We start from the raw sequence: 115,343 nt of genomic DNA, 5'->3' as shown, positions 1-115,343 counted from the left end.
TAAAGCTTCCTTATTCCCCTGTTTAATTTCTTCAGCCAATGTTACCTTTTCGACCACCATGTCTGCTGCGATTACATCAACGACATCCTGAAAGGACGGTACGCCCAATTTGAGAGCCAAATCAATTTTGGTAACGCCTTCAGGAATGGGTAAGCCGGCATCGGCCACGACAATATAGTCCGTGTGACCGAGATCCGACAGTACCTTGGATATATGACTGTTCAGGATTCCATGTTTTTTCATATTATAATTGCTCCTCCACTTCACGCCGCGTTGGCATACCACCCTGTGCCCCAAATTTGGTAACGGACAGCGATGCAGCACGATTGGCGAATTTCACACTGTCTACCAGCGATTTTCCCTCAGCCAGCGCCACCGCAAAAGCAGCGTTAAATGTATCCCCTGCACCTGTCGTATCCACGGCTTCTACTTTATAAGTAGGGACAACGATCTCCTGTTCTCCGTCGAAAAACCGAACACCATTGCTGCCTTCTGTAACAAACAACCTGTTCGGATATTGACGTAGAGCCTCTTGAAGGCTTTGACCCTTGAACATAATAGCGGCTTCATGCTCATTTGGCGTAATGTATGTCGCGTTCTCAATCACACTTGCTTCCACCTCACGAGCCGGAGCGGGATTCAGCAACAGCGGCACCTGATACTTGGCGCAAATTTTGCTCACGTATACGACCGTTTCCTCCGGTATTTCCTGCTGAATGAGCACCATATCCGAATTTCGGATCACATCGATCGCTTCCTCCACATAGGCTGGAGTTATTTCATTATTCGCTGCTTTTACAACAACAATACTGTTATCACCTTCAGCCAGCACAATATGTGCTGTACCGCTTTCCATATGTGTAACCGGTTTCACATAGCCAGCTTGAACATGATTTTCTTCAAAATTCCGTAAAATCTGTTGACCAAAATGATCATCCCCTACGCGTCCAATCATCGTAACGTCCGCTCCAAGACGGGCTGCGGCTACTGCCTGATTGGCTCCTTTCCCTCCGGGCACGGTTGTAAAGCTTTCACCCAGTACCGTTTCTCCTGCACCGGGGCGCTTGGATGAGGTCACTACAAGATCCATAGAGCTGCTTCCGATAATCGTGATTTTAGCCATGATAATCCACCTTTCTGGTCGTTTCCCGTTCAATGAATTTGACGGGCAATTGTATGCTTGAATGAGTAAGTATGCTCGAATGAAAATTGGGTACGCTAGACTTCGTTGCTTGTGACTGTTCAATCAGTTGAATCAGCAAGCCTGCTGCTTCCCATCCCATTTCATAAGCAGGCTGCCGAATGGTTGACAATGGCGGGAATAACAAGCTGCTTAACGGTATATCATCAAACCCGATAATCTGAACATCATCCGGGATTTTTTTTCCTAATCTATGTGCCTCATGCATCACCGCCGTAGCCACAATATCGTTACTCGCAATGACTCCGTCCGTATCCGGATGCTTGCTGAACAGCTCTTTGGCCCACAGCTCGGCTTCCTTGAACGAAAAGGACGTCGTCTTGACGACATGATAAGCAATATTCGATTGCTGAAGTTCTTCAACCGCCCCGCGAAAACGATCCTGTGCCGGGCGAATATGCGCCGGCCCCTGCATGACCGTAATTTGTTTGCTGCCACGGGCCACGATTTCCTGCGCTGCAAGTCGACCGCCATGAGCACCATCCGCATATACGGAAGGACTGTCATTGGAAGTTCGATCAAGAAAAACGACAGGGATTTTCAACTTGGCGTAGCAATCAGCATTGGGATCATTTGTAGATGAAATGACGCCAACGACATTATTTTGAATAAAGGTATCCATGTAATCCAGTTCTTTTTGCCGATCCTCATCACTATTGCCAAAAATAATTCGAAAATCATTTTCTTGCATTCGATCCTCCACTCCACGAGCTAGCAAGGGAAAGTAAGGATTCGTAATATCCGGTAGAAGCAGGCCGATCAATCTGGATTTCTTTTTGTACAAAGAACGAGCAACTTCGTTGGGTTTGTAATTCAGTTGCTTAACAGCGGCCTCAACCTTTCGTCGTGTATCCTCATGCACATATCCCGTTTCATTAATAACTCTGGATACGGTCGCTACGGAAACGCCTGCATAGCTGGCGACCTGTTTAATTGTTGTCATTGTGTAGTTTCAACTCCAATGTGTAACCGGTTACACATATAAAATATCACAGCATTTATTTTTTGACAAGCATAAATATTTGCACACAGCAGGTTTTGGTCTTATAATTCTTATTGTAACTGATTAAGTTTCACCTTTGACATTCTAAACGTGAGCTTACTTACTCCCGGTTACTCGATAAAATACGTATACATGGAGGCTTTACCTTATGAATATCGAAGTTTGGTCTGATTATATGTGTCCGTTCTGTTATATCGGCAAACGCCGTTTGGAACAAGTATTGCAGCAATTCCCGCACCACGATGAGGTACAATTGACGTTTAAGAGCTTTGAGCTGAACCCGGATGCTGTAAAAGATAGTGGTAAAACGATCAATGAAGAGCTGTCGGCCAAATATGGCGTCAGTCTGCAAGAGGCTCAGGCCATGAATGACCGTATGAACGAAAACGCACGCTCGGCGAGCCTGGAGTACAATATTCATGCGATGGTGCCAACCAACTCTATGGATGCCCACCGCTTAACGCTTTGGGCTCAAACACAAGGCAAAATGCTGGAGCTGAGCGAGCGCTTATTCCAGGCTGTGTTCATAGAAGGAAAACATACGGGCGACCCTGAAGTGCTGGCGGCGCTGGCTGCCGAGGTTGGTCTGGATCAAGGCGAAGCCGCTGCTGTGCTGGCCAGTGATCGCTATACGAATGAAGTTAGAGCCGATGAAGCCGAGGGTGCTCAATTGGGTGTTCGTGGTGTACCGTTCTTTGTTTTTGATCGTAAATTTGCTGTTTCGGGTGCTCAGCCGGACGAGGTATTCCATGATGCCCTGCAAAAAGCATGGGACGAACGCTCTCCATTCACGATGGTAAGCGCAAGCTCCTCCGCAGACGATGCAGGTGGCGTATGCACCGACGACGGTTGTGAGCTGCCACATCGCGAGAACTGATGGGTCAGTGAGCAGCGATTCACAGCTTCTTGACTAGCCCTCCTAAAAAGCGTGCTAACATCTGATTAATTCTGATGCTGGCACGCTTTTTTTTAATATTTGTTACAACGACCTGATCATCCCTCCATCGACAAGAATGGTGCTGCCTGTCAAATAGGAAGAGGCTTTAGATGCCAGAAAAGCAACCACTCTCCCGAACTCTTCCGGCTCCCCATATCGTCCCAACGGAATACCCTCTTCTGCTTGTTTACGAACCTGATCCAATGTTTGTTGAGTCTGCTCGGCCCGATGCTCGTCCAGGCTTCGCACACGATCAGTTGCAATTCTCCCTGGTGCTACGGTATGTACTAGAATATTGTAGGGAGCTAATTCCAGAGACAGTGTCTTCGCCAAGCCAGCGACACCTGTACGTAGGGTATTCGAGATAATAAGACCCGGAATCGGCTGCTTAACCGAGGAGGATGCAATATTTAAAATTCGGCCGCTTTGTTGTTTTTTCATATAAGGTAAAGCTTCGCGAATTAAACGGATGTGGCTAAGCAAATTTTGCTCAAAGGCTTGCAGCCATACTTCATCCGTAAAATCATCAAAGGTTCCCGCAGGAGGTCCGCCCGCATTGTTAACTAAAATATCGACGGTGCCAAACAAATCTGCCGTACGACGGATAGCTTCGGAAATATGTTCAGGTTTCGTTACATCGCAAACCACATATTCGACGCGCCCGCTGGCCGTTTCCTTGAGTTCCGCCTGTGTACGTTGAAGCTCCGCTTCGTTCCGGCCCGAAATCACGACATTCGCACCTTCACGTGCCAGCTCCCGTGCGCTTGCCTTGCCAAGTCCTTTGCTGGAGCCTGCAACAAAGGCAGCTTTTCCCGTTAATCCTAAATCCATCTATGCCACTCCCTTTTCTCAGTGTTCTCTATTAATTGTACACATGACCAGCACGTAATGCGAGTAGCCTCTTTTCGGTTATATAAAATTTCATTATACGCCTAACCTATTTCCACAGTATAATGGACAATGCATATGCATTTTCAAGAAATCGCACAAAAGAAAGAAGATGAAACAGATATGTTCGGCACCATTCTTTTAGACGTGGTTTTACCTATTTTTGTACTCATCGGTTTTGGTTGTATCATGCAGTATTATTTTCGACTGGATTTGTATACCTTAGCTAAGATCAATTTTTACTATATTACCCCTGCGGTTGTGTTTACCGGTCTTTATAACTCGGAAATTTCGTTAATGCTCATGGGCGAGGTTTCTCTTTTTTACGCCTTGTACATAACCATTCTGTACGTCATCAGTACGACTGTTGCCAGATCTCTGAAGTATAGCCCCGGAATGCGGGGAGCTTTTACAAACAGTGTCATGCTTGATAATTCGGGAAATTACGGCCTGCCGATCAATCAGTTAGTATTCAAAGGTGATCCGTTGGCTACATCCGTTCAAGCACTGATTATGACCTTTCAAAGCTTTGTCACGTTTACATATGGTACTTTTGTTGTACAGAACGGCAAGGCCGACACTCGAAAAATTCTGATAAATTTTTTGAAAATGCCGGTTCCTTATGCCCTCGTGCTGGGCTTGCTGCTGAATTTGTTGCACAGTCCATTGCCCAATTTACTGGCAGAGCCGTTGAATTATATCAGCCAGTCGATGGTTGCCGTTGCTCTGCTTACCTTGGGAGCGCAAATTGTGCAATATCCCTTTCGTCTGCGGCGTACAGCCGTGTATATCAGTATGATGCTGCGTCTGATGGTCGGTCCTGTGGTCGGTTTTCTGCTCGTACTCCTGCTTGGACTTAAAGGGATTCCAGCTCAAGCCCTGCTGATTGCATCTGGTATGCCTACCGGTGTTAATACAAGTATTTTGGCGGAAGAATATAAAAATGAACCCGATTTCGCAGCTCAAACAGTACTTCTTTCTACCATTGTGAATGTCATTACAATGACGCTGTTGATTTCAGCATCCCGGTATCTTGTTTGATTTGATTGGATTATACAAGCCGAATAATGCTTCACATCGCCACCGCTTCGCTTGTACAGCATTATTCCGCTACTCCGTTTTTAACGTTCATTTTTTCGTGTTCGACTTATATATAACCGCTTTTGTCTGAGGACAAGAGCATTTCTTTCCTTAAAAAAAGAACGTACGTTCGGATTGGTTTACCTTTTTCCTGATTAAAGTGGTATGTGTGTTTTGTGGAGACCGTGTGCGAGAAAGAATTGTTTATCTATTATGAATTTTTCATATACTGAAATAATTATATTAATGAGTTATTGAATATTTTCGGGTTGCTGTTTTCCAATTTATCGTAGGTCATTTCCCGAAATCGACTGAGGATCAATAATGCCAACAAAAATAAAGCCAGCTCACTCATCAGGAGTGGCTGGCTTTAGGATTATTCTTATGCTAAATGCTGCAAAGCAGTTTAGCAGCCATTTTGGTAATGGTGCCCTTTTCGTTCCGATTGCCCTTACCTTATCAGGATTTAAGGCTCTATCCCCCATTGCTTGCTTCCAGCCAAGTAAGCGATTACCTTAGTGGAATCTTTTAAGCTGGTTGCTGTGGCATCAAAGGAATAATCATCGGTTTGGGTGTAATTGCTCCAGTCCGCTTTGGATATCCGGGTTTGCAGCTCCACACTTTGACCGGGTTCTAAAGAACCCGCACCAGACTTAAAGCCGATTTCCACATAAGAATCTGCTCCCGGTTTAACATTGGACAGTGTTTTGAAGCTGGCGATCACATTCTCAGGACTAACACTTGACCAATCTGCGAAGAAATTTTGGGACTTCTCCCCATTTATAGTGTAATAATAACGCAGCGTCACATACGCAAGGGAAACGGACGAGGTTCCCGTATTTGTAATTTTAAACTTGGAGCTGATCGTGTTACTTGTTTCAGATACATTACCGTTGAAGGTCTGTACCTTGAGAACACCCTGTTCTGTTCCCGGCTCGCTTGGTGTATTTTCCTTTACTGTCACCGTGAACAGCACATCGCTACCTGCATTAAAATGAAACGTTAACGCTGTGTCTCCTTTAGGGAGTTTAGACAAATACTTATTGGAGAAGGTAACCGTTTCGCCATCGAGCGTATAATCTTCACCTTTTTTCAGCACTACGCTGCCCTGCTGGATGACGTCTAACGTATTTCCGCTAAGTGTAAGCTTGACGGAAATATCGGTATTTGCGTTATCCTGTCCATAGGTTGCAGTCGTCGGCGTAATGCTTGACTGACCCGCAGATGGTTGGTCACCGTTCACTCGATCTGCCACCAGAATACCGCGGCCATTTGTTCCCAGATAAGCACGTCCATAAACTCGGGGGTCACCGATAATGGTGGTCACCCGAGCATATTGATGCTTGTCGTCATTAATGCGTACCCAGTTTGCGCCAGCATCGTCCGAACGGTAAAATCCGCGTGTACCGTCGATTTTACCAACGATGAATACAGTTGCATTGGTACGACTCGGTGCTGCTTTACCAAAGCCTACAAAGTCTGCCTCCTGCACATTAGCAAGCTTGGTGAACGTAACGCCGGAATCCTTGGAATGCCACAAGCCGTATGGCCCTCCATCCTCAGAGCCCCCAGCGAACCACACATCCCCTTCTGCTCCACGTACTGCATCAATATCGGCATTACCTACGGTTGGTAAGCCTGATACCGCCGAGGCTGTGAACGATACGCCTCCATTGGTGCTGGTATATATTTTTCCGGCGTCGAACGCATAGTATTTGTTAGGATTCACCCGGTCTGAGGCAATCTTCGCATTCGCTGGAATCCCTGTACTTGCGGTCCATGAGTTGCCGCCTGTTTTGGAGTAAAATATGCCTTTGTCCGAGGTGCTCCAGAGCAAGCCATTACCATCGGCCGCAACAGCTATGCTTCCCCCTCCTGCTGTGCCGGAAGGCTCACTGTTCGCTTTATACCAGTTTGCTCCACCATCATTGGAGAAGCCGATGGATTTGGCATTCGGATCTTTTTGGTAATCTGCTTTGCCTACCCGCGCCATAAAAGCTGGATTCAGCTCGGCATAATCGATACTTTCACTGCTTGTAAAAGTGGGATTATCCAGCATTTTAGCTGGAGCCTTGAACAGATCGTCATGTCTGAAACCGGAGACATCCCCTACTGCGCTCACCAAAGGTGCACCGGTTGGAGGGCTTACAAGATCCAAAATCGCAGTTTCCTCTACCCCCTTAGCTGCTACCGAAATGTCCAGCTTGCCGCCTTTGTCCCAATTCGTCACATTTTTGGAGCCGTAAATGGTGGCTCCTGTGCCGTACAACATATGATCTGAATTAAATGGATCAATCTCCAGATCCCCGATCATCCAGCCCAGCTTGGGCGATACTTCCGGCGGAGCAGGGTTGGCATTGAAAGTCAGCCAAGGCGCAGCTGTTATATCCAAATTGTATTTCAGCTTGCGAGTTGGATAACCATCGAATTCCCAAATGGGGCTCCATGTTGCCCCGCTGTCGGTGCTGCGATAAATCTTTGCATCTGGCCACCAGGAATTTAGCGTAGCTACCATAAGAGTACCCGGCTTCTGCGCGTCTACTGTCAGTCCACCATATCCAAAATAATTGTCCGTGCTGCTACTGGCAACGGGGCTAATGTTGATCCATTGTCCGCTTGCTGTATTCAATTTCCACACTTCACCTTTTGTCCCATCATATGGACCTGCTCCATCGCTATAAGAGATGTATAGATTACCATCCGACGATAACACCCCATGATGCGGCAAATAGCCCGTTGGTTGTCCTGCTACAGCGGACCAGGTTGTCCCGCCATCTGTACTGCGGTAGACACTTTGCTTTTTATCCGCAACACCTACATAGATCGTCTGTGTAGCCTTACTGGAAGAGCCCGTCTTTTTGTCAAACGTAATCCAGGCCAAACCGACGATATCACTGGTGTACTCATTGGAAGGGTCCTGTACATACGTGCCCGGATTTGGGAAACTGCTCACCTTGCTCCAGGTTGCCCCGTAATCCGAGCTTTTCCATAATCCATTACCACTCCGTGCCCCGAAGAACAAAACATTGTTCCTATTAGGATCAATCGTCAGACGTTCGCCCATCGAGCGTCCTGGCATATTACCTCCCACCTTAAAAGGAAGCTTCGTTGTCTGCCACGTATTGCCCCGGTCGGTTGACCGCATAATCTGTCCGTTTTGCTTGTCCCATGAATTGGTATACGTACCTGTAACTATATATACACGATTTGGATCAACAGGATCGGTCGCCAACGCATCCACGCCATTTTTGTTCCAGTCTTCCCAGCCCACAGAATCCGTCAACGGAATCCAGCTCTCGTCAGTGGGGTTCCAGCGGTAAGCACCCCCAATATCCGTACGGGCATAGATCAGATTTTTTTCCTTCTCATTAAAAATGATACCAGGCACAAAACCGCCACCGCCACCCGTGACCACACTCTTCCAGGTGTACTCATCACTTGGAGCGGCGGCATGTGACGGCGTTATCAACCCTGTCCAGGAAGCCCCCGCTACCACAAGCGCCAAACACGCGATCCTAAACCTGCTTTTTGCCTTCGTCATTGAATTTAACCTCCTTCTCCATTTTCATTTGAATATGCGAGTCATTTCCAGATGAAAGAAATCAGCCGATTCCGGATTCGTTCCTATCATTGTATCTCCAACCAACATAGTCTGATCAATGCTTCTCTCGGCCTCACCTCCAGTCGTTATCAATGAAAATGCAACAGGAATCACTTTTCATAAAGCGCTTACATTTTATCTTGCTCAATAGATTCGTCATCTTTTTCTCGGTTCCTTGTGTAAAAAATCAAGATTATGTTAATATCATCACTTGCTCCGCGGCTTACAATGTGGGGTTGATCCTTCTCCTGGGCGTTGATACCTTTTATATATTACTATTATGAATTTTTCATATATTGAAATAATTACTTTATTTCTCATTCTTTAACCCCCGTCAAAATACTTTGATATACGCCAAAAAACCGCGCTATGCGCGGTTCCGGCTTCTGTGAAAGCCAACGGTAAATATTAAATATATCCTTTATTATTGCAAATATTCAAGCGCCAGCGCCAAAAATATGTGGCCTGACACAAGCAATGCACGTTCATCAAAATCAAAATGAGGATGGTAGTGAGCATAATGTGTTCGTTTATCCTCATTACGCGCCCCGACATGAATGAAGGCTCCCGGTCGCTGCTCCAAATAATAAGCAAAATCCTCTGCTCCCATGACCGGCTTCAGATCCAGAAAAGCGTCAGCTCCATACAGCCTGCCGACAAGCTCGCGTACACGTTCGGTTTCGGCTACAGCATTTACTAAAGAAGGATAGCCATTCAGATAGTCAATTTCATATCCTGCATGATAAGCCTCAGTCAAACCCTTGACAATACTGCGGATTTCATTCTCGACCTCCTTGCGCACTTCTTTATTGAACGTACGCACGGTCCCTTCGATTTTAGCCTTATCCGCAATAACATTGAAGGCGGTTCCCGCCTGAAAAACACCAATGGTCAGCACCGCTGATTCAATAGGGTCCACCCTGCGACTGACCACCTGCTGCAATCCGTTCACAATTTGGCTACCGATGACAATAGAGTCTACCGTCTGATGCGGTCGCGCGCCATGCCCGCCTTTGCCGTTAATCTGGATCGTAAATGCGTCGACAGCCGCCATCGCAGGCCCACTCTTTAATCCAATTTTACCAAGTGGAATTTCAGATGCGAGGTGAATACCATATACCGCCTCTACCCCATCCAAACAGCCATCCTCAATCATAAACTTGGCTCCGCCGGGCGGTTTTTCTTCCGCATGTTGAAAAATAAACACGAGCTTGCCCTTCAGAGCCTCCCGGTTATGGCTTAATACACGTGCTACTCCTAGTAGCGCAGCCGTATGGCCATCATGTCCACAAGCATGCATAACACCGGGAACCGTCGATTTATAGGGCGCATCCTTTTCATCCTGAATAGGAAGCGCATCAAAATCGGCACGAAATGCGATCGTTCTGCCTGGATGGCCGCCCTCCAAAAACCCGAGCACGCCGTTCCCGCCCACATTCGTTCTCACCTCAATGCCAAAAGATCGCAATTGATCGGCGATAAATACAGACGTATTCGTTTCTTCAAAAGAAAGCTCGGGATGCTGATGCAGATGTCTTCTCCACGCAATCAGGTCTTGCTCACCGTCTTTCAATTCCTGAACCCATCTCTCTAGCATAATACCCTCTTTTCCTATTGAATTTATTTAATTATATGTTTATCTTACCATGAATTTACTGTAGAATCTTCTATCCTGCCGATAACAAGCCAAAGAAGATATGTCTTTGGTTTAGGACGGGTAGTGACAAGCGGCATAATGTCCTGTGCCAATCGCTGTCAGTTCCGGCGCTTCCTCACGGCAAAGCGAGGTCGCCAGCGGACAACGAGTATGAAAACGACAACCAGACGGTGGCTTCGCAGGCGAAGGAATCTCACCTTGTACCGTAATCAGCTCCCGTCGGTTTTTCGGATTCGGATTGGGTATGGAAGCAACAAGCCCTCGGGTATAGGGATGTGCCGGATGCCGGAAAATCTCCTCGCTTGGCGCAATTTCTACGAGCTTACCCAAGTACATGACCCCAATCCGGTCCGATATATGTCGGACAATGTGCAATCCGTGCGCGATAAACAAATAGGTCGTATCCAGCTTGCGCTGTAAATCCTGAAGCAGATTGACAATTTGCGCCTGAACAGAAACATCCAAAGCCGAAACTGCCTCATCCGCCAAAATAAACTGCGGTTGCAGCGCAATTGCACGAGCAATCCCGATCCGCTGGCGCTGGCCTCCCGAAAATTCATGCGGAAACCGCGTGATCAGCGAAGGCGACAATCCGACTGCACTCAGCAGTTCCTCGACTCGTTCCCGTTTGGCCTTGCCATTCAGCCCTTCATGAACCGCAAGCGGTTCACCGATAATATCCCCCACATTCCAACGCGGATCAAGCGACCCGTAAGGATCTTGAAAAATCATCTGCATATCACGGCGGGCAGATCGTAATTCGGAATTCCCTAACTTTGTCAGCTCCCGATCCTGAAACCATACCTGCCCTGAGGTTGGGCGTTCCAACTGCATCAGAAGGCGGCCCAAAGTAGACTTACCACTGCCGGATTCGCCGACTAGTCCAAAGGTTTCACCCTGTCGGATCGAAAATGATACATCATCCACCGCCCGGATGGAAGCACCTGCCCGACCGGAAAAGCTTCTTTTCACTGGATAATACTTGCAAAGTCCATCCACCCGGAACAAATCATGCTTGTCATGCCCTGTGTCCGCAACAGTTACACTGGATTTTGCAGTTTCCTTTACCTGTACGCCATCACCGCTCACTTTGACCCCATCAACAGCAGATACATACGTCACTTCTTCCTTTACTTCTGCCGCTTCTTCAACAGCATCTGCCGAGACTCGCCCTTCCACAGATACCTCTGAAATACGCCAATCACCGGACGCAGCCAACTGCTCCGAATGCCAGCAAGCTACCTCGCGTCCATCCTTGGCAGCCAACGGAGGCGTTTCGCTTTTGCATTGATCCGTCGCATGTGGGCAACGCGGGTGAAACAAGCAACCGGATGGCATAGCGCTCAGGCTGGGGATGGCCCCCGGGATCGAAAACAGCTTGCTGCTGCGATCTGTATCCAGCGTTGCCACCGAACGAAGCAATCCTCTTGTGTACGGATGCAGCGGCAGCTCGAACAACTCTTCCGTTGCGGCCTGCTCCACGACTCGCCCGGCATACATTACAACAATTCGATCCGCAATCTCCGCTGCAATACCCAAATCATGCGTAATTAGCAGAATCGACATGTTGAATTCCACCTTTAATTCCTGAAGCAACTGCAAAATTTGCGATTGAATCGTTACATCCAGCGCTGTCGTCGGTTCATCCGCAATCAGCAGTTCAGGGCCACATGACAGCGCCATCGCAATCATCGCCCGTTGCAGCATCCCGCCGGACAGCTCTCCGGGATACTGCTTCATACGGATTTCCGGCTCAGGAATCCCTACCCTGTTCAGCAAATGAACCGCATGAGCCCACGCCTGCTTCCGTGTCTTCCGATCGTGCTCCATAATGATTTCCATCAGTTGATATCCAATGGTGTACACCGGATCAAACGCCGCCATCGGCTCCTGAAATACCATCGCCATTTTTTTGCCGCGAAGTGTGCGTAATTCCTGCTGCGACAAAACAGTCAAATCTATGCCCTTCAACCGTATTTGCCCTTGGGCAATTCGTCCGTTCTCATAATCGATCAGCCGCATAATCGCCTTGGAGGTAATCGTTTTTCCGCTACCGGATTCACCAACGAGGCAGACCGTTTCCCCCGCTCCGATCGTCAGCGATACGTTGTTGAGTGCTTGCAGCAAACCTTTTTTAGTGTGAAAGTCGACCGACAAATGTTCTATCTCCAGCAATGATGACAAACGAACTCCCTCCTTCTATAGCACTAACGAATAGGCTTCCTGAATGCTAGTTTGCGTTCTTTTTCGGGTCCAGCTCATCTCTCAGCTTGTCGCCTAAAATATTGACCGACAGCACAAACAACGTAATGGCTAGACCAGGAAAGGTGCATATCCACCAAGCCACTGTCAAATACCCGCGTCCCTGAGACAATACCGTTCCCCAATCCGGAATTTCCTTTACCGTGCCAAGCCCCAGAAAGCTTAATCCCGATCCGGCCAAAATAGCGCTGCCGATTCCGAGCGTCGCCATCACGAGCAGAGGTGACAAGGAATTAGGAAGCACATGTCGCCAAAAGATGCCGAAAGGTGTAGCTCCGATGGAGCGTGAAGCCGTGACGTAAGATCGTCCTTTTATACTCATAATCTGTCCCCGCATGACTCTTGCATAACCCGGAACAGCAGAAATGGCTACCGCCAGTACGATATTAAACAAGCTCGGCCCAAGAGCCGCCGCAATCGCCAAAGCCAGCAAAATGCCAGGAATAGTCATCAAAATATCAATAAATCGCATCAGCACCGTATCCACGATACCGCCGATGTAGCCCGACAGCGCTCCGATGATCCCACCGGCCAGCCCACCGACGAGCACCGACATCAAGCCGATGAACAGGGAATCCCTACTTCCGTAAACGACCAGACTGAATACATCCCGTCCAAAATAGTCTGTTCCGAACCAGTGAGCAGCGCTTGGGCCCTGTAAAATCTGGTCGCTTAACATTTCTGTTGGCGCATAGGAAGCAATCCATTGCGGAAATGCTGCACAGGCGACCACGAACACAATAATTAGCCCTGCCGCATATACGAATCCATCCGACACTCCTCCGAACCGTAACCTTCCGGTTTTCCGAACAACCCGCTGCTTTCTTTCCTTCCAGACTGTTTTGGCCGCCATCGTTTCTCTCAACTGTCTTCCTCCTCCCTGATTCCTGCCGACTTACACCGAGCGTCTAACCCTTGGATCAATGAATGTATAGGATATATCCACCAATAGATTTACGATCACGTACATGATAGCAGAGAACAACACAACTCCCTGCACAACTGGTAAATCCTTAGCCATAATCGCATCCGCAATTAAACGCCCAATACCTTGTCGCGAAAATACCGTCTCACTCACAACTGCTCCGGCCAGCATTTCTCCCATCAGCATCCCGATCATCGTTATCGCAGGAATCAACGCATTACGTAGTGCATGGCGATACATAATGACCTTCTCCGATAACCTTTGGAACGGAGCGTAACGATAAACTGCTCATTAATGACCTCCAGCATACTGTTGCGTACCATTCTGACAATGAACCCCGCACCGACAATGCCCAAAGTGAGAGACGGAAGCACAAGTGTTTTCCAGCCGTCCGAGCCCATTGCAGGCAGCCACCCCAAATGAATGGAGAAAATGAGCAATAGCAGAATTCCTGACCAAAATGTGGGCATGGAAATGCCGAACAATCCGACAATTCGCGCGATGATATCTATTGGCTTATTCCGATGAATGGCCGACAGCACTCCAAGCAGAACACCGATGATGACCGAAATAGCAGAACCGGCAAGCGTCAACGCCAATGTAGGCGGGAGATTAACCCATATTTTAGGTAGCACCGGATCAGCATTGAGGAGTGATTTTCCAAAATCACCTTGTAGCAGATTTCCGAAATAGTTCAAAAACTGAACATGAAAAGGCTGATCCACTCCCAACTTATGACGCAAATTGGCGATCATTTCTGGCGTGGCCGTCGAAGGGTCCAGAATAGAATCCACCGGGTCCCCTGGAAGCAGATGCAAAATACTGAACACCAGAATACAAGAACCCACAATTACCAACAAAGAGGTAACCAGTCGTTCTGCAACAGCTCTGATCATGAAGCACACTCCTTTCCGTCTGGATGGTTCGCAAGAAATAATTTAGCCGTACTATTTTTGAATGCGCACATCGTTGAACAGCGGATAACCCACTAAATCGAATTTGAGACCTTGCACCGACTTGGCGGCTCCAACGGTATAAGGGAATACATAAATCGGAATGATAACGGCCTGATCACGGATCAATTGTTGTACCTTTTTGTAAATTCCCTCCCGCTTGGCATCATCCTTTTCAATAGCGCCCTGCTCCAACAGCTTATCGACCTCAGGATTGGAGAAGTTAGGCAGTGTAGGCCGCTGATTCGGAGCCGCTGTGTGGTAAAAAGCATATAACGCGTTCGGGTCCACATTGACCTGGCTATTCCCGTAGAAATCATAGTTTCCGTTCGTATATACAACCGTTGCAACATCCTTGGTAATTTCAATCTTCACATCAACACCGATTTTCTTCAGTTGCTGCTGAATAATGGCTGCAATGTCGTTGCGTTTTTCACGGTTCGGCGTGCCGTCTACATAATGCAGCGTCAGACGTTTTCCATCCTTCACTCGGAAACCATCCGCACCTCTGACCCAACCCAGTTCATCCAGCAACTGATTGGCTTTGTTAGCATCCGGCTGCAAGCCGTTTTCCAGTGATTTATCATATCCAAAAATACCCGGAGTGAGTGGCGACCAAGCCTGCTCATAGGTACCCAGGTAAAGCGTTTTGACAATCGTCCCTACATCAATACCGTATTGCAACGCCTGTCTGGCCTTCAATTCATTCCACGGCGCCTTCTTCTGGTTAATGAATAGCGTGTACGGTAAACCTAGGGTATTGACCTGCAGCAATTGAAAATTAGGGTCACTCCTCAGCGTTAAAATGTTTTGTGGAGGAACTGTTTCTGCGGCCAAAGCCTGCCCACTCTGCACACTACCGATCCGTGTCGCTTCCTCCGGCACGATTTTAAAGGTCACGCTATCTAAATACGGTGCTCCCTTGTTCTCAATGGTTTCCGGTGCCCATTTGTAATCCGGGTTACGTTCGATTTTGATTTCTGCATTTTCGTCCCACTTTACAAACTTAAACGGACCTGTGCCCACCGGATGCTTGCCAAATTGATCTCCATATTTTTTGACTCCTGCAGGAGAAACAATGGCTACTGCTGGAATACTTAAATTGCTCAAAAATGCCTGCGATGGTCGTTTCAGATTCAGCTTAATCGTGTATTCGTCTATCACTTGTGAGGATTCATACGGGGCCAGCAAGTTAGCAGCATTACCAACTACAGCTTGCGGATCAATAATCCGGTCATAGCTGAATTTGACTGCTTCCGCATTAAACGGAGTTCCGTCATGGAACTTAACGTCCTTGCGCAGCTTGAACGTATAGCTTTTGCCATCCTCGGAAACGCTCCATTCGGTCGCCAGCCAAGGCTTAATCGTATTGTCCGGCAGCTTTACAACCAAATTGTCGAATATCCCCCGATACACCCGGGATGCTACCGCCAATCCACTCTTATGCGGGTCCAGTGAATCCGGCGATGTCGCCAGCGCATAGGTCAGGTCCCCACCTTCTTGCCCGCCTCCCGCTGCATTTGCCCCGGTATTCGTAGAATTCGCTCCTTCATTGCCTGAGCATGCCGATAATACCAGCATCAGCGACAGGGTTAGAGCTAACATTTTCGCATATCGACTTGTTCGTTTCACTTGTAAAACACTCTCCGTTCTCGTGGGTAATTTTATGAATGCATTGCATATTTGAGGCCGATGTTACATTGTTGATAATTCCAATCAGATATATATGAATTGTACAAATAACTGTATACCCGTGTTTTTATAGTGTCAATGCAAGTTCTAATTGGAATGATCTATGGATAGATAGAAGACTTAAATTGACAACGCAAAAAAGAGCCGACAGGAATGCTCTCCCCGACTCTTTTTCGTTGCTAATTACAATTTTGAATTTTTCAGGTATTGAAAAACTGACTTATATTCCCTCGTACCGGATGAGTCTGCTCCCTGTACTCCCCATCCGTATAACTGCCAATCACCTTACGCCAAAAGGACTGCGCTGGCCTGTTCGTGCTCATCTGCGTCACCTTCCAACGCCCAGCAAAACGTCCAAACAGCTCATGAGCCGCCCACGTCCCGACCCCATTATGCCGATAAGGACGTAGCACAAAAAACTCAGCCATGTAGTAGTCAGCCTTCCGATTGCCGGACATTCGGTCAACCAGCGCAAAACCTACGGGAACGTCCTGCCTCCAGATCAGAAAAGGCAGCTTCTGTTCACCGCTTGTCCAGTATTGGTACAAGTCCGGGTAAGCCGGGAATGTGCCGTTTTCAGTAACATCAATTCGAAGATAGGCTGTAAAATCATATAAATAAAATTGCATGAGCTGCACAATAATGTCCCTCTGCGACTCCGGAACACTTTTGATGGACAGCTTCAATTCCGACTGAATGTCATACCCCATATTTTCACCTCTCTTGGCAGACCAGTTCGTTCTTCACTTCGATTTGCATCCCAATCTTACATTCCATCCGGTGCTGTTCAAAATATGCTAAAATACATATATATTATGACCGGACGAGGTGGAACCCAATGAATATACAAAAGATTATCGACCGGCGCAAACTGGACGAAAAAATGCCGGGATTACCATGGTACGTACAGCAATTTATGGATTACAAGCTGCCCGACCTGTCCCCCTCCACATTGCTGGAATATGTACGGGATTATGAAGCTTTTTTTAAATGGCTTCGCTCAGAAGGCTTGTCTGCCGGAGAGACGAACGCCCAAGTTACGCTGGAAGAATTGGAGACGCTCCATATGGATAGTATTACGGGCTACCGTTTGTTCCTATCGACTAAGCGTGAAGGCTCCAACTCCCGTATTACGATTTCACGTAAGCTATCGTCCCTGCGTTCCCTTTTTCATTATTTGAGCCAGATCGCTGAGGATGAAAACTTTTATCCTTTGCTCAAACGCAACATTATGGCCAAAGTCGAAATCAAGCGCATACATAAACCCAAGGACACGGCCGCCAAGCTCAAAGGAAAGATACTGGAGGAGGAAGAGCTGCTTGAATTTATTGGCTATATTTATGAAGGCTATGGACAGGATTTGGCCGATAACAAGCAGGCACTGTACTCCTATGAACTGAACAAGGAACGGGACGCCTGCATTGCCAGTCTCATTCTAAACTCGGGCCTGCGCGTATCTGAAATCGTCAATCTGAATATGGACGATCTGGATGTAAACAATAAATTACTATATGTGTATCGTAAAGGCAACAACGACGAAACCTTTAAAACGCCAGTATATTTCCGCGAGCAGTCCAAAGATGATCTGGCACTCTATTTATCCCTGCGGCATACCCGTTATCGCGCACCCAAAAAGGAAAAGGCGCTCTTTGTCGCACGTCCCAACGGCAGTACAGAAGGCAAACGGATGACAAAAAGAGCGATTCAGGCGATGATTATCAAGTACGCCAAACGGTTCGGCAAACCTTACCTGACTGTTCACATGCTCCGTCATTCCTTTGCCACCGACTACTATTTGCAAAACGATATCTACAAAACGAAGGAACAGCTCGGTCATGCTTCCACGGAAACGACGGAAGTCTATGCCCATCTGACCGACAAGACCATGTCCCAAGCGATTGAACGACGGGTGGAGACTCAAACTGACTCAGCCGATTGATGTCTCAGCCCTACTCATCCCGGACTCCTTCTCTCTGCTTCTGAATCTGTCCAAGTAACCAGCGGCCTGCCGGGCCGTTGGCATCGGCGGGAAATATCTGTATCGTTTTATCTGAAAAGTGGCTCTGTGCCCAACCCGTATGATCTACCCAAACCGCTACTCCCTGTACATTTGTCAGCTCAGTGGTAAGCTGGGCATCCGATTGTTCCCGCACCATCACCAGCTTTGGATAATACTCCTGTTTAAAGCCTTCCAGCAACACGCAGTCGTATGCCTGAAAATGCCGGATTAGTTCGGTGACAGGCCGACTATGCTCCTCTAAAATGGCTGTTCTTCCACCTGAAACAATGGCTACGCCTTCGGCTCCCGCTTGTCGGTGCTTGTACGTATCTGTTCCCTCATGATCCATCTCAAACTCATGTCCATCATGCTTGATCACAGCTACGCGTAGCCCGGACTCCCGCAAATAACGAATCAACCCTCCGAGGAAGGTCGTTTTCCCCGTATTTTTGAATCCGACGACCTGACATACATACGGATTTATCCTATTCACGTCACATGACCGCCTAGAAGCACCAGCACACGTACCTCTTCTCCTGCACGCAAGCCTTCTGTTGTCGGAGGAATCACGATCAGACAGTCGGTGTCCTTAATCGTCACCATGACGCTGGATTCATCTACTCGTGCAGGAATCGCGTATACTTGTCCATTGCGTATTTCCAGGGAGCTGCGTACAAAACGGGTAAAATTATTCACCTTCGTATAATCTGCTCCCAACCGAGCCGTCCAGGTTTGCAAATACGGCTGCTCTGAAGACAGCATCATTTGGATGGTGGGTCGCACAAACAACTCACAGCCTACAAAGCACGCACCGGGATTGCCAGAAAGCGCAAATAACAGCTTACCGTCAATGACCGCGGCTGTAGTCACACTGCCCGGACGCATTGTGACCTTGTTAAACAGCATATCCACATCTTCCTGTCGTACCAGATCGCCCATAATATCAAAATCTCCCACCGATACACCGCCACTCGTGACGACGATATCGTAGGCAGCTATCGCTTCACGTACAGAAGCACGGGCGAGAACCAAATCATCATGAATGGCTTGCAAGATGAACGGCTCCCCCCCTGCCTCCCTGATTTGTGAAGCCAGCATATATGTGTTGCTGTTCCGAATTTTCCCCGGCTGCAACGGCTCATCCACGGCAAGCAATTCCGAACCTGTGGAAAAAACGGCCACCCGTGGCTTCCTGTAGACGGGTACCCGATGTACGCCAAAGGTAGCCAGCACCGAGATATGCCCTGCCCCCAGACAGGTTCCTTTGCTGAGTAAAAGCTGATCTTCCCGAATCTCATGACCGATTGGTGTCACATTTTTGCCGATTTCCATGCGCTTCTTCAGGCCCACATATACCTGTCCATCTTCCTCACGTAGCTGTGTCGCTTCCAGCATAACAACCGTGTCTGCCCCTTCAGGCAATTGTGCTCCTGTCATGATGCGCGCCGCCAATCCCGTCTCCACCCGCTTGTCCGATACGGTTCCGCATGGAATTTCGTCAATCACGCGTAGCCAGATTTCCTGACCGGACGAACAGACTTCGGTGTCCGAACCAAGGATGGCGTATCCATCCATGCCTGAACGACGGAAGCTGGGATATGGGTGTGGTGCGGTCAAATCCATCGCCAAATAACGTCCATGCGCCTGCTCTAGCCCTACGTTCTCCCGCTCTCCCTGTTTAACATGAGCAGCTATTCTGCTTTGTGCTTCTTCCACTTGAACCGATTTGCGCTGAAATTTGTCCGAATTTAATTGTGCCTGATTCATATCTTCACTCCGTTCTTCTGAAAATGCTCTCTTTCTGTTATAACGCTAAAACCGTTATCTGGCAAATCCGGAGGATACTTATTTTGTAGCGGCAAGTCTCTATCCGCAAAAAAAACAGCCCGGAATCTCATTCCTGAGCTGTTTTGGCAGATTCTATTTTTAAATTTTGCTCGTCATTACATCTTAACTCCATCATCGTCGACTTCGTCGGCTGATTTTACCGGAACCGCTGCGTGTTTTAGGCTTGCTGTAAGATTTCCGCGGCGAATCAAAAATGCTGGAACCGCCACTGCTGCCCCGGTCACGTGAAATCGAGCCCCTGCTCGGTGAACTGCTGCTGGAGCCTCTGTCGAACAGACTGCCGCTGGAACCGACACTGGAATCAGACCCCTTACCCCTGCGGGTAACGGAACCCTTCCGCTCCACCGTAATCGGCGGGATCACTTTCTTCTCCTGCACCGTAGGTGCACGATACTGGCCCTGAGAAGGTCGGTATACATCTCTGCTTGAATACCCCCGGTAAGAGCCAGATCCGCGTAACGAATCAAACAGAGCATCCAGTACGGTAGCCGTTAAGTATCCTTTTAGAAAGCTGGAACTGTAATTTTGCTCGACATACTTCTTGCTGTCAATTTCAATTAATGTGTCTTCCTTCTTGGCTGGATCTTGCTGTAAATGGTACCATTCATCGCTGTACACCAGAAACATCCGCTCATTGCTCTGCGGCGACATTTGTTCCGGTTCACGCTGTTCTTTCAGTTCCTCCGCCACTTCCGGAACCGTTTTGCCTGCGGCGCGATACACGTACGAGGTCGAGTTGCCGCTGCCGCTGACCGATTCCAGCGGGTACGTATCTTTCACATTTGGCGCACCGCAGCCGCTTAACACGGATACGAACAAGCTCAGCGCCACAATGACCTTTAATGCATACTGCCAGGTGCGTTTGCCCATGTGTCACCCTCTCCTAGCTTGCCCGAATAACCTTGACGTCTCCGGTAATTACTTCTTCTCCTTCATATAGCATAAAGCGACCGTCCTGCCACTCTACACGCAGCAAATGGTAATCATCTGACTGATACTGCCAAACGTGCTGCTCTCCACCCTGTTGAAAAGGAGCACGGCCCATAACCGTAACTTGCCCAAAATACTGCTCTTCCAAATGATATGTTGTATCATCCAGCTCCAGAATCGTTGGCACTTCCTCCGGGTTGTCCAGTCTGCCGTCGATAGCCTGATACAGTCCAAATTGCAGCGTTTCCCGTTCCTCAATGTGAAGGTAGCTGACTTGATTACCATCCTGAAGCGTCAAAACAACGGCATTCCGAGCGCGGTTATGAACTCGGCCTACCACTTCATATGTGACAAGAGACACTTCACAGATATCGCCCGGATTTAAATGAAGCATGCTTTTTTCCGCTTTTGGTGGCTCCGGCTTGGCAAACAGATTTGAAATACGTTTCCATACACCCATGATGATTCCCCCTGCTTTTCTTTAGCCTAGAAACATGCCGCAATGATCAAAGCGCCGACCAGATGCAGCGTACCTGAAAACAGACCAAAGCCAATTTTGCCTTCCTGCGTGCCTTTATCCAGATCCAGCTGTGCCCAGTACCGAAGCAACAGACGAACGATAACTTCCAAAACAAACAGAATTACAAAAGCGATCACAGAATACACAAGCGCCTCCAGCAAATTGTTAGCTGTAGCAATCGAGCTTGACAAAATATACCCTTGTGCAAACAGCTTCATAATTAACCGGACCGTTACGGCCATATTACCGGCTTTCACTTCTGCAAAATCCTTATACTTCGTAAATAAAGAATCAATGTACATCAATACGAACAACAAAACGGCACCCGCGCCAGTCCATACAAGCATCGCTTTCATCGTTTCTAAAAAATGCATTTCATACCATCCTCCACATCTTCTTGACCTTCATATATGTTGATTTACGCCTCCGGGCAGGGAAAAGCGAAGGAGAAAACGGTTCCCCTTCGCTTCCTTAGCAACCACGCAGGCGGCCATGCTTATAACCTTATTTATTGTCGTATTGCTTCAACAAAGCGGCAAGCTCATCGTCCACGGCGCTTTTCTTATCAAGCTCCTTGAATTCCTCATCCAGCGATTTTTCCTTAGAGGACATTTCGTTGCTTGCTTCAGCACGCGCTTCTGCTTGCAGCATTTTTTCTTCCATACGCTTCAGCCCAGCAGTTGCCGTATCGGAGCTAAAACCATTCATCGCTTTGTTAATTTCTGTTTGCGCTTTGGCTGCATTATAACGGGCAACCAGCGTTTCACGCTTGTTCTTCATTTCCGTCAGTTGTCTGCGCATTTCATCCAGCTTACCACGCAGGTTATCGGCTGCCGCTTTATTCTGCTCGTAGCCCGTCTTGAACTCGGTCATTTTTTGCTCAGCAGATTTCTTTTCTTCCAACGCGCGGCGAGCCAGATCCACATTTTGCGCTTTTGCTGCCGTATGAGCCTGCTCTTCACGTTTTTTCACCAAAGCGGCCTGCTCTTCATATTGCTGTTTAAATCTCTTCTCAATGGCAATCTGAGCGGCTACCGCTTTCTCTGCATCTTCCAAGTCCTCTTGCATATCACGAATGTATTGATCCGTCATTTTAATTGGATCTTCGGCCTTGTCAATAATGGAGTTGATATTGGACATCGTAAGATCTCTTAAACGTTTGAAAATAGACATGTGAAGTTCCTCCTAGAGTTGAATGCTTAAATTTTAAGCTCTGTACACATGTTTACGCAAGCTTTGCAAATAGAGTTTCAAAAATATTATCCGATAAAATACATTTAAAGTACATTCTAAAAACCACGCAAGTATGGCTCCGGGATATCCGCCTGTACTTTCAGATCCCGCGATGCATGCAACGCCCAATACGGATCGCGCAGCATGGCGCGTCCTATCGCTACCAGATCAGCTTCTTTTTGCTGAATCACCCGCCGGGCATCCTCATAATCGTCCAGCAGACCGACAGCGATTACAGGTACATTCAGCTTTTCACGTATTTGATGTGCCAAATCCACCTGATATCCCGCTCGCGCAGATGGACCGCCGTTAGAACCAATCGGCCCCTCGCCACCAGAGGAAATGTGAAAAATATCCACACCTGCATCACGATATCGTTCCCCTATGCCCGCTATGTATTCCACATTATATCCGTTTTCAACATACTCTTTGGCGGATATCCGCATCAACACAGGCATATCAGACGGAAGTACCTCTTTAACAGCCTGAATCACTTCAACACCGAACAGCGATAGATCCTGTCCATACTCATCTTCTCTGGTGTTCGTTAAAGGTGAATGAAATTGATGGATCAGATAACCGTGAGCGCCATGAATTTCTACCGTATCAAACCCGGCTTCCACCGCGCGGCGCGCGCCTTCCTTATAAGCCTGAACCAGTTCCCTGGCTTCGGCTGTCGTTAAAGCATGCGGCTCCTTGAAACGTTCGCTAAAAGCTATCGAGGACGGTGCAACAGGCAAGTCGGCATCTTCAGCCTTTCGTCCGGCATGACCTAATTGAATTCCGATTTTGGCACCGTACTTGTGGACTTCCTCCACTATTTTGCGGTATGCAGGGATATGCTCGTCACTCCAAATGCCCAGATCATGATCTGTAATGCGTCCATCCGGGTGGACCGCTGTCATTTCCACAATAATCAGCCCGGTGCCACCTACTGCCCGGCTAACGTAATGGACATGATGCCAATCATTGGGATTTCCATCTTTGGCCTCCACGCTATATTGGCACATTGGGGGCATTACAATCCGGTTTTTTAAAGAGAGTCCCTTTAATTGATAAGGAGTAAACAAGTCGGTCACTTTGATCCATCCTTCCTTTAATTCCATGTCTCTACAATATGAATTGCAATCCCATTATACACCAGCTATCACTGGATACCGAATCCATTAAAAGGCTAAAAGCTGCGAAAATGCTGCTGTTTTCGGTCAGGTTTAATAGAATATATGCGTTTAGCTTCGTGATCTGCACTTACATCCGTTTCACAGGGCATTTCCACTCAACCTCTCAATAGTCTAACCCGTTCAGCGGCATAATTTCAACATGTCAGGTACATAATAAATGAAAGCAACCGAAGGAACCACTGCACGGAAAGGGGGATACATATGCCGTACAGGGTAATATTGCCAATCATGGCACTGTTACTAGCATTTTCGAGTTTTCCCGTTCACACGGATGCGCCTCCCGATGTCGGAACGACTCATCCCAAGGAAGCGGCCGTTGTTTCTTCAGCACACAAGAGCGGAGAACGAGCCACTCCCACATTAGCCATGCTTCGAAAAAAGCATGCGGATATTTTTAAAATGTGCGGCCCGCATACTCAGCAAATTGCCCTAACTTTTGATGACGTGCCCGATTCCCGGTATACGCCGCAGGTTCTGGACATTTTGCACGCGAATGGTATCAAAGCCACCTTCTTTATCGTCGGTCACCGTGCGGAAAAACACCCGGGCATGATTCGCCGTATCGTACGTGAAGGCCATGCCTTAGGCAACCATTCCTATACCCATCCGGATTTTAGGAAGGCATCACCGGAACGCTTTCGCAACCAGATTAAGAAAACAGAACATATTTTGGAGGCCACTGTCGGCTTTCGACCCAAGCTGATTCGCCCGCCCTATGGTGAAATTACGGAGCCTCAGCTCCAATGGGCGCGTCGTCACGGCTACATGATTGTAAATTGGAACGTAGACTCCCTCGATTGGAAGGGGCTCAGTAAAACACAAATTCAGCGTAATGTGATCCCGGCTACCGGACCAGGTTCCATCATTTTAATGCACGCAGGCGGTGGTCAAAGCTCCAACCTGAAAGGCACTGTTCAATCCCTGCCGGGTCTTATTCAAGCGCTGAAAGCCAAGGGGTACAAATTTGTCACGGTTCCACGGCTACTTCACACCTCGGAGCGGAAATAACAGTAAAGGGCTGTCTTACGAGCAGATGCATTCTGCTCGTAAGACAGCCCTTTTTTAATCGACAAAGCCCATATGAATCAGGACCGGCGATTAAGTTGTTTGATATTTGTTTACATAATATATATTATGTAAATATAATTCATTGGCTTATACAGTCTATTTATCAATGACGTACAGCTTCACATTTTGGAAACCAAAGTCATTCACAAAAGATGGACTTCCCGGAATGAAAATATCAATCCGTTTCCCCGTAATGGCGCTGCCCTTATCGCGAGCTACCGCTACAAAAGATTGATCCGGCAGCCCTGGATGGGAATAGCCTGTAACCAGCACTTTCGTACCCAACGGAATTACGTTGGGGTCTACCGCAATCGTACCGAGCTTAAGCGGATTTCCGAAATAGTCTACTGCTCCCCATTTTCCATTTTCACTGACTGCTGCGGAATACGCTGTGGCCTTCACATCAACTACTTTGCTGTAGTTAAATGTTTTGCCCCATGCTTCAACCTGTTGACCGTCACTGGCAGGCGCTTTCTCGGACAAAAGCCGAGGCTTCGAATCTGAAGCGACCTTTACCTTGTTCTCGTCCGGAACCTTAATTTGTACTCCTGCATATATATTGCTGGCAGTAACATCCGGGTTCTCCTTTTGCAGATCCTCTACAGATACCCCGTAACGCTGAGCAAGCAAAAAGAAGGTATCACCTTCCTTGGCGGTATGAAGCGAAGCGGCGTCCGCTACCCCTGCTGTCTGTGCCAATCCTGCGATAGCTGCGGCCAGCACTGCAAATTTCATTGTTTTTCCAATACGTTTCAGATGTTTCAAAAGATATGTACCTCCTCTAATATGCCTGCGAAGTTAGCTGTCGGATTCGGACTCAGGAGAAGCCCTATGCTTAATGCAATTCACCCCTAGGCACCTTCCATCCATTCGTATGAAGACGGATCAGAAGTGACTGCCGTTGTTACGTCCCCCGCACTTCCCATGATTTTGGGTCCCGCATTCAGCGCCTGTCGTTGCTGTCTGCTGCCCAGGTAAGTTTTGGCTCACTGCATAATATCACAATTTTGTAACCTTATCTGCATGAAAATGTTGGGAACCTTGAACATCATACTACATCTGTTACAATTTTGTCATCATGAAATCGAAATCAGTTACAAAAATCTGAACGAGGATGACAAAAAAAAGAAAAAGCCCTCCCGTCAAACTTCCACCGCGGAGGGCTTACTTCATAGCCTTTACAAGCTCATTTCTTACAAAACCTTGGCAAGAAAATCCCGGGTACGGTCATGGCTTGGTGTACCAAAAACCTGCTCCGGTGTACCTTGCTCCACAATTTGACCATTATCCATAAAAATAATGCGGTCTCCTACCTCGCGGGCAAAGCCCATCTCATGCGTTACGATGACCATCGTCATGCCACCCTCAGCCAGCTTCTTCATCACGTCCAGCACCTCTCCGACCATTTCAGGGTCCAAGGCGGAGGTCGGCTCATCGAAGAGCATCACATGCGGCTGCATCGCCAAGGCGCGTGCAATTGCAATCCGCTGTTTCTGTCCACCGGACAACTGGTTTGGAAAGGTGTCTTTTTTGTCTTCAAGTCCAACGGTACGCAGCAGCTCCAACGCAATTTTCTCTGCTTCCTTTGCTGACTGGCCTCTAACCTGAGTCGGCGCAAGTGTCAGATTTTGCAGTACTGTTTTGTGTGGGAACAGATTGAAGTGCTGAAACACCATGCCCATTTTCTCACGAGTTGCATTAATGTTGTGACCGCGTGCCGTAATCGGCTCACCCTCAAACAGAATCTCCCCGTCAGTCGGCTGCTCCAGCAGATTCATACAACGCAAAAATGTACTTTTTCCCGAGCCACTCGGTCCAATGACGACGACAACCTCGCCTTTGGCAATATCTACATTAATACCTTTTAAAATTTCATTTTTGCCGAACGATTTACGCAGTTGTTTAACGGTGATCACTGGCTCTCAACTTCCTTTCCCATAAACCCAACAGCTTCGACAAGCTGAATGTCATTACAAAATAAATAGCAGCCGCGATGACGAACGGACTTAATCCTTCGTAGGTGATGTTCTTAATGACTTGAGCCTGATACATAATATCCACCATACCGATGGTAGAAATGATGGAGGACTCTTTAATAATCGTAATAAATTCATTACCGATGGCAGGCAGTACGGACTTGAACGCTTGCGGTAAAATGACGTGACGCATAGCTTTGCCTCGTCCCATACCGAGTGAACGGGCTGCTTCCATCTGACCCCGGTCTACTCCCTGAATACCTGCACGGAAAATTTCAGCCAGATATGCCGAGCTATTCAGAGATAACGTAATAATACCGGACTGAAGTGGCGTAAAATTGACACCTAGCGTCAATGCAACCCCGTAATGGATGATCATAAGCTGTACCAGCATAGGTGTGCCACGCAGCACCTCCACGTACGCTGTACCCAACCACTCAATGATACGTATACCGCTCATCCGCAACAGAGAAATGATCAGACCAATGATAAATCCGAACAGTACCCCGAGGGCGGACAGCAACAATGTGTAGCCGATACCCGTAACGTAAAAACTGCGATATTTCCAAAATATATCCACAATGTTATGGGAAGAAGCCTGTCGATCCGCAGAGAGCGCGCTCGCTTCCGTGGAAAACTTTTCAATAGACCCATCTGCTTTCAGACGAGCCAGCGTTTTATTTACAGATGCCAGCAGTTCAGTATTTCCTTTACGAATACCTACAGCCGTTTCTGCTCCTGCTTCCTCAGGCACCGCCTTGGCAAGTGTTACAGTGCCATCCAATGTGTATCCTTTAGCGACAGTGTCTTCGATCACTACAGCATTCACACGTTGGGTCCGAAGCTGGAGCACCAGATCGGATATTTTGTCCAGTGAAGTTACTGAGGCATCGGGCACTTTCTGAGCAATTTCCTCTTGGATACTCCCCTTTTGTGCTCCGATCTTCTCGCCTTTCAAAGCAGCCATCGTCGAATATTTGTCCTTATCCTCCGGGCGTACCATAATCACTTGCTTGGAGTGGTAGTACACATCCGAAAAATCAATACTCTTTTTGCGTTCATCCGTCGGTGTCATACCTGACAGAACCAAGTCTACGCGGCCACTTTGCAGAGCAGGCAGTAACGAGTCAAAGCTCATGTCCTCAATGACCAGCTCTGCACCCAGATCCTTGGCAATTTCATTGGCGATATCAACATCAAAGCCAACAATGGTATCCTTACCGTTAACTACTTTATGAAACTCATACGGCGGAAAATCGGCACTCATGCCGAGTACAAGTTTTTGCTGTGTCTTCGCTTCCGTTCCGTATGCAGTGAGCATAGGAAGACCAGCCAGCAGCAAGATAACCGCCGTCAAAATCAGGGCGGTAAAACGATATGCCTTTTTCAATCTTTTTTTCTCTCCTTAAATTCTTTATAATAAATAAGATTGTGTCATTATAAATGAATATGCATGAATATGCAATGAATGTTATAGTACTATTTTATGATTTTCACAGTATGTAAATTACAGTTTCCACAAAGGAGTTTTTATCATGAATAGCAAAAATACGATTCAACGCACCATTGAGCAGCATGCAGCACGTTTCAAGGACATTTCTTTATATATTGGCGCCAACCCTGAACTGGGAAATGAGGAATTTTTGGCCTCTGCCCGTCTAAAAGAGGAATTGGTTTTTCACGGATTTGAAGTTCAGTCCCCTGTTGCGGATATAGAAACGGCTTTTATTGCGACTTATAAAGCAGCCAAACCCGGGCCGGTCATCGCTTTTCTGGCGGAATATGACGCTCTGAAAGGCTTGGGACACGCATGTGGACATCACTTGATCTGTATGATGAGTACAGGAGCTGGTGTCGGCCTCAAATCAGTCATTGACGAGATCGGCGGAGAAATACGAGTATACGGCACACCTGCCGAGGAAACGCGCGGTGCCAAGGTTCCCATGGCGGCTGCCGGTTTGTTTGATGATTGCGATATAGCGCTCATGACACATCCTTATGACCGCTATGAAAAATCCGGCAAATCGCTGGCAATTGATGCTGTACAGTTCGAATTCTTTGGAAAATCCGCTCACGCCGCTGCTAGTCCCCACGAAGGTATTAACGCGCTGGACGCAGTGATTCAAACGTTCAACGGCATTAATGCGTTCCGCCAGCAGGTGAAGAGTTCGGTACGTATTCACGGCATTATTAATCAAGGAGGCCAGGCAGCGAACATTATTCCCGATTATGCTTCTGCTCAATTTTATGTACGGGCTGCTACACGTCATGAACTGAATTCATTGACTCGCCGTGTCGTTCAAATTGCTGAAGGGGCTGCCTTACAAGCTGGGTGTCGTCTGGAAACCTCGAATTATGAAACATCTTACGATGAAATGGTGACCAACCGTGCGCTTTCCGATGCCTTTACCGCTAACCTGGTGCTGGCGGGCATTGCGCAGGAGAACATAACAGAGGGTGAAGATCACGGCTCTATGGATATTGGAAATGTGTCGCTGCACTGTCCTGCCATTCATCCTTACATTCAAGTTATTGACGAGAAGCACGCCTTGCATACACCTGAATTCCGCGATTTGGCGATGCAGGATCGGGCGCTGGAAGGAATGTTGTTAGCCGCCAGAACCCTGGCATGGACCGCCTGTGATGTAATTACGAAACCTGAATTGCTGGCTCAAATCAAGGAAGAATTCGCTCTGCTGAAAAGCGAACGTTAATTTTTTAAAATTACGCCTTCTTTCCAGAAAGGAGCATTCAAAATGAATAATATGAGCAGCTTTTGGGCGTTGTTTATTGTGGTCGACATCATTATTTTGTGGTTTTTTTTCCGAGCATTATACCGAAGGAACCGTGGAAACCGAAAGACACGTCGACGTAATGCATTTTTTCTTAGCTCCCCGTCCCCCTCTTCCCTTGAACAGGGGCGCCATAAAGAAATTGTAGAACTGATGCAGCTTTTGGAACGATCTATTCCAGCCTCCTACGCTCATAGCGTCAGGCAGCGTGTAATAAAAGCCCATCCTCACCTAACGGAGCAGGAATACGATTGGCGCTGGAATGAGCTAAAACGATATTTTATGCTATGCGCCATTATGAATCGGGTGCCGATGTTTAGTCCGGATGTAGATGAACTGTGGCACGAAATGCTGATGTTTACGCGGGAGTACCAGCAATTCTCGGAAGCCTTCTTTGGTCGCATGCTGCACCACGCCCCTCATTCCAGCTCACAGCCGATGCCGGATGAAAGGGCATGGTTTGACTGGCTGTATATGGAATGCTTTGGCTGGAACCGCTATAGTGCGAGCTTATGGGGGGCTTTTTTTAATCATCCATTACCGAATAACGAGCTTGCACACTATTACAAGCTGGCAACTTCCGGGCAGCCAGCAGGCGACCGTTGGAATACGCAAGAGGGTATGGGCATCTCTCAGCAGGCACAGCAAGCGGTTCAGAGGATTGTGGACCATCTACGTATCCTGGTAAATGAAGCTGTAGATGATCCAGATGGCAAGCGACTGCCGAAGGTCAACTATTTGCAAAGTGAATATCTACTGCTGGCCGTCGTATGGTATTCCTGGTATCAACCCCAACAGTTTGCCTTGCACATGCATCCGGATACTACAGGAAGTGCCGCATTAGCAAGCTCATCAGGCTGTAGTTCAGCAAGTGGCTGCTCCAACTGGGATACGCACCACTCGCACCATCACTCTTCCCACGGTAGCTCCCATGATGGAGGTTCATCTCACCACGATTCAGGTGATTCCGGCAGCAGCCATTCTTCGTGCAGCAGTAGCTTCTCATGCGGAAGCAGCTGTGGTGGAGGCGGAGGCGACTGATCACATCAAAAAAAGGGCATTCCCCAGCCACTCTTGGCTTCATGAGGAATGCCCTTTTTCCATTGTACATTGTCAATTCTGCATCATTTGAACACTTTTACCCAGTACACTCAGTTCATTCGTTTCCAATCAGTGAACGGTAAATATCCAGATACGCTCCCGCCGACACATCCCAGCTGTACTCTCCTGCAAAAGCAGTGTGTGTAAGCTTGGACCAATGCTCAGGCTGGCGATAAAAATCAACCGCACGACGAATTGTATGCAGCATATCATGTGCATTGTAGTTTTTAAAGCTAAAACCGTTCCCTTCGCCTGTAGACTCGTTGTAAGCATGTACGGTATCGTTCAGACCGCCCGTTTCCCGTACAATGGGAATGCTACCATAGCGAAGCGCCAGCAATTGGCTGATCCCGCAAGGCTCAAACCTCGACGGCATAAGGTACATATCGCTTGCAGCATAAATTTTACGGGACAAAGGTTCACTGAATGCCAGCTGCGCAGACATTTTCAAGGGATAACGTCCGGCCGCTTCCCGGAACCAGTGCTCAAAGGCCGGATCTCCCGTGCCTAGCACGACAAACTGAATATCATCATAGTACATGATCTCATCAAGTATCCTTGTTACCAGATCCAGTCCCTTCATATCCACAAGTCGGGTTACCATCGCAATTAAAGGCACATCTGGTCGTACCGGCAAACCCAGTTCCTTTTGCAGACCGATCTTGTTTTCCTTTTTCTTGACCAGACTGGTGCGGTACTTCGTATAAATACGATTGTCCGTAGCAGGATTGTAGCTTTTGGTATCAATTCCGTTCACTATACCCGATAAACGCCCCTGCTCTCCCAGCTTACGCAGCAGCCCTTCCAGCCCATATCCGTAAAATTCTGTCTGAATCTCCTCTGCATAGGTAGGACTTACTGTGGTGACATGATCCGAGTAGGTCAGCCCGCCCTTCATAAAATTCAGTCTGCCATGATACTCCACACCCTCAGGGGTAAAATAGCTATTGTCGAGATTCAGCAGTTCCGTTAAGACCTCATATGGAAAATCCCCCTGATACAGCAGGTTATGTATCGTAAACACGGTGCGAATATCACTGTAAAAGGGCAAATGACGGTAATTGGCGTTCAATAGCAACGGTACCATCGCGATATGCCAATCATGACAATGTAAAATATCCGGCTGGAAATTCAAATCAGGCAATACTTCCAAAATCGCCCGGTTAAAAAAGGAGAAGCGTTCGCCATCATCCATATAGCCGTAAATCCCTTCACGACCGAAGTAATATTCATTATCTATAAAATAAACCTTAATTCCGTCCAGCGTCAGTTCCTCTACTCCGCAATACTGATCACGCCAGCCTACAGCGACATGCTTGACCGTTACCGGACGCAGTGACTTCTTATAAGTATCGGAAACCCCCGCATATTTAGGCAAAATGATTCGGACGTCGCACCCTGCCTGAAGAAGGGCCTTCGGCAGTGCACCAATGACATCAGCCAACCCGCCTGTTTTAATAAATGGATGTGCTTCTGCTGCTGCAAATAGAATCTTCATATATGCTTCCTCCTTAATGACCTCAATCCTATTTTAAACCAGTTGTAACATGGATTAATCCGCCTTTTTAATCCGGGGTGCTTTCTTCAATATAACGACGCTCAGCGGCGGAATGGTCACCTCCAGGCTGTGCAGTTGTCCATGGCAAGGGATCTTGGTCGTGCGCAACACTTCGGTGTTCAACTGTCCACTACCACCGAAGTCCGAGTGATCACTATTCAGCAACTCAATATAGCTGCCTGATTTTTCCAAACCAATTCGGTAGTGATCTCTTAACACAGGCTGAAAATTGATGAGAACGACCAGTGTATCTCCCGGTTTTTTACCTTTACGCAGATACGTAATTACGCTCTGCCCACGGTCCTCGGCCTCAATCCACTGATAGCCATCCCACGAATGATCCAGCTCCCATAATGCTTTTTCCTGTATATACAAATGATTCAACGCTTTCGTAAAAGCGTGCAGCGTACGGTGGCTGCCATAATCCAGCAGAAACCAGTCAAGCTGCTCCTCATCTTTCCATTCGATAAATTGGCCGAATTCCCCTCCCATAAATAACAGCTTTTTACCCGGTGAGGTGATTTGGTAACCGAGAAGCGCTCGAAGCCCGGCAAATTTTTGTTCATAGCTACCCGGCATTTTATCAAGCAGCGACTTTTTACCATGAACGACCTCATCGTGCGACAACGGCAGTGTAAAATTCTCGCTGTATGCATAGGCTATGGGGAACGTCAGCAAATTATGGCGCTCGGGTCTCTGATCGAAATCCGTTTCGATATAATCAAGCGTATCGTTCATCCAGCCCATATTCCATTTGTAATTGAAGCCGAGTCCTTCATCACTTACCGGGGAAGTCACCATCGGCCATGCACTGGACTCCTCTGCCATCATCAGCGCATACGGATAATAGCGGAAGACTGTTTCATTCAATTGTTGAAGGAAGGCAATAGCCTCCTCATTTTCAATACCTCCCTTGGAGTTAAAACGATATTGACCCTCCGGCTTTTCAAAATCCAGCCGCAGCATACTCGTCACAGCATCTACGCGCAGGCCGTCAATGTGGTACACGTCCATCCAGAACAACGCATTGGATATCAGGAAAGAACGCACCTCCGGCTTGCTGTAATCGAACGTCAGCGTTCCCCAGCCGGGCTTTTCCGCAATCAGCGGGTCCGCGTATTCGAACAGCGGCGATCCATCAAACAGTCTCAAACCATGAGCATCCTTGGCGAAATGAGCCGGAACCCAATCCATAAGCACCCCAATGCCTGCCTGATGACAACGATCCACCAAATACATAAAATCATGCGGTTCCCCATAACGGCTTGTCAGCGCAAAATATCCGGTAAGCTGGTACCCCCAGGAAAGATCATACGGATGCTCACTGAGTGGCATAAGCTCAATATGCGTGTAACCCATTTCCGTTACATAGGGCACAAGAAGCTCAGCCATTTCCCTGTATGTATAAAACGTACCGTCTTCTTTTTGTCTCCAGGTGCCCAAATGCAGCTCGTATATATGAAGGGGTTTTCCATAAGGCTCTCTCCTTTTACGCCGCCAAGCCGCGTCGTTCCAAACATAGCCCTCCAGTGAAGCGACCACGGAAGCCGTTGCCGGCCTTAATTCTGCGCGTACCGCGTAAGGGTCTGCTTTTAGAAAACATTCACCATTTGCACCCGTAATATGATATTTGTAAAAAGTTCCTTGGGATATACCCGAAAAAAAGCGACTCCAAACGCCGGATTCGGGAACTCTATATAAGGAATCCTGTTCCCCATTCCAGTTGTTACGATCTGTAGCAAGCCCGACATGGAGAGCATGAGGAGCCCAGACCGTAAAACGGACGCCCTGTTCTCCGTTCTCCACAGTAAGGCGGGAACCCAAAGATCGGTAGCTGTGATAAAGCGTTCCTTCGTGAAACAAATAAATATCTTCCGGCGATACAGCCTGTTGCGGGAGAGTTTGGTCTGTCATCACGTCACCACCTTTATATGTTTGTTAGAACAAAATGTATGATTCGGAAATACATTTGCTTTCCAGTCAAAGCTGACTTGGGTTATTACCCCATTCTAGCCACAATGAACAGAAAAATGACTATGAAAAAAATAAACCTTAAATTTTGGGGGATCTTACACACCTGATGGTTTCAAGAGCACCCCATACCGTTTATGTATGTACTACAACAGACAACTAAACCGGGAGGGAAACGAAATGTTTAATAAAGAATGCATTGCCATGCTGCTGGCAGGCGGAGAGGGACGCCGTCTTGCTCCCCTTACTTCAACGATTGCAAAACCCGCCGTACCCTTTGGTGGTCATTACCGAATTATCGATTTTCCTCTCAGCAACTGTGTTAATTCAAACATCGATACTGTAGGTGTGCTGACGCAATATGAGGCAGAATCCTTGCACGAGCATATTGGAGATGGAACTCCTTGGGGTCTTACCAAAACGAACGACAAGGGAGTTACCTTACTTCCATCTTATAATACAGACAACGCTGAATATTTGGGAACGGCAGACGCCATTCATAAAAATATCGAATATATAGACAGTCAAAATCCGGAACACGTGCTTATTTTATCCGGTGATCATATTTACTATATGAATTATCGTGAAATGCTGAACTATCATAAGGAAAAAGTTGCTGCGGCTACGATTTCCGTTATGGAAGTACCTTGGGATGAAGCGCACCGCTTTGGCGTTATGAGTGCCGACGAGGAGCTGCGTGTCACAGAATTTGCCGAGAAGCCAGAAAAACCGGAAAGTAACCTGGCCTCCATGGGCATTTACCTGTTCAAGTGGGATTATCTGAGAAAATATCTACTTGAGGACGCAGAGGATGCCCAATCCAGCCATGATTTTGGTAAAGACATCATTCCAAAAATGCTGGCGGATCAAGAATCCCTATTCGTTTATGAATTCCAAGGCTACTGGAAGGATGTAGGTACTGTTAAAAGCCTGTGGGATTCCCATATGGATCTGTTGCAAGAGGATTGCGCCATTGACCTTCAACGGAAGGACTGGCCTATGTATACGCGTGAACGCCGTACAAGGTTGAGCGCACACAAGCAATCTAACCGCAAAACGGATTCATTGGATAGCCTTCTACATGATTCTTGCCAAGTAGAAGGTCAAATCGAACGTTCTGTCGTATTTAGCGGCGTCGAGGTAGGTAAAGGATCAGCTATTAAGGAAAGTATCGTTATGCCTAACACCCGTATCGGACGTAATGTGCATATTGAGCACGCGATTATCGGGGAAGGTGCTGTAATTCGTGACGGTGCAGTCATCAAGGGTAACCCGAGTGAAATTATGGTTATCGGACCAAATGAAACAGTGTTCGGCAAAATGGCGGTACGCCCACAAACGGCCCGCATGCTGAAAGAAGCTTATGAGCGCAACACACGTTTGCGCGCTGAAGGTTTTACTTCATAATGGAACGAAAAACGTCAAACAGCCAGCACCCCGCTATAGTGAGGTGCTGACTGTTTTTCTAATTTAAATCTGTTTAACTAACTTTTAGGTTACATAACTAGCCTTGAGTGAGTTGCGGTGGCTCTACGGGTTGCTCGGCTTGCAATGCAGGCAATGAAACTGTAATGGTGGTGCCTGCTCCCAATTCACTCTTGATGAGCATTTGCCCTTGATGGCGCTCCACAAACTGCTGTGAGATTGCCAATCCCAATCCCGTACCACCATTCTGATGGTCTACCTGGAAAAAGCGGTCCCTTACTCTGGCAAGATTCTCCGCGCTAATCCCGATTCCTGTGTCTTGCACAGATACCTCGATGTTGTCTGCGATCCGTTGCAGAGACAGAAAAATAATAGAGCTTTCATGCGAAAACTTGATGGCATTGTCCACAATGTTTAAAAACACCTGTTTCAGACGGTTGCCGTCGCCATGAACCAGATATGCTGTTTTCTCCGAGTCCAGTTGGAGTTTAATTTGCTTCATTTCCGCCTTGGCCCATACGTTCAGCATAACTTCCTGTAAAAGCTCCCGTAGATCCACTGTTCCCATGACAAGCTTCATTGCGTTTTGCTCCAGCTTGGAAAAATCGAGAATTTCCTCCACCAGACCGATTAACCTGTCAGTTTCTTTGGAAATAATTCGCATCCCAATCTTCGTCTCCTCTGGGTCAAAGCCGCCGGAATCTAACGTTTCACTCCAGCCTTTAATGGAAGTCAACGGCGTGCGCAGTTCATGAGATATGGATGAAATAAAATCATCTTTGATTTGATTCGTTCTGACAATTTCTTGCGCCATGTAGTTTAGTGTCGAAGCCAGCTCACCCAACTCATAACGATAATCGCCTTTAATACGTGCATCGAATCGTCCTTGCGCCATTTGAGCTGATACATCGCGGATATTGTTAATCGGCCTAACGATGGAATTAGCGAGACCTGTACTGACCACAAATACAATAATTAGTACAGCTGCCATGATACCAAGGGAAAACAGCGTAATCGTAAACAGCTTGTCGTTGACCTTTTCCAGAGAGGTGGTAAACCGTACAATGTAGACCTGATCTCCGACAATATTGTCCAGTTTTTTGGATACCGCCATCACCTGCTGCCCCGTACCCGGTTGCTTCCCGATCCAGCTACCCGTATCCCCCGCTAACGCTTGTGGCACATCGCTCGTTTGCACACTTATATCTGCCGCGAAGTTCGTCGAGTTATCAATTACATTTCCCTGTTCATCGAGTAATTGAAATTCCGTGTTGGGCAAAGAAAATGTATTCAACAAATACGATTGCAAAGACTGTTCTGGGTCTTTGAATTTAGGTGCAAACTCACCTACTGATTCAATACGGCTTTCGATGTGTTTATAAATTGTGTCGTAGTAGTACCCCCGGATTGCAAACATGAAAATGGTTTCTACCAACAGAAGCGCCAAGAACACCACAAAAAAATAGTGAAGCACAATCTGTCTGCGAATTCCTTTTTTAATCATTGAGCCTGACCTTTCCATTTATATCCATGTCCCCAAACCGTTTGCAAAAAGGCGGGCTCAGAAGGATTGTTTTCAATTTTTTGACGCAACCGCCGGATGTTCACATCCACGATTTTTGGATCCCCCATATACTCCTTGCCCCACACGTGGTCAAGCAAAACATCCCGGCTGAGCGGTGTATTTTCTTTTTCAAGAAAAAATTGAATCAGGGAAAACTCTGTTGGCGTCAGCTCAATCAGCTGCCCGTTTTTCTTAAATTGCTTGGCAATCAGATCCAGCGTGAACGGACCGGACTGAAAGGATACTTTGGCTGCCGTCTCGCGGTGTACATTTACCCTCCGCAGCAGCGATTGAATACGGGCAATGAGCTCCGTCGGGCTGAAGGGCTTGCTGACATGATCATCAGCCCCTACCGACAGGGCATATACTTTATCTTGCTCCTGAACCTTCGCCGTGAGAAAAATAATACCAATTCGCTCATTCGTTTCCCGAATTCTTCGACAGACCTCGAAACCGTCCATGCCCGGCACCATTACATCGAGCAATGCGATATCAATATCCCGTACCGTGTTCAAAATATTAAGAGCCTCATGCCCATCCGCCGCCTCCAACACCTCGAAACCGTTTCGTTTCAAATTTATAACGATAAAGCTGCGAATGGATTCCTCGTCTTCCATGATTAAAACTTTACTCACTCTATTCTACCTGCCTTTCCCCCAACTTGTTTTTAATGGTTTTACGTGGTTCCAGCTCACTGGATCGCTTGATTCCGATCACCTGTGCATTGGTTCGCCATAACTGGCTATATCCTTCATTGTTTCGCTCCCATTGCGACAACGAGAAATATTTAATTTCTGCAATCGTTTTGTCTGTATTGTCCAGAATGAACCGCAAATAGCTGTCCTTCTTTGATACTTTCGGATCAATGGTTACCTTGCCGTGCAGTTCCTTCGGCAGTCTGAAATAGATCTGATCATTGGAGTCGCGATACTGTTGCTGTTTGAAAATCGTTCCCTTTGCACCATCCCACTGATAGAACGAGACAAAATACGGGACTTCATCCAGCGGCCTGTTGAACCATCCTTTCGGCTTCTCTAGATTGCCAAATTCCAGAATGCCATCACCATCCACATCACCGCTAGTAATGGTAGCATCCTTAAAGGTCACATCCATGAGATCAAGTTTTTTGAGCTTGCTGTGGTCCATCACAATGACGTTGGACACCGTAGTTGTCTGGGCAATCTTGGTATCTATAATGATACCCTGCCTGCCCTCGGCTACCTTACCAGCGACGACATTGTAGATACTAAGCGTCTGACTGTCCAAATCCAGCGATCCGATTTCCTTAAACGTTCCCCCGCTGAATTGAAATGTTTTGACCGTGAAAAATTCATTACGGCGCAGCGTGATAATCGTCAAGTCATTTAAATTGTCCCCGTTCAAGTCCATCTTGTTATGATTAAAATCGTCTACGACGAAGTCCGTATAACCAGTAGCATATATTTTCTCCAAAGTTCCTCCGGTATAAGAATACACGATGAGTCCCTTCTGATCGTTACCATCACCGCTATCCCCGCTGGAAAAGCCTGCTACAATATCTAGCGTACCATCATTCGTTACATCAACCAGTTTGAACGATTCCAGTACAGTACCTTCTCCGTCAAACGTCAGCTTCTTTACCCACGTTCCGTTCTGATCCTCGAACAACGCTCCATGTATTTTTACACTTTCATCTGGCGTTTCATAAAAAAGTACCGCTTCGTCTGTACCATCATTGTTCAGATCCCCCGTACGAATCGGCGTCGGGTCATCGGGGTCATTCGGGCGCAGAGGCTGCACCATTCCAAGCTGCGTAACCACTGCACCATTCAACTGCTGTTTCTCGTCAGACATCATCGGTGACTGCATGAGCGAAATCGGGTCACTAATGACATTACAGCCGCTTAAAAATCCAACAAGGAGCAGTGATACACAGCAACCGGTTAATATTCTCAACAACATCATTTTCACTTCACTTGCCGTCCCCTTCACAATTTGTTCTTTTCCACCTGTGTCAGTCGTCTGCCCTGAATATCAAATACGAGTTCGCCGCCGTTCAATCCCCATATGCGTGAAGCAAAGCGTTCAGCCATTTCCAGCGGCAGTACGGTGATTATGGTCACCCGTTCGTCTGAGCATAGCTTGCGGAAGGTATCCATCACATGAGCTGCTGAAGTCGGGTCAAGTCCATTTACAGGCTCATCAGCCAAAATGACCTTGGCTCCGTGAACGAGCGCTCGTGCAGTCGCTACCCTTTGCCGCTCACCACCACTAAGCTTGTCGCATTTGTCATGGGCCTTATCCAGCAAGCCCAGTTCCTCCAACACGTCCATTGCTCCCATATAATCGTCAGAACGCACCATTCCGGTCACCATTCTCCATAATGGAGTCTGACCCGATCTGCCGATCAGCACATTTTTGAGAGCGGTCCGATTCATATTTAAATGCGGATTTTGCTCCAGGTATGCCCATTCCCGCTTTATTTTCATTTTGCCCGTCCATCCGGATTTCAGCACATCATGGCCGTCCACCATCAGACTGCCTTCCTCCCATGGCTCTTGCAAAGCAAGACAGCGCAGCAGTGTGGTTTTTCCACTTCCGCTCGGTCCCACTACGGCTATCAGTTCGCCCGGGTGAATTTCAGCATTAATCCCGCGAAGTAACGGGGTCCGTTCCGGCCCCACTTGCTTGGTCAGCTTCTGTATTCTGATCATCTTTGTGATTCCCCTTTGTCCGCCATCAATACTGTCTATAGTTTATAGTAAATGTGAAACAAATACCATGCAAACCGCAGTTTTATGCCGTCGATATTCTTTTTCGGAATAACAATCCCAACAACCCGAAAACGACGTAGCTGCCCCCGAGAACCAGAAACATGCTGCCTTGGGTTCCATAGTCCAGTAGCGCCCCGCTAATGTTAGGTCCAATCACACTTCCCAGATTAAAATGAAAGGATGCCAGCACATTGGCGGCGGCTAATAACGATTTGGGTAGCAAATCAGCAGCATAGGCCAGACCCAGGGAGAAAAAGGAGCCGACCAACCCCCCTGCCACCGTCAACAATACTAATGTCAGCATAAAATGTTTGCCGCTCCACGGTATCAACATAAAGATCAATCCACCCGCTATCCCTACGCTTATAAGCACCTTTTTACGGCCCCAACGATCACTCCATATACCTAGCGGCAGTTGAAGTACTAATCCACCTAAGCTGACAAAGGGCAGCAACGCGGCAATCTCATCGGTATGAAAGCCAATGCGAAGACCATATACCGGAAAGTTGCTGTTCAGACTGGCTTCCATATAACCGTACAAAAATGCAGGCAGCAGTGCGTACCATGCCCAGCTATAGCTGCGCCGGAATCTTTGTGCTGGACGCGCCTCGGTTTCCAGCTTTTCCGGTCTGGAATCCGGCAGCTTAATGAGCACCAGCAGCAGAACGAGCAAGCACAGCAAGGCCAGCGCTGCAAATGGAACCAGCATCCCGTAATCAAGTAACCACAATCCAAGCGGTCCCAATGCAAACCCCAGACCGTAGGACATGCCATAAAAAGAAATGTTGCGCCCGCGATTCTCTGCCGGAGTCACCAGCAGTATCCACAGTTGGGCAGAATAATGCAATGCACTGTCCCCGATTCCGACTAGCAATCGCAGTATGAACCACACCCGGATATCGGGGATTAGAGGGAATAGCAGCAGCGTAAAAAGCACAAGCACAAGCCCTCCAGCCATCAGCTTTTTGAAGCCCAACCATCCCAATGTCCGTTCAGCTACCAGCGTCATAGCAAATGAACCAATATACAACGCTGCGGCATTCATTCCGTTCAGCGAAGAAGAAACTCCCATCTGTTCCAAAGATATAGACAAAATCGGCAGCAGTAGCCCTTGACACAATCCGGCCACAACAATAACCGCAATTAAGATAAAGTAATGCACCCGCATGGACGACGACATTATGCTTCCTCCAGATATAACATATAAAATATCAATATCGTAAAATGAATGTTAAGGAATGATTTGCATTTGATTCCATAATCAATAGATATTCTTATTACTATGTATAGCGGTCACGCAAACACAACCAAACTACATGCAAATTCCGGTATTTTTAGGGCATAAAAGAAAGGATGAAAAAAATCGCCATCTAAGATGACGATTTTACGGAAAGCATGTCTGATAAGTAACCGACTCCGCATCGTTAGGGAGCCTTGTATGTTCAATCCGAACCGAATCACGTCACAGCGCACTATTATATATTATAGTGGACAATGCCCAGCAGAACAAGCCATAATAAATAAGTGAGCAATTTCAAAATGCTCATGTTGTGCTTATGGACGGGCTTAATTACGTTCACCGCTCTGGGCTCGAAGACAGAATAGGAGGCATTTGATTCCATGAGTTATCAAATTAAAATAGACACTTCTCCAATTTACGAATTACTCGGCAGCTTTATGGCCTATGTAACCAAAAAGTGGGTACACGACATGGACTTGGGCCATGAGTGGATCGACAAGGTGGATGCACGGCTGCAAAACGAAGTGCGCTCCGAGCTTGCTACGGCGCAGGATTGCCCTTTTAGCGATTATGACGCGCTTTATGTTTGGGCATTGCTTCGACCGGAATCGGATGAAATATCCGATTATATCGCTTATTTGGACAACGGCCCGGATGAAGACATGTTCGAGCTGATTGTACCGCATGTTCCTTTTTTAACCTTTGAAGAATCTTTGCGCATTCGCAAGGTGTACGCCCCTCTCCTCAAATTATGGGATCGGGACTATTTCCGGGCCATGGAAAGTGAACTGCGTGTGCTGGCAGAGGAAGACGCTGCAGAAAAACGCATGCTGCTAAGCAAAATGGAGCCGGAAGCACTGGTTGAATACGCTACAGCCGGACTGATCGTGCCTCATATGGAAGATTTGGATACCGTTGTTCTGTTTCCAGTCGTCCATAATCGTCCGATTAATTCGTACTGTTTTTATACCCGTATGCTGCTGATACAGTATCCGGTAGACGTTCCCGAAGAAAGTGAGGAAGAACCTCCTACACTCCTGCTTCGGCTGACTCGGGCGGTAAATGACTCACAACGTCTGCGGATTCTGCGTTATGTGGCTCAAGGCCCTAAATCCCTCGAAGATATGCGTCATGATTTGAGCCGATTGGAAGACACACTCATGTCTGATATGATGATTTTACGAGTAGCTGGTCTGCTCCGTATCCACATTGGACGTTATCACAAGGAAAAATTCAGCATTCGCCCCGACGGAGCGGCTGATTTACAGGTATTTTTGGAATCCTATATCGGACTGTAATTTAAACTGCACCCTCAGTTATAACGAACATCGTTAAAGCGTTGGCTTGGAAGGAGTATGCAACATGTCGTATCCGAAGCAGCATATTTTATTTGATCTTGATGACACTTTGGTCCACTGTAACAAGTATTTCGACCTTATTCTCAACCACTTTTTCGATTTGCTTCAGGAATGGTTTGCAGCCCATAACCTGACGAAAAATACAATTCGTGAAAAGCAAATCGAAATTGATGTAGCTGGAGTGCATCAGGTGGGCTTTGCCAGCGAGCATTTTCCACAGTCCTTGATTGATACGTACCACTTTTTTTCGGAACAGTTTGGACGCCGTACCGATCCGCGGGAAGAGCAGGAGCTTCGCTCGCTTGGGCGAAGTGTGTACGAGCAGGAAATCGAACCGTATCCCGGGATGGTCGAAACGTTAAATTCGCTCCAAAAAGCTGGACATTCCCTGCATCTGTACACCGGCGGTGAGCAGGTCATTCAGGAAAAGAAGATTGAACAGATGAAGCTGGCTAACTATTTTGATGATCGCATCTACATTCGTCAGCATAAAAATGTCGAGGCTCTGGAGGAAATTATCCAGATGAATAGCTTTGATCGAAGCATCACCTGGATGATTGGTAACTCTCTGCGCACCGATGTATCACCCGCCCTTGCGGCAGGCATTCATGCTGTATATCTCAAGCAGGCCAAGGAATGGGTTTACAATATGGTAGAGCTGCAAAAAAACGTTAACTCCGTGATGTATACGATACAGAAGCTAACAGAAGTACCCCGAGTGATACACGAAAGCATTCAATTGCATCAACAAAAAAGGACTCTCGGCTAGATAGCACCGCTAATATCCCCTTCAAGTAGACACTCAAAAAAGTCCACATGGTATCATGAGGCTAGAGAGAACTTGGAGGGGATATTTTTTTACTTTTATAACTACTAACGATTTCAGTCAAATTCAAACAGCGCGCGCCGATTAAGTATCGGCACGCGCTGGCTGCTTAGTCTTTTTTTATTTATCTACTTGACAGGGGGATAACCATTCAACAAATGTTCCAAGGATAAAATCCGGTCAAAAAGACCAAAGACTTCTTCCGAATCGTAAAGATTCTCCAATACGCTGACCTCCATCATTAAACGTCCCGAAAGCGTAGCCGTTGTGAGCAATAACGACTGGTTTTTGATGGAAAAATAGATGGTGTCCACCCATTCCTCCATAATCGGATACGATATGACTCCCAGATTGGACAAGGTGATGGTAAAATTCCACAGGGGGAATCTTTCAGGCATTGTTTTCATAACCAATTCAAGACACTGTTGTTTATATTTCCGATATGAATTGGAAAACGAAGCAAAAAAGAGCGACAACGCATAAGGAACCCCCCTTTTGAACCATTTGAACGCGGATTTCACCTGTTTTTCCAAATTTCCATCCCGGAAAAATTGCATTGGAAGGCTTGCGACGTAATTGCCGTGCATAGTTTCCGGCGAGTAGTTATGCAGAAACTTCAAATCCATAGGCATGGAGACAAACACGCGTTGCTTGCCGGGAGCATGCTGTAGTAGTCCATCAGTCATTCGATAACAGATGTATTCGGTTAATGTCATTTTTAGGCTCCGGCATCGCCGTAAAATCTCTCCAGTCTCCTCTTTGCTGAATCTATACGATTTTTTGACATAACCGCCGCCTTGCTCCGGCCTTCTGCCGTAACTCAAATCAACGGTTTCGCCAGCGCCTGTCCCTTTTCCCCTAACCCTGGTCATAAAACCTGCAACAAATACCGGCATCCACATAAAAGCGGAAAATCTTCTTTTCATACGCAACAGCCTGTCTTTGGAGACGTCACCCTTTGCCGCCTTATTTTCCGGCTCGGAATCTGGTTCGCCTGAGTAATATTCCAGCCATCTCTTGATCCAGAAAACCAAGCTCAGGCCATTAGCCACCGCATGGTTCATCGCAAATATCATTGTATATTCATTTATAGGGTAAATACGAAACGGAAGTCTGGCATTGGTCGGTCTGTATTGAGCCAGTACCTCCTCCTCCGTAAAATATTGGGAAAGCTTCACCTTTTCAGCCTCCAGAAAATGTTTCAGCTCTTTCTGAGAAAAACGACCCCAAACAAACGTGTCTTTTTCGAATTGTTCCACCCTTTTGGCTTGCAGCAAAGGATTGTCCATGATGAGTGAGCGGTAGCTGGAAAACAATTTTTCAGCGTCGATTCTTCTTTTAAAAGTAACCGTTGCGATCATGCTATTGGATAAAATATAATCTTCAGTTCCGAAAAAGTAGGTGCTCGCCAGTTTAATCGCATCCATTTCTCCCCCTCCTTCCCTTCTATTATTTTACATAAACCCTACTTTTTTGACATGATCCATCATCAGCTTCACTTTTTGACCGTCCAGCCTGGACCACTCAAACCCCAGCGCCTGCAAAATACCGTCAGTCTTCTTGTTCATCGTCATGAACAACGTTTTGCTTGCTCCCTCAAAGAAGACGTTGGAATGAACAAGAATCCGGGCAACCTCCTGCTCTGTCTCTGGTTCATCGTATTTTTCAAACATGTATTCGGTAAAATCCTCCACTGGCATTGGCTTTACATTTATATCCGTTTGCTTCAAAAGCTTGGCAAAAGATATCATGCTAACCTGATGGCTGTTAAACAGATGATAGGTTTCGTTGATTAGATTTTTCCGGTCAAACAGGAGTACAACTGCCTTGGCCACCTCATCCACAAAGGAGAAGTTCATGGTTTTATCTTGAATTGCGGGGACCAGGCCAAGTGTGATCATCGACTTTACCAATGAATAAAATGCATTATCCGAGATATTTTCCTGGAAGATCCCCGAATTGGAATCAAATACGAGGTTCCCGACTCTGAACACATTGGAATCAAGCCCTTGTTGCCTTGCTTTAACAATCTCTTTCTCGGCTTCGAGCTTTGTCATAACGTAATAGTTATCAGAGCTTTGTTCTACATTGCAATCATATTCAGTGAACATGATGCTGCTCTGGTCTTCTATCCAGCCACTACCTACGCTGGTGGTGGAAACGAAATTGTAGGTCTTTTTCTTCCCTGTACCAGCAAATTCGATCAGTCTTTCGTTCCCTTCCACATTGACCGCCTGAAATTCCGAGAAATGCCCAAAATGCTTCACATTTGCCGCCGAGTTAATGATCGCATCAATGCTTCCGGCCAAATCCTCATAGCGCTCCCGGCTCAGTCCAAAGTAGTCCTGGGTTAAGTCTCCGCAAAACACGCACACTCTGTCTTCCCAGGCATTCTCCCCAAGCTCAAGACCAAAATGGAACTTCAGCTTCGCCCACAGTCTTTCCAGCGCCTCATCGTCACTCGTTCCCCGAACAGGTACATACACCTTATATTCCGTATTTTGCAGCAGTTGAAACAAAATATGGATTCCCAGATACCCTGTTCCTCCTACCAGCAGAACATTACGGTAGTCAGCCCGTTCAGAAAGATCGATATTTTCATAACCCTGATTTTTCTTTTGGTATTCTTTGAGACTCTCGCGCATTTTCCAGACAACACCAGGTACGCCGTTTTCCCCGGAAGCTGCCGCTTCCCGTAAGGCGTACACGAATTGTTTTAATCTGTCTTTGGAATACTTAATGTTATCCGCCAAGGCCCGAATCGTCGGATATTGAAAGATGTCGTTAATGCCCACTTCAAAATCCAGCGCCAGCCTCGAAACCACCTGAATCGCCTTGATCGAATTGCCACCCAGTCTAAAGAAATGCTCATCAATTCCGATTGAATCCATGCCGAGAATCTCCTGCCATACCTTCTGGATTTTCAAATCAACGTCATTTCTTGGGCTGCTGACTGTGTGGTCGCTTCCCTGCCATTCAGGCTCGGGTAATGCCTTCCTGTCAATTTTTCCGCTCGGAGTCATCGGCATGTCATTTAGCTTCATAAAGCTGGACGGCACCATATAATCAGGTAGCTCCTGCATAAGCTGTTCCCGCAGCTCATCTGCTTCCGGTTCGCCCTCTGCTGTAAAATACGCCGCCAGATACTTCTCGCCTTGCTTGTCTTCCCTGGCGATCACCGCTACCTCCCGGACAAGCGGATGCTTTTGCAACTGTGCTTCGATTTCTCCCAGCTCAATGCGAAAGCCGCGAATTTTCACCTGATCGTCGATTCTTCCCAAAAATTCGATATTCCCGTCCGGCAGCCAGCGCACCAGATCGCCCGTACGGTACAGCTTCTCTCCAGCTTCGTAAGGATTCACCACAAACTTCTCCGCCGTCAGCTCCGGCCGATGTAGATACCCCCTCGCCAATCCGTCTCCCGCAATGCACATTTCCCCGGCTGCTCCCAGCGGCAGCAGCTTTTGATGTGTATCCATAATGTAAATTCGAGTATTGGCAATCGGTTTGCCAATCGGTACCGACGGGTACCCCATTTCCTCTTCCCGGTACGTCCACGCGGTTGCAATTACACTTGATTCGCTCGGACCATAGGCGTTCATATACTCCACGCTGTCCTTCCACCGCATTACCAGATCTTTGGTAATCGCTGATCCGCCTGTCACCAGTTTTTTCAGTGCTGGCAGCTTGTACGGTTCCATCCCCGCCAGATAGGTAGGCGGTAGCAGCGCAATCGTAATTTGGTTTTCGTTTACGAAGCGCGCAAACTCATTCAGGTTATTAATAATATCTCGCGAAACCAGATAAAGCGTTCCGCCTCCCAGCAAAATCGTGAACATTTCCCAGACTGAGGCGTCAAACGAGCTGCTGGCAAACTGCAGCATCCGATCCGATCCGTTCACGCCCCATTGTTCCTGGAAGAAATGCTGGAGGTTGATCACTCCCCGGTGTTCTACCATGACCCCTTTGGGTTTCCCCGTAGATCCCGAGGTATAAATGATATAAGCCAAATCCTCCGGATTGTTAACAGGCTCCGGACTGGCACGGTCTAGCTCTATATACCTCAGGCTTTCGTCATCCAAGTCCATGATTGCCCCGTGGTAGGTGAGCTTGTCCCGGAGATGCTTTTGCGTCAGTACAATGGACGCGCCGCTGTCCTCCAGCATGTAGTGAATCCGTTCCTCCGGATAATTCGGATCTATCGGCAGGTAGGCTCCGCCCGCTTTAAGTGTTCCCAGGATGCCTATGACCATTTCCATGGAACGCTCCGCCATGATGGCGATGATATCGTTCGGCTTCACTCCACGCTCTCTCAAGACAATGGCCAGCCGATTCGCCTGCTCGTTCAGCTCCCGGTAGGTCAGCGTTTGCTCTCCCCAGACCAAAGCCGGATGATCTGCTCTTTGCTCCGCTCGTTCCTCAAACAACCCGTGGATCGTGTGATCCTTCGGATATTCCGCCTCCGTGCGGTTAAAATCACAGAGCTGCACGCTGCTCTCTTCCTCCGGTACGATCTCGATATCTTCGATCCTGATCTTCGGACAACGGATGATTTCACGGATGATCATTTTAATCTGCCCGGCTACCCGCTCCATAAAGCATCTGTCATAGGCCAAGCTATTGTAGCGGAATTTGATCTGCAAATCGTTCTCAGGCACAACAATAAAATTAAAATCAAAATTCGTCTGTTCGGAGACCTTCGTGGACAGAATCCTCAAATCTGTTCCGTGGTCGCCCTGTCCTTTGTCAGCTTCCTCTATCGGATAGTTTTCAAAGGCCAGCAGATTTTGCACCAATCCGCCTCCATGGGCGGTCCGTGACTGAATTTCCGCCAGCGGATAATAGTGATGCCGCTCAGATAGCCATGCCTCCTGCTGCAGTTTGGCAATCAGGGCTGAAAAGCTTTCTTCCTTTTCTGCCCGTACTCTGACAGGAATCGTATTGATAAACAGCCCCACCATCTGTTCAACGCCTTGAATTTCTGACGGTCTTCCCGAGACAACCGTTCCGAACACCACATCCTGGGTATTGTTGTACCGTTGCAGCAGGATTCCCCATACGGCCTGTATCACCGTACTTAACGTGACGCCGTTTTCTCTTGCGATTCTCTCCAAACTCGCCTTCATTTCCTTATTTATCGTAAAATCGTATTCCTCCTGAATGTATCCCGAATTAGCCCTATTAATTTGGGTTTGAGGCAGCAGCGTCGGCGGCTGTTCGTACTCCGTCAGATAATTCTCCCAGTAAGCCCCCGTCTCCCGGTCATTCCTTTGTTCCAGCCACTGGATATATTGACGATAAGGATACACCGTGCCTAATTGCGGTATGCTTCCTTCATGAAGCGCACTGTAAATTTCCAGCAGCTCTTTAAATACAATGCCAAGACACCATCCATCCATAATGATATGATGAAAACTCAAAATGAAACGGTAGCTGTCGGCACTCACTCTAATCAAGGCAAATCTGATCAGCGGCTCCCGGGTGAGGTCAAAGCCCTTTTCTCTATCCTTGTCCAAATAGGCTTGGAGATAGTTTTCTTTCTCTTCCTCCGTCAAAAAGGAAATATACTCGAAAAACATTTCAGCCTGTCTGTCCTTTAAAACGACCTGAACCGGTTTTTCCACCTTCTCATAAACAAAGGCGGTCCGCAAAATATCGTGTCTTTGAATCACCTGCTGGAAAGCACGCTCAAACAAGCTTCTATCGATCTTACCCTGCAAACTGATTACGGCTTGCTCAAAATACGCATGAGAGTTTTGTTCTCTGAGGAAGTGGTAGAGCATTCCCGACTGCATAGGGGTCAGTGTATAAATATCCGTGATATTGGGCTTAGAATCCCCCAGCGCGCGATATACCTCTTCTACCTCCGCCGTCGTAATGTTGCTGGAACTTACATCACTGGCTGTCAGTTCCGTATATTCCTGTGACACGCAATGCTCGATAATTTGCTCCAGATTGCGCTTAAAGCCTTCTGCCACTGTGATCAGCGTGGCCTTTTCATATTCGTGCTTGTGATAGGCGAAACTCAGCCGCAGCTTTCCATCAGTCACCCTTCCGTTAATGTCCAAGCAGTAAGGTCTTTGCATGTCGGGTGAAACCGTCTCATCGGCAAGAACATCGGAGATGGTAAATATATCGGTATCGATATCCTGATCAAACTGCCCCAGGTAATTGAAGCTGATCTCAGGGTGCAAATTAAACCTTAAGATTTCCTCGTCCCGAGGGAACGTCTGGTATTTTAAAATGCCGTAGCCGATGCCTTTTTGCGGAATGCGCCGGAGGCTTTCTTTAACGGCTTTAAGCCGGGAAGACACGTTCTTGACGCCTGCCATATCCAAAATCACAGGGTATTGGGCGGTAAACCAGCCTACGGTTCTGCTGATATCCATATCCTGAATGATTTCTTCGCGTCCGTGTCCTTCCAGGTTAACAAGCACCTTATCTTCTCCTGTCCATTCCCGAATAGCCTCTCCCAATGCCGTCAAAAGAACATCGTTGATTTCAGTATTGTAAGCCTTATTCACTTCTCTAAGCAGCTTGGCGGTTTGGACTTCATCCAGCACGATTTCGATATGATCGCTATCCATATATGTTCTGCCATGAACGGAATGATCCTTGGGAATTGGCTTGATTTCATTCTGCTCCAGTTCGGACCAATACGTGATTTCTTGCAGAAGCTCCCCGCTGCCGGCATACGTATAAAGTTGTTCAGACCATGCCAGGAAAGAGTCCGTTTTCCCTCTGAATGTGACTTCTTCACCCTTCTCTGCCTGTCGGTATCCTGTAGAAATATCCTCAAAAAGAATCCGCCAAGAAATCCCGTCAACCACCAGGTGGTGAATACTTACGCACAGATAGTCACCGTCTTTTGTTTTGAACAAGCCCGCTTGCATCAGAGGTCCACATTCTAAATCCATGCGGGACTGAAGCTGGGCGGCTTCTTCCTTTACGGAGCTATCATATATATCATCATTTGTAAGATCCTTTACCTCCAGCGAATATAGTTCGCCTTCCGTGCCCCGGTTGAACAGAACCACCTGTCCCGCCTTCTCACGCACTACAATACGCAAAGCATCATGGTGTTCCACCAAGCCATCGAACACTTTTCTTAACACCTTTTCGTCAAAGCCCTGTTTCCTATGTAACAGAATAGACTGGTTGAAGTGGTGTTTTGCTGCAAAAGGCTGCTCGAAAAACCAGCTTTGAATGGGCGTGAGCATGATTTCCCCTGTTACCATTCCTTGAAAAGCAGTATGTTCGACAGATTGTACATAGGCACTCAATTGTTCAATCACAGGATGGTCAAAAAGTTCCTTCAGTTGCAGCTTTAGCTTATAATCGTGAAGCTTGGACACGACCTGGATGGCTTTAATAGAATCTCCCCCCAGATTCAGAAAGTGATCCTTAATGCCTACTCGTTCGACTTTCAGGACTTTTCCCCATATTTCAGCCAATATCTCCTCTATTTTGTCTCTCGGTGCCACATATTCCTCCGTTGCATTCACGCTCAGATCGGGCTCGGGCAATGCCCTTCGGTCAATTTTTCCGCTCGGAGTCATCGGCATGTCATCCAGTTGCATAAAGCTGGACGGCACCATATAATCAGGCAGCTCCTTCATAAGCTGTTCCCGCAACTCTTCCGCTCCCGGTTCGCCCTCTGCTGTAAAATACGCCGCCAGATACTTCTCGCCTTGCTTGTCTTCCCTAGCGATCACCGCCACTTCCCGGACAAGCGGATGCTTTTGCAACTGTGCTTCGATTTCTCCCAGCTCAATGCGAAAGCCCCGAATTTTCACCTGATCGTCGATTCTTCCCAAAAATTCGATATTCCCGTCCGGCAGCCAGCGCACCAGATCGCCCGTACGGTACAGCTTCTCTCCAGCCTCGTAAGGATTCGCCACAAACTTCTCCGCCGTCAGCTCCGGCCGGTGCAGATACCCCCTGGCCAATCCGTCTCCCGCAATGCACATTTCCCCGGCTGCTCCCAGCGGCAGCAGCTTTTGATGTGTATCCATAATGTAAATTCGAGTATTGGCAATCGGTTTGCCAATCGGTACCGATGGATACCCCATTTCCTCTTCCCGGTACATCCACGCGGTTGCAATTACACTCGATTCGCTCGGACCATAGGCGTTCATATACTCCACGCTGTCCTTCCACCGCATTACCAGCTCTTTGGTAATCGCTGATCCGCCTGTCACCAGTTTTTTCAGCGTCGGCAGCCTGTCCGGCTCAATCCCAGCCAGATAGGTAGGCGGCAACAGCGCAATCGTAATTTGGTTTTCGTTCATGAAGCGTGCAAATTCATTCAGATTATTAATAATATCTCGCGAAACCAGATACAGCGTTCCACCTCCCAGCAAAATCGTGAACATTTCCCAAACCGAGGCATCAAACGAACTGCTGGCAAATTGCAGCATCCGGTCCGATCCATCCACGCCCCATTGTTCCTGGAAGAAATGCTGGAGGTTGATGATTCCCCGGTGTTCTACCATGACCCCTTTGGGTTTCCCCGTAGATCCCGAGGTATAAATGATATAAGCCAAATCCTCCGGATTGTTAACAGGCTCCGGACTGGCACGGTCTAGCTCTATATACCTCAGGCTTTCGTCATCCAAGTCCATGATTGCCCCGTGGTAGGTGAGCTTGTCCCGGAGATGCTTTTGCGTCAGTACAATGGACGCGCCGCTGTCCTCCAGCATGTAGTGAATCCGTTCCTCCGGATAATTCGGATCTATCGGCAGGTAGGCGCCGCCCGCTTTGAGTGTTCCCAGGATGCCTATGACCATTTCCATGGAACGCTCCGCCATGATGGCGATGATATCGTTCGGCTTCACTCCACGCTCTCTCAAGACAATGGCCAGCCGATTCGCCTGCTCGTTCAGCTCCCGGTAGGTCAGCGTTTGCTCTCCCCAGACCAAAGCCAGGTGATCTGCTCTTTGCTCCGCTCGTTCCTCAAACAACCCGTGGATCGTTTGATCCTTCGGATATTCTACCTCTGTATGGTTAAAGCCGCGAACTAGCGTACTCCTTTCTTCCTCTGGCACGATTTCGATTTGCGAAATAAGAGTTTCACTTTGCTCCATGACTTGAGCAAACAAATATTCAAAGTGGGAGATAACGTTCCCAATGGGGATGAATCTTTCAAAAGCCTGTATCTGATAGTCAAAATTAACGGCTACATCCGCTTCACCTTCTTGTCCCCATATCAGGAGATTGAGTGCATTTCTTTCATGATGATGCGGCATACTTACAATCCGGCTTGCTGCGCCGATCAATGCTTCTCTCGTTTCCTGTTCTTCGAAAGAAAGCGATATATCAAACAGTTTGCCTTTCTCATTGCTATTCTCGTAAACCGCCCGGTAAATTTCACCGAAAGACATCTTCTGATGTCGATAGCATTGCATAAGCTCACGTCGGATGCTCTTAATCAGTTCTTTGAAGCTTATATCTTTCTCGGGGCTGATCCGCAGCGGCAGCACGTTGGCGAAATGTCCCATAGTCTGCTTATATTTCGCTTTGCTCCGATTAAAAACCGGGACGCCGATCACCATTTCGTTCCGATTGCAAATCTTGCTGAAATACAGGAACAGTATGCCTAAAAAATAATGGAACGACGAGCATCCTTCCTCCTTGCAAAATTCAATCATTTGATTATATAACGCCTTGTTTATCGTTAAGGTTCGTCGATCACTCCAAACGGAATCGCCGTCACCATCATCGATATCCATGCCTCTGCTCAGCAGAGGCTCGGGAATGGTCAGATATTTGTTCTGCCAGAACGCCCTGTCTTTTAAAAAGGCCGGAGAATTCAGATAATTCTGATTATCGGAAATAAAATCAGCATAGGAATAGACCGTTCTGTTCATTTCGCCAATTCCTTGCGCCAATTTATTGTAATTGTCAAACAGTTGACTGATTAAGAGAGCAAATCCCCAGCCATCGATCACCAAATGATGAACTTTAAGTAAAATGAAGTATGTGTTCGGAGCACCTTTCAACAAAACAAATTGAAAATAGAAGTCCTCTGGTTGAAAAGGTTTTAAAAATTCATTTTTCATCCAGTTGATGCAAAAAGAATTTGGATTTTCCTTCACCGAAAAATCATGAAACGGAACTTCATAGTCAGCTTCCGGCAAAAATGTTAAATAAGGCTCTCCCTTTTTATCAATAAAACGGGCACTCAGAGAATCATTTTGTCTGATTAACAACTGCATGGACTGCCTAATAATAGCTGTATTCAGGTTTCCTTTAACCTCAACATACCCACCGATATTGTAAATGGGCTTTTCAGGGTACATGCACTGTTCGAACCATATATCTTTCTGATAGGAACTTAACGGATACTCCTTGACACTTATTACGCTCGTTTGCATAAAATCCCCTCCTGTTGTTAATCATTTCATGCGTTCTACTCTGCAAGCCCAATCATTTCCCGCTGCAAATAAAAGAAGCCTGTTCCCATATAAAAAGCACAGGAACAGACAGCAGACTTCGCCCGGTTTCCTTCGGCAACCTGGCAATCATGGCTGTTTAATCCAGCTTTAGACCCATGGCTTTGTGTCCACCACTTTCGAGGTGATTACGATTAACGGGAAATAAATAAGTATATTTTTTTACATCTCTTGAACATGATCTTATGCTTCTTCCTCCTACATTCGGTAGGAGCTGACCTTGAATTTCCGAAACGTTTTACCTTTATGGATATTTACAATACGTTGTTAGATGCTGATTGATATATTAGAGCGAGCTACTAAATTCCTGTCGTCCGACAACTCCAGTTCAATTTACTTAATTCTCTCATCCCCCCCTCCCAAGATTCAAAGATACCAACCTGCACAACTTAGCCGCTTAGCTTTTTTTAAATGATGGATTTGTGATCCGCCTAGTATACACCTTAATATTGGTACATATATGAAATTAATAAAATTAATTGTATCATATGAAAAATATCTTATTTTGTCAATTAGTTCTAAGTTTTTAATATTTGTGTTTTCACATGCGATATTCTATGAGGTTACGACACAAATGACGTTCCAAAGCTTTTCTCGCATTCGATGTTTTGCCGAAAATAGCGACGTGAGTGTACACGAGAAGTGACTGACAGTTGGAGTGTAACTGCGGAGGATATATCCAAGGGCCAGTCATAGCACATAGTCACGCCGAAAAAAAGAATGTCCTTACAAGAAATGTCGCGCCTAACCTTTAGCAAGGAAGAAGCATGCCATTCTTCCGCCTGCGAACGAAGCATTAATGTCAACCAAGCGTCAAGGAGCGCACATGGACAATATCGTCCTAGTCATGGAGGTGTTAGACAGCGTACCGGCGAAGTTCATTTTCCAACGGAATATTCCACTATTTGAGCCATGATCACTTTGATTTCAGCACTTGGTTGGAAACGTGGCTGACCATCTCAATCTCACTGGCTGTCAAGGTAAACTGCATCGCCTTCACATTTTCCACAGCATGATGTACTTTTGAAGCCCCAGGTATCGCAAATACGTTCTCTCCGTGAGCGTTAATCAGCCAATTCAGGGCAATCTGCGTTGGCGTCACGTTATATTGTTGAGCCAGCTGTTCCAATGTTTCAATTAGTGGCTTCGATCTCCGCAGCCCCGAATCCCGGAATGCCGCCGTCCACTTGCGCGGACCCTTGATCGACTTGACCAGAGACGGATTATTATGGAATTTTCCACTTAAGATCCCCTGCATTAGCGGAGAGTATGCGATGATCGCCACGCCAAGCTCTTTTGCCGTGTCCAGAATTCCGTTCTGTTCGATTCTCCGGTCGAGTAGGCTGTATTTCACTTGATTCGAAACTAGGCGAAGGCCGTGTTCACGCAGCACACGATCGGCTTCACGTATTTGTTGCGCGGAAAAGTTGCTTACGCCCACATATTTAATCTTTCCTTGCCCAACCAGTTTAGCCATCGCATTCATTACGGCGCCAACCGAAGCAAAGGAGTAAGGCGAATGCACCTGGTAGAGGTGAATCGTCCGTTGATCCAAATGGCGAATACGTTCATCAATTGTTGCTGTGATACTGCCTGCGGTCCGAAAGGCCGGCCACCATTTCGTAGCGATATTCGCCTGTTCCGCGAGCGGTCCCCCGATCTCATTCAGCGTGCCGGCCAGTAGCTGCTCAGACTGTCCGCCACCGTATGCTTCGGCGGTATCAAACCAATTAACTCCACCTTCTAAACTGGTCTGAACGATTTGCCGTATATCCTCCCGCCGCAGCACTGGCCAGAATTTCCCGACTATCCCTTTTCCATTGCTAAACTGCCAACACCCAAGCCCCAGCGGTGACAGCTTTAAATCCGAGTTTCCCAGCTTACGTAATTGCAGTGAGCCTGCCACATTTACCGTTTTCTCTTCCACGATCCTTCCATCATCTCCCGTAAAAAAGTTTTCATGTGAAACGATTGCCTTCACGTTTTAAAGCACATAACACAACTTTTCTTCCTGGTTTGCACAGTCCGCTATGGAAAGTTTTTTGAACGCTATGCATAGAGTCTGCTTTATAAACTACCTAAAAAAATACTTTTGCATAACCCTTATTTGTTTTATCGGTTGAAAGCTTACAAATGTTTAATAAAATGTTATACAAGTATCTCTTATGGGGAATTTTGGTGTACGGAACATAAAAAAAGATGACTCCTGATGAATTCAGAAATCATCTGATGGCAGCTAGAAAAGGCCTTCTTTTTCAATCTGTCGAAAATCATACTCTGTACCTGTATCAGTTTTCCTCACGAACGCTAAGTTGCCCTGTACCTGGTTCATTCAGAACAATTCTTGCTTTGACGGTCGAACCATCTTTACGCTTAAAAGATAGCAGCTGTGTCTGTCCCTTCGTCAACAGAGACTTGAGCATCGTTTCCGTAATCTGCTTGCCAGCATATTCCTTCCAGACGACAAAGCCGCAGCCCTGCTTGTAGTGGCTGCATCCATATCCTTTGCGGCCTTCGATGATGCTCCCGCCGCAATTCGACCGCGGGCAGCTGCCTAAAGTCTGCCTTTGGCCTGGCGAAGTGCCCGACAGCTCGGCGGACGAAGCTCGTGCTGCCCTCGCGCTTGAGCTACTCCCAGCTGAACCCGATGCAGCCGCAGTACGCCCCCCTGCGCCCGATGGCACTTGCTCCAGTGACGATGCTCCGCCCGAGTTGTTGGTACGACGTGACGGAGCGCGTGCAGCCCCTTGGGTGGTGATGCTTCCGCTTGCGCCTCCACTACGGGTGGCTCCCTTACTACCCGAGCGTTTGCCTCTTGCTTCCTCGCCAAAAGCGTTCGCTGGAGCCGGTGGTTGCTGCCTCACCTTGTCAATGATGGATAAGGTAAACTTTTTAACGTTATCCATAAACTTTTCCTGGGCAGCTTCCCCCTTGGAAATTTGATGCAAACGGCGTTCCCATTGGCCTGTCATTTCCGGCGAGGCAAGCAGGTCAACCCCCGCATGACGAATCAGGTCAATAGCCATTTTCCCCTTATCCGTAATGAGGATCTTTTTACCCTTCATTTCAATGTAGCCAACCTTCTTCAACCGTTCAATCGTAGCAGCACGTGTCGCCGGCGTACCCAGTCCCGCATCCTTCATGACCTCGCGCAGCTCCTCGTTCTCCATCTGCTTGCCTGCGCTCTCCATGGCTTTAAGCAACGTGCCCTCTGTGTAGCTTTTAGGCGGCTGCGTGGCCTTCTCTTTCATCTCGGCACGAGTGCAATCCACCGGACGACCTGCATCAATCTCAAACTTCTTGTCCGTCCATTCGTCCGTTTCCTCTTCTTCCTCTTTCTTGGGTGCTTTGCTCTTTTTGCCTTTATCCTGATCTGCCTTGCTCAGAACTACCTTCCAGCCCAAGGACAGAAGTTCCTTAATGCTTGTTTTGAACAGATGCTTGTCCACCTGGGTCATCACGGTATGCATTTTATATTCGGCAGGCGGGAAGAAATGTGACAAAAACCTGCGGATTATCAGGTCATATACATTTTGTTCCTCTTTGCTGAGTGTTCCCGGTCTTTTCAGCGTCGGCAATATAGCATGGTGATCCTCAACACGGGATGGATTGCAGACAGCTTTATTCTGTTTATGGACCAAATTGGGGTTCGCTTGCTGTACCAGATCAGCATAAGGACCCGTGCCCAACATACGAAGCGCCTTGTGCATACCATCTATATTTTGCTCCGTTACATAGTTGGAATTAGTACGCGGATAGGAAATGACCTTGTGCCGCTCATAAAGCGCTTGGGCCACATCCAGTGTTTTTTTGGCTGAATAACTATACTTGGCATTCGCCTCGCGTTGAAGCAGCGTCAAATCGTACAGCTTGAACGGATATTCCTTGGTCTGCTTCACATCGTATTTGATGATTTCACCTGTTTTTCCGCGAACTGCGGCTGCTATCGCCTCAGCTTCTTCCGGTTTGGTGAGCCGATCTCCCTGCCACGCACCTTTGTACTTGATCTGATCTTGCTTAAACTCGGCCCACACGTCATAAAAGGTTTGAGACTGAAACGCCTCAATTTCCTTTTCACGATCATGAATCAATGCCAGCACAGGGGTCTGCACCCGTCCGACTGACAACAACGCATTATGCCGTGTTGTAAAGGCTCTGGAGGCATTCATACCAATCAACCAGTCTGCTTCACTTCGTGCCCGCGCAGCCTGAGTCAGAAATTCAAACTCCGAAGCATCTCGCAAGCGCTCGAAGCCTGACGCAATACTCTCTGCCGTTAAATCTGAGATCCACAGTCGCTTGACCGGCTGACGCAGCTTTAACTGCTGTTGAATCAACGCAAAAATATATTGCCCTTCTCGCCCTGCATCACAAGCATTCACGATTGCATTGCAGCGTTTGGCCAACTCACCAATTATTTTTAACTGATCTTTTGTTTTCGGATTCGGTACGATTTTAAACTGCTCAGGGATAATGGGAAGATCTTTAATATTCCAGCGTTTGTACTTGACATCGTATGCATCCGGCTCAGCAAGACCCAGCAAATGACCGATCGCCCAAGTTACAATATATTTCTCCCCCTCCAGATAGGTACGGTTATTTTTAGCCCTCGGCTCTATAACAGCCGCAATGGTGCGCCCCATATCCGGTTTTTCAGCAATAATTAACGTCTTCATTCATATTCCATTCCTTCCTGACGGCCCTCTGCTTCCCTTTCCTGACTCACACGTATAACAAACGAGAGGTAAATGAAATACAGGCAGGGCCTCATGCAAAAGGAGCCTTCTCCCGGCGAAAGCTCCTTTGTCCATTAGCGCTTCAACAATATACGTGTATTATACCATAGATGCAATCATACTCTCAGGTGATGATTAACGAAGCCATAAAATGATAGTAGCTACTTTCATTCCATAAGGCCATGTAAAAGAGCTTTATAAACTGAACTTAAAAGTTACCATAGTGCCATTGCACGGAGGGATGATACTTCCCATCGCCACCACTTCGCTTGTATAGCCCCTTCCACCTACTCGGTTTTCCCTATACCTTTTTCAGTTCGACTTATATGGATAATGCAGATGAAGTTTCATTTAAAATCACTCTTCACATATCACTTTGAGTTATATTTATGTTATTTTATATAACATTAAAATTGAGTTTTATCTTTATTCTCGTAAAAATAAATTCATTATTCAATAAAAAAGCTACACTTCACTCCTGTTTTTATGTTATAATCGCTGTAGAAAATAGAAACAAAGATTTTAAAATCATACAAGGTCATATTATTTAACATTAAATTCACAATACTTTACATACAATGATAACAAATGATGTTTCGAAAAAATTTCGTAACTCAATGGTTATCAATTCGCATTTTACAGCCCTGATCATGACAATCCTGTGAACGCAACAAAGCCCCATCCGAGGATGGAGCTTTGACTGGTAACTAATATAGAGCTATATTTACACCAAAACGGTAGCGCCCATCAGGTATTTATCGACCTCACGTGCGGCTTCCCGACCTTCATTAATGGCCCACACAACAAGGCTTTGCCCGCGACGCATATCACCAGCAGCAAAAACCTTATCTACATTCGTAACATATTTCCCGTAACGTGCTTTAACGTTGGAACGACGATCGGTTTCCAAACCAATTTGCTCCACAATTGTTTGCTCAGGACCGTCGAATCCAATCGCAATGAGAGCAATCTGTGCCGGGAATACGCGCTCCGTACCCGGAACAGGCTGATAGATTTTACGCCCCGTTTCATCGACAATACGCTGAATTTGAATCGTGTGCAGCTCTTTCAAATTACCGTTCTCATCACCTACAAACTTGGTGGTCATGATGGAGAACTCACGCGGATCTTCCCCGAATATCGCCTTCGCTTCCTGCTGTGCATAATCAAGAGTGTACACATTCGGAAATTGTGGCCAAGGATTGGCAATAGGGTCTCGTTCCACAGGAGCTTTGGCATGTGTACCAAATTGTGTAACACTTCGACAGCCATGACGCAACGAAGTAGCCACACAGTCCGAACCTGTATCACCACCACCGATTACAATAACATCCTTACCTTGGGAGGACAAATAATTGCCATCTTCCAGATTGGAATCCAGGTAGCTCTTGATGGTACCGTTCAAATAATCCATCGCATAATGAACGCCATTCAAATCGCTACCTTCAATGTTGAATTCTCTCGGCTTTGTGGAACCACCACACAGTACAACCGCATCATACTCAGCAATAAGCTGATCGGTAGGAATATCCTTTCCAATCTCGGTATTCGTAATGAACTGAATGCCTTCCGCCTCCAGCAAATCCACACGACGCTGAACGACCTTTTTGTCCAGCTTCATAGAAGGAATGCCGTACATCAGCAACCCGCCAACACGATCTGCGCGCTCGTACACAGTTACGCTGTGTCCTGCTTTGTTAAGCTGCGCAGCAGCAGCCAGTCCTGCCGGACCCGAGCCGACAATAGCCACTCGTCTGCCTGTACGCTTCTCCGGCGGATTAGGGACAACCCAGCCTTCCTCAAAGCCTTTTTCGATAATAGCTTCCTCAATCGTCTTGATCGTAACAGATTGCCCGATCAGGCCGACCGTACAGGAACCTTCACATGGCGCAGGACAGACACGCCCGGTAAATTCCGGGAAGTTATTCGTCTTGTGCAACCGATCCAGCGCTTCCTTCCACAAACCGCGATATACGAGATTGTTCCATTCCGGAATCAGATTATGAACTGGGCAGCCCAAAGTCGCCCCCATGATGTCCATCCCCGTATGACAATAAGGAGTTCCGCAGTCCATACAACGTGCCCCTTGGGTACGCAGCTCTTCTTCGGACATATGCTTATGGAATTCTTCCCAATCCTTAATACGCTCTGCCGGATCCCGGTCTGTAGGAAGCTGTCGTGTGTATTCCATAAATCCAGTTGGTGTAGACATGTTACGTTCCCCCATCTCTTCGCTTATGAACCCCGTTCATCCATCCGAACTCAAGTCAAATTCGAATTTGTCTGTTTGTATCATGAAAGGGTCTATTCTCGTTGAATTTGATTTATTGTATCACAATACAGCGCAAAAGTAATGAAAACTTATGCAACTTTCTGCATCAACAGCCAAAAGGATTTTTTATATGGTTCATTAATTTTTCAAATGAGCGAGGTCAAATGTAGCCCAATCTTACTTCGTCCTCTCGTAAACGACAAAACGGTAGTCGTACGGGTTTCTTTCATCCTTGACACCGGGAGTTTCACTGACTACATTCCAGCCATTCCAATCCAGCTCAGGAAAAGTCGTATCTCCCTCGAAATTCTCATCAATCCTGGTAACGATTAGCCGATCAGCATGTGTCCAGAACAGTGAATAAATCTCCGCGCCGCCGATGATCATCAGCTCTTCCTGCGCCGCCAATTGGAGTCCTTCTTCCAGAGAATGGATCACTTCTGCGCCTTCAGCCAGGTAGCTCTGATCACGGGTCAAAATAACGTTACGCCGCTTAGGCAGGCTTTTTCCGCCAAAGGATTCCCATGTCTTGCGCCCCATGAGTACGGTTTTACCGATGGTCTGCTCCTTGAAAAATGCCATATCTCTCGGCAGGCGCCAAGGAAGACCGTTATCCTGGCCAATGACGCCGTTTTGTGCCATAGCCCATATCATCGAAATGCTCATAACTCACAGCTCCCCCAAATCAGATAGCGACAGGCGCCTTGATACCCGGATGATATTCATAGTTCTCGAAAGCAAAGTCCTCGTACGTATAATCAAATATTGAATCCGGTTTACGAAGGATTTTGAGCTGAGGCAACGGATAAGGATCACGCTCCAGCTGCGTATGCACTTGTTGCATATGATTTGAATAAATATGCACATCGCCGCCTGACCAAATGAATTCGCCAGGCTCCAAACCACACTGCTGTGCAACCATATGCGTTAGCAATGCATAACTGGCGATATTGAAAGGAAGTCCAAGGAAGGTATCGACTGAACGCATGGTCAGCATGCAAGAAAGCTTCCCTCCGGCCACATAAAACTGAAATACGAAATGGCATGGCGGGAGCTTCATTGAATCGATTTCAGCCACATTCCAAGCGCTGACGATATGTCGCCGGGAATCCGGGTTGTTTTTAATCGATTCAATGACATTTGTAATCTGGTCAATATGTTGTCCGTCTGTTGTTTCCCACGCGCGCCATTGCGATCCATATACAGGGCCCAGATTCCCCTGTTCATCTGCCCATTCGTCCCAAATGGTAACCCCGTTCTCCTTGAGGTAAGAAATGTTGGTATCTCCCCGCAAGAACCACAGCAACTCATGGATAACGGATTTCAAGTGTACTCTTTTAGTTGTTACCAAGGGAAAGCCCTTGGCCAGATCAAAGCGGAGCTGTCTTCCGAAAACAGAGAGTGTTCCCGTTCCAGTACGGTCCTCTTTTTTCACTCCATTTTCCAATATATCCTCCAGCAAATCCAAGTAATTGCGCATTTTATTTCTCTCCTTTAAGCATGAATAAACATCGGCATTGATAAAATCTGAACGTATATGAACGTTAAAAGCGTATCACGTTCACGTACAGTATCCAGTATTCAATGCCCGCAGCGTCAAATTCTAATCTAGAAAAGACCTGCTATTCTGCACCCATATCTATATTTAGTTTATCATGGACTACTCTTTATTGACTATCTACTGTGTGAATTTTCATGGACGTCCTGAAAATCCAAAAATATGAAAAAAAGAGACAAAGAACGCAGATATAGCGCGCTCCTTGCCTCTCTTTCCATGTATGAAAACCAAAAACGAATAATGAAAAATGGGATTAGCGACGTGGTGCCAATGCGTGGATCGGATGACCCAGCACGACTTCCGCTGCTTCCATAACGATTTCGCCCAATGTAGGGTGAGCATGAATAGTCAAGGAGATATCTTCGAGTGTAGCACCCATTTCAATCGCCAGACCCAACTCAGCAATAAGGTTGGAAGCTTCCAGACCTACGATTTGCGTACCCAGTACCAGACCTGTGTCAGCGTCAGCTACGATTTTTACAAAACCTTCAGCAGCGTTCAGGGAAACCGCACGACCGTTTGCTCCATAAGAGAACTTACCAACTTTGACATTGTAGCCTTTTTCTTTGGCTTGTGTCTCTGTGTAGCCTACGCTGGAGCATTCTGGATCTGTGAAAACGACAGCCGGCATACACTTGTAATCTACTACAGACGGCTCGCCTGCAATTGCTTCAGCAGCCACTTTACCTTCGTAAGAAGCTTTGTGCGCCAGAGCAAGACCAGCTACGATATCGCCGATTGCAAAGATGTGAGGAATGCTAGTACGTCCTTGGTGATCAACTTTCACCAATCCACGCTCATCCAGTTCTACACCGATCAGATCCAGACCCAGTTCACCGTCTGTGTTTGGACGACGTCCAACGGTCACAAGCAGGTAATCAGCAGTTACTTCTTTGCTTTCGCCGTTAACGGAGAATTTCACCGTTACGTCTTTATCTGTTTGCTCTGCACTTTCCGCTTTAGCGCCAGTGAAGATTTCAATACCAGTTTTCTTCATGCTCTTCGCAACGATCGAAGTCATATCCTTGTCGAAGCCAGGAAGAACGGTATCCATACCTTCAATGATTGTTACTTTGGAACCGAATTTGGAGTACATTTGTCCAAGCTCTGCACCAATGTATCCACCGCCGATTACGATCAGGCTTTTCGGAATTTCAGGCAGGTTCAACGCTTCTGTAGAAGACAGAATACGTCCGCCAAACGGGAATGGTTTCAATTCAATTGGACGGGAACCTGTGGCGATAATCGCATTTTTGAAACGGTAGCGTGGTGATTCATGTTCGTTGAATACACGCGCTTCGTTTTCGTTGATGAACATGCACTCACCATTGAAAACTTCAACTTTGTTGCCTTTGAGCAGACCGCTTACGCCGCCAGTCATTTTCTTAACAACACTGTTTTTGAATTCTTGTGTTTTAGCAAAGTCAACTTTTACGTTCTCAGCCGTAATACCGAAAGACTCGCCGTGTTGGGCAGCTTCATATTGATGAGCTGCAGAGATCAAAGCTTTGGAAGGAATACATCCACGGTTCAGACAGACACCGCCCAGCTCCGATTGGTCAACGATCAATACGTTTTGTCCCAATTGTGCAGCACGGATAGCAGCTACATAGCCGCCAGGACCCGCACCGATAACCAATGTGTCAATATCCAGAGAAGCGTCTCCTACTACCATTGATTACACCTCCATAACAAGCAACTCAGGGTTAGCGAGCAGCTGTTTGATATAGTTCATGAAGTTTTGAGCAGTTGCACCGTCAATAATACGGTGGTCAAAGCTCAAGGAAAGAGCCATTACAGGAGCGGCAACAATTTCACCGTTTTTCACTACTGCTTTTTCACTGATACGGCCAGTTCCCAAGATCGCTACTTCAGGAAAGTTGATGATTGGAGTAAAGAACATACCGCCTGCGGAACCGATGTTAGAGATAGAAATTGTGCTTCCTCTCATCTCATTGGCAGCCAGTTTACCATCACGACCGCGTACAGCCAGATCACGAATGGAATCAGCGATCATCCAAATGCTCTTACGGTCAGCATCTTTAATTACAGGAACGATCAGACCGTTGTCTGTATCTGTAGCAATACCGATGTTGTAGTATTTTTTGTAGACGATTTCGTTTGCTTCTTCGTCGATCGAGGCATTCAGAGCCGGGAATTGACGGGAAGCTGCAACCAATGCTTTTACGATGAATGGCAGGTATGTTACTTTCGTGCCTTTCTTCTCAGCGATTGGTTTCATACGAGTACGGAAAGCAACCAACTCGGTTACGTCCACTTCGTCCATAATCGTAACGTGTGGAGCTGTGTAAGCCGATTTAACCATAGCGTTGGAAATCGCTTTGCGGATACCTTTAAATGGTACGCGATCTTCCTCAGCACGTGGATCTGCTGTTGGTGCGGATGGAGCTGCAGCTTTCGCTTCTTTTTTAGCTGGCTCTTGTGCTTTTGCAGTTTCTTTCGCTGCTGGTGCAGCCGCTTGGCCTCCACCATTTTTGAAAGCTTCTACATCTTCTTTAGTGATTTTACCATTTTTGCCGGAGCCACTCACTTGAGCGATGTTTACACCTTGCTCACGTGCAAATTTGCGTACGCTAGGAGTAGCCAGCACGTCTTTGTTTGTTGCAGCAGGAGTTGCAGCTGGTTTTGTGTTAGCTCCGCCTTGTGCAGCATCCTGTTCTTGTTTAGCGGCAGCCGGTGCTTCTTCTTGTTCAGGAAGCTCACCCTCTGCAGCAATTACTGCCACAACTTGACCTACGTTAAAGATGTCTCCGTCTTTGGCAAATACTTCTTGAACCGTACCATTGACCGGACATGGAACTTCAACTACAGCCTTGTCATTTTGTACTTCCATGATGATATCTTCATCTGTTACTTTATCGCCGGGCTTGATGTGCATCTTGATGATTTCGCCTTCGTGAAGACCTTCACCCAGCTCTGGGAATTTATATTCAAATCTAGCTGTACCTGCAGCTCCGCCTTGTGCAACAGCACTTGGCTCAGGGCTAGCAGCTGGAGCTTCCGGTGCTTCTTCTTGTTCAGGAAGTTCACCTTCCGCATCGATTACAGCTACGACTTGACCTATGTTAAAAATGTCTCCGTCTTTGGCAAATACTTCTTGAACCGTACCATTGACCGGACATGGAACTTCAACTACAGCCTTGTCATTTTGTACTTCCATGATGATATCTTCATCTGTTACTTTGTCGCCGGGCTTGATGTGCATCTTGATGATTTCGCCTTCGTGAAGACCTTCACCCAGCTCCGGGAATTTATATTCAAATTTAGCCACGTTTAAAACCTCCCAAATTTACGGTGTGCTTTAATTAAAATTCCAGTACTTTATTAACCGCATCAATGATACGTGTTGGCGTTGGCAACCAAGTATCTTCAATTTGAGCAAAAGGATAAACGGTATCCGGACCTGCCACACGCAGAACTGGTGCTTCCAGATGCAGAATTGCTTTTTCGTTAATTTGTGCAATCACTTCAGCAGCTACGCCTGAGCTCTTTTGCGCTTCTTGAACAACGATGGCACGATTTGTTTTTTGAATGGAAGCCACGATTGTATCAATGTCAATTGGGCTAACGGTACGCAGGTCAATAATTTCGACTTTAATACCTTTTGTTTTTTCCAGTTCATCAGCAGCTTTGACAGAAGTGTGTACCATCATACCGTAAGTGATGATTGTAACATCGGAACCTTCACGAACTACGTTCGCTTTACCCAGTTCAACTGTGTAATCATCCTCAGGAACTTCAGCGCGGAATGCATGGTACAAGTTCAAATGCTCCATGAAAAATACTGGATCGTTATCGCGAATAGCCGCGATCATCAGACCTTTTGCATCGTAAGGATTGGAAGGAACAACAACCTTGATACCAGGTGTTTGAGCCAAAAGTCCTTCCAGGGAATCTGTATGCAGCTCAGCCGCTTTAACCCCGCCGCCAAAAGGCGTACGGAATACGATTGGAGAATTGTAGCGTCCACCGGAACGATAACGCATACGGGATGCTTGAATTGCCATCTGGTCGAGTGCTTCAAAGATAAAGCCTACGAACTGGATTTCAGCTACAGGGCGGAATCCTTGGACACCCAGACCCACAGCAAGACCCCCGATTGCGGATTCCGCCAACGGAGTATCAAATACACGTTCTTCGCCAAACTCTTTTTGCAGACCTTCTGTTGCGCGGAATACACCGCCTACATGACCTACATCTTCACCGAAAAGCAGGACGTTAGGGTCGCGTTTCAACTCTACGCGCAGTGCGTCACGAATCGCTTCTTTCATGTTCATTTGTGCCATTTGCTTCATTTCCTCCTTAAACATTGACAGATCAGTTTCAGTTCAGGTTCAATTGAAAGACAGACCGGATCGGGATGCCGCCCGGTCTCTCTGATTTATTTCAAGCTCAATTATTTAAAATCAGCTTTTTGTTCTTCCAGATGCTTAGGCGTAGATTCGAACATGCTGTCGATCAGACCGGAAATGGTCATTTTTTCTGTTTTCTCGGCTTTTTTGATCTCTTCGTTCACTTTCGCTTTAGCTTCTTCTTTTACGCGAGCTGTATCTTCTTCAGTCCAAAGACCTTTTTTCTCAAGATATTTCGCAAAACGGGCAATCGGATCTTTCGCATTCCATTCGCCCTCTTCTTCTTTCGAACGATACTTACTTGCATCGTCAGACAGGGAATGTGGACGGAAACGGTAAGTTACAGCTTCGATCAATGTCGCGCCTTCACCGTTACGTCCGCGTTCAGCAGCTTCTTGAACAGCCTTGATAACTGCGAGTACGTCCATTCCGTCGATTTTCACGCCTTTGATACCGGCAGCAACCGCTTTGTGAGCGATCGAAAGAGCAGCCGTTTGCTTCGCAAATGGAGTTGTGATTGCGTAGCCATTGTTTTGCACAAAGAAAATAACTGGCAGCTTGTAAACACCGGCATAGTTCAGGCCTTCGTAGAAGTCACCTTCGGAAGAACCGCCGTCACCTGTATATGTAATGGCGACTTGTTTTTGTTTTTTCAGTTTGTATCCCATCGCAATACCCATAGCGTGCAAAATTTGCGCGCCGATGATGATTTGCGGCATCAATACATTAACACCGTCCGGCACTTGGCCGCCGTGTTGATGACCACGGGAATACAAGAATGCTTGATATAATGGCAGGCCATGCCATACGATTTGCGGAATATCGCGGTAGCCCGGGGCAATAAAGTCTTCTTTTTGGAGTGCATATTCACTACCAATCATGGTTGCTTCTTGTCCGGATACCGGAGCGTAGAAGCCGAGACGTCCTTGACGACCCAAGTTAACGGCACGATCATCCCAAGTACGTGTAAATACCATGCGATACATAATTTCTTTCAACTGATCATCTGTAAGTTTAGGCAATTTATCTTTATTGATAATTTCACCATCCGGAGAAAGCACGGACAGAGCCTCAACTTCCTCTGTGTACACTTCATAAGGAACCTTGCTCATTTTCTTCACCTCAACAAAAAAATTTGAATATCAAGTTCCGCTGTTATAGGATTATTATACACCTGTTATATTGCTTGCGTCAAAGATTTAGTTATTTTTTTTGAGTTTGCCACATTTTTGTTTGTGTAACAGGGAACATTTTTTACTATAACAGCTTAGTACATGATTGAAATTTTAAACATCTATTGCAATCAGGGTAATCTTAACTTATTGTGATCCCGAATGCAAAATTATACCCCAGAAAGGTGACAAATAATGACGGATTCCCGGTATTTGAAACGAACCATCCTAAAAGACGAAATAAACAGCCGCTTTCTTGGCGAAACCAGAACACTCCGTATTTATTTACCGCCCGGCTATAATGAAATTTTGAGCTATCCGGTCGTGTACTGTCAGGACGGAGAGGAATTTTTCAATTTTGGCCGTATAGCAACACAGGCAAACCGTCTCATTCTGGACGAAGGCGTTGAGCCTTTCATCATCGTCGGCGTTGAAGTCAACACGAAAATCAGAACCCAGGAGTATGCTCCCTTTGGCAATCGCTTTGAGGCGTACACCGCCTGTTTTGCAGAAGAGATTATTCCCTATGTGGAACAGAAGTATCCTATAAGAAGAGATGCATCGTCCCGGATTCTGGCTGGAGATTCACTGGGAGGCAGTGTGTCTCTGCATTTAGCCTTGCTATATCCCCAACTGTTCAATCGTATTATCAGCCTGTCCGGTGCTTACTATGAAGCTTCACAAGAAATTATCGCTCGTGAGCGTGATCTGTCCCATCTGCGAGTGTGGATGACGGTTGGTCTTCAGGAAGATGCATTTGAGAGCGACACCGGCATTTACAATTTTGTAGAGCTTAACCGCCAATGCGCTGATTTGCTGCGCGAGCGGAACGCCGAGGTTTCCTATCGAGAAAAGGATGGCAAGCATTTGTGGGGCTTTTGGCAAAATGAGCTGCCTGACGCGCTAATGTATTTTTTAGATCGCGCCTGAGTGAAGCTTTTCCAAAGCTACAGAGACTAATGGGGATTGGGCATTTGTCGACCAGAGTGGGTCGTTATGCTCTTTCCTCTTTTTTGCATATTGGATACGCTTTCAAAACTGGATAACGAAAAACGGCAATTTTTGCCGTCTTCTGTCGTTCACATTATAGCTTTTCTTCTATGATTTTGTCCAGCAAGGCATTGCACCCCGCATCCATGAATCGGTATGTCTCTTCAAAGTTCCCAGTGAAATATGGGTCCGGCACCTCCCTCAGCTTTTCTTGTGGCAGCAGGTCCATGAATTTTAATATGTCAGCCTCTGCTCCGCCCGCGATTTTGCGTATGTTTCGCTCATTGGAGTCATCCATGCACACGATATAATCAAACGCTTCAAAATCATGACCTTTCATTTGCCGCGCCTGCAGGCCATGTTCACTAATTCCGTGCAGCTTGAGCTGGTTTAACGTTCCCTCATGCGGGGAATTCCCAATATGCCAGTCTCCTGTTCCTGCCGAGTCTATCCGAATTTTTGCACCCAGTCCCCGTTCCTCCGCTTTATGTCTCAGTACCGCCTCCCCCATCGGGGAACGGCAAATATTACCCAAACACACAAACAAAACGTTAATCATTTGTCTCTCCTTCCTACTGCGCGTTACAATTCCTTTTTTCTGTTTCATTGTAGCTATGCCCTCCAAAATTGTGCAAGCCATATTTAACGCGTTATACTTAAAAGCTGATGAGCTATGCAGACGCTAGACAGACAGAAAGGATGTTGGATATGACGAAGAAGCGCGCGATTGTATTTTCCGGCGGCCGTCTTGTCGAGGAAGATCTACAACAAATACAACCTGGGGATTTCATTATTGGTGCAGATAAAGGTGCCCTATTCCTGATCGAACACGGCATTACGCCACACGTATCTGTAGGAGACTTTGATTCAGTAACACCTGAGGAAAAGTCACGGGTTGAATCCGCAAGTAAACGTATGCTTTCGTGCGATCCCGTGCTCAAGGACCTGACAGATACAGAGCTTGCTCTGGAAATTGCCATGGATGAGCAGGCAGAGCATGTGCTTATGCTTGGCGTCACGGGGACACGGATGGATCATACGCTGGCTAATGTTCAAATATTGGTACGTGCGATGCAACATCATATAAGCTGTGCCATTATGGACGCCCATAACTATATTGAACTCACTGGATCAACGCTGGAGATTGAGCCTATGGGTTATACATATACATCTCTCATTCCTATGACTGCCGAAGTAACCGGTATAGAGCTGGATGGATTTATGTATCCACTGCACAATGCCACACTTAAAATGGGACAATCACGCGGTGTCAGCAACCAGCTGATCGCTCCAAAAGGGACGATTTCCATCGAAAGTGGACTGCTGCTTGTGATCCAAAGCAAAGATTAATTATGACATTATTGTAACCTTTGAAAAAGAACTTTTTTCTTTTGAAACCCTTGATAATAAAGAGTTTTATCATGTATCCCGATTTTTGAGATTCGATATTTTTTACAAATTGTAATTTTTAATCGTTTTTTAATAATTGGCGTGTAAGCCTTGTCCCTCAAGCATTTGAGCGTGCTTTTCCAAATATTAGGCGACTTTAAAGCTGTTATACTCAACGCTGTAAGTTAGTTAGCAACTCAGCAAAATATTGCACAAATCAACTTCTGGAGGTACTTACAACATGAACATGCATAAAATCATAAAAAAGGCAATTATCGTAGGAGTGGCAGCCACTATCGGTTTTGGAACGTTTGCACTAGAGGGAACAAATACGGCTCAAGCTGCCACCGCTACTTCTGTGGGTCAAAAAATAATTAACTACGGTGAAAACTATATGGGGACTCCCTATAAATTTGGAGCTTCCACAAGCACTACACGCAATTTTGATTGCTCTTCCTTTATGAAGCACATATTCCAGAAATACGGCGTCGACTTGCCTCGTACCTCTGTTGCACAATCCAAAGTTGGACATGCCGTATCCAAGTCCAATCTGAAAAAGGGTGACCTCGTGTTCTTTTCGAGCGGTAGCCGCGCCACAGGTCGCAACATTACACATGTAGCGGTCTATGTAGGTGGAGGTAAAATTTTACACACATATGGCGGACCTGGGGTTACTTACTCCGATTTGAACTCTGGCAACTGGAAAAGAACATACATCAAAGCACGCCGCGTGCTGTAGCATTCATTTGATTTAGCCTATTCAAGCCGGGACTCTGGGTCTCGGCTTTTTTATATTTACCCATACTTTATTACTCTGCTTCAGGGGGTGTTCTGAGTGAATAGCCGATGCCTCGTTCCGTGCGAATCATTTTGAATCTTTGCCCTTTGTCTACCTTGACTCTCAAATGCCTGATATACACGTCCACTACGTTCGTATCTACAATATAATCATGCTTCCAAACATCCTTCAAAATTTGCTGCCTGCTGCAAACCTGATTTAGATGAATAGCCAGATGAAACAAAAGATCAAATTCTTTCGGAGTTAATTCCAGCTTCTGTCCGCCTCTGCTTACCAGTCTACTTCCACTATCAATATGTAAATCACCCGCCTGTATCGGCCTTTTCACATCACGTGCAGTACCAAAAATCCGCAATAAATTAGCCACTCTGGCTTGAAGCACTCTAGGGGAAAAGGGTTGGACAATCACATCGTGTGCTCCCTGCTCAAAACAGGAAACAATATGGTTCTCATCGTCCGATGAGGTCATTACGAATATTGGAACAGTGGGATCATTTCGCTGCATGATGCGGATCAAGTCTTGTGTATCGGCCTGCTCATTCTCCATATTGAGTAGCAGTAAATTCACAGAATTTTCGTCTAAATAGGACTCTCCCTCCGCTACATTGCGGGCGTAAACCACCTGATAGCCTTCCTGTTTCAACTGATGCACGTACGTAGTAGCAGATGCTTCATTCCCATTCACGAGTAAAATTAACGGGTTCATTCTTCTCACCCACCTGTGTTTGGACATAGGACTGCGAAATGGATACAGACGTAACTAATACAAACGATTTTAAGCATTATTTATTATATTGTAACAAAAAAGCAGAGAAATCATTCCCCGAGGGAAGACTTCCTGCTTTTACGGTTTAGCCTAAATAGCGTTGATAGATTTTCCTTGCTTCTGTTACGTCCTTCGTTCCGTGTATCAAGGCTCTTCCATCTGCAAAAATAACTAAACGGTGCGCTCCCTGACTAAAAGAAACCAGAAACGGATTTTGCTCCACTCTTCCCTCTCCCAAAGAAGCCAGTCTGTCTGCTATTTCTTTAAGATTCACCTGTATCGGCTTTGCTGGTCTAATTTGAACGGTATCCCGGCCGCACAGTACATCTGTTTTCTGGCGATGGGCTGCCGACAAATAAGGGTAGGTCGGATGAGTGCCACAAGAAGGACAATCCGCTTTTTTGATACTGTCTACTGCTATCGCTACATACTCATTTTGCCACAGATCGAACGAAAGCAGCTTCCCCCTAAGATCCTCCGGGTATCCACCAAGTAGCTTGAAGGCTTCCGTGGTTTGGTTGGCCGTGACCATCTGCACCGCCTGTGCTATAATTCCCGCGGTATCACAGGTTTCTCCGCCGAACGGTACAGCTCCAAGCAGACAATGAAGACAAGGCGTTTTCCCTGGTAAAATGGTATAGGTTACACCATAGCTGCCAACACATCCCCCATAAATCCAAGGAATGCGATGCTTTTGTGCCATATCGTTCATAAGTAGCCGGGTATCAAAGTTGTCGGTGGCATCCATAATGAGGTCCACTCCCTGAATCAGCTCCTCCAATTCCTCTACCCCAACATCCAGTACATGTGCATGTATGATCGTTTCCGAATTGATTTCCTTTAGTCTTCGCTGGGCAGCTACTGCTTTGGGACACCTCTCTGCGGCGTCACTCTCCTGAAAAAGCTGCTGGCGCTGCAAGTTACTCCATTCCACATAATCCCTGTCTGCGATGGTCACAGTGCCTACGCCTCCACGAACGAGCGTTTCCGCAATCCCGGTACCCAGCGCTCCAGCACCTATGATCAGTACGTGGGATGAAGCCAGACGACGTTGTCCTTCCGGCCCGAAAGGGGCGAATCTTTCCTGTCTGGAATAACGATCATTTTGTTGTACTTGCACACCAGTTTTTTCAGTCGCCTTCATGCCTGAACCAAGCCTTCTGTCGGGCTGCTTGCCGAGGCATAACGTTTTACAGGAATCATGCCCGCCTCAAAACCGTATCTGCCCGCGCGAACAGCCAGCTTCATCGCCTCAGCCATTTTCACAGGGTCCTGAGCTCCTGAGACAGCTGTATTCAACAGCACGGCATCTGCCCCCAGTTGCATCGCCATTGCTGCATCTCCAGGTGAGCGAATACCGGCATCGACGATAACTGGAACCTCCGCTTGTTCAATAATGAGCTCCAATGAGAACGGGTTTAGCAAGCCGCGTCCGGTACCAATGGGTGAAGCTCCAGGCATAACGGCATGTACACCAAGCTTTTGCAGCCTTTTGGCAAGAATCACATCATCCGATATGTAAGGCAGCACGATAAAGCCTTCCTCCAGCAGTTTTTCGCTGGCCTTGAGCGTTTCAAAAGGATCAGGCAGCAAGGTCTTGCTATCCCCAATGACCTCCACCTTAATCATATCGCACAGACCTGAGGCTCTCGCCAGCTGAGCGATACGCACTGCCTCATCCGCTGTCGTCGCTCCTGCCGTATTAGGCAGCAACGTATAACAACTCAAATCCAGCGTATCCAGAAAATGTTGCTTATCCCGTTCCTCCAAATTTAATCTCCGCACGGCAAACGTCAATATTTCGGTCTCCGCAGCTTCCACAGCTTTGGATTGAATATCCAGATCGGGAAATTTTCCTGTACCCAATAGCAGCCTTGACGTAAAAGATGCTTTGCCAATCGTTAACATGATTAACCGCCTCCCACAAAATGTACAATTTCCAAGCTATCTCCATCCTTCAGTACCGCTTCATCATGATCTTCACGAGTCAATATGTGACGATTCAGCTCCACCACTACAGTTTTTACTTTCAAATCCAGCTCTTTCAGCAGTTGATCCACATGAATGATCCGATTAGAAAAGGTCATGTTCTGACCGTTAATCGTCAGCTTCATTTGCTCGCCTCCTTTATACGTTCAGGAGAAAAGCTGCTTATTCCAAGCTCAGCCACACCAGCCCCTTTTAACAGCGCTGCAATCGCACGCCCGGTAGCTTCGCTCAGCAGCACACCATTCCGGTAGTGTCCGACCGCAGTATATACTCCGTCCACGCCGGGAACAGATCCAATACAAGGACGCCCCGCCGCTGCCTGCGGACGCAAGCCCGCCCAAGTGCGTATAAAAGAAGCTTCACGGACGCGAGGCAGCCAGGCAGAAGCACGGGCCAGCAGCCCCTCCAGGCTTCCAATGGTGACTTCTTTGTCATACAGATGTGGCAGACTCGTCGCCCCAATCCAAAGCTCGTTATTCCGCTTGGGCACCAGGTAAATATCATCGGCGTAAATGGTATATTCCAATGGATGATCCTTCAAGGAGACTGCAACAGCCTCACCCTTGACCGGATTAAGCGGATATTCAAAACCAACCTGCTCCAGCAGTCTCATACTATCCAAGCCTCCAGCAATAATGACCTGTTCGCAGGAAAAAAAACCACTGTCTGTTTGTACGCCACAAACTCGCCCATTCTGTACTACGAGTTGCTCCGCCTGTGTACCAGAGCATATTGTTGCTCCCAGTACGACAGCTGCCCCCGTATAAGCACGACAAAGCTGGGCAGGAGAAATTTGCGTCTCCTTTGATCGGTATATAGCTCCGATCACTTGACCATCCAAACCTGGAATTCGGCGGGCCAATTCTCTGGAATCCCACCACACAGGATGATCAATCTCTTGCGCAATAGCCGCATTCCAGCGTTTTTGCCCCTCTGCTTCCGAACGGAAGGGAGTCACAAATCCTTCTGTCCGGAATTCCACCGCAACACCGGACAAACGCTCCAGGTCATGAACCAGCTCGGGAAATGCATCCCGGCTTGTGCGAGCGAACTGTGCCAACTCCGGGTCGGTGAATTCTTCACTCTCTGCTGCCAGCATCCCGACCGCAGCCCCTGAGGCTCCCTCGCCCGGAATGAATCGTTCCACCAATATCGTACTGCGACCCTCCTTGGCCATATGATAAGCAATGGAGCTACCGATGACACCTCCACCAATCACCAAGCATTCAGCGTGTCCAATAGCTTGTGCCTCTGTTTTTATCTCTGGCATATGTTCCATCTCTCCTCTCCACTATCGATTCTGCTTGCAGCGATCTCCTACTTTCGTTTCGCCACTACAGGCTGTGCACTACCCGATCCGCCATTCGCTTGTACGCCATCGCAGCCGCAACGGGGGACTCAGCCTCCCAGATGCCGGACATCACCGCAATTCCGCTTGCACCCGCAGTATACAGCTCGTGAATATGGCGTGGTTGTATGCCGCCTAGAGCAATTACAGGGATGCTCAGCAGCCTGCATATGCGCTCAATCTGTACTATACCTCGCGGAGTGACCCCCGGCTTGCAGTGAGTCTCATACACATGACCATAGAGTACATAATCCGCTCCTGCCCGTTCGGCAGCCTGTGCCTCTTCCAAAGAATGCACCGACACCCCGTAGCGCGTGCCCTCTGGAAGTATACTTTTGACATCCCCAACAGGTAATCCGTTAGCTGGTAGCTGGATAGCTCCAACGGAGGTAAGCAAGGCAACATCCACTCGGTCATTTACTGCAATTTGCTGTAAAGGAACTCCCAGATTTGCCATACTGCGGGTCAATGCAAGGAGTTCAGATGCGCCCTTCTGCTTCAACCGCACGTGTACATAATGAACATACGGATGAATAGCAGCAGCCACTTGGGCAGTATGTGCATGTGCATCGGAATCGCCTTCCATCGTAATTACGTGCAATTCGATCTCATTCTCACCTCACAATAGACTAAATGGTTGTAAGCTGACCCTGTATCTTTACAGTCTCATATCGTGCTATACGGTATGGACTAGCCACGTTTACCAGCAAAAAAATGAAGGGGTACGATATATGAATACGAACATATGAACACGAACGAAAACGCAAAAAAACCACTTCCCAAAGGAAGTGGTTTAACGTACGTCCAATAACCGAACGGACCATCATATCCGTATACGTATATCGTCCCACGAACAAACAAAGTAATGATTTTCGTTACCTCGTTTGTACGGCGCTCACTTCCCTACGCTGGCATAACCCAGATCAGGTGCAAAGGGTCCGAAATCCGTTTATTCCGTCTCAGCCGCATGGGCGGCTCCCCTAGTGTAACTATTTTATTGTATCAGCTAAAGATAGCTTAGCATATTTTCCTAATCCTGCAAACCCCGCTTCTTGTGAAGCTTGGTACAGAACTCGATATTTAGTTGACTTTACTTGACCATTCTTCCACATTCCACGTTTTGGTTACCCAATCCTCGTAAAAGTCCGGTTCGTGAGATACGAGCAATACCGTTCCTTTGTATTCCTTCAAGGCACGTTTCAGCTCATCCTTCGCTTTGATGTCCAAGTGATTAGTAGGCTCATCGAAAAGCACCCAGTTGCTTTCCCGCATTAGCAGTTTGCATAGGCGGACTTTGGCCTGCTCACCACCACTGAGCGCGGATAGCGGACGGGTGATATGCTCATTTTTCAAACCGCAACGCGCCAAATGCGCCCGTACCTCATGCTGGTTCAAGTGCGGGAATTCATTCCACACATCCTCAATCGGTGTAACTTTCTCTGCGCGTACTTCTTGCTCAAAATAAGCTGACTGCAAGAAATCCCCTTGATAGGTCTTGCCGCTGATCGGCGGAATTTTTCCCAGAATAGTTTTGAGCAATGTCGATTTACCGACACCATTGTAGCCCACAATCGCAATTTTATCGCCACGTTCAATCGTCATGGACATTTTAGGCAACAGGGCATGGGTGTAGCCAATTTCAAAATCAATACCCTCAAATACCGTTTTCCCGCTCGCACGTGCTTCCTTAAATTGGAATGTTGGCTTAGCCGCTTCTTCCGGTTTATCGATGCGCTCGATTCGATCAAGCTGCTTCTCACGACTCTTCGCCCGACCCGACGTAGAGGCGCGAGCCTTATTGCGTTGAATGAAATCTTCCTGTTTCTTAATAAAATCCTGCTGCTTCTCATAAGCTTCAATATGCTGGCTTTTGTTCAGGTCCGCCATTTCAAGAAACTTTTCATAGTTGGCTGAATAACGGGTCATTTTGGCAAATTCAAGATGATAGATGACATTAACGACCTGATTCATAAACTCAGTATCATGAGAAATAAGAATAAATGCATATGGATAATCCTTCAGATAACGTGTAAGCCATTCAATATGCTCTACATCCAAATAGTTGGTAGGCTCATCCAGCAGCAGCACATTCGGCTTTTCCAGCAGCAGCTTGGCAAGGAGCACCTTGGTCCGTTGTCCACCGCTAAGTGCGGATACATCCCGATCCAGTCCTATCGCGGAAAGGCCTAATCCATTCGCCATTTCTTCAACTTTCACATCGATGAGGTAAAAATCCCCCATATCCAGTTGTTCCTGAATTTCACCCATCTCTTCCAGCAGCACTTCCAGTTCTTCGGGAGAAGCTTCACCCATCTTGTCAGTGATCTGCATCATTTCCTTTTCCAATTCCAACAACGGGAGAAAGGCATCCTTCAGTACATCCCGCACTGTTTTGCCAGGTGTCAGCTTGGTGTGCTGATCCAGATATCCATAACGTACACGTGGAGTCCATTCCACTTTGCCTTCATCCTTAAGCAATTTTCCGGTCAGAATGTTCATCAGTGTCGATTTACCAACACCATTGGCTCCCACCAAACCTACACGTTCCCCTCCGAGCAATCGGAAGGATACATTTTTAAACAATGCGCGGTCCCCAAAGTTATGGGATACATTTTCTACAGTCAATAAACTCATAAGCTGTTTTTGGCTCCTTATTGTCATCGGCGATGCCGACTGTTCTTATTTCATATGCATTTCTTTCAAAGCCTTATTGTAGCACATCCAGTAGCCTTATCGGAATATTGAAAATGGGTGAATTTGAAGGATTTTGATATTGTCTGCTTATAAAAAAAGAAAAACCACTCGTAGGAGTGATTTATTTAAAGATTGTTTAAAGATTTATTTATATTCATTATAACATTTATATTCAAAATACCCTGCGGCCGCCGCAGATTTTTCATCCGTAAAACGCTCTGTCGCTTTAAATGGAGCTGGACAAGAATCTCTGTAAAAATATTTCATTCCGGTATCCGGCTCTACGCCGCCGATAATGGCTTGCTTCCTCACGACTCTTCCGCCACCAAACCCATAGTTATTATAGTACCTGTCTCCAACCGGGATTCCCTGGATAAACGCCATTAGCCCCACATCATCTACCGTGTTATACCATTCCTCTTGTGAGATGAGCGGTAGCGTGAAAGTATAGGATACACCATTATGTGCTGCCTTTTCGTTATGGAGATTAATAAGTCGGCCCAGATCCTCCTGAATGCTGTGGACAATGGTGGAACGTCGTACTTGCTCAAAAGCTTCCGGGTCATTAAGCAACGAGATCGTTGTCTGTCCCTGAAGTTCCTTCTGAAAGCCCTCTACCCACCTGTGATTCCGAGCATCATAGGCATGTACATAATTGTCCAAAGTAAATCCAACACTGTTACCTGCTGAATCAACGTAGGCATAAGGTTTTTTTTCACTCCATTTGGGTCCTTGGACAGCTTGTCCATGCTCATCTGTGTAAGATACGGAAGCAAACGCATAATAGCCGTCATAATCCAGAACCATAAGAGCAGGCATATAATCCAATAGTGCACGTTGTGCCACTGTATCCCCATCAATTCCCATGTTAAGAAAAAGGCTATGCAGAAAGGTGTGCAGCGCTTCTTCTTTATCTACACGAAAAAACTTGTCCGAGCCATACCCAGCCTCTCGTTCCTGACGTTCATTCTGTGAAAGCACGACACCAGCATCCTGAACTGCGGTACGGAGGGCCGAGGTATATTTCATTTCGAGTTGTTGTACTTCGCGCTGATTCTGCACCCGCAGGTCACTAACTACGCCAAAGGGCAAAAACAGCAGGATAAATATAACTGCAAAATCAGTAATCTTCATTCAGAACCATGCCCCCGTAAGAAGCTGTAACCGCCGGTTTGCCGCTATCTGCCCCACCAAGAAGCCATGATTTGTACAAGTCTGCAGGAGTGCGATTCGTATTGTGCACCCGCACTGTAAAATAATCTCCTGACATCATGGTATACTGACGTGATTGATCTGACTTTGGCTGCTGATTGTCAGGAAACAGTACAGGCAAGATTTGTGGGTTATAGTAACCGTCATATACGGAGGAATAGTAGCCGAGAAAGCTATCCGGCCTCGCCGCATCTGCATAGTCCGGTACATATTTTTTGTGCATATGCTCCAATTCAACCTCATACGTATTTCCCGTCAGCTCTAGCTCACGCATAAAATCGTTATACATCGTCGGTGTAATATATCCCTTGGTTCTCACCATATCAACAAAACGTACAGTTGAATGATACGTATTTAACCCGGATATATCGTCCTGTCGTTCAGCGGCTTGAGCTGCGGGCACTATGTACAAGAGCAGGACAGCAAGCAGTGCCCCCAACAGCTTGGATATAGATTGAACCACTTCAGTCCTCCCCCAATTTCTCAAAACGTATGGATTGTATATCTCCATACTGATCACGCTGTGGATGCATGGAATATAAAGAGGAAGCATCAAGGGCTGATACATCGGGCTCGAACGGTTCAGAATACATATCGTACACTGTACCATCGACTTGAACAGGAATGCCTTCCTGCAAGTTCATACGGATTGCCTGCATAACTTGAGTTCCTTTGACCCGTTCTGGCATACTCACCTCTAAAGTACGATTGATACGCCCCTCGGAATGCTCCTCCTGCTGCGATCTTAATTCCAGTGTAGTGCTCACCTGACTGGACAATTCTGCTGCCGCTGCACATGCGGTTATAAACAGCGTAACTGACACACCAAGCCGCAGCATACTTGAAGCGTGATCAGACATGCTACCCATCTCCCTTACAATTGATATCCTTACTGTGGTGCTTAGGATTGAGTGAACAATAGCCCGCGTACAACATTCGATTTATCTTTGACGATTTCAGCCTTGAATTTACCACTTGGATTTACGTATTCGTTTTCTTTCTCATTCAGCGTATTCGTTATTTTTCCGGTCTTATCACTTCCACCGTTCACCGCTCCATACTGTTCATTGTCAGGGCTAATGTTCAGCGCATTTCCATACCACTGACCTGCCATGTTTTTTCCAGTTTTAATCTGAATCCCGAATTGGTCCTTGCCCTGAAATTTCCGCAGTGCATTGGTCACCTGGGACCCGCTGATCGTTGTACCGTCATACACCGTAAAAGAGGCTTGAGACAACTCGGTCTGGATATCGGCAAAATTGTTTTGCGCCGTTTTGGTTGCCTCCTGTGCTGAAATAAACAAAATAACTACAATTGTGATCAGTGCAATGGTCAAAAATATGCCAGCAGCTACTTTTAAGGCTGTTGATGCGTTATTCATTATTTTTCTCTCCTTAGCTTGTAATATCGTAATATTCGTATTAGAACTGCTATTGAATCTTTTGTATTTGCTCGTAATAGCTATCCATTTGGACAAAGCTCATACCGATCAAAGGAATGACCAAATATAAAAAGATAAGACCGTACATCGGAGCAAAACCGATCAACCTTCCCCAAATGGCCTTGCTATCTATAATTTTTTCATACTCCTGTTTTCTTTGTTCAAAATAATAGGACATATGGGAATCTAAATCGTCGAAAGCCTCTCGAATCGTAATTTTGCCCAAAGACAGATGCAGCTTGTCCACCAAGCGTTGAAATTCGGGCAGTGGCGCTTCTTCTTTCAACAAGTCAAGTGCTGCCTCAGGCCCATGCTCATAATGAAGCAAGCATTTTTGTAAAGGTCTTTTGAAAATAACCGAAAAACGGTTTAGCCATTCCAATATTTCCTCAACAGACATTCGTTCCATGGCTCGCAAAATCGAAATAACCGTCTGAAACTGGTAAACCTCATGCCTCATATCCAAGCGCCGCATTTTTCGCTGCAAGTACAATAAAAGCATAGGCATCTGATAGGCTACATACCCGGCAACCAAACTGATCAGCACTTCCCACCACTTGATGTATTCCTCGTTCCACGCTTCCAGCTTTTGCAGGATACGACGCGTATTTTCGGAAAGCTGCTCCGGAGTAAATTTACCACCAGAAACCTGCTCCAATGCTGCATACGTCTGCTCATAGGTGCTGTCTGCCCTCATGTTTAGCGCATGCATCATTTTGCGGTCAATCTCACTCTGCTTGAAAGCTTCTTTTTTCTCCGCTGGACCCAAACGCCCAAACATTTGTCCCGATTGAACCGGAGCGTGAAGGATATGCGTTTTCTCAGCTTGATGTAAAATAAATACCGTACTGATGCTGAACACCAATCCTGCGATAAAAAGAGTGATTCTGCGTATGTACAGCCACTCCAGCTTGACCTCTGCACCGCTTTCCTTTAGCAGCCGGGTCAGTTGGAAATAAGAGGGCATATGCTGTCGCGGAATTAAAGCATCCACCACATTACGAATAATGGGTAAACGGTACAGCTTTTGCTCCCAGACCCGCCGTCCTTTGCCCGCACGATATCCAGTCTCATCGGTCTGTTGCAGCTTTTGGAGCAGAAAGTAAGATACTATAATTACAATATAGACGGACAATTTTGTGATAAAGCCCCATTTCCCCTGATAAAACTCATCCATAGATGGAAAGCTGGATCTTGCCCATCTTTCGATTGGCATTGTAAAGAAAACAGGTGCAAGTGCGATCACATTTAAACTTTTGAGCAGGTAGTCCAGTTTATTTCTCCGCAGCAGCTCCAGTTGGATTTCGCGTGCAAGACTGCCGAGTCCCTTTAAATAAATGGAGCCGCCCTCTTCAATCCGGTCACCAAACTCCATTACCATATACGAGATACCGGCAAATGCTTTTAAAAACCGATTAGGAGCGGACTCATAGTATCTTTCCAGCGCTTCATGCGGATCAGCGTCCGTCAGCGCCTCATGAATAAGTCGCGCATGCCTTCCAGCCTCAGCCCCTGCCAAATCGGCCGCCTCGGATATTGCCTCCTCCACCATGCCGTGCTGATGATAATGATGGCGTACATTGGCGAACAATTCGATCATCTGTGCAAGCAGCCTTTTTTCCATCCGGCTAATCGCCATATCCAAGATGAGACTGTTAATCACCACTCCGCATAACAGAGCCAGTATGGCAAACTCTATCCCCGGTTTCATCATAAGCAACACAACGCCGCTGCAAGCAAAAGCACCCCAAATGAACAACGTCATCTTCATCGTCTCAAGGCGAAGCTTATATTCATCGTAGGCGTGCAAACCGGATAATCGTTTGCGTACACTCGTGATATACCCGGATGTAACAGGGAATCTCATGCCTATCGTATACAACTTGTGCATTGCAGATTGCATTTGCCGTAGCAGTACTGCCTTTCCCTTCCGTCCCTCTCGCACAGAATGAATTCGCCCTCTGCGGATTGCATGACCATTACGCTTGCGCAACCACCACAAAGTCACATAGAGAAGCGCAAAGCACCCACCCGAAATGAGCAAAACCCACAGTAAAATTTCTTTAAGACTCATAGGCTTCCTCCCAATAGCGAGTCAGGAATCTGCGAAAATCTCCGGCATCCTTGACGTTCATCTGTTCACACATTTCTTCTGTGCTTTTGACAGTCAGGGGCTCCATCGCCATATATCTCCCATTCCGATATTCCATAACATGACGGTAGCTATAACTCGATGCAGAGCTGGAGTCTGAATCTGTATGATCGGGATCGCGCGGCACACATTCCGTAATCCGTTCAATAAATCGCCGTCCCTCAGCATCACGCTTGAGATGCACATCAAAGTTAATGACATGAACGACCTGTTCCTCAGCAATACCTTCATGCTGAAACACTCCTGTTTTGAGCAGTGAATTACGAAGGGAGAACACAAGATCACGAAAGGTTTTGGCGTGATGGGTAAAAATGGTGAACAGACTGGCAACCTGCGACATTTGAATCATCCATGCGGCTACCTCGTCACTCGCTACTTCACCAAGGATATTGACGGTTCCATCTGTCTTTTTCTGCAAATCGAGCCCTTGTTGCCCTGAAATATGATCCGTTTCCCGAAAGGTCAGAATGTTACGGCGGCTGTAAATGCTACGCAGATGCAGCTCAAAGGCCATTTCCTGCACACGAAGCGTATACGAAGCGTAAATATGCTTGACCATCGCCATCAGCAACGTCGTTTTACCTGAACCTTGCGCTCCGGTGATTGCTGTGATGCGGCTGCCTTTCATTAAATAAGAAAGTAACTGTATCGGAAACTCGGCATTTTCTCCCTTAATTAATTGCTCGAGCGATGCGCTTTGAATATCGAATTTACGGACAAAGAAAGCCCACGATTCTGAAAAAGGAGGTCGTACCACAACAACCCGTGACCCATCCTTCATTTCGTTAACCTTATAACCATTGGCTTCGGAAAGCTGCCCAGGGTAGTTGTATTTGTAAATATTTTGGCACACCCTTTTAAGCTCCCGCTCTGAACCGAAGGAAAGGAATGAAAGGTAAATGGTCTTGCCTTTATAAAAAATCCATACACTCTCATAGCCATTCGCTATCGGTTCAGATGTTGGTTCGAATGCATATTGATCCTGAGGCCAATCAGCCGATACAGGGATTCCGCCTTCCGGCACACCGCTAACGCCCCCACTGACACCGTCGATCCGCTGGTCACGAATATCATCAATGACGGAAAAGCCTTTATAGTGCTGATAAATCCGCTGCACAATAATATCTACCTTCTCCAGAAAGGAGAGAGGGCGATGCTCACAGTCATAGATATAGCGGATATCCTCTGCCGTGATATGATAGCTTCCATCCTCTTCATCTTGCTGCGAATATCTCATTTCCGCCAAATCATAAGTATCCAGCAAGCGAGACAGGGCATCGACACCAAACTTTTGCTGATATTGGTAAAATACAATTTCGAATTGGTCCTGTACGCTAAACAGCTCTGGTCTGGAGAATGGCATAACGGTATCAACGATCTTTTCATTCAAGCCATAACCGTTAATCAGCAGCTCAGCCATCAAATTTTTAACAAAACGTTTGTCTCCACTGCTGCCATTGGCACAGTCCTTTAACGCCCTGCGCAGTTCGGCCCTTTGATGGATACGCCGCCTGTATTCCTCCTCATGTAATCCGGCATCCGCCATCTGACTATGACTTAGCTCGTGCAGCGCATTTTTGATATACTCCATCAGCGCCTCCAATGTGGCATCTTTACTCTCTGGAGCTACCTGCATGGTTGAATGCCGCAAGCGAAGGCTCCCGCGGTATTTAACGATAACCAGTATGATACACAACAGAACGATGCAGGTAAGAAGCAGCCCGTTTATCATTTGAGCGGACAGCATTTAAGCGCCCCTCTCCAAAGCCTTGAGCCGAAGATCGGACTCTGCCGTCTCCAGAATAGCCTTGCTGATCTGACGCATGCTCTGTGCCCATCCCACAGGCATAAAAAGCTTACGATCCTTTTCTTTACCACTTCGTACATCCCGCTGCACATGACCGATCACGTCTCTGCGGTTCCACGCATCCATAAATTCGGTGCTATAAGGAACAGTATGGAGCGCTCCCTTGTAGCCATATCTCCTGCGAATATTCGCCACATTTGCTTGAGAGTGCACATCATATTTTCCAAGTACGATCAATAGCGGCAATTCTGAGTAAGTGGATAATGGAGACACAGATTCAAAGTAGGCATCCAGTTCTCTCATATTTTGAGTCAGCGAAAGAACTGCCAGCTTGGCTCGCACACATGCTTCATGCTGTACAGCTCCCCATCCTGCCCCGCTCCCTGCATCGACCAGCGTCAAATCATAATACTGATCTGCCGTATCCATCACTGCTCGTACAAGAGCAGAGGATAACAGTGGCGGCGCGGCTCCAAAGCTTGAGGTTCCCTCAAGCACATCGAGAGTCTGCTCCAGTACAGGCGTCGTATAATTGCGAATATTTTCTCTGGATAATGTCCCTCGCAGAGCTAATCGTGCAAGAGCATCCCAACCTCCCTCCTGAAGCTGTAAGCTTGGATCGTCCATCCGATGTTCTTGTATGGGAAATCCCGACTCAATCCCGCTATGTCTGCGCCCCAGATGGGTCAGCAGCAGCCGCCCTCTATAAAGATTACCTATGGTAACAGCGATGGATGCCGCCAAAGAACTGCTTCCACTCGCTCCCTTAACCGGGCTCCAAAACAAAATGGTACTCATGCTTTCCTCCTTTCCGCACGCTTTAACGCATGACGGCTCTCTTTGGGTTCCCAACCCATTAATTCTCCAATACAACGACTCAGTTCTTTCTTATACATTCTGGCCAATGGCTTAAGCTTAAGCTGTTGTTTGTGCTCATTTTCCAGCTTCAGGGCAAGATGCCCTTCATCCCATGGCAGTATATACGGCTCCTGCTGCCAAGAGGCCGGAAAGCGGTTCATGTATTCCCACAAATACGGCTCCTCCACGCCACAATCTACAGCCTGTATAAATAACTTGTGAAATACAAGATTCTTCGGAAATTCAGGTTGACTAAACAAACGCTCAAGCCACACCTGTCCGTTGTCCATTAACATCCGGCTATAGTCACTGACCCAAACCCGCTGTTCTGCCTCTTTCCAAACAGATACGGGGCAGAAATCAGGTGACTCTACATCCAGAATAACAATGTCATAAGTCAAACCTGCTTTCCGATCAGCCATCATAGCGATATGCAGATCATCCCAAGATGTAAAACCCGTGGCGACATCAAAATCGCCAAACTGCACAATGGGAAGTGGTTTGTCGAGCATCCCTATGCTGTATCGATACTGTCCTCGCAGCGTTGCATCCACAATTAATACCTGTTGACCGGATGCTGCCAATATACTACTGATGTATAACAAGGTATCGCTTTTATCACATAGCCCGGCAAATATCCAAGTTTTCATACGTTTGTCCCTTTTCTTTGATTTATTTACCATATGGATCAGAGCTTCCGCCCTGCGTCAAGATGTCTGATTGTTCTTTGGCATCCTGTCCGTTTTCATATCCGTCCCCTGTACCTGTGTTCTCATTCAAAGCTCCACCTGAATTCACTCCCGCATGCTGTGCCGCAACTTCCTCACTCAGGCTCCTTTCTATAGGTGTCGATATAACATTGTTTGACGCACTAAGTGCATTTTCAAGAGAGCCACGCAACTGCTTGGACAGCTTTTGTTCAGCAACGCGGATCAAATTAGGATCACTATTCATTAACTCTATCACCTTCGAATTGGGTGGATAGGTTGGAATCGCCTTCGGCTGGAATTGCGGATCGACATACGTTAATGCATAGATCGATGCTTTATGCAGATAGGCGTCAACAATCCCACTCGAAAGCGATAATATCTCCTGCTCATTCAACGTAACCCAGATGACCGGACCTTCCAGCTTGGAAATTTTCTTTTTGGCTAGCAGAATATAATCCTGACCCGTTGGAAATTGAATACGAATATCTACTTCGTCTCCGGCTTTGAGGCTGTTTGGGAGGACCACCACCTTCAGTTCCCGATTACGTAAGTCTTTAGATGTAGGTTCTTCGGCAGTAATCATAGCTGATGTAAGCACGGACCCTTTTTTTAGCTCAATTTTAGCCGTGCTGCCGGAAGCTTCATTTTTACCCGCAACCAAATTGGCTGGAGCCTGAGAGCCAGGAACCGTAATTCCCTTCAAATCACTAGGTGTAATCTGCTCACCCGGAGAAATGTCACGAACGACAACCCATCCTTTTTTCGCCGTTCGTTGTTCTTGCTCATAGCCTTTCCATTTTTGTGCTGCCTCTGCTTCGGCCTGCTTCCTGACATCATTCAATTTATGGGTGTTAATTATAAGGTAGCTCGCGAAGACAACGCCAACAATACCCGCACCAATAAAACCGGCGTAAAGCTTTTGCTTACTGCTTTTTCTTAGCTTGGACACACAACTTCTCCCCTGCCTTTTTGATATATACCTTTTATCTAGCGCTGACTGCGTTTGAGGAATCCAAAACGTTTCTTTCGCGTATCGGGAATGGCCCCACGAAACAGTTCATCCAGCACTTGATCCATCTCGTCCTCTTGCTCAAATGGATCGGAATGGAATGGTAAAGCAAACACTTTGTCGTGATCCAATTCCTTACGCAGCCTGCGTATAGCCTCCGTTGCTGCCAGCGGCAAACAGTAATTCCATTTATGCTGCGGATGGCGCTGGAGAGAACGAGCCAGTCCTGCTATATCTTGAATTCTCCACTCAGCTCCAGAACCGACCACTAACGGGTAATCGGCTCTCAAAAATTCTTCCAAGCGCTCATTATCCTGCCCGCTCCCCAAATCCAGCACAATAAATTGGTAAGAGCCCCCCAGCAACGCAATGACATCGGCACGGGATGTTTGGCGCCAATAGTGTACTCCGTCTACCTCAAAGCGTCGGCTTGAACTCGCTCGCCCAACGGGTACTCCGTCTACCACTTCTTGAAGCCGGGCAAATGCTTTGGCTGTACTATGCAGTTCGACCAATGCCACTGAACGGGACCTTCGGGCCAGATAGTGGCTCACCGCAATCGCTGTGTGCGTTGCACCGGAACCAGAAGACACGCCCAGTACAGCTACAACCCTTGTACCTCCGTATTCGATAGAAGCATCGCCAACGGACACTCCTTGTTGAGCAGGCTGAAAATCTGCACTGCGTCGAAGCTCCCCAATCACCTCTCCGGCAGACTGAAATCGCTCCCCTGGATGATGACGTAGCAGCTTACGAATCACCGGGATCAAATGACGAGGTAATTCTCCACGAATATATCCTTCTATTCCGGCCGTCCACTCGCTATATTTGCCACCTGTACAGAGATACAACAACAACGCTCCCAAACTGTACAAGTCCGAACGGGCATCCGTTTGGCCTGCTCCATATTGCTCCGGGGCTGCGAAGCCCACTGTGCCCAGCTTTACCGTGTCCTGATTCATCTCAGCCTTATAGCTCCGCGCTATGCCAAAATCAATCAGCTTAAATTCCATTTCCGGTGTCAGCATAATATTCGTTGGTTTCAGATCCCGGTAGATGACAGGGGACTGGCGAGTGTGCAAGTAATCCAGCACATCCAGCAACTGCAAAGCTAATGGAACAATTTGCTCCTGCGGAATATGGCCTTGGTAACCCTTCATGTACGCTTCCAGCGTAATTCCATCAATATAGTCCATAACCAGATATACCGCCCCGGATGGCGGATGCTCGAAGAAGTCAACAATTCTCGGTAATCGTGGGTGACTCAGCGAAATCAGCATCTCAGCCTCCGCGCGTACAATCTTCATCATTTGCGGGTTGGCAACGGACTCCTTCACAGCCCATTGCTTACCTGGCAGCTTCAGATCCTCTGCCATAAACACGCTACTCATCCCTCCCGTACCCAACGTGCGGACAATCCGGTAACGCTCACCCACAACCGAACCGTATTCCAAATGCGATTGTTTTTTCATCTCTCTTGCCTCCTTTCTATAAGCAAACAACGCAAAAAAGGGAAAGCCTACCGCAAAAACACAATCTTCATGTCACCATGAAAACGATGTTCGCGGGATGCTTTCCCTTTATTTAAACGTGGTTATTGTATTTTTAAGGAACAATTTGGATTTATTATATAGCACACCTATACCGATTGTAAAGCATTATTTTCCATACTTGATCATATACAATGTAATCTCATCCCGGTTATGGAATAGCTGCTTGGCCCGCTGGATCTGCATGCCGGACTGCTCGAACGAAGCGATCACATCATGAATAAGCGCCAAAGGCTTTTTATGCATTAGCTTGACCGTTACGATGGCAGTACCGCCGCTGCGTAAACTATACAGCAAATCAGTGACAAGCCTTGCCATCTGCTTTGGACTCCAACTCATATCACAGACCAGCAGATCAAATGTATTTTCTTTGAATTTGATCTCACTCGCATTTTTACGCAAAAAAGTCAGATTGGCATACTTCATCAACGAAGGCTCCATCTTTGCCGGATCAACCGCCGTTACTTTGAGTCCACGCTCCAGCAAAAAGGAAGTCCATCCGCCCGGTGCCGCCCCGATATCCAGTCCTTGATGAAAAGCGCTAAAATCAATGCCAAACGTCGCTTCTGCTTCCAGCAGCTTGAATTTGGCACGAGAGATTTGCCCGTCCTCTTTTTGAAAACGAACTGCTCCTCCGCTCCAATCCGATAGATTATCCTGAGGATACGACACACCTGCATACCATGTATCCATATCCGCAAAAACGGACACAATAACCTCTGCTCCCTGCACCGTAAGCTCCATAGGAAGATCACTTAATTGCTCACTCAAAGCCTGCTTGAGCGCACCTGCGCTTTCAGCCCAACTACTGTCAGCTCCTTTGCGCACCTGCAAAGAAACGCGCTGATCTATCAGTTCTCGGCGGTTACGGATAAAAGAAACCAAACGTTCCAGCACCTGAGCCAAGTTCGTTCCTTCCTCCTGAAAATGCACAGGAAATAAGTGACGCAAAAACATTGGCGGCTGACCCGTAATCGTTCCCACAGCCTCACTTGCATCCGCAGGTAATGTAACCAGAAAAATTTCACCAGGTAAAAGTATTGTGCTTTTCACCGAGCCAAACATTCTTCTAAGCTCCTCCTGGGCATAAGGTGCAAACCCATGGTTAGCCGTGCAAACAAATCTTGATGATGACAAAGCGGTTCCACCCTGTTCATCTGTACTTATATATATTTCCTCCAAAATAACGTTACCCTCCAGTGCACACCCGAATCCAGGGACGGTCTCCATCCCAATCCAGCTCAACTGGAACTTCATAGGTATGCATAATCAATTCTTTCGTTAAAACCTCTTTTTTCGGTCCGGCTGCTGCCACCTTGCCATCACGGATAAGTGCCACATGGGTAAAGAGGGGAACAATCTCCTCAATATGGTGGGTTACATAGACCACTGACAAATCCCTTTTGCGAAGCCGATCAATTTCAACCAGCATTTTTTCCCGCTCAAATAGATCCAGCCCGGCGCAAGGCTCATCCATAATCAGTAAACGAGGCTCCGCCATCAACGAACGGGCGAGCATTACCTTTTTGCGTTCTCCCTGAGATAAAGTACCCAACGGATGATTCATCAGCGCACCTAAATTCATCCCCTCCAGCAGAGATACGGCTTCTTCCTTTGTCTCTGTCGGAATCTCCTGATAAAAACGCAAAAAAGCATACGCTCCAGTAGCAACTACTTCCCATACCGGATCTTTTAAAGCCAATTTTTCCAGCAACGTCTGGCTGATATATCCAATCTGCTTGCGTACTTCCCGTACGTCACATTGACCATATGTTTGCCCAAGCACTTTGACCGTTCCGCGACTTGGAAACATATAGCCTGTCATCATTTCCAGCAATGTCGTTTTACCAGAGCCGTTTCGCCCCAGAATGGCCCAATGCTCATTTTCCCGTATTTCAAGATTCACATCGTCCAATATTCGGCTTTCTTCCCGCTGCAATGTGATGTTCTTCATGGATATCATTCCACCACGCTCCTTATCCTGCTCAGCAAGTATTCCACAGATTCCATTTTGTAGATAATCTCAGGAACTTCGTTCTCACCGTTATATAAAAGCAGCGCAGGGACACTGGAAATTCGGTACTCCTGTACCAGTTCGGGAATATAGTTAATGTTGCTCTGCACTACGACTCCTTCGGGGAGCAAATGCTCTGCCACCTCCAGCATCCGCCGGGTCGCCGCGCAGGTTCCGCACATGGGAGTGTACACAAACAAAGCCAGCTTGCATCCCTCCCATATGGCACGACGTACCTCCTTTTGTCCCAGTTCCTTCATCGTTCCAACTCTTTTCTGATCTCACGCATACGTTTCTCTGGTACCGGGCCGTTATACACGGTGACTCCTTCCGGCTTGTTGGCATACAGCAGCTCATACATGGCGCGTCTGCCCTCGGCACTGGAGGAATGCAAATAAATTTCACGCGGATACAACTGCTTCCCTGCAATGGCAGCAGCCACATCTTTCCCCGTTGGCTGGCCCGGCCCCAAATCATAATCCAGCGATAACACCGAAATCGGGTATTCATGAAGCAATAACAAACACTCCTCCGCATCCCTTGCCAGCTTAAAGCCCGGAGGACAAGGCCGATAATCGTCCATAAACAAATGCATTAACGTCTCCTCCTTTTTCCCAAGGATGCAAGCTTCCTAAGCCTTAAAGATGAAGAACATCCGCCAAACTGTATTACTGCCAGCTTAGGATTAATTGAATATCTTCGCGATGGGTCCCATCAGGTCCCGTTTCACTTTCCAAAACGACTGGAATGCCCCTTACTGGCTCCTGTTCCGTCATCCAACGCATGCCCTCCAGACCAATACATCCCTGCGCAACACGCGCATGTCTGTCTTTTCTTGACCCATACGGGTACTTGGAATCGTTCAGATGAACTCCGCACAGGGCTGGCCAATAGCCAAGACGATCCCCTTTTTCGATCAACGCCTCATCATTTCCACCGTTCCACAATCCTGCTGCATAGGCATGACAGGTATCCAGACAAAAGCCGATGCTGTCAGGGTATTGACACAACTGGCGAACTTGCACCAATTCCTCCAGCGTCGTTCCCATCAAACCGTGATCCCCCGCCTGATTTTCAATCAATATTTTAGCATTTCCTTTCCATCCTTCCAGCACATCATCAAGGCAACCAATGATATTCCGGTAGCCCTCCAGCGGATCAGACGTATGAGTGTGGCCAAAATGAACGACAATCCCCTTGGAGCCACAGGCTTCAGCAATATCCAGATCATTCCGCAACGAAGCAACTGTCAGCTCATAAAGCTCCTGACTGCGTTCGCGTCCGTGGGCTGGATTAACGGGATATGGCGAGTGGGCAATAGATTGGAGTTCGTGCTTTACACAGTAAGCTTTGCAAGTGGCTGCATCAGCCTCATTCCATTCCTTTAACCTGAGACTACGCGGGTTTTTCGGAAAATATTGAAAAGAACGCCCTCCCTGCTCTCGTGCACGCGCAGCGGCTTTGGAAAAACCGCCACGCGTACTAACATGAGAACCGATCAGCAATTTAGGCATCATGCTGCTGTACCGGGCAATAAAAGGCTTTTTTTCCCGCCAGCTCCACCCGTACAATTTTCCCGCCACTTGGCGATTCTTCTCCTTCACGGTCATACACGCGGCACTGATGGTCAAAACCGCCCGTTAGTGTATCCCCCTCCATCAAAGGCGATTCCATATAACCGCCTTCCGCAGTAGCTTCACGAAGCACGGATTGCGTAGCATGATACAGCTTTTCCACTTTTTCTGGCGACTGTACAATGTTTTGTACTTTGGAACCTGGTGTAAATCCAGCGATATAAGCAATTTCGTCTGAATAACAATTCCCGATACCGGAAAAAACATGCTGGTTTACCAGCGTTGTTTTCAAAATACCCCGACGTCCCTTCAAACGTGCAGTGAACTTTTCCAGTGTCATACGACGATCCAGCGGGTCAGGTCCGAGTTCAGACATCGCCTCTTCTGTTTCTTTAGCCGTCAGCAGGTGCAGGTAACCCAAGCGCAGCCCGATAAAATAAAGCTTTACTCCACTGAAATCCAGTTCAATCTGAACCGTGCGATCAGGACGCTGCTCCTCCGTTCCCAGGTACAGCAGTCCTCCCAGCATCAGATGCAGCACAAGCCGCCCGCCCGTGTTCAGATGAAAAATCAAGTGCTTGCCTCGACGCTCCATATATACAACGGTTGTTCCCAGCAATTGCTTTTCAAACGTTTCCACTTCGGTATTAATAGATTTCACACGGTTAACCGTCACTCCGGTAATCGGAATGTCCAAAATTTGTTTTGACAATAGCGTTCTATAGTTCTCCATCTCAGGAAGTTCCGGCATGTCAATATCTTTCCTTTCGTAGCTGCAAATCACTTTTGATTCTTGCAGATTATTTTAAAATGTATATTTACTATTACTTACACTCTTCCTGCAGCCAATCCCACAATTCATCCAGATTGTCAAAAATCAGGTCAGGCTTTACTCCAACGACACGTATGTGTTCGTCCATGTTAATGCGGGTCGAAACACCCGATAGTATGAGAGCTGTTTTGCAACCTGCCGCCGCACCTGCCGCAATATCGGTAAGCATATTATCGCCCACAACCAGAGCTTCATCCGCTCTAATGTTCAAGCGATCCAGTGCATAGTTCATTAACACACTTGAAGGCTTGCCAATGACTACCGGTTTTACCTGTGATGCCGCTTCAATCGCAGCTCCAATCGTTCCTGCCCCCGGCGTGAGTCCATCCTGTGAAGGCAATTGTAGATCCGGGTTCGTCAAAACAAAAATGGCCCCTTCCCGAATCCAGCGCATGGCAGCAACCAGCTTATCATATGTAAATTGGCGATCTATCCCCTGCACCACATAATCAGGGTGATCCTCCACAAGCTGCAATCCGGCATCCGTAAGCGCCTGACGTAATCCCGTTTCACCAATACAATATACACGTGCTCCAGGGCTTTGCTGTGCAACATATTGTGCAGCCGCCAGCGCCGAAGTACATACTTCATCGCTAACTGCATCAATTCCCATACCGACCAAATGCTCCGCCACCGACTCAGGTGTGCGTGAAGCATTGTTCGTAACATAAGCATAAGGTATCTGGTTCGTGCGCAATTGGGATATGAGCAGATCCGCACCCTTGATCATTCGGTTCCCATGGTACAATGTTCCATCCAGATCAATTAGTAACGATTTTATCGTAATTCCCTCCCGCACTTCAAATCAATTCATCATAAACATTGAAATTATAATTCATCCCATGAATGATGTTCACCCTCTTATTTAATCACCTTAATCATTCAGGTCATAAAATAAGTTGGCCTCCCCATTTCATCTTATCTATCTTAAGTCAAAAATACGTATGAAGTCCATGAATTGCTGATAAACCGTTCAAAATAATGCCATTCCTCGCTAAAAGCCGTCGCTTTCCCAGGGAATAAGCTTGCATCTCCGTCGAAATCCATCGAAGATGCCTTTTCTACAAGGGAAATTTCCTGTATTTCCTGGTCCTGCTCAAAATAAAAAATGCTTAAAATTCGATATATAGAAAACCGAATATGACACGCCTCCATATGTGGTAGTACAAATTCATTCGACCCCGCCCATATGTCGTCCTCATCTCTTGTCGCATCCTGCGCTTTCCCGGAAAATAATTTTGCAGGAAAAACAAAGGCACCGGAGCAAGCCCCGGCACCCATACACGTCTTTCTTTTATAACTACCGTTTATGAACCGATATCGGGTACCGGTAACAGCACATGCTGCTCCGCCAGCAATGAATTGGGGAATATACTCCGTGCTTCCTCCAGCAACGGCTGAAGCTGCTCCTGATCTTTATATCTGGAACTAAAATGCGTCATGATCAATTGGCCCGCACCTGCCGCTTTAGCTGCTTCCGCCGCCTGAAGTGCTGTACTATGATGATATTCATACGCCGTATCCGCCAACTCATGCAGAAAAGTAGCTTCATGAACGACAACCGTTGCATCTTGAGCCAATACTACGGTATTCGGACAAGGCCGCGTGTCACCAAGAATGGTGATGATACGCCCTTTTTTCGGTGTACCCAATACATCCTCAGGATGAAGAATGACTCCACCCTCCACCTCTACGCTTTCTCCACGCTTCAGCTTGCCATACACCGGGCCGGGCTTGATTCCGTATCGCTCCAGCAACTCCTGATTGAGCTTGCCAGGCTTATCCATCTCTACAATACGATAGCCGTAGCTGTCAATACGATGGTCCAGCAGAGCCGACTCCACACGGAACTGCCCGTCATCAAACAACAGCCCTCCCGTATGCTCCACAATATGTAGTTGGTAGTTGATACGGGATTGGCTGATTCCCAGTGATAATTCAATGTACTGCTTTAATCCGGGTGGCCCGTATACCGTCAACGGTGTCGTACCTCCCTGATATGCCCTGCTTGAAAGCAGACCCGGTAGACCAAAGAGATGGTCTCCATGCAAATGGGTAATAAATATTTTTTCAAGCCTGCTTAGCTTAAGCGGCGAACGCAGTACCTCCTGCTGAGTTCCTTCGCCGCAATCGAACAACCACATGCTTCTTCGTTCCTCCAGCAAACGGAGTGCGATAGACGTCACGTTTCGCTGGATCGTTGGCACACCTGCATTCGTGCCGAGAAAATAAAATTCCATGACTTTAACCTTCTTCCTGCTGACCAGCAAAAAACCTCCGAAGCTCGGAGGGTCTTTGCTATCCCATCTGATAAAGGTGTTATACCTTTTCGACGTTAAAATACTGCGCCTGAGGGTGGCTGAACACCATGGCTGATACTGAAGCCTCCGGTTCCATCATAAACCCTTCTGTCAGTTCAACGCCAATATCCTCAGGTTTCAACAGTTGGAACAACGGCCCCTGATCCTCCAGATCAGGACAAGCCGGATAACCAAAGGATACCCGTATGCCCTGATATCTGGCACCATGCCGCTGTTTCATTGTCATATCGGCAGGGTCCGGGAAGCCCCAACTGTCCCTAATAATATGATGAAGCCGCTCGGCCAACCCCTCTGCCACTTCCAGAGCAACTGCCTGAAGCGCATGAGAACGCAAGTAATCACCTTTTTCTTTCCATTGCGTGGAAAGCTGCTGAATACCATGACCCGCCGTAACGACCATGAAACCTACATAATCCATAACTCCGGATTCCACCGACTTCAAAAAGTCAGCCAGACACAGATAAGGTTCTACCTGTTGGCGTGGAAACGTAAAGGTGTGCAGTACCTTGCTCGTATCCGCTGGATCATAGACCAAAATCTGATCTCCTTGGGACTGTGCAGGAAAGAAACGATACATGGCATGTGCCTGAATAATTCCGTCTGTAACGGCTTCAAACATGATGCTGTCTACGGTCTCCTTCAACTGAGTCGCTTTCGGATTCCCCGAAGCCAGCAACTGCTCTACATTTCCTCTTAAACCAAGATGATGCCCCATCAGCATCTGCATATTCACATAAGGCAAAATATAATTGAGCGGATAGTTGCGCAGTACGTGACGATCCGTATCCGGCGGCAAATAAACAGGTAAATCCTGAGCAATGTTAGAGCGAACCGCCCGGGTTAACTTAGGCAACTGCTTAGTTTCCACGATCGTCGCAGCTTCTGCCTCTCGCTCGGCCTCCATGTCCTCTGCCATTTTCTTACGGGACTCAGGATTCATCAGCTTGTTCGCGATATCCAGACCATCCATAGCATCCTTCGCATAGACGACCAGTCCGTCATACTCTGGACGGATACGGTTTTTGGTAAACTTACGCGTCAAAGCAGCTCCGCCAACCATAATCGGGATATCAATATTCGCATTTTTCAAATCCTGTGCAGTCAACACCATCTGTTGAGCCGATTTAACAAGCAAACCGGATAAGCCAATCGCGTCGGCCTTTTCTTCACGGTAAGCCTCAATAATGCGTTCTGGTGGTACTTTTATACCCAGATTCACAATATGGTAACCATTGTTGGATAGAATAATCTCCACCAGGTTCTTACCGATGTCATGCACATCGCCTTTGACCGTAGCTAGCAAAATCTTACCTTTTACCGAGGATTCATTTTTCTCCATATACGGCTCCAGGTAAGCTACCGACGCCTTCATGACTTCAGCGCTTTGCAGCACCTCTGCAACGATCAATTCATTATTGTTAAACAGACGGCCTACCTCTTCCATACCCTTCATCAGCGGCCCATTAATAATCTCCAGCGAAGAATACTTGGCGAGCGCTTGCTCCAGATCCGGAATCAGTCCCTCCTTACTGCCTTCAACTACATAGGAAGCCAGCCGCTCTTCGAGCGACAGATTGGACACCTTCTCCTTTTTCTCCACTTTCTTATTACGGAAAGCAGCCACAAAAGCGGCTAAAGTTTCGTCGTTCGTTTTATAAATCAGGTCTTCGGCGAGCTTCCGTTCATGCTCGGGTATCGAAGCATAACGTTCGAGCTTCTCCGTATTTACAATCGCGTAGTCCAAGCCTGCTTTGGTACACTCGTACAAATAGACGGAATTGAGCACTTCACGCCCCGCCTCCGGTAAGCCAAAGGACACGTTACTGATACCCAGAATGGTGTGAACCCCTGGAAGTGCCTCTTTAATAATCCGAATCCCCTCAATCGTTTCCTTGGCCGAACCGATGTACTGCTCATCACCTGTTCCCACGGGAAATACGAGTGTATCAAAAATAAGATCCTCGGGTGCCAGACCGTAACGGTTCACCAGCAGATCATAAGAACGTTTTGCCACCTCAAGCTTATCCTCACGTGAAATAGCCTGACCACGTTCATCAATGGTTCCAACAACAACAGCCGCGCCGTATTTATGAATAAGAGGTGCCATTTTCTCGAATTTCTCTTCGCCATCCTCCAAATTAATGGAGTTAATGATCGCCTTCCCTTGCGAATATTGCAAGGCGGTATCAATGACATGAATATCCGTGGTATCAATTACAAGAGGAACCTTTACCTTATTCACGACCAGCTTCAAAAAGGCTTCCATATCCGTCATTTCATCGCGGTCCGGGTCCTGTACACAAATATCTATGACGTGCGCTCCGCTCTTTACCTGAGCGCGGGCAATTTCAGATGCCTCTTCATATTTTCCTTCCACGATCAAACGCTTGAATTTGCGGGAGCCGAGAACATTTGTTCGTTCACCAACCATATAGGGACGATTTTCCTGTTCAATATAGACAGGCTCAATACCCGATACAGCCGGTGGGTGATGACCTTCCAGCGGGCGCGGCTCAAACTGCGCCATACGTTCACTCATAACCCGAATATGCTCAGGCGTGGTACCACAGCATCCCCCTGCGATATTCAGCCAGCCTTTTTCGGCGAAAGCGGCCATTTTACGGGCCAATGAATCAGGTGATTCATGATATTGACCGTTTTCATCGGGCAAACCTGCATTCGGATAACAGCTAATTGCTGCTGAGGACATATCGGAGAGAGAGCGAATGTGATCCCGCATAAACTCCGGTCCTGTAGCACAATTCAGCCCGATCGACACCGGGTGCAAGTGTTCCAGCGAAATGCAGAAGGATTCGATATTTTGCCCTGCCAACGTCGTTCCCATCGGTTCAATCGTTCCCGAAATCATTATGGGAAGCTCCATACCCGTCTTCTCAAAAGCCTGCCGAATTCCAATACTTCCGGCTTTGACGTTAAGCGTATCCTGCGACGTCTCCAAAAGCAGGGCATCCACGCCGCCTTCAATTAGCGCCAAGGCTTGCTCTTCATAGCTCTCGATCAGCTCCGCAAACGTAACACCACCTGTCACGGATAATGTTTTCGTCGTCGGTCCCATGGCTCCTACAACAAAACGAGGCTTGTCCGGTGTGCTGTACTTATCCACCGCGTTACGCGCCAATCTAGCTGCAACGAGATTAATCTCACGGGCACGCTCTGGTATATCGTAATCCGCCAAAACAACGGATGTCGCTCCAAAAGTATTCGTTTCAATCAGGTCTGATCCGGCCTCCAAATATGCTTCATGTATCCCTTGAATGACATCCGGTCTGGTCAAGACCAACATCTCGTTGCAGCCCTCCAGCTCTTCCCCACCAAAATCGTCGGGGGAAAGATCCTCTTGCTGGATCATGGTGCCCATGGCCCCATCAAGAATGAGTATTCTTCGTTGTAATGCATCCTGTAAGCTAACTTTATCCAAAATCTCTTCACCCCCGCAAAACGTTAAATCCTAGTTTAGCAGAAACCGTATCATTTAGATAGATTGAAGTAAAATCATACGTTTTATACGGCTACTTCCGTACAAAAGCCACTCTCGATATTCATTTTTACAGTTTGTAGTATAAATTGTTACAAACCTATATTGTACAACGATTCAAGACATGGTATCCTGTATACAATATTAAACCAAGTGGAAAAGAGGGATAACCAATGGCTGAAATCCTAATACGCAATACGAATGTACGAATTAGCGATGAAGACAAGGTACGTGAATTTTTGGAGAGCCAAGAGGTATTGTACGAGCATTGGGATGCTTCCAAGCTGGCCGGGGAGCTGCAAGAAAACTTTATCCTGACGGATGAGCAAAAAGCGGCTGTTCTAGGCACTTTTGAACCCGAAATCAAGGATTTAGCCGCCCGTCGCGGGTATAAAATATGGGATGTTATCACCTTGTCCGAAGCAACGCCAAATCTGGATGAGCTACTTGCCAAGTTTGAGCAAATTCATACGCATACTGAAGATGAAATTCGTGCTATTGTGGCAGGCAAAGGCATTTTCATCATTAAAGGCCCTGAAGAAATCGGTTATTTTAATGTTGAGCTTTCGCCGGGTGACGTTATTTCGGTACCAGAAAATATTCCTCACTTCTTCACCTTAATGGAAAATCAGAAGATCGTCGCAGTACGTTTGTTCATCGAAGAAAATGGCTGGATTGCCGAGCCGTTTGAAGATCCATCGTTTATTAAGGCATAATACTATAATACGAATCCATCCTAATGTGGATAAAGCAACTCCCTCTGCTCTGAGATACCTGAGCGGAGGGAGTTTTTTGGGCTTGTTACTATAATAAGAGCCGAAAAGCACTTACTTAAACGATTGAATAATTCCATCCAATTCGGACAGATGCTTAATTTCGAACTTTGGCTTGATTTCTGTAGTATTGGTTTTGGCGTTTCGGTTCACCCACACGGAGTGAACACCTGCCGTCAGAGCCCCTTGAATATCAGTCGTCAGCTTATCCCCCACCATTAAAGCATGTTCAGGCTCAATACCGAGAAGTCCCAAAGCATGCTGGAAAATAGACGGATCAGGCTTTCCTTTACCAAACGAACCTGAAATAACAACGTGATCAAAAAATGGAGCTAGCTGCGGAACCCCATCCAGCTTTTCCTGTTGTAGATCAGGGGAACCGTTTGTCAACAAAAGTAGCTTATACTGCCCTTTTAGCTGCTCCAGAATCTCAAACGTTTCTTCATAAACATGGGGGCGGGAGCGTCTTTCCAAGGCAAATTGGGTTGCCAGCTTTTGCGCCAACTCTTCATTATCAATCCCCAGCTTTTGAAGACCTCTACGCCAAGATTCCTTTCGATAAGCAGGGGCCAACTGTTCCAATTGCCGGAACTCAGGCTGCTCTCCTGCCGTAAAATTCGCCCACAATCCTTCAAACGGATTAATACCAATCAATTGAGTAAAACTAAAGGTTTCATAAGACTCATACAGAGCACGCGCTTCCTTGCGGACTGCTTCTTCCAAAGCTTTCGGATCAACGCCTGCTTCCAGGGAACCTGTCTGGCACGCCGCGTCAAATGCCTCTTCTACGCTGCGCTCATCCCACAGAAGTGTATCATCAAGATCGAACATTACCGCCTGAATCGTCATCTGAATTATCCACTCTCTTTCCACTTTATATGTACGCTTGTTCTGCCTTGTCGCGTCTACAAGCATTCCAATCGTTATGCCCATATTAAGCAAGAGGCCGCGATGTGTTATATGAAATAACATCATGCGACCTTATTTACAGAGGCTACAGCCCACAGACAATTTAAACGATTCGTACCAAAGAAGTCGTTATTTTTTGTCTATTTGAACCTGATTAGATAGGGCAAACTTCTCAAGCCGCTCTGCAATGGCATCCGTATCATAACGGCCCAGTGATTTTGTGAAAATAAAATTGCCACCCTTACCTTTTCTTTCAACCGTTACGTAACCCTTTTCAATCTTGATGGCTTTCATATCCTCTGCTGTCATTGGACGCTCTCTGCCACCCTTCAGCATATATAGCGTGCTCTTACCAACCTTCAAATAAGGACGACGGATGAAAAAGATAACAGCCAGCATCAAATACAAACCGAATACAAGCCAGTCCATTCCCCGCATGCCAGTCTTAGTCAAAAAATAACTCATGAGCATGTACAAAACTGCAAGTCCAGCCAGCATGATTGGCACAGTAATATTACGTCCACGGAAAATATCCATTGCAGAACCGGCACCACTAATGGTTTGGATGCCTTGTTTTTTGCGCGATTTATTCAAATGCGCTGTGTTTTTGCGAACTTTTCTTTCAAATGACCGGGCCATCTCTCAATTCCCTTCCCAAATATATTGCTTAAAACAATTGCCACCAATCCTAATCTATATAGATACCAAAAATAGATACCTTAAAAAAACGAAAAGCAAATTACGCGGGCTAAGCCGCTTTAGCGACATTAATGCGTCAGCCCACCATTTCCCTTCGACGTATCTTCGTCCACAATTTCAATCGTATCAAGTTGCTGCCGGAAATTACGGCGAATGTTATCCAAATAAATTTCCCGAAGGTTGGCGCGCTCTGTTGTTTCCTCTTCCGTCAATCCTTCGGCTTTTGCTTTGCGAGCCAATTCATTGATGCGCTGTACCAAACTGTCTATATCCAAATTCTGTCCCCTCCATATAAGCAAAGATATAATACACTTTGACATGTAGAAAAGAGCTTGTCAAGGTTCCCTCATTACGTCCTCTGACAAGCTCTAATCGTGACAGATCAGAAATGCGGAAGCTTTAAAACTTGGCCTGCCTGCACTCCCCGATCTTCCAGTCCGTTAATCCGAACAATTCCTTCTATATATACCCGTGTATCCATTCGTTCCGGTTTATGATTGGAGGCAATCTGCCACAATGTATCCCCAGGTTGTACAATAAGTTTGGTCACCTCTTCATTCGAAACAGAAGGAGCCGCGAATACCGTCAGTACACCTGCACCCGCAATCCAAGCAACGATAACCAGAATAAGAAGTTTGGGCAGGAGACTGTTGGAAATGGTCCGTACAAGTTGCGCCCTTCTCTCATTCCGGACATTTTGCATCTTTTCTAAATTCATTGGAAAAATACTTTGATATGTGCTATATTTCATCATTGGCTGCGTCCTCCAAACGTTTGTTCTTATGTTTTTTCACAATATAACACGAACATTTGTTTTGTTCAATAGAAAAGAGAACAAAAGTTCGTAATTGTTTTTAGGGATTATTTAGAACTTATGTTTGTACGAACGGAGGTTCTATGCTATAATTTTCCCAAACGTTACTAAATGGGGTTGATACGGTATGTCTAAGATTTCAAGCCGCCAGCAGGCCATTCTTGAATTTATCCGCAATGAAGTGCGTCTAAAGGGGTATCCCCCTTCTGTGCGCGAAATAGGTGAGGCTGTCGGATTGGCCTCCAGTTCTACGGTTCACGGTCATTTGGATCGTCTGGAGAAAAAGGGACTGATTCGTCGTGATCCAACGAAACCACGGGCCATCGAGTTACTCGGCCAAGACGAATCGGATAACAGCAACTTGATTAATTACTCCATTAGTCGTGTTCCGGTCGTCGGCAAAGTAACAGCCGGTCTGCCTATTACAGCAACAGAAAATATTGAAGATTACTTTCCTCTTCCCCAACATTTTGTTGGTGAGGATAAAATATTCATGTTATCTGTTGTAGGAGAAAGCATGATTGAGGCTGGTATTGCCAACGGAGACTATGTCATTGTACGTCAGCAGCAGACAGCCGATAACGGCGACATTGTCGTCGCCATGACGGACGAGGACGAAGCTACTGTTAAAACTTTTTACAAGGAAAAAGATCATATCCGACTTCAACCGGAAAATCCGGCCTTTGAACCGCTCCGTCTGACGCACGTCAGTATTTTGGGCAAGGTTGTAGGACTCTTCCGGGACTTCCACTGATTTTTCATTTTTCAGCCTCGTTATTCTTTTCGCTACAACAAAACCGGCTGCCCATAGCAAGCCGGTTTTGTATTGATCTTATGTACATTGAATCTACCTCACTACTATCCTTTTCCCTTTTGATAGCCCATGGATTAATCGGTATATATCTGCAATCTGCAATTACTGTTCTGCTTATTGGCGGACCAAAAATAACTTTGTAATTATTTTAGATAAATATGGTATATTAATATTTATAGTTTTATTAAGGAGAGATTAAATGAAAAAAATTATAATTTCAGTGTTTATTGTGACTTTTATCGTAATAGGTTTTACAGCTCCAACAATAGATTATGTGTATGCTAAGGAGAATTCAACCAGAACAACCTTTGATCGCATTCATTACATACAAATAATTATCCATTTTAAATCATTGGAAAAGCAACTTGAAGCTGTACTTTCCGAAAGAAATAACTACCCAGAGGACAGTCCAGAATATAAAGAGCTTTCTGAACAAATGAATCACATTCTTGAGCAGGAAACATATTACCAGAAAAAACTTAAAGCCCTTTATAGTAAGTAATATACTTCTCCCCGTTTGTTATCTTCACTTTTTATCATTTTGCTCGTGCTGATCTGCTGTAACTTTTCCTACAACGTAAAGTTGGTAAGGATAAGGCAGGTAAGCATGAGTTTTTTTGCATTCCTTACCTTTATACTTTATTAGTTTCTGAATATCAGGGTCATAGGTAATAGCTTCTTTTTGGTTTTAATAGATTTATGCTGATACATTGTTAGTGCTACTGACATATGAATAAAGTAGACCTTAGCAAAGGAGATATGCAGATGATCAAAAATAGAGTCAAAACGTATAAGCATCGTATTGGTAAGAACAAATTTCTGGTCGTAAAAGTCTTTCAAGCCGCTGCTGCCGAAACAAGAAGCGGTAACGCACTAGCCACCAATGCATTGAACATCAAAATTTCCAAGCGCAACCGTAAGCGGAATCATAAACGCTTCTAAGACTCATCGTACCTTCTTTTCCTGTGAAAGGAGGTGATATCATGTGTAAAAAACATTTCAAACGTCATGTGAGAAGAAGAGGATTATCGATCCGTTCAAATCAAAGAGCCGTTGCGCGCGCTAGAGGTAATGCACTGGCTGTTAATCTGTTTAGCGTAAATGATAGACAACGCAGACGTTAAAGATCATTCTTAAGCGGGAAGGATTTCTTCCCGCTTTTTTTTGCGCCACGGTATACACCATCCCACAATACGATCAATGTGTTTCTCCTGTAAAGGTTAACTCATTCATCTCTTGGTACGAAGCAAAACAGGCCGGGTCAGGCACAGCATCTTATGCCATTGACAAGCATGTCAATAATAAAGAACCCTTTAGCAGCCGGAAGGACTTTATCATTTTCAACAGAATTTTAACACTTGAAGTAAGTGAATATTCATCCAAATAAATACGAAAAGGAACCACACTGGTATCGAATTCATCTCCATACGAATCCTTCACGAAAATCTCTGCAATAGTATTGTTTCGTGGGGGAAATTTGGGGGCAAACCTCATGATATTGCTAAACTCCCCCTGCTCCTCACATAATTAAAAATCTCTCAACGCTTAGAGCGTCAAGGGTTTCCACGTTTTAGTAAAGCGTCAGATATTGATCACGTTCCCATTGATACACTTGTTCATGTCGTTCGTTTAATGACCCTACCATAAAAAACCTCTCCCAAGTGTGTCATTAAAAAGTGGTTTTCTGACGAGTCTATATCCTGTATACTCTCCATGCAAACCTTAAAAGTATATTTGGGTATGGGGTGAAAAATGGCTGCATTCATTTCCCAAATCATTGCTGAAAAAAAGATGTTTTCTTATGAGCATGCTATGAATGCTTCCCTGATACCTAATGGCAACATGGAAGATCTACATGATTGACTGTTGCTTAGGCAAACGGAGGGAGAAAATCTCACATCTCCTTTTCTATAGTTAGGCATCAAACCTCTTATATATACTGAATCCCAAAAATCAGGGACATTAACAACATAAATTCAGGCGCTGAAGTGTTTCATATTTTGGCATTATAAGACAATCATTTCCGACAAAAAAAGCCACTATGTAGTAGCAGCTCCTGTAAATATTATACTTGGGTTCATAATCCCCAATTCCTTTATAACTTCGTTATAGCGATGATAAGCAATAGGGCATCGCTGTGACAGCTTAGCTATTTCACTCTCAAAGTAAGCGTCTTTGAAAATACCGTTCACAATTTTGACTTTTTCCACATTTAACGTTTTGCCTCTATCTACATTCAAAAATTTAAACCCGCTATTGTTAAGGAACGTTTCCCAATACTTTAGCGTCCCTGTCATATAGAAGATTTTATCGAACGTGTGAACCATGATTTGGTTCCTCTTACGACCTCTAGATATATAGAGAACCTTATTTACTGGTATGTTTTCTCCACCACTAATAGCCTCGGGATCTGTTGCTACCGTTAGGTTTAACAATTTAATCACACCCCACTTATTTTAACAACTCTTCCGGTGGCTCGGGATTATGAATCCAGGATAAACTCGCTGTACTCACAGAAGCAACTGCGAGAGTAGTTAATAGAACAGCAACATTGTAGTACATACTAATCTTTAATTTACTGAATTTAGGATTCTTCATTTCTTTACAACCTCCTCCTTATTAGCGTTAAGCTCTGAACAAAAAAACTAGCAGCTACTACCGGTAAAGCCAGCCACAAATTAAGGGCGATCAAGGCAACCCCACAAACTTTTAACAACGGGTAGTACCGCTTTGGTATACGAGTCCTCCCCTCTATCCGAGACGGACCATATAGCAAGACTAGTATAGTACTTAATATCGACGTAACAACGATTAAATTGTGGTTCAGATTTGCGAAGGATAAAGCGGTAAGTAAAACTGTAGATACAATAATGCACACCATACTACTTTTTAAATGTATCCCACCTACAACTTGGCGTAATAATGAAAAAGATAACATTGCCAATATAGCTCCCTGCACCCGTCCTGTCAATAATGAAATCCCAATTGTTAACAAAATGATTGACGCTGTATTAATCGCCACGGCTATTCCGTGCTTTAAAACATTTATAGAGGATGGATGATCTGGCACAACATTTTTTATATGTGTGGCAATATCAAGGGCGATGGAATCAAGGCTTTTTATAATACTCACGCTCCGTTTTTAACGCATAATACAGGAACATTCCAGATGCCAATGCTATAAATAATATACTTAATGGAAAGTTATTAAAATAAAACATAAAAGTACAGGCAGCTAATACTCCGATTATTAAAAAAATAACCAATACATGTTCCCATCTAAACCTTAGATTCTCGTAATCTGCTGCAAATCCAATGTTGAATTTATATAAAAACCACGATATAGCGAGTACCCATGCACTGGTTACTGCTTGCGCCAATGATCCCTCTGCTGAGGTCTGCATTTCTGTTGTTAATGTTCCAAAGAGCATCACTATAATTACCGCTTGGAATAACGTATACAAAAATGTGCCTGTAATGGAAATTATAGCAGACCAAATAACTGGAATATTTACAACAGTAGTTATAAGAAAAATGAACAATATAATGTTTATGGTTGGAGCAAAGAAAGATAAAGATGTTTCTTCTCTCAGAATGAAACTCTGTAAATTCATGATCAATCCAATAAATAATGCAGGCCATATATAATCCAAAGCCCTAAGCCTAAATATAGTTAACATTAAAACAAACGCCGCAAACGTTTCTATAGTTGAAAAAAGTAAGAACCGTATCGGCTCCCACATAACACATATCCCCTTCACGTAAATGGTAATAGATATCCTTTAATTCTATATTTGTTACTTGTTTGAGGCAATCCAATTACTAATTTAATTGGAATTTTTTATGTATTATGTGAGGTAATTATTTTTAAATTGCCGAAACGATATTCTCCAGCTTAATCCAGCTAAGTTTATCACCATGTCATCGAACGGGCTAAATACGGTCACGGAGACCTCAATGCGACTGCTGTGACAAATCTCCCTGACAAAACCTATTATTTTTGAAATAGTGTAGATACACGAAACAGCGCGAAGTAAGGAGAACCTATGACAACGACAAGGAAGAATAAGAAATCTTCGCAGGAGCGATCAGCCTCAGTCTGTACCTGCATCAATCTGCGCCGTTCCTCGATGGCTGTTACGCGACTGTATGACCAGTATCTGGCCCCGAGCGGACTCAATATTGGCCAATTCTCACTGCTCAAGCACTTAACTGCGCTGGGACCGGCAAGTGTAAGTGAATTGGCACTGGAGATGAGGCTCGACCGGACCACGATTGTGCGCAATTTGAAGGCGCTGGAGCATAGCGGGTATGTGGAGGATACATCCGCTGAGGGCAGTCGCAACCGCTGCCTTACTCTGACGGAGAGTGGAAGAACGATATACAACGACGCAGCAGAGCTTTGGGAGGAGGCGCAGCGTTTTTTGCAGGAGTCATTGGGAAACGGGGAACTGCAGATACTGACCGCACTCTTATCCAATATTGAAAATTTGGGTTTGTGATTAGCCGCCCTCTCATACATGAGGTGTTTTGCTCAATTCGTGTATATACACGAAAAAGATTGAAATGTTTATCGCGTATGAAGGTTAGAAATGTCTTTGGAATGCTATGATAGCGACCGTATTGCACTTGGGCATCGCTGGGCGGTCATCGGCGAAATACTGCCAGCTGTAGTAAGAGGTCAGTGATATACGTTAGCCCGCTACAAGGCTTCTGAAAGGAAGCTTTGCTGTGAACAAAAACCACGGAGAGGGATGTGGATAGGATGGTTGAATCCGTACCGGATATGAGAGAAATCATCACCGCCGAGATAAAGGCCTATGTGAGCGAAGACAAAGGCAATATATGTGAAGAACTGCAGAGTCCTTATTACGAGGAGCCGATTATTCAATTTGCCAAGGCCGATGATACTTTGTTTGAGGAGTACAAAAGAGTGGTGGGGCCCGACCACGCCACGCCGCAGGAAGCATTTGAACGTTCATTTGGAATGGGGAGTTTTGATGGAGGCACGGTTATCAGCGTTGTGCTGCCGATCAGCGAGACGATCCGCAAGGCTAATCGTGCGCAAAAAGATAGAGCCTCAAGGGAATGGGCGCTGCTGCGGACCTTCGGCGATGAATATTTTGTACAGTCTGCGAGGAGGCATTTGACGGGATACTTAACAGGCCTTGGTTACCGTGCGGTTGCCCCGCTGGATACGGATTGGTACAGCATCCATAGCGCCGCAGGAGGGCCGGTCTCCAACTGGTCGGAGCGCCACATTGCATATGCTGCGGGTCTCGGCACCTTCAGTATCAATGACGGATTCATCACCGAAAAAGGAATTGCCATCCGCCTGCTGTCCGTGGTGACCGATCTCAAGGTGCCGCCTGATACCAGAGCATCTTCAGCCACAGGCCATACCGGAAACTGCCTGCTGTGCAGCAAAGGCATCTGCGGCGTATGCATTACCCGCTGCCCTGTTCAGGCCATCAGCAAGGAGGGCGGACATGACAAAATCGCCTGCATGAAATTTGTGTATGGCCAGGCATCGCGGGACTTTGCGGTGCTAAACGGCGGTGAGGCCAAATCGGGTGCCGGCTGCGGACTGTGCCAGACCAAGGTGCCTTGCGAGAGCAGGAATCCGATGCGGACCGCCCGGTGAATATGGAAACCTTGAGAACCGCCATTCTCAAGGTTTTTTAGTACAAAAAGATCATGCTAGTATTCCATCAGTCTTTAAATTGTGGATAAAGACGCTTTAACTTGATGCGGGCGTCGAGGTAGTAAACTGCCAATCGGCTCCCTTTTGACTCTGATTGTGGACATGCTCACAAACAGACAACTCGCTGGACAATTCCGCAATTGTTGGAACTTGACGTCTCTCCTGTTACTTTATTAACAATGTAAGGGGAACCCTGTCCTACTCAAAAAAACTCATACTAGTTAACCAACAGAGCCATTTATATCTATTCTAAATACAACTAACCTCTCATATAATATTTTCCGGTGACTTTGAATGACTCTGGCGAAAGCTTTTCTATAGTGCCTCCAAGTCTACAACCACTAACAACTCATCGCCCAACAGGACTTCCACCCTTACTTATCCATTCACTTCGACATACCCACACAGTCTTACTTATCCATTCACTTCGACATACCCACACAGTACTACAACTCGAAGCTGGGGCAGAAATGAAATATGTACAGGAACGTTTGGGTCACGGTAGCATTCAAATAACTTCGGACATCTTTGCACATATATCTAAAAAAATAGAGAAGAATAACATGGAGAAATATGAATCTTTTACTGAAAAGTTATTTCGATAATAAGAATTTTGGGGGCAGTAGGTAAAATCTATAAAGCGTATCTATGACTGCCCCCAAATTAAAAATCCCTCAACGCTTAGAGCGCCAAGGGATTCTATGTTTTAGTAAAGCGTCAGATATTGATCACGTTCCCATTGATGTACTTGGGTGCGATACATATCCCATTCAATTTCCTTAAGCTCGTAGAAGTAAGCCAGCGCGTGGTCACCCAAAGCATCCGAGATAACTTCGCTTCGAATCAGCTCGGACAGAGCTTCCTTCAAGTCCGCAGGCAGGCTTGGAATACCCTCTTCAATCCGTTCTTCCTCAGACATAACATAGATGTTACGATCAATCGGAGCTGGCAAAGCCATTTGACGTTTGATGCCATCCAAACCGGCTCTCAGCATCACAGCCAGTGCCAGATAAGGGTTCGCAGCCGGGTCAGGATTACGAACTTCGACGCGGGTACTCAGACCACGAGATGCCGGAATTCGAATCATCGGACTACGATTACTGGCAGACCAGGCAACATAACAAGGAGCTTCATAACCCGGTACAAGACGTTTGTATGAATTCACCGTTGGATTCGTGATTGCTGCCATCGCACGTGCATGCTTGAGAATACCAGCCATATAATGGCGGGCCGTCTGGCTCAGTCCGAGTTCATCTGATTCATCATAAAATACGTTTTCATTTTCCTTGAACAATGATTGGTTACAGTGCATACCGGAGCCATTCACGCCAAACAAAGGTTTTGGCATAAAGGTGGCGTGCAGACCGTGCTGACGTGCAATGGTTTTAACAACGAGCTTGAACGTTTGAATCTGATCGGCAGCTTTGACTGCATCTGCATATTTAAAGTCAATCTCATGCTGACCGGGTGCAACTTCATGATGGGACGCTTCAATTTCAAAGCCCATCTCTTCAAGCTTAAGAACAATTTCCCGACGGCAGTTTTCACCCAGATCCATCGGTGCCAAGTCAAAATATCCACCTTGGTCATTCAACTCTGTAGTCGGTTCACCTTTTTCATCGGTTTTGAACAGAAAGAATTCAGGCTCAGGTCCGACATTCATCGAAGTATAGCCCATCTCTTCTGCTTCCTTAAGTACACGTTTCAAAATACCGCGCGGGTCTCCAGCAAAGGGGATTCCGTCCGGCTTATAAATATCGCAGATCAAACGAGCTACACGATCCGAGGTTACCCAAGGGAATACTACCCATGTATCCAGATCCGGGTATAAGTACATGTCAGATTCTTCAATGCGCACATAACCTTCAATGGAAGAACCGTCAAACATCATTTTGTTATCCAGCGCTTTTGGCAACTGGCTAACCGGAATTTCTACATTCTTGATCGTACCAAGCAAATCTGTAAACTGCAAACGAATAAAACGAACATTTTCTTCTTCGGCAATCCGAAGAATATCTTCTCTGGTATAACTCACACTAACCTCTCCCTTTCTGTAGCGACTATATACAAATTAGCTGTTCCGTAATTGTCTTAAATAAATGAGGTCTAGTCTTCAAGTAAAACGGTAGTATGCCAAAATGCAGGCTATACATTATCTCTTATTGAAAAAACGTGATAATTCACCTTGGATCAGGGATACCTGTCCTGGTCTTTTACCTGCCACAAGCTGTTGTTTCAGCAAGCGGTGAAGCTGGGTATCGGACATTTCACGGCGTTTGACTTCCGTATCTGCAGTAATAACCGTCGCTTCTTCCGATTCCTTGGTGACCGGATTCATGACTTGTTTAATTCCCGCAATGTTAACACCCTTCTCAATCAACGCCTTGATTTCAAGCAAACGCTCTACATCATTAAAAGAAAAAAGACGTTGGTTACCCGACGTACGGGCAGGAACTATCAAGTTATGCTGTTCATAATAACGAATCTGACGTGCTGACAAGTCCGTTAGCTTCATGACAATACCTATTGGAAATAAGGCCATGTTTCTGCGAATTTCGTCGCCCATTTGTCATCAACCTTCCAGTGATCTATTCTTCACCTTATTGTACATTTAGCTGATGCAAAGTGTCAATGATATGTTAGAAAAACTCACAATAATTTACGTTCTTTCATCGTTTGTAGGGCCATCAGCACTCCATATTTCACATGAGAGTAGGTTAAGCCCCCTTGCATGTAACCAATATAGGGTTCACGAATCGGAGCATCTGCGGATAATTCCAGACTTCCTCCTTGTATAAAAGTGCCTGCGGCCATAATAACCGGATGCTCGTAGCCCGGCATATCCCACGGCTCCGGTACCACATGGCTATCCACGGCGGCGGCACGCTGAATTCCTTGAACAAAAGCAATTAAATGCTCAGGTCCGCTAAAAGAGATGGCCTGAATCAAATCAGTGCGCTCCTCATGCCAGGCAGGTTTTGTCTCAAAGCCCATTTCCTCAAAGACCGCAGCCGCAAATACACTTCCTTTAACCGCTTGACCAACCAATGTTGGGGCGAGGAATAAGCCCTGAAAGATACCTCTCGTAGTACCTAACATAGCTCCTACCTCTCCACCGATTCCAGGCGCAGTTAAGCGGTAGGCCGCCAGTTCCACATACTCTTGTTTACCACAAATATATCCTCCCGTTTCGGCAATGCCGCCGCCGGGATTTTTAATAAGTGAACCTGCCATCAAATCGACACCGACCTGAGTAGGCTCCAGCTTTTCGGTAAATTCACCATAGCAATTATCCACAAAGACAGTAACGTCAGGTTTAATCGCCTTTACACGGGCTGTCATTTCCTTGATATCTGCCACACTAAAGGAAGCTCTCCAATCATAGCCACGTGAACGCTGGATACCGATCACCTTCGTATTGGCATGGATTGCAGCCTCCACCGCTGTCCAATCTACTTTACCTTCGGCTGTCAGTGCAGTTTCTCGATAAGTAATGCCAAAATCCTGCAATGAACCGGTCCCGTCGCCGGGCTTGCCGATCACTTTGTGAAGCGTGTCATACGGTTGCCCCGTAATATACAACAGTTCATCACCCGGACGCAGAACGCCGAATAAAGCAATTGAAATCGTATGCGTTCCCGAGGCAAAATGCGGGCGTACCAGTGCCGACTCGGCACCGAACACATCGGCGTAGACCTCTTCCAGTACCTCACGCCCCCGGTCATTGTACGCATATCCCGTAGACCCAGCAAAATGAAAATCGCTCACTTGCTTCCGCTGAAATGCCTGAATAACCTTCCACTGATTTGCATCTACAATATGATCTATACGCTGTAGCCGTTCCTGTATTTTACGCTCTGCTGTTTCCTGAATATGTTGGATTTCTGGACTAAAAACTACCATTTTACCTTTCTAACCCTCTCTCTTACGCAGCCTTAGACTATTGATGTTATACTATCGTTTGCTTTGAATGATGTGCATTATCATTGAATTGACCTAAAAACGTCATCAGATGTTAACCTTCTGTGAAGTCCTTAAGGGCATGACCATATTTTTCATACTCGCCTCGCTGAACTTCTACCTCATAAATGACATCATTGCCATCATACTCAGTCACAAGTACATCCCCGATCCGATAAAGGACCGATGTCATATCCCCACGTTCTGCCGGTATGCGGAATCTCAGCGTATCTCCGCTCAGATGCTCCTGTATCAGTTCACGAAGACGCAACAGATCACTTTCGTCAAATGAGCTAATTTTCAAATAGCCATCGCCGGAAGGTAGCATTTCCAGTTGCTCAGGAGTACAAGCGTCCTTTTTATTAAACAATACGATCTGAGGCTTGTCCGCAGCCCCCAGTTGCTGCAAAATCGTTTCCACGACTTTCATCTGTTCGTCACGCATATCCGAAGAAGCATCCACCACGTGTAAAATAAGATGCGCCTCATTCGCTTCCTCCAGAGTAGCGCGGAAAGAAGCAACCAAATCATGGGGCAGATTTTGAATAAAACCAACTGTATCTGTAAGAATAATCTCTTTGCCGCTCGGCAGTTCCATCGTTCTGGAGGTAGGGTCCAGTGTCGCAAACAGTTGGTTCTCAATATATACATCAGCCGCCGTCAGTTGCTTTAACAGCGTTGATTTACCCGCATTCGTGTAGCCGACAAGAGCTACCTGCACAATACCACTCTTTTGTCTGCGCTCTCTGTGCAAATAACGATGACGGGTCACTTCTTCCAACTGACGTTTCAAATCGCTGATACGATCACGGATGTGACGGCGATCTGTCTCCAGCTTGCTTTCACCGGGACCACGTGTTCCGATACCGCCGCCGAGTCGTGACAGATTTTTGCCGTGACCAGACAAACGGGGTAACAAATAGGACAACTGCGCCAGCTCAACCTGAATAATACCTTCCCGTGTTTTCGCACGCTGGGCAAAAATGTCCAGAATGAGCTGCGTACGGTCGATAATTTTGAGATCCAGACTTTCTTCCAGATTACGCACCTGAGCCCCCGACAGCTCCTGATCAAAAATAGCCGTATTCGCACCCAATTCCTCGGCAGCCGCACGCAGTTCTTCTACCTTACCTTTGCCGATAAACCATTTGGAATCCTTTGCTTCCTTGTTCTGGGTCAAAACGCTAAGCACTTCAACACCAGCCGTCTCAGCCAGCTTCACGAGTTCATTCAGAGAGTATTCTGTATTGATGCCAGAACGTTTGACTTCATCCGTAATCAGACTGACCAGTACCGCCTTATCCTGCATTTCGGTTTGTGTATCATAAGTGGAGTTCGCCATATTGTTTGCTCCTTTATTTTCCATGTTAACTCTCGCACAGAGACCGACCTGATATTCAGGCCGGCCCCCGTTTGATGTTATGCAATTTGATGTGATTCAGATTTCTATTATCGCCTATCTTTTGTCCATTTTCAAATCCTCAGGACGCAGCGTCATCAGTTCCTGCTTTCCCGGCTGCCCGCTCCTGTATTGATTGAGCAACCGGACAGCTTGATGCCGAATCGCTTTTTCGATTACATTGCGGACATAACGCGCGTTGCTGAATGCATGAAGACTGTCGTTGCGTTCATTCAACAGATGCTCTTTCATTTTAAGTATGGACTGGGGCATGAGAATATAATCCCGTTCTTTGACCATCATTTCGGAAATTTGGATAAGCTGATCCACGGTATAGTCCGGGAAATCAAGCTGGATGGGAAAACGGGAAGGCAAGCCTGGATTTGTACGCAAAAAGAAGTCCATCTCACCCGAGTATCCGGCAAGGATCAAAATAAATTGATTTTTCTGATCCTCCATGGATTTTACTAAGGTATCAATAGCTTCCTTTCCAAAATCCTTTTCCCCTCCCCGCGCCAAACTGTATGCCTCATCAATAAACAGCACTCCACCCAGAGACTTCTTGACCAGATCCCGCGTTTTTTGCGCTGTATGCCCAATATACTCGCCTACCAAATCAGCCCTCTCCACCTCAATCAGATGGCCTTTGCTCAGTACCCCCATTTTTTGCAGCATTTTAGCGATAATGCGAGCTACCGTTGTTTTCCCCGTACCCGGATTCCCTTTGAAAATCATGTGGTATACGTGCGCATTACTCAACAGTCCCGCATCAGTACGCATATGGGCAATTTGCAAAAAAGCATATACTTCAAATACCAGTTCTTTGATGTTATCCAGACCGACGAGATGATCGAGTTCCTTCTGAATTTCCTGATAGAGACTAAGATACTGCGGTAACGCCTGCGACTTGGTCGAAGTTGCTGCATCCGTCTCATCAACATTTACCGAAGCTATCGGCTCCGGACTACGCAGCACGACATTAATTTGTCTGGAAGGTCTCTCCTCCGTCCGCTTGCCCGCGGCGATTCCCCGTCCATTCATGCATCCATCACCTCAACATTTCTTCAGGCACAGCTTACCCTACTAATGTATTCGGCCCGGCATGTCCTTATTAGCACAAAAGCGACGAAAGCTCACGCAGAAGCATTTTGTATATGGAGATGAGACCTTTATGGAAAAACGATGCACATTTCAGGACATCCAGGTTTGGGCA

Annotated in this window: 97 protein-coding genes, 3 pseudogenes and 3 riboswitches (2 of these 103 only partly in view); of the genes and pseudogenes, 20 read left to right on the top strand and 80 right to left on the bottom strand. The window is 46.6% G+C overall.

What is annotated here, in order from left to right; translation table 11 throughout:
- The 3 genes in view from rbsD to ACQ4MX_RS27895 are tightly spaced (at most 1 nt apart) and all read right to left on the bottom strand, a layout consistent with a single transcriptional unit that may run on beyond the window.
- Nucleotides 1-243, bottom strand: partial view of a D-ribose pyranase gene (gene rbsD / locus ACQ4MX_RS27905; RefSeq protein ID WP_431088540.1) — the 5' portion only. 192 nt of this gene lie to the left of the window's left edge; the window shows 243 of its 435 coding nt (coding positions 1-243); its start codon is at nt 241-243; its stop codon lies off the left edge, out of view.
- Nucleotide 244: 1 nt separating this feature from the next.
- Nucleotides 245-1,123 (bottom strand): ribokinase, encoded by an 879-nt coding sequence (rbsK, locus tag ACQ4MX_RS27900; protein ID WP_431088539.1) that lies wholly within the window; start codon nt 1,121-1,123, stop codon nt 245-247.
- Nucleotides 1,116-2,144, bottom strand: coding sequence for a LacI family DNA-binding transcriptional regulator (locus ACQ4MX_RS27895; protein WP_431088538.1), 1,029 nt, complete (start codon nt 2,142-2,144; stop codon nt 1,116-1,118). The genes rbsK and ACQ4MX_RS27895 overlap by 8 nt, the downstream gene beginning before the upstream one ends.
- A 208-nt stretch (nt 2,145-2,352) precedes the next feature.
- Here ACQ4MX_RS27895 and ACQ4MX_RS27890 point away from each other — a divergent pair, with 208 nt between their 5' ends.
- On the top strand, nt 2,353-3,081 hold the full coding sequence (locus tag ACQ4MX_RS27890; RefSeq protein WP_431088537.1) for a DsbA family oxidoreductase: 729 nt from the start codon (nt 2,353-2,355) through the stop codon (nt 3,079-3,081).
- 102 nt (nt 3,082-3,183) lie between these two features.
- On the opposite strand, the gene ACQ4MX_RS27885 is transcribed toward ACQ4MX_RS27890, so the two are convergent.
- Nucleotides 3,184-3,972, bottom strand: coding sequence for an SDR family oxidoreductase (locus ACQ4MX_RS27885; protein WP_431088535.1), 789 nt, complete (start codon nt 3,970-3,972; stop codon nt 3,184-3,186).
- Nucleotides 3,973-4,152: 180 nt separating this feature from the next.
- Here ACQ4MX_RS27885 and ACQ4MX_RS27880 point away from each other — a divergent pair, with 180 nt between their 5' ends.
- Nucleotides 4,153-5,070, top strand: a complete 918-nt coding sequence (locus tag ACQ4MX_RS27880) for an AEC family transporter (RefSeq protein ID WP_431091430.1) — start codon at nt 4,153-4,155, stop codon at nt 5,068-5,070.
- A 505-nt stretch (nt 5,071-5,575) separates the two neighbouring features.
- Here the strand turns inward: ACQ4MX_RS27880 and ACQ4MX_RS27875 are convergent.
- The 7 genes and pseudogenes from ACQ4MX_RS27875 to ACQ4MX_RS27845 all read right to left on the bottom strand — a co-directional run bounded on the left by ACQ4MX_RS27875 (nt 5,576) and on the right by ACQ4MX_RS27845 (nt 16,909).
- Nucleotides 5,576-8,650 (bottom strand): X2-like carbohydrate binding domain-containing protein, encoded by a 3,075-nt coding sequence (locus ACQ4MX_RS27875; RefSeq protein WP_431088534.1) that lies wholly within the window; start codon nt 8,648-8,650, stop codon nt 5,576-5,578.
- 484 nt (nt 8,651-9,134) lie between these two features.
- On the bottom strand, nt 9,135-10,307 hold the full coding sequence (locus tag ACQ4MX_RS27870; protein WP_431088532.1) for a M20 metallopeptidase family protein: 1,173 nt from the start codon (nt 10,305-10,307) through the stop codon (nt 9,135-9,137).
- Nucleotides 10,308-10,418: 111 nt separating this feature from the next.
- The gene (locus ACQ4MX_RS27865) at nt 10,419-12,551 is read right to left on the bottom strand and encodes a dipeptide ABC transporter ATP-binding protein (RefSeq protein WP_431088530.1); all 2,133 of its coding nucleotides are present in this window, start codon (nt 12,549-12,551) and stop codon (nt 10,419-10,421) included.
- A gap of 46 nt (nt 12,552-12,597) precedes the next feature.
- The gene (locus ACQ4MX_RS27860) at nt 12,598-13,494 is read right to left on the bottom strand and encodes an ABC transporter permease (RefSeq protein ID WP_431088529.1); all 897 of its coding nucleotides are present in this window, start codon (nt 13,492-13,494) and stop codon (nt 12,598-12,600) included.
- Between the two features lie 30 nt (nt 13,495-13,524).
- Nucleotides 13,525-14,450 (bottom strand): annotated as a pseudogene (locus ACQ4MX_RS27855) (ABC transporter permease).
- A 51-nt stretch (nt 14,451-14,501) separates the two neighbouring features.
- Entirely contained in the window at nt 14,502-16,139 is a 1,638-nt protein-coding gene (locus ACQ4MX_RS27850; RefSeq protein ID WP_431088527.1) for an ABC transporter substrate-binding protein, read from the bottom strand.
- A 260-nt stretch (nt 16,140-16,399) separates the two neighbouring features.
- Complete coding sequence (locus tag ACQ4MX_RS27845; RefSeq protein WP_431088525.1) at nt 16,400-16,909, bottom strand: GNAT family N-acetyltransferase; 510 nt, start codon at nt 16,907-16,909, stop codon at nt 16,400-16,402.
- A gap of 128 nt (nt 16,910-17,037) precedes the next feature.
- On the opposite strand from ACQ4MX_RS27845, the gene xerS reads away from it, so the two are divergent.
- Complete coding sequence (gene xerS, locus ACQ4MX_RS27840) at nt 17,038-18,138, top strand: tyrosine recombinase XerS (protein WP_431088523.1); 1,101 nt, start codon at nt 17,038-17,040, stop codon at nt 18,136-18,138.
- Between the two features lie 10 nt (nt 18,139-18,148).
- Here the strand turns inward: xerS and mobB are convergent, their stop codons facing one another.
- The 7 genes from mobB to ACQ4MX_RS27805 all read right to left on the bottom strand — a co-directional run bounded on the left by mobB (nt 18,149) and on the right by ACQ4MX_RS27805 (nt 23,808).
- On the bottom strand, nt 18,149-18,691 hold the full coding sequence (mobB, locus tag ACQ4MX_RS27835) for a molybdopterin-guanine dinucleotide biosynthesis protein B (RefSeq protein WP_431088521.1): 543 nt from the start codon (nt 18,689-18,691) through the stop codon (nt 18,149-18,151).
- Nucleotides 18,688-19,965, bottom strand: a complete 1,278-nt coding sequence (locus ACQ4MX_RS27830; protein ID WP_431088520.1) for a molybdopterin molybdotransferase MoeA — start codon at nt 19,963-19,965, stop codon at nt 18,688-18,690. Before ACQ4MX_RS27830 ends, mobB begins: the two co-directional genes overlap by 4 nt.
- A 192-nt stretch (nt 19,966-20,157) precedes the next feature.
- The gene (locus tag ACQ4MX_RS27825; RefSeq protein ID WP_431088518.1) at nt 20,158-20,916 is read right to left on the bottom strand and encodes a DUF4247 domain-containing protein; all 759 of its coding nucleotides are present in this window, start codon (nt 20,914-20,916) and stop codon (nt 20,158-20,160) included.
- 13 nt (nt 20,917-20,929) lie between these two features.
- Complete coding sequence (locus tag ACQ4MX_RS27820) at nt 20,930-21,436, bottom strand: DUF4178 domain-containing protein (protein ID WP_431088516.1); 507 nt, start codon at nt 21,434-21,436, stop codon at nt 20,930-20,932.
- Nucleotides 21,437-21,462: 26 nt separating this feature from the next.
- Nucleotides 21,463-21,870, bottom strand: coding sequence for a DUF350 domain-containing protein (locus ACQ4MX_RS27815; protein ID WP_025682698.1), 408 nt, complete (start codon nt 21,868-21,870; stop codon nt 21,463-21,465).
- 130 nt (nt 21,871-22,000) lie between these two features.
- Nucleotides 22,001-22,669: a PspA/IM30 family protein gene (locus ACQ4MX_RS27810; protein WP_025682699.1), complete on the bottom strand. Its 669-nt coding sequence runs from the start codon at nt 22,667-22,669 to the stop codon at nt 22,001-22,003.
- Between the two features lie 116 nt (nt 22,670-22,785).
- On the bottom strand, nt 22,786-23,808 hold the full coding sequence (locus ACQ4MX_RS27805; RefSeq protein ID WP_431088514.1) for an NADH:flavin oxidoreductase/NADH oxidase: 1,023 nt from the start codon (nt 23,806-23,808) through the stop codon (nt 22,786-22,788).
- Between the two features lie 303 nt (nt 23,809-24,111).
- On the opposite strand from ACQ4MX_RS27805, the gene ACQ4MX_RS27800 reads away from it, so the two are divergent.
- Nucleotides 24,112-24,918, top strand: a complete 807-nt coding sequence (locus ACQ4MX_RS27800; protein WP_431088512.1) for a polysaccharide deacetylase family protein — start codon at nt 24,112-24,114, stop codon at nt 24,916-24,918.
- A gap of 156 nt (nt 24,919-25,074) precedes the next feature.
- Here ACQ4MX_RS27800 and ACQ4MX_RS27795 read toward each other — a convergent pair whose 3' ends face one another.
- From ACQ4MX_RS27795 to ACQ4MX_RS27785, 3 genes are all read right to left on the bottom strand, one after another.
- Nucleotides 25,075-25,743 (bottom strand): 3D domain-containing protein, encoded by a 669-nt coding sequence (locus tag ACQ4MX_RS27795; RefSeq protein ID WP_431088510.1) that lies wholly within the window; start codon nt 25,741-25,743, stop codon nt 25,075-25,077.
- 7 nt (nt 25,744-25,750) lie between these two features.
- Nucleotides 25,751-25,925, bottom strand: a riboswitch (cyclic di-AMP (ydaO/yuaA leader).
- A 246-nt stretch (nt 25,926-26,171) separates the two neighbouring features.
- A complete protein-coding gene (locus tag ACQ4MX_RS27790) occupies nt 26,172-26,894 on the bottom strand; it encodes an amino acid ABC transporter ATP-binding protein (RefSeq protein WP_431088508.1) in 723 nt (240 codons plus the stop codon).
- Nucleotides 26,881-28,344: an ABC transporter substrate-binding protein/permease gene (locus tag ACQ4MX_RS27785; protein ID WP_431088506.1), complete on the bottom strand. Its 1,464-nt coding sequence runs from the start codon at nt 28,342-28,344 to the stop codon at nt 26,881-26,883. The genes ACQ4MX_RS27790 and ACQ4MX_RS27785 overlap by 14 nt, the downstream gene beginning before the upstream one ends.
- Nucleotides 28,345-28,489: 145 nt before the next feature.
- On the opposite strand from ACQ4MX_RS27785, the gene ACQ4MX_RS27780 reads away from it, so the two are divergent.
- Both ACQ4MX_RS27780 and ACQ4MX_RS27775 read left to right on the top strand, forming a co-directional pair.
- Nucleotides 28,490-29,668, top strand: a complete 1,179-nt coding sequence (locus ACQ4MX_RS27780) for a M20 family metallopeptidase (protein WP_431088504.1) — start codon at nt 28,490-28,492, stop codon at nt 29,666-29,668.
- 42 nt (nt 29,669-29,710) lie between these two features.
- Nucleotides 29,711-30,787, top strand: coding sequence for a hypothetical protein (locus ACQ4MX_RS27775; RefSeq protein ID WP_431088502.1), 1,077 nt, complete (start codon nt 29,711-29,713; stop codon nt 30,785-30,787).
- A 115-nt stretch (nt 30,788-30,902) separates the two neighbouring features.
- Here ACQ4MX_RS27775 and glgA read toward each other — a convergent pair whose 3' ends face one another.
- A complete protein-coding gene (gene glgA / locus ACQ4MX_RS27770; protein ID WP_431088500.1) occupies nt 30,903-32,345 on the bottom strand; it encodes a glycogen synthase GlgA in 1,443 nt (480 codons plus the stop codon).
- Nucleotides 32,346-32,399: 54 nt separating this feature from the next.
- Nucleotides 32,400-34,319, bottom strand: a complete 1,920-nt coding sequence (gene glgB / locus ACQ4MX_RS27765) for a 1,4-alpha-glucan branching protein GlgB (protein ID WP_431088498.1) — start codon at nt 34,317-34,319, stop codon at nt 32,400-32,402.
- A 237-nt stretch (nt 34,320-34,556) separates the two neighbouring features.
- Between glgB and ACQ4MX_RS27760 the strand changes: the two genes are divergently transcribed.
- Nucleotides 34,557-35,783 (top strand): glucose-1-phosphate adenylyltransferase, encoded by a 1,227-nt coding sequence (locus ACQ4MX_RS27760; RefSeq protein WP_431088496.1) that lies wholly within the window; start codon nt 34,557-34,559, stop codon nt 35,781-35,783.
- A 97-nt stretch (nt 35,784-35,880) separates the two neighbouring features.
- Here ACQ4MX_RS27760 and ACQ4MX_RS27755 read toward each other — a convergent pair whose 3' ends face one another.
- From ACQ4MX_RS27755 to ACQ4MX_RS27735, 5 genes are all read right to left on the bottom strand, one after another.
- Complete coding sequence (locus ACQ4MX_RS27755) at nt 35,881-37,305, bottom strand: sensor histidine kinase (RefSeq protein ID WP_431088494.1); 1,425 nt, start codon at nt 37,303-37,305, stop codon at nt 35,881-35,883.
- Nucleotides 37,302-38,000 (bottom strand): response regulator transcription factor, encoded by a 699-nt coding sequence (locus ACQ4MX_RS27750; RefSeq protein ID WP_014281511.1) that lies wholly within the window; start codon nt 37,998-38,000, stop codon nt 37,302-37,304. Before ACQ4MX_RS27750 ends, ACQ4MX_RS27755 begins: the two co-directional genes overlap by 4 nt.
- Nucleotide 38,001: 1 nt before the next feature.
- On the bottom strand, nt 38,002-39,336 hold the full coding sequence (locus tag ACQ4MX_RS27745) for a hypothetical protein (protein WP_431088492.1): 1,335 nt from the start codon (nt 39,334-39,336) through the stop codon (nt 38,002-38,004).
- Nucleotides 39,333-40,058 carry a phosphonate ABC transporter ATP-binding protein gene (locus ACQ4MX_RS27740; protein ID WP_431088490.1) on the bottom strand — a complete coding sequence of 242 codons (726 nt, stop codon included), beginning with the start codon at nt 40,056-40,058 and terminating at the stop codon, nt 39,333-39,335. Before ACQ4MX_RS27740 ends, ACQ4MX_RS27745 begins: the two co-directional genes overlap by 4 nt.
- Before the next feature lie 82 nt (nt 40,059-40,140).
- Nucleotides 40,141-41,298, bottom strand: coding sequence for an MFS transporter (locus ACQ4MX_RS27735; RefSeq protein WP_431088488.1), 1,158 nt, complete (start codon nt 41,296-41,298; stop codon nt 40,141-40,143).
- 440 nt (nt 41,299-41,738) lie between these two features.
- Between ACQ4MX_RS27735 and ACQ4MX_RS27730 the strand changes: the two genes are divergently transcribed.
- Complete coding sequence (locus tag ACQ4MX_RS27730) at nt 41,739-42,656, top strand: ArsR family transcriptional regulator (RefSeq protein ID WP_431088487.1); 918 nt, start codon at nt 41,739-41,741, stop codon at nt 42,654-42,656.
- Nucleotides 42,657-42,720: 64 nt separating this feature from the next.
- On the top strand, nt 42,721-43,485 hold the full coding sequence (locus tag ACQ4MX_RS27725; RefSeq protein ID WP_134914774.1) for an HAD family hydrolase: 765 nt from the start codon (nt 42,721-42,723) through the stop codon (nt 43,483-43,485).
- 185 nt (nt 43,486-43,670) lie between these two features.
- Here ACQ4MX_RS27725 and ACQ4MX_RS27720 read toward each other — a convergent pair whose 3' ends face one another.
- The 11 genes from ACQ4MX_RS27720 to pdhA form a co-directional block, all read right to left on the bottom strand.
- The gene (locus ACQ4MX_RS27720) at nt 43,671-44,969 is read right to left on the bottom strand and encodes a hypothetical protein (RefSeq protein WP_431088485.1); all 1,299 of its coding nucleotides are present in this window, start codon (nt 44,967-44,969) and stop codon (nt 43,671-43,673) included.
- Between the two features lie 27 nt (nt 44,970-44,996).
- Nucleotides 44,997-53,918: an amino acid adenylation domain-containing protein gene (locus ACQ4MX_RS27715; protein ID WP_431088483.1), complete on the bottom strand. Its 8,922-nt coding sequence runs from the start codon at nt 53,916-53,918 to the stop codon at nt 44,997-44,999.
- Between the two features lie 131 nt (nt 53,919-54,049).
- Nucleotides 54,050-54,139, bottom strand: a riboswitch (cyclic di-GMP riboswitch).
- A 773-nt stretch (nt 54,140-54,912) separates the two neighbouring features.
- Nucleotides 54,913-55,923, bottom strand: coding sequence for an aldo/keto reductase (locus ACQ4MX_RS27710; protein WP_431088481.1), 1,011 nt, complete (start codon nt 55,921-55,923; stop codon nt 54,913-54,915).
- Between the two features lie 361 nt (nt 55,924-56,284).
- Nucleotides 56,285-58,672, bottom strand: coding sequence for a DNA topoisomerase 3 (locus ACQ4MX_RS27705; RefSeq protein WP_431088479.1), 2,388 nt, complete (start codon nt 58,670-58,672; stop codon nt 56,285-56,287).
- Between the two features lie 784 nt (nt 58,673-59,456).
- Nucleotides 59,457-60,944: a glutamate synthase subunit beta gene (locus ACQ4MX_RS27700; RefSeq protein WP_134914778.1), complete on the bottom strand. Its 1,488-nt coding sequence runs from the start codon at nt 60,942-60,944 to the stop codon at nt 59,457-59,459.
- Nucleotides 60,945-61,181: 237 nt separating this feature from the next.
- A complete protein-coding gene (locus ACQ4MX_RS27695) occupies nt 61,182-61,670 on the bottom strand; it encodes a dihydrofolate reductase (protein WP_431088477.1) in 489 nt (162 codons plus the stop codon).
- Between the two features lie 19 nt (nt 61,671-61,689).
- Nucleotides 61,690-62,484, bottom strand: a complete 795-nt coding sequence (thyA, locus tag ACQ4MX_RS27690) for a thymidylate synthase (RefSeq protein ID WP_431088475.1) — start codon at nt 62,482-62,484, stop codon at nt 61,690-61,692.
- 331 nt (nt 62,485-62,815) lie between these two features.
- Nucleotides 62,816-64,237: a dihydrolipoyl dehydrogenase gene (gene lpdA, locus ACQ4MX_RS27685; RefSeq protein ID WP_431088474.1), complete on the bottom strand. Its 1,422-nt coding sequence runs from the start codon at nt 64,235-64,237 to the stop codon at nt 62,816-62,818.
- 3 nt (nt 64,238-64,240) lie between these two features.
- Complete coding sequence (locus tag ACQ4MX_RS27680; protein ID WP_431088472.1) at nt 64,241-65,854, bottom strand: 2-oxo acid dehydrogenase subunit E2; 1,614 nt, start codon at nt 65,852-65,854, stop codon at nt 64,241-64,243.
- Between the two features lie 34 nt (nt 65,855-65,888).
- Nucleotides 65,889-66,869, bottom strand: a complete 981-nt coding sequence (locus ACQ4MX_RS27675) for an alpha-ketoacid dehydrogenase subunit beta (protein WP_342414548.1) — start codon at nt 66,867-66,869, stop codon at nt 65,889-65,891.
- A gap of 110 nt (nt 66,870-66,979) precedes the next feature.
- A complete protein-coding gene (gene pdhA, locus ACQ4MX_RS27670; protein ID WP_134914782.1) occupies nt 66,980-68,047 on the bottom strand; it encodes a pyruvate dehydrogenase (acetyl-transferring) E1 component subunit alpha in 1,068 nt (355 codons plus the stop codon).
- A gap of 255 nt (nt 68,048-68,302) precedes the next feature.
- Here pdhA and ACQ4MX_RS27665 point away from each other — a divergent pair, with 255 nt between their 5' ends.
- Nucleotides 68,303-69,037 carry an alpha/beta hydrolase gene (locus ACQ4MX_RS27665; RefSeq protein ID WP_044648253.1) on the top strand — a complete coding sequence of 245 codons (735 nt, stop codon included), beginning with the start codon at nt 68,303-68,305 and terminating at the stop codon, nt 69,035-69,037.
- 154 nt (nt 69,038-69,191) lie between these two features.
- Here ACQ4MX_RS27665 and ACQ4MX_RS27660 read toward each other — a convergent pair whose 3' ends face one another.
- The gene (locus ACQ4MX_RS27660) at nt 69,192-69,656 is read right to left on the bottom strand and encodes a low molecular weight protein-tyrosine-phosphatase (protein WP_431091429.1); all 465 of its coding nucleotides are present in this window, start codon (nt 69,654-69,656) and stop codon (nt 69,192-69,194) included.
- A gap of 149 nt (nt 69,657-69,805) precedes the next feature.
- Here ACQ4MX_RS27660 and ACQ4MX_RS27655 point away from each other — a divergent pair, with 149 nt between their 5' ends.
- Nucleotides 69,806-70,447 carry a thiamine diphosphokinase gene (locus ACQ4MX_RS27655; RefSeq protein WP_431088469.1) on the top strand — a complete coding sequence of 214 codons (642 nt, stop codon included), beginning with the start codon at nt 69,806-69,808 and terminating at the stop codon, nt 70,445-70,447.
- A gap of 280 nt (nt 70,448-70,727) precedes the next feature.
- Nucleotides 70,728-71,225, top strand: a complete 498-nt coding sequence (locus tag ACQ4MX_RS27650; protein ID WP_431088467.1) for a C40 family peptidase — start codon at nt 70,728-70,730, stop codon at nt 71,223-71,225.
- Between the two features lie 70 nt (nt 71,226-71,295).
- Here the strand turns inward: ACQ4MX_RS27650 and ACQ4MX_RS27645 are convergent, their stop codons facing one another.
- The 26 genes from ACQ4MX_RS27645 to metH all read right to left on the bottom strand — a co-directional run bounded on the left by ACQ4MX_RS27645 (nt 71,296) and on the right by metH (nt 99,001).
- Nucleotides 71,296-71,991: a response regulator transcription factor gene (locus tag ACQ4MX_RS27645; RefSeq protein ID WP_431088465.1), complete on the bottom strand. Its 696-nt coding sequence runs from the start codon at nt 71,989-71,991 to the stop codon at nt 71,296-71,298.
- Nucleotides 71,992-72,136: 145 nt separating this feature from the next.
- Nucleotides 72,137-73,195 (bottom strand): ThiF family adenylyltransferase, encoded by a 1,059-nt coding sequence (locus tag ACQ4MX_RS27640; protein WP_431088463.1) that lies wholly within the window; start codon nt 73,193-73,195, stop codon nt 72,137-72,139.
- Nucleotides 73,192-73,959, bottom strand: coding sequence for a thiazole synthase (locus tag ACQ4MX_RS27635; RefSeq protein WP_134914788.1), 768 nt, complete (start codon nt 73,957-73,959; stop codon nt 73,192-73,194). Before ACQ4MX_RS27635 ends, ACQ4MX_RS27640 begins: the two co-directional genes overlap by 4 nt.
- A 2-nt stretch (nt 73,960-73,961) precedes the next feature.
- Nucleotides 73,962-74,165 (bottom strand): sulfur carrier protein ThiS, encoded by a 204-nt coding sequence (gene thiS / locus ACQ4MX_RS27630; RefSeq protein ID WP_014281483.1) that lies wholly within the window; start codon nt 74,163-74,165, stop codon nt 73,962-73,964.
- Nucleotides 74,162-75,310 carry a glycine oxidase ThiO gene (gene thiO, locus ACQ4MX_RS27625; RefSeq protein ID WP_431088461.1) on the bottom strand — a complete coding sequence of 383 codons (1,149 nt, stop codon included), beginning with the start codon at nt 75,308-75,310 and terminating at the stop codon, nt 74,162-74,164. Before thiO ends, thiS begins: the two co-directional genes overlap by 4 nt.
- 64 nt (nt 75,311-75,374) lie before the next feature.
- Entirely contained in the window at nt 75,375-75,989 is a 615-nt protein-coding gene (locus tag ACQ4MX_RS27620) for a thiamine phosphate synthase (RefSeq protein WP_431088459.1), read from the bottom strand.
- Between the two features lie 282 nt (nt 75,990-76,271).
- A riboswitch (TPP riboswitch) is annotated at nt 76,272-76,380 on the bottom strand.
- A gap of 88 nt (nt 76,381-76,468) precedes the next feature.
- Nucleotides 76,469-78,022, bottom strand: coding sequence for a ribosomal protection-like ABC-F family protein (gene abc-f / locus ACQ4MX_RS27615; protein ID WP_431088457.1), 1,554 nt, complete (start codon nt 78,020-78,022; stop codon nt 76,469-76,471).
- A gap of 204 nt (nt 78,023-78,226) precedes the next feature.
- A complete protein-coding gene (locus ACQ4MX_RS27610) occupies nt 78,227-79,216 on the bottom strand; it encodes a hypothetical protein (protein WP_431088455.1) in 990 nt (329 codons plus the stop codon).
- Nucleotides 79,203-79,757, bottom strand: a complete 555-nt coding sequence (locus ACQ4MX_RS27605; RefSeq protein ID WP_431088453.1) for a hypothetical protein — start codon at nt 79,755-79,757, stop codon at nt 79,203-79,205. Before ACQ4MX_RS27605 ends, ACQ4MX_RS27610 begins: the two co-directional genes overlap by 14 nt.
- A 1-nt stretch (nt 79,758) precedes the next feature.
- A complete protein-coding gene (locus ACQ4MX_RS27600) occupies nt 79,759-80,154 on the bottom strand; it encodes a hypothetical protein (RefSeq protein WP_431088452.1) in 396 nt (131 codons plus the stop codon).
- A 41-nt stretch (nt 80,155-80,195) separates the two neighbouring features.
- Entirely contained in the window at nt 80,196-80,675 is a 480-nt protein-coding gene (locus ACQ4MX_RS27595; protein ID WP_431088450.1) for an ABC transporter permease, read from the bottom strand.
- Nucleotides 80,676-80,724: 49 nt separating this feature from the next.
- Nucleotides 80,725-82,809, bottom strand: coding sequence for a hypothetical protein (locus ACQ4MX_RS27590; RefSeq protein WP_431088448.1), 2,085 nt, complete (start codon nt 82,807-82,809; stop codon nt 80,725-80,727).
- Entirely contained in the window at nt 82,799-84,634 is a 1,836-nt protein-coding gene (locus ACQ4MX_RS27585; protein ID WP_431088446.1) for an ATPase, T2SS/T4P/T4SS family, read from the bottom strand. The genes ACQ4MX_RS27590 and ACQ4MX_RS27585 overlap by 11 nt, the downstream gene beginning before the upstream one ends.
- Nucleotides 84,635-85,492, bottom strand: coding sequence for a hypothetical protein (locus ACQ4MX_RS27580; protein WP_431088445.1), 858 nt, complete (start codon nt 85,490-85,492; stop codon nt 84,635-84,637).
- Nucleotides 85,489-86,202: a hypothetical protein gene (locus ACQ4MX_RS27575; RefSeq protein WP_431088444.1), complete on the bottom strand. Its 714-nt coding sequence runs from the start codon at nt 86,200-86,202 to the stop codon at nt 85,489-85,491. The genes ACQ4MX_RS27580 and ACQ4MX_RS27575 overlap by 4 nt, the downstream gene beginning before the upstream one ends.
- A 22-nt stretch (nt 86,203-86,224) precedes the next feature.
- Nucleotides 86,225-87,211 (bottom strand): SAF domain-containing protein, encoded by a 987-nt coding sequence (locus ACQ4MX_RS27570; protein WP_431088443.1) that lies wholly within the window; start codon nt 87,209-87,211, stop codon nt 86,225-86,227.
- 38 nt (nt 87,212-87,249) lie between these two features.
- Nucleotides 87,250-88,743, bottom strand: coding sequence for a serine/threonine protein kinase (locus ACQ4MX_RS27565; RefSeq protein ID WP_431088442.1), 1,494 nt, complete (start codon nt 88,741-88,743; stop codon nt 87,250-87,252).
- A 186-nt stretch (nt 88,744-88,929) separates the two neighbouring features.
- The gene (locus ACQ4MX_RS27560) at nt 88,930-89,988 is read right to left on the bottom strand and encodes an SAM-dependent methyltransferase (protein WP_431091428.1); all 1,059 of its coding nucleotides are present in this window, start codon (nt 89,986-89,988) and stop codon (nt 88,930-88,932) included.
- A gap of 22 nt (nt 89,989-90,010) precedes the next feature.
- A complete protein-coding gene (locus ACQ4MX_RS27555; protein ID WP_431088440.1) occupies nt 90,011-90,784 on the bottom strand; it encodes an ABC transporter ATP-binding protein in 774 nt (257 codons plus the stop codon).
- A complete protein-coding gene (locus ACQ4MX_RS27550; protein ID WP_431088438.1) occupies nt 90,781-91,095 on the bottom strand; it encodes a thioredoxin family protein in 315 nt (104 codons plus the stop codon). The genes ACQ4MX_RS27555 and ACQ4MX_RS27550 overlap by 4 nt, the downstream gene beginning before the upstream one ends.
- Nucleotides 91,092-91,430, bottom strand: coding sequence for a cyclic-phosphate processing receiver domain-containing protein (locus tag ACQ4MX_RS27545; protein WP_431088437.1), 339 nt, complete (start codon nt 91,428-91,430; stop codon nt 91,092-91,094). The genes ACQ4MX_RS27550 and ACQ4MX_RS27545 overlap by 4 nt, the downstream gene beginning before the upstream one ends.
- Nucleotides 91,431-91,503: 73 nt before the next feature.
- Nucleotides 91,504-92,352: a deoxyribonuclease IV gene (locus ACQ4MX_RS27540; RefSeq protein WP_431091427.1), complete on the bottom strand. Its 849-nt coding sequence runs from the start codon at nt 92,350-92,352 to the stop codon at nt 91,504-91,506.
- Nucleotides 92,342-93,160: an Fpg/Nei family DNA glycosylase gene (locus ACQ4MX_RS27535; protein WP_431088435.1), complete on the bottom strand. Its 819-nt coding sequence runs from the start codon at nt 93,158-93,160 to the stop codon at nt 92,342-92,344. Before ACQ4MX_RS27535 ends, ACQ4MX_RS27540 begins: the two co-directional genes overlap by 11 nt.
- Nucleotides 93,161-93,233: 73 nt before the next feature.
- A complete protein-coding gene (locus ACQ4MX_RS27530; RefSeq protein WP_192511154.1) occupies nt 93,234-94,040 on the bottom strand; it encodes a TIGR01457 family HAD-type hydrolase in 807 nt (268 codons plus the stop codon).
- A 508-nt stretch (nt 94,041-94,548) separates the two neighbouring features.
- Nucleotides 94,549-95,481: a ribonuclease Z gene (gene rnz, locus ACQ4MX_RS27525; protein ID WP_192511155.1), complete on the bottom strand. Its 933-nt coding sequence runs from the start codon at nt 95,479-95,481 to the stop codon at nt 94,549-94,551.
- Between the two features lie 79 nt (nt 95,482-95,560).
- Nucleotides 95,561-99,001, bottom strand: coding sequence for a methionine synthase (gene metH, locus ACQ4MX_RS27520; protein ID WP_431088433.1), 3,441 nt, complete (start codon nt 98,999-99,001; stop codon nt 95,561-95,563).
- Nucleotides 99,002-99,231: 230 nt separating this feature from the next.
- Here metH and ACQ4MX_RS27515 point away from each other — a divergent pair, with 230 nt between their 5' ends.
- On the top strand, nt 99,232-99,774 hold the full coding sequence (locus ACQ4MX_RS27515; RefSeq protein WP_431088431.1) for a 1,2-dihydroxy-3-keto-5-methylthiopentene dioxygenase: 543 nt from the start codon (nt 99,232-99,234) through the stop codon (nt 99,772-99,774).
- A 111-nt stretch (nt 99,775-99,885) separates the two neighbouring features.
- On the opposite strand, the gene ACQ4MX_RS27510 is transcribed toward ACQ4MX_RS27515, so the two are convergent.
- The 4 genes from ACQ4MX_RS27510 to ACQ4MX_RS27495 form a co-directional block, all read right to left on the bottom strand.
- The gene (locus tag ACQ4MX_RS27510; protein WP_431088430.1) at nt 99,886-100,680 is read right to left on the bottom strand and encodes an HAD family hydrolase; all 795 of its coding nucleotides are present in this window, start codon (nt 100,678-100,680) and stop codon (nt 99,886-99,888) included.
- 189 nt (nt 100,681-100,869) lie between these two features.
- Nucleotides 100,870-101,379, bottom strand: coding sequence for a hypothetical protein (locus tag ACQ4MX_RS27505; protein WP_025685282.1), 510 nt, complete (start codon nt 101,377-101,379; stop codon nt 100,870-100,872).
- A gap of 128 nt (nt 101,380-101,507) precedes the next feature.
- The gene (locus ACQ4MX_RS27500; protein WP_044648282.1) at nt 101,508-101,714 is read right to left on the bottom strand and encodes a DUF896 domain-containing protein; all 207 of its coding nucleotides are present in this window, start codon (nt 101,712-101,714) and stop codon (nt 101,508-101,510) included.
- A 107-nt stretch (nt 101,715-101,821) separates the two neighbouring features.
- A complete protein-coding gene (locus ACQ4MX_RS27495; protein WP_431091426.1) occupies nt 101,822-102,190 on the bottom strand; it encodes a LysM peptidoglycan-binding domain-containing protein in 369 nt (122 codons plus the stop codon).
- Nucleotides 102,191-102,380: 190 nt separating this feature from the next.
- Between ACQ4MX_RS27495 and lexA the strand changes: the two genes are divergently transcribed.
- The 4 genes and pseudogenes from lexA to ACQ4MX_RS27475 form a co-directional block, all read left to right on the top strand.
- Complete coding sequence (lexA, locus tag ACQ4MX_RS27490) at nt 102,381-103,007, top strand: transcriptional repressor LexA (RefSeq protein ID WP_013310545.1); 627 nt, start codon at nt 102,381-102,383, stop codon at nt 103,005-103,007.
- A gap of 259 nt (nt 103,008-103,266) precedes the next feature.
- Nucleotides 103,267-103,569, top strand: coding sequence for a hypothetical protein (locus ACQ4MX_RS27485; protein WP_431088427.1), 303 nt, complete (start codon nt 103,267-103,269; stop codon nt 103,567-103,569).
- Between the two features lie 263 nt (nt 103,570-103,832).
- The gene (locus ACQ4MX_RS27480) at nt 103,833-104,009 is read left to right on the top strand and encodes a hypothetical protein (RefSeq protein ID WP_162833922.1); all 177 of its coding nucleotides are present in this window, start codon (nt 103,833-103,835) and stop codon (nt 104,007-104,009) included.
- 271 nt (nt 104,010-104,280) lie between these two features.
- Nucleotides 104,281-104,454, top strand: a pseudogene (locus ACQ4MX_RS27475) (ran-binding protein 10); the annotation flags it as partial.
- 652 nt (nt 104,455-105,106) lie between these two features.
- Here the strand turns inward: ACQ4MX_RS27475 and ACQ4MX_RS27470 are convergent.
- Genes ACQ4MX_RS27470 through ACQ4MX_RS27455 form a run of 4 tightly spaced genes read right to left on the bottom strand, consistent with a single transcriptional unit; the run spans nt 105,107 to nt 106,810 of the window.
- Nucleotides 105,107-105,502: a LytTR family transcriptional regulator DNA-binding domain-containing protein gene (locus tag ACQ4MX_RS27470; RefSeq protein WP_431088425.1), complete on the bottom strand. Its 396-nt coding sequence runs from the start codon at nt 105,500-105,502 to the stop codon at nt 105,107-105,109.
- Nucleotides 105,503-105,518: 16 nt separating this feature from the next.
- Nucleotides 105,519-105,629: a cyclic lactone autoinducer peptide gene (locus ACQ4MX_RS27465; protein ID WP_223264415.1), complete on the bottom strand. Its 111-nt coding sequence runs from the start codon at nt 105,627-105,629 to the stop codon at nt 105,519-105,521.
- A gap of 40 nt (nt 105,630-105,669) precedes the next feature.
- Nucleotides 105,670-106,137, bottom strand: a complete 468-nt coding sequence (locus ACQ4MX_RS27460) for an accessory gene regulator B family protein (RefSeq protein WP_431091425.1) — start codon at nt 106,135-106,137, stop codon at nt 105,670-105,672.
- A gap of 40 nt (nt 106,138-106,177) precedes the next feature.
- Nucleotides 106,178-106,810 (bottom strand): hypothetical protein, encoded by a 633-nt coding sequence (locus ACQ4MX_RS27455; RefSeq protein WP_192511160.1) that lies wholly within the window; start codon nt 106,808-106,810, stop codon nt 106,178-106,180.
- 303 nt (nt 106,811-107,113) lie between these two features.
- On the opposite strand from ACQ4MX_RS27455, the gene ACQ4MX_RS27450 reads away from it, so the two are divergent.
- The 3 genes and pseudogenes from ACQ4MX_RS27450 to ACQ4MX_RS27440 form a co-directional block, all read left to right on the top strand.
- Nucleotides 107,114-107,569: a MarR family winged helix-turn-helix transcriptional regulator gene (locus ACQ4MX_RS27450; RefSeq protein WP_431088424.1), complete on the top strand. Its 456-nt coding sequence runs from the start codon at nt 107,114-107,116 to the stop codon at nt 107,567-107,569.
- Between the two features lie 263 nt (nt 107,570-107,832).
- Nucleotides 107,833-108,711 (top strand): (Fe-S)-binding protein, encoded by an 879-nt coding sequence (locus ACQ4MX_RS27445; RefSeq protein ID WP_431088422.1) that lies wholly within the window; start codon nt 107,833-107,835, stop codon nt 108,709-108,711.
- A 470-nt stretch (nt 108,712-109,181) separates the two neighbouring features.
- Nucleotides 109,182-109,376 (top strand): annotated as a pseudogene (locus tag ACQ4MX_RS27440) (tyrosine-type recombinase/integrase); the annotation flags it as partial.
- Between the two features lie 101 nt (nt 109,377-109,477).
- Here the strand turns inward: ACQ4MX_RS27440 and glnA are convergent.
- The 6 genes from glnA to ACQ4MX_RS27410 all read right to left on the bottom strand — a co-directional run.
- Nucleotides 109,478-110,806, bottom strand: coding sequence for a type I glutamate--ammonia ligase (gene glnA / locus ACQ4MX_RS27435; protein ID WP_134914736.1), 1,329 nt, complete (start codon nt 110,804-110,806; stop codon nt 109,478-109,480).
- Nucleotides 110,807-110,923: 117 nt separating this feature from the next.
- Entirely contained in the window at nt 110,924-111,337 is a 414-nt protein-coding gene (locus ACQ4MX_RS27430; protein ID WP_007430683.1) for a MerR family transcriptional regulator, read from the bottom strand.
- An 83-nt stretch (nt 111,338-111,420) separates the two neighbouring features.
- Nucleotides 111,421-112,674, bottom strand: coding sequence for an aminotransferase class I/II-fold pyridoxal phosphate-dependent enzyme (locus ACQ4MX_RS27425; RefSeq protein ID WP_431088420.1), 1,254 nt, complete (start codon nt 112,672-112,674; stop codon nt 111,421-111,423).
- A 112-nt stretch (nt 112,675-112,786) separates the two neighbouring features.
- Nucleotides 112,787-114,073 (bottom strand): GTPase HflX, encoded by a 1,287-nt coding sequence (gene hflX, locus ACQ4MX_RS27420; RefSeq protein ID WP_431088418.1) that lies wholly within the window; start codon nt 114,071-114,073, stop codon nt 112,787-112,789.
- 114 nt (nt 114,074-114,187) lie between these two features.
- Nucleotides 114,188-115,171, bottom strand: coding sequence for an AAA family ATPase (locus tag ACQ4MX_RS27415; protein WP_431088416.1), 984 nt, complete (start codon nt 115,169-115,171; stop codon nt 114,188-114,190).
- Between the two features lie 150 nt (nt 115,172-115,321).
- Nucleotides 115,322-115,343, bottom strand: partial view of a YdcF family protein gene (locus ACQ4MX_RS27410; protein ID WP_431088414.1) — the 3' end only. It continues 674 nt past the right edge of the window; 22 of the gene's 696 nt are visible here — the last part of the coding sequence; its start codon lies off the right edge, out of view; the stop codon is at nt 115,322-115,324.

The sequence above is a fragment of the Paenibacillus sp. 8b26 genome (assembly GCF_050626875.1).
In the GTDB taxonomy this organism is placed as follows: Bacteria; Bacillota; Bacilli; order Paenibacillales; family Paenibacillaceae; genus Paenibacillus.
This window is presented reverse-complemented; position numbering and strand designations above follow the sequence as displayed.

Coding starts and splice junctions, on each gene's coding strand:
- rbsK (WP_431088539.1), bottom strand. CDS start 1,123: ATGGCTAAAATCACGATTATCGGAAGCAGCTCTATGGATCTTGTAGTG.
- ACQ4MX_RS27895 (WP_431088538.1), bottom strand. CDS start 2,144: ATGACAACAATTAAACAGGTCGCCAGCTATGCAGGCGTTTCCGTAGCG.
- ACQ4MX_RS27890 (WP_431088537.1), top strand. CDS start 2,353: ATGAATATCGAAGTTTGGTCTGATTATATGTGTCCGTTCTGTTATATC.
- ACQ4MX_RS27885 (WP_431088535.1), bottom strand. CDS start 3,972: ATGGATTTAGGATTAACGGGAAAAGCTGCCTTTGTTGCAGGCTCCAGC.
- ACQ4MX_RS27880 (WP_431091430.1), top strand. CDS start 4,153: ATGTTCGGCACCATTCTTTTAGACGTGGTTTTACCTATTTTTGTACTC.
- ACQ4MX_RS27875 (WP_431088534.1), bottom strand. CDS start 8,650: ATGACGAAGGCAAAAAGCAGGTTTAGGATCGCGTGTTTGGCGCTTGTG.
- ACQ4MX_RS27870 (WP_431088532.1), bottom strand. CDS start 10,307: ATGCTAGAGAGATGGGTTCAGGAATTGAAAGACGGTGAGCAAGACCTG.
- ACQ4MX_RS27845 (WP_431088525.1), bottom strand. CDS start 16,909: ATGGGGTATGACATTCAGTCGGAATTGAAGCTGTCCATCAAAAGTGTT.
- xerS (WP_431088523.1), top strand. CDS start 17,038: ATGAATATACAAAAGATTATCGACCGGCGCAAACTGGACGAAAAAATG.
- ACQ4MX_RS27830 (WP_431088520.1), bottom strand. CDS start 19,965: ATGAATCAGGCACAATTAAATTCGGACAAATTTCAGCGCAAATCGGTT.
- ACQ4MX_RS27825 (WP_431088518.1), bottom strand. CDS start 20,916: ATGGGCAAACGCACCTGGCAGTATGCATTAAAGGTCATTGTGGCGCTG.
- ACQ4MX_RS27820 (WP_431088516.1), bottom strand. CDS start 21,436: ATGGGTGTATGGAAACGTATTTCAAATCTGTTTGCCAAGCCGGAGCCA.
- ACQ4MX_RS27815 (WP_025682698.1), bottom strand. CDS start 21,870: ATGCATTTTTTAGAAACGATGAAAGCGATGCTTGTATGGACTGGCGCG.
- ACQ4MX_RS27810 (WP_025682699.1), bottom strand. CDS start 22,669: ATGTCTATTTTCAAACGTTTAAGAGATCTTACGATGTCCAATATCAAC.
- ACQ4MX_RS27800 (WP_431088512.1), top strand. CDS start 24,112: ATGCCGTACAGGGTAATATTGCCAATCATGGCACTGTTACTAGCATTT.
- ACQ4MX_RS27780 (WP_431088504.1), top strand. CDS start 28,490: ATGAATAGCAAAAATACGATTCAACGCACCATTGAGCAGCATGCAGCA.
- ACQ4MX_RS27775 (WP_431088502.1), top strand. CDS start 29,711: ATGAATAATATGAGCAGCTTTTGGGCGTTGTTTATTGTGGTCGACATC.
- glgA (WP_431088500.1), bottom strand. CDS start 32,345: ATGAAGATTCTATTTGCAGCAGCAGAAGCACATCCATTTATTAAAACA.
- glgB (WP_431088498.1), bottom strand. CDS start 34,319: ATGACAGACCAAACTCTCCCGCAACAGGCTGTATCGCCGGAAGATATT.
- ACQ4MX_RS27760 (WP_431088496.1), top strand. CDS start 34,557: ATGTTTAATAAAGAATGCATTGCCATGCTGCTGGCAGGCGGAGAGGGA.
- ACQ4MX_RS27755 (WP_431088494.1), bottom strand. CDS start 37,305: ATGATTAAAAAAGGAATTCGCAGACAGATTGTGCTTCACTATTTTTTT.
- ACQ4MX_RS27740 (WP_431088490.1), bottom strand. CDS start 40,058: ATGATCAGAATACAGAAGCTGACCAAGCAAGTGGGGCCGGAACGGACC.
- ACQ4MX_RS27735 (WP_431088488.1), bottom strand. CDS start 41,298: ATGTCGTCGTCCATGCGGGTGCATTACTTTATCTTAATTGCGGTTATT.
- ACQ4MX_RS27730 (WP_431088487.1), top strand. CDS start 41,739: ATGAGTTATCAAATTAAAATAGACACTTCTCCAATTTACGAATTACTC.
- ACQ4MX_RS27725 (WP_134914774.1), top strand. CDS start 42,721: ATGTCGTATCCGAAGCAGCATATTTTATTTGATCTTGATGACACTTTG.
- ACQ4MX_RS27720 (WP_431088485.1), bottom strand. CDS start 44,969: ATGGATGCGATTAAACTGGCGAGCACCTACTTTTTCGGAACTGAAGAT.
- ACQ4MX_RS27715 (WP_431088483.1), bottom strand. CDS start 53,918: ATGCAAACGAGCGTAATAAGTGTCAAGGAGTATCCGTTAAGTTCCTAT.
- ACQ4MX_RS27705 (WP_431088479.1), bottom strand. CDS start 58,672: ATGAAGACGTTAATTATTGCTGAAAAACCGGATATGGGGCGCACCATT.
- ACQ4MX_RS27700 (WP_134914778.1), bottom strand. CDS start 60,944: ATGTCTACACCAACTGGATTTATGGAATACACACGACAGCTTCCTACA.
- ACQ4MX_RS27695 (WP_431088477.1), bottom strand. CDS start 61,670: ATGAGCATTTCGATGATATGGGCTATGGCACAAAACGGCGTCATTGGC.
- thyA (WP_431088475.1), bottom strand. CDS start 62,484: ATGCGCAATTACTTGGATTTGCTGGAGGATATATTGGAAAATGGAGTG.
- lpdA (WP_431088474.1), bottom strand. CDS start 64,237: ATGGTAGTAGGAGACGCTTCTCTGGATATTGACACATTGGTTATCGGT.
- ACQ4MX_RS27675 (WP_342414548.1), bottom strand. CDS start 66,869: ATGGCACAAATGAACATGAAAGAAGCGATTCGTGACGCACTGCGCGTA.
- pdhA (WP_134914782.1), bottom strand. CDS start 68,047: ATGAGCAAGGTTCCTTATGAAGTGTACACAGAGGAAGTTGAGGCTCTG.
- ACQ4MX_RS27665 (WP_044648253.1), top strand. CDS start 68,303: ATGACGGATTCCCGGTATTTGAAACGAACCATCCTAAAAGACGAAATA.
- ACQ4MX_RS27660 (WP_431091429.1), bottom strand. CDS start 69,656: ATGATTAACGTTTTGTTTGTGTGTTTGGGTAATATTTGCCGTTCCCCG.
- ACQ4MX_RS27655 (WP_431088469.1), top strand. CDS start 69,806: ATGACGAAGAAGCGCGCGATTGTATTTTCCGGCGGCCGTCTTGTCGAG.
- ACQ4MX_RS27650 (WP_431088467.1), top strand. CDS start 70,728: ATGAACATGCATAAAATCATAAAAAAGGCAATTATCGTAGGAGTGGCA.
- ACQ4MX_RS27645 (WP_431088465.1), bottom strand. CDS start 71,991: ATGAACCCGTTAATTTTACTCGTGAATGGGAATGAAGCATCTGCTACT.
- ACQ4MX_RS27640 (WP_431088463.1), bottom strand. CDS start 73,195: ATGAAGGCGACTGAAAAAACTGGTGTGCAAGTACAACAAAATGATCGT.
- ACQ4MX_RS27635 (WP_134914788.1), bottom strand. CDS start 73,959: ATGTTAACGATTGGCAAAGCATCTTTTACGTCAAGGCTGCTATTGGGT.
- thiS (WP_014281483.1), bottom strand. CDS start 74,165: ATGAAGCTGACGATTAACGGTCAGAACATGACCTTTTCTAATCGGATC.
- thiO (WP_431088461.1), bottom strand. CDS start 75,310: ATGCCAGAGATAAAAACAGAGGCACAAGCTATTGGACACGCTGAATGC.
- abc-f (WP_431088457.1), bottom strand. CDS start 78,022: ATGAGTTTATTGACTGTAGAAAATGTATCCCATAACTTTGGGGACCGC.
- ACQ4MX_RS27610 (WP_431088455.1), bottom strand. CDS start 79,216: ATGAAGATTACTGATTTTGCAGTTATATTTATCCTGCTGTTTTTGCCC.
- ACQ4MX_RS27600 (WP_431088452.1), bottom strand. CDS start 80,154: ATGTCTGATCACGCTTCAAGTATGCTGCGGCTTGGTGTGTCAGTTACG.
- ACQ4MX_RS27595 (WP_431088450.1), bottom strand. CDS start 80,675: ATGAATAACGCATCAACAGCCTTAAAAGTAGCTGCTGGCATATTTTTG.
- ACQ4MX_RS27590 (WP_431088448.1), bottom strand. CDS start 82,809: ATGAGTCTTAAAGAAATTTTACTGTGGGTTTTGCTCATTTCGGGTGGG.
- ACQ4MX_RS27585 (WP_431088446.1), bottom strand. CDS start 84,634: ATGCTGTCCGCTCAAATGATAAACGGGCTGCTTCTTACCTGCATCGTT.
- ACQ4MX_RS27580 (WP_431088445.1), bottom strand. CDS start 85,492: ATGAGTACCATTTTGTTTTGGAGCCCGGTTAAGGGAGCGAGTGGAAGC.
- ACQ4MX_RS27575 (WP_431088444.1), bottom strand. CDS start 86,202: ATGAAAACTTGGATATTTGCCGGGCTATGTGATAAAAGCGATACCTTG.
- ACQ4MX_RS27565 (WP_431088442.1), bottom strand. CDS start 88,743: ATGAAAAAACAATCGCATTTGGAATACGGTTCGGTTGTGGGTGAGCGT.
- ACQ4MX_RS27555 (WP_431088440.1), bottom strand. CDS start 90,784: ATGATATCCATGAAGAACATCACATTGCAGCGGGAAGAAAGCCGAATA.
- ACQ4MX_RS27550 (WP_431088438.1), bottom strand. CDS start 91,095: ATGAAGGAACTGGGACAAAAGGAGGTACGTCGTGCCATATGGGAGGGA.
- ACQ4MX_RS27545 (WP_431088437.1), bottom strand. CDS start 91,430: ATGCATTTGTTTATGGACGATTATCGGCCTTGTCCTCCGGGCTTTAAG.
- ACQ4MX_RS27540 (WP_431091427.1), bottom strand. CDS start 92,352: ATGATGCCTAAATTGCTGATCGGTTCTCATGTTAGTACGCGTGGCGGT.
- ACQ4MX_RS27535 (WP_431088435.1), bottom strand. CDS start 93,160: ATGCCGGAACTTCCTGAGATGGAGAACTATAGAACGCTATTGTCAAAA.
- rnz (WP_192511155.1), bottom strand. CDS start 95,481: ATGGAATTTTATTTTCTCGGCACGAATGCAGGTGTGCCAACGATCCAG.
- ACQ4MX_RS27515 (WP_431088431.1), top strand. CDS start 99,232: ATGGCTGAAATCCTAATACGCAATACGAATGTACGAATTAGCGATGAA.
- ACQ4MX_RS27510 (WP_431088430.1), bottom strand. CDS start 100,680: ATGACGATTCAGGCGGTAATGTTCGATCTTGATGATACACTTCTGTGG.
- ACQ4MX_RS27505 (WP_025685282.1), bottom strand. CDS start 101,379: ATGGCCCGGTCATTTGAAAGAAAAGTTCGCAAAAACACAGCGCATTTG.
- ACQ4MX_RS27495 (WP_431091426.1), bottom strand. CDS start 102,190: ATGAAATATAGCACATATCAAAGTATTTTTCCAATGAATTTAGAAAAG.
- lexA (WP_013310545.1), top strand. CDS start 102,381: ATGTCTAAGATTTCAAGCCGCCAGCAGGCCATTCTTGAATTTATCCGC.
- ACQ4MX_RS27485 (WP_431088427.1), top strand. CDS start 103,267: ATGAAAAAAATTATAATTTCAGTGTTTATTGTGACTTTTATCGTAATA.
- ACQ4MX_RS27480 (WP_162833922.1), top strand. CDS start 103,833: ATGATCAAAAATAGAGTCAAAACGTATAAGCATCGTATTGGTAAGAAC.
- ACQ4MX_RS27465 (WP_223264415.1), bottom strand. CDS start 105,629: ATGTACTACAATGTTGCTGTTCTATTAACTACTCTCGCAGTTGCTTCT.
- ACQ4MX_RS27455 (WP_192511160.1), bottom strand. CDS start 106,810: ATGTGGGAGCCGATACGGTTCTTACTTTTTTCAACTATAGAAACGTTT.
- ACQ4MX_RS27450 (WP_431088424.1), top strand. CDS start 107,114: ATGACAACGACAAGGAAGAATAAGAAATCTTCGCAGGAGCGATCAGCC.
- ACQ4MX_RS27445 (WP_431088422.1), top strand. CDS start 107,833: ATGGTTGAATCCGTACCGGATATGAGAGAAATCATCACCGCCGAGATA.
- ACQ4MX_RS27430 (WP_007430683.1), bottom strand. CDS start 111,337: ATGGGCGACGAAATTCGCAGAAACATGGCCTTATTTCCAATAGGTATT.
- ACQ4MX_RS27425 (WP_431088420.1), bottom strand. CDS start 112,674: ATGGTAGTTTTTAGTCCAGAAATCCAACATATTCAGGAAACAGCAGAG.
- hflX (WP_431088418.1), bottom strand. CDS start 114,073: ATGGCGAACTCCACTTATGATACACAAACCGAAATGCAGGATAAGGCG.
- ACQ4MX_RS27415 (WP_431088416.1), bottom strand. CDS start 115,171: ATGAATGGACGGGGAATCGCCGCGGGCAAGCGGACGGAGGAGAGACCT.